The organism is Bacteroidia bacterium (genome assembly GCA_033391075.1).
Lineage (GTDB): Bacteria > Bacteroidota > Bacteroidia > J057 > J057 > JAWPMV01.
On sequence record JAWPMV010000001.1, the window covers coordinates 8,014,582 to 8,129,924 of the forward strand.

The following is a 115,343-nucleotide window of genomic DNA, read 5'->3' on the forward strand; positions in this document are numbered from 1 at the left end:
GAGGAAGCAATCGACCCATCAAGCAAATTGCTTACGATTTGGGCTTTGGAGAACCCACCAATATGGTCAAGTACTTTAAAAAATACAGTGGGCATACTCCCAGCGCTTTCCGGGAACAAAAGTAAGGCGAAAAAATACCATCCTATCTCTTTTTCTGACCTTTAGACCGATGCAAAATATCCGGTCCTTTGACTCAAAATATTCATATGTCAAAGGATTTATTGAAAGGGTCGACCAACAAAGCCCTCTTGTCTATGTCCGTTCCCATAAGCATAGGCATGTTGTCTACCATTCTCTTTCAGGTCATTGATACCTATTTCGTTGGACAATTAGGAGCAGAGCCCCTGGCAGCTTTGAGTTTTGCTTCGACAGTTTACTTTTTGTTGGTAGGCTTATTTATCGGTTTTTCGGTAGCCGTTTCGATTATGGTTGCCAAAGCCTTTGGAGCAAAGGAAATTGATAAGTTAAAGCAGATTTTAGGCCTTTCACTCCTAATAAGCGGCTTGATAACTGTCTTTCTTTCCTGGCTGGGAATCATAAGCATAAGTTCTGTATTCGGTTTCTTAGGGGCAGATGAACAAACCTTGCCCCATGTTGCTGCCTATATGAGTATCCTCTATCTGGGGATGCCTTTGCTGGCGTATGGAATTATTGGCGGGGGAGCATTGAGGGCCACCGGAAATGTGAAATCTCCTGAAGTCGTTTTTGGGTTAGCAGGCATTATAAATGCTCTTCTGGATTATGCCTTTATTTTTGGAGTTGGTCCCTTTCCACAGCTCGGCATACAAGGAGTCGCTTTAGGAACCCTCATTTCCTGGATCTTTATATTTCTAGCGATGACGGTCCTTCTCTTGAGAGATAAACTGCTCATCCTGCCCCACTTTAGATCATTGGTGCATGAACTCCCTATTTTTAAGGAAATATCGCGCTTGGGACTTCCTTCCATTGCCACCCAATTGGTCGGCCCTGCGACCCTCATGTTCATTACCTATATACTGGGTAAGGAAGGAGGTGCCGCTGTAGCTGCCTTTGGGGTGGCTGGCAGGATAGAAACCCTGATGCTCATTGGGGTGATGGGGGTAAGTACAGCAGCTACTCCTTTTATCGCGCAAAATCTGGGAGCAAAAAAGCACCTTCGCATAGATGAAGCTATTGTCTTTGGAGGAAAGGCATCTGTTTACCTCGGGATATTTCTATTCTTCTTTCTGATAGCCCTGGCCGGTCCCATAGCTGGAATGTTTAGTGAAGACCCCCTGATCATCAGCTATACCCAAAAGTACTTTTACCTGGTAGCAATTTCCTACGTCTTCTACAGCCTGTATTTGATCAGTAGTTCTATTTTCAATGGCTTGCAATTAGCTGTCAATTCGCTCAAAATCATTTTGGTGAAAAGCTTTCTGTTCACGCTTCCTCTGGTTTTAATTGGATCTTTTTGGGGCGTGGAGGGAATATTCGCCGGACTTTCAGTAAGCAATGTTTTGGGAGGACTTTATGCGGGAAAAGAGCTGCGAAAACAATTGAAAAAAGTGAATTCTCCTTTAAGCCAAAGAAATCCCTGGCAAGATTACAAATCAGACCTCAACTCTTTGGTTAAAGGACTACTGTCTTTGCTGGGAAAATTGAAAACATGATCTGGCGGGTAAAAAACTGACCATCAAAAGGGCAAAACGGACCTTTAGTTCCGCCAGTATCAAACCTAATTTTGGAGAAAGAAATAAAAATGAAAAAAGTATTAGTCTTTGGAGGAAGCAATAATTCAGAATCAATCAATCAGGAGCTGGCTCGCATTGCAGGAAAATTGTTGGAGAGGACGACGATGCAGGAAATAAAGCTTAGCGACTATCCCCTGCCTATTTATGGTATTGACCATGAGAAGACCTTAGGGATTCCAGAAGAAGCGACTAAACTGAAAGCTGTCTTTGATGCATATGATGCATATATCATTTCAGTGCCTGAGCACAATTTGTCTGTGCCTGCTTTTTTCAAAAACAGCATTGATTGGCTTTCTCGCATACACATGAGTTTTTTTGAGCATAAACCGATTCTTTTGCTGAGTACTTCTCCAGGCAAAGGAGGAGGAGAAAGCTCCCTTGCTCATGCGGAAACCATTTTATCCAACTATTTGGCGGGAAGAATTGTGGGGAAATTCAGCCTGGCAAGATTCTATCAATCAGTAGAGATCCAGGAAGATGGGAGTATTAGGCTAAAAGAGGAGTATCTGGAGGTCTTGAAAGAGGAAGTAGATCGATTAGAGGAGGAGGTAGGCGCGAAAGTAGAAAGTCTATAGGGCGCTCTTTCTACCTTTTTGCATAAAGGAGGGAATCCTAATTTTTTCAGTTAAATTTATGTATATGAAAAAATTAGTTCCTGTTCTCTTAATCCTGAATTTTGGGATTCTCTTTGGCATCGATCTACACGCTCAGGGGCGTCAGGAAGAGGAAGAAGCCAGCATAGGATTTGGAATAGGAATGATTGCCAGTATCGCTGAGGAAGATGATTGGGGAATAAACTCCCGATTTTTCTGGAAGATCACTCCAAGAGGCACGGTAGAATTTGAGGCGAACAATTACTTCGATCGGCAGGACCTCAAAAGCATGATGGAGTATAGCCTCAATTATCAGCGGGAAATCCTTTCGAAAAAAAGATTCGTCCTATATATTATGCTAGGCTATCTCGGAAATAACTATGACTGGGATCGAGATGCCTGTAGTTCCTGCTGGGCTGTTCAGAAAGGGGCCTGGAATCATGGGATAAACGGAGGACTGGGATTTAGCCTCAAAGTGGGTCCGCGTTCTGATCTCTTTTTTGAGCTGCGGAGCAAGAGTATCGGGTCCCGCTACGCCATCGGCATATTGGGGCTCAATTATTATTTATTATCTGCGGGTTAGAAATTAAACATTGGCCATGGCATAGGCACGCGTGCTTTTTCCCTCATAGAAATTGAGATAGGCCTGATTCACCACACCGATACCACCTGGCGTAGGATAATCTCCAGAGAAATACCAGTCTCCTCTATGATCCGGAATTGCCTTGTGCAGATTTTCAATCGTTTGGTATACAATCTCCAGTTCTGGCTTGAAATCTTTCGGACAAACGAGCTCGGCAATTTTGGCAGAAATCTCTTCGTCCGTGAAAGGCGCATAAATGTCTTTTACCACATTGCGGGCAGACATATTTCCTTCTTCTTTCATGCTGAGAATCTTGCGATAGGTCTTATCTATCACATCCTGCATACCTCTTTCCTTTAGGAGAGCGATAGCTGCCTGGAAAGCGATGAGCTTGCCGATTTGAGACATGTCGATTCCGTAACAATCCGGATACCTGATCTGAGGAGCAGAAGAAACGATAACTACCTTCTTGGGTTTTAGTCTCTCCAGTATGCTGAGGATACTCTTTTTGAGGGTAGTCCCTCTCACAATAGAGTCGTCTATACATACGAGATTGTCAACATCTGTATTGACAATTCCCCGGGTAATGTCGTAAACGTGAGCTACCAGATCATCCCGAGCGGAATCATCGGTAATAAAGGTCCGCATCTTTACGTCCTTGCTGATCACCTTTTCCACCCTTGGGCTCAGGTCGATGATCTTCTGGATATCTGCAGCCTTTGCTTTTGGCCCCAATTCTTTGATCCACTCTACCTTCTGAGAATTCAAGGTTTTCTCTAATTCCTTGATCATCCCGAAGAAGGCACCTTCTGCTGTATTGGGGATAAAACCAAAAACAGTATTCTGAAGGTCGTGATTGATGCTCTTCATGATGCTGGGGACAATTACTTTCCCCAGATTCTTCCTCTCTTTATAAATATCGATATCTGTTCCCCGAGAGAAATAGATTCTTTCAAAAGAACAGCTCAGCTTTTTGCCAACTTTGGTAAAGGGCTTCAGTTTTGCGCATTGTCTTCCTCCTTTGATACTCAGGATATGGCCTGCGGGCAATTCGTGGATATCTGAAGGGTGAAGGTTGAATATGGTGCTGATAGCAGCTCTCTCGGAGGCGGCTACGATATAGTCTTCATGTATATGATAAAAGCAAGGGCGAATTCCATTAGGGTCTCTAACGACGAAGGCATCGCCGTTGCCGACAATGCCCCCCATAACATAGCCTCCATCCCAGGCCCTTGCAGAGTTTTTCAAAACCTTTGTCAGGTTTAAGCCCTCCGAAATGAGCTTTGCGATTTCATTCCGGGAGTAACCATTCTTTTTGTATTTGGCATATAAATGCTCATTGGCTACATCCAGGAAGTGGCCGATACGTTCCAAAACGGTTTCCGTATCTGTCATATAACGGGGGTGCTGCCCCAACTCCACGAGTTTTTCGAAGAGGTAATTTACATTGGTGAGGTTGAAATTTCCGGCTATGGCGAGTGCACGGTTGATGTACTCATGGGTACGAATCACCGGATGGCAACTACTGATACCATAGCTTCCCTGAGTTCCATATCGCAAATGCCCCATAAGCACTTCTCCTGCAAAGGGGAAATGTTGTTTGAGAACCTCTGCTTCTGTATGGGTGTCGGGAAAGTCGGCTTTAAACCTTTCGTGGGCCTGGTCAATTTTTTTGAATACATGAGACCAGGGCTGCGCCTTGTTGCTTCGCATTCGCTCCATGTATGGGCGACCGGGTCTGACATTCAATTTCACTACTGCCAAACCGGCACCATCCTGGCCGCGGTTACGTTGCTTTTCCATAAGCATGTAGAGCTTGTTGAGGCCCCACATGGCAGTACCGTATTTTTCCTGGTAATATTCGAGGGGTTTCAAAAGCCTGACGAGCCCTAAACCGCACTCATGTTTTATCTGATCGCTCACGAGCTTATTTTTGTGATTAAACCATTCACTACGTTAACCGCAAAATCATAACAAAGTTAACTAAATGTTATCGGTTTTTTATTGAGATTGTTTAAAGCATGAAATAAAAATTTCCACTTTTTATCCACGCGCTCTCCTGATTCGTCAAAATCCAAAACGAACTTCTAATTTTACGTTCGGCTTTTTATTTTATTTTAGCCACCTAAGCAGAAAAAATTTGAAAAAGGAAATAAAGATCCATGATCTGGAGTTTGAAGAATTTATTTCTTCCGAACGTATTCAGGCAAGAATCCAGGAAATGGCTGATCAGTTAAACACTGATTATAAAGATGCTGATCCCATTATTGTTCCGGTTTTGAGTGGAGCCTTCCTCTTTGCAGCTGATTTGATCCGACGAATGGACGTTGGGCCAGAAATCCATTTTATCAAAGCATCCAGTTATGGAGATGAGCTGGAAAGTTCTGGAAAAGTGAAAATATTGTTGGATGTGCCGGTGGACCTCAAAGGGCGACATGTCCTGATCATGGAAGATATTGTGGATAGTGGCCTTACCTGCAGTTTCCTTTGCGATTATTTTGCCAGGCAATCACCCGCCTCTATTGAGATTGTAAGTTTGCTATACAAGCCTGAAAATTTGAAATATCCTCCTGTCCCTAAATATGTGGGTTTCGAGATCGGACCTGATTTTGTTGTAGGCTATGGCTTGGATTATGCCCAGAAAGGAAGGGACCACGATGCGATCTATATCCTGAAGGACTAGGAAGAGAATATGTTTTTTGGGGAAACCCAACTCAGGCTGATAGCTCTTGACAGCATGAATAATACCATGGCAAACCAGAGGGCATGATTTCCCCAACTATCGACTAATGTATAATAGGCGATAAAGAAAACCGGCATACTGATAAGCATCATATTTCGCATGGCTTTGGTTGCGGTTGCTCCGATATAAACGCCATCCCAGATAAATGCAAAGCCCCCGATAAAACTAACGGCCACCATCCAAAGAATAAAAGGAAGGGCTGCTTCAATGAGTTGAGGATCATCTGTAAATATGTGTAGCAAAGGCTCAGGGAACAGAATATAAACGATCGAGCCAATAGCTGCTATTCCTCCGCCCCAAAAGAATAAATAGCGAACCACCACTTTCAGCTCCTCAAAAGCTTCAGCACCTTTGTATTTGCCAACCAGGCTTTCAGCTGCATAGGCAAAGCCATCGATTCCAAATCCCAGTACAAAGAAAAATTGGAGCAAAATGCTGTTGATTGCCAGAACCTCTTTGCTGAAACCTGAGGACTCATTGGTGAAAAAGGTGAAAACAAAGATGAGACAAAGGGTACGAATAAAAATGTCTCGGCTTACCGTAAAGAATTTTATCAGAGCCTCTTTTTTGAATAGTTTGGATTGGCTGAAATGGGATAAATAGCCTTTATAGTGAGCAAAGAAGAATCCGATGGCAGCGATTATTCCCAGGTATTGAGCAATAACGGTGGCCAAAGCGACTCCATCTGCTTTCATTCCCATCCCGAAAACAAAGAGAAAATTGAGCCCGATGTTCAGTGCATTTACTGTTATGGTCAGGTACATAGGGATACGCGCATTTTGCATACCCAGAAACCAGCCATGCAAAGTATAGGAAGCAATGGTAGCGGGTGCAGCCCAGATACGGATGTAATAATAGGATTTGGCTACTGCTTTTACTTCCTCATCCCCTTTTATGAGACTAAAGCCCCACTCGCCTATGGGCCACTGAAAAATAAGCAAGAGGATAGCTCCAAGGAAGCCTACCGCCAGAGATCTCCATAGGATCATGCTGATCTCCGAATAATCCCTGGCACCATAGGCCTGAGCCGTGAGCCCTGTGGTCCCCATTCTCAGGAATCCAAATCCCCAATAGACAAAATTGAAAATAATGCTTCCCAGAGCGATTGCACCTATGTATAGGGCCGAATCTTCCAGCCGACCCATCAGGGCCGTATCTGCAATACTCAAAAGAGGAACTGAGAGATTACTCAGGATGTTGGGTATGGCGAGACGGAGGATATGTTTGTTCACAGATTGGGAATAATTTGCACAAAACTATTATCTTATTCCCCATTAGCAAAGGGAATTTGCTGATGGGAAGTGTTAGGGTGTTTGTGTGTTAGGGTATAGGAGTTAGGTGAAATGCCTGGACCTCTTATACTGATTGGAATAACACTAACACTCCAACACACTAATACGCTAACACCTATTAAACTACTATGTCTCAAACCTTTTCTCTCAGCAGTAATGGCCAAAAATTTCATGCCTTAAAATGGGAGGCCTCCAATACACAGGCTGTCATGTGCCTGGTGCATGGGCATGGAGAACATATAGGGCGCTATGATCATGTAGCGAAATTTCTGGCGGAGAAAGGAATCTCCACCCTGGGACATGATCTCTATGGGCATGGTAAAACAAATTTTAAAAAAGGACACTGGCCCAATTATGAGGCCGTGATGGATAGCATTGCTGCTTTGATCGAAGAGGCCCGTAATAGTTATCCGGATAAAGCTGTTTTTCTATATGGACATAGTATGGGAGGTAACTTAGCTGCGAATTTTGCGCTGCGCCACAAGCCGGATATTGCAGGAATCATTCTTTCAGCCCCCTGGTTTCGTTTGGCATTTAAACCGAGCAGTACAGACCTCTTCCTGGCCAAAATGATGCTCAATATTTATCCTTCCTTTACCCAATCGACCAAACTGGATGCCAATGCAATCTCTCGCGATCCTGTAGAGGTGGATAAGTATAAAAATGATCCTCTGGTACATGATCTGGTCTCTCCTCAAATGTTTACCAGTATACATCAGTCTGCTCAATGGGCCCTCGATCATGCTGGAGATTTACAGCTTCCGCTTTTGCATATGCATGGAGATGCAGATGAATTAACCAGTTTTGAGGCTAGTAAAGAATTTTCATCAAAAGCTGGAGGAGGTGATGTTACCTTTCAGGCCTATCCCGGTTACTTTCACGAAATGCACAATGAATCCGAGGAAAACAGGAAGCCTGTACTCAAGCTCTTGCGAAGCTGGATACTGGAAAGAATCTAAAATGTCTTACTTGCGTAAATAGAAAGATGCGCAAGCGTCCCTTACTCCTTCGACTTGTATTGCTCCTTGTTTTTGTTTCAGTTACCTTAATTTGGAATTACTGGCGAACCCAAGAGCTGATCGGGAAGTGGGTATATGACCTCCGTTATGAAGAAGCATATATCAATTCCAAAGCAGAGATCGATCAGGTCTTGAATAAGCTTCAAAGAGTACCCTACGAGAAACTTCCCGAGGCTTACAAAGCCCAAACGGCCTCCGATAAATCTCCCTTTAAGGCAATGTTAAGCAATAAGACCTATTATGTGGTCAATGGGGATCATGTTTACAAAAAACTTATCGGAGAGCACCGCATAAAGGATTTTCTTCCCAAAGATTCATTTTACAAAAGACACATAAAAAATCTGGACCCGCTCAACGAAATTTATTTGTTGCTGGACCCTGAGCTGCTGTATAAGTTTCTTGAACTCAAGCATAGCTTAAAGAATAAGGGATATGACCCTGAAGCTTATCAGCTCAGGAGCGTATATAGACATCCACTCCACAATGCAAATGTGGGCGGAGCGAGTCGGAGTAGACATATTTTGGGGGAGGCCCTGGATATCGGAGTAAGAGATATCAATCAGGACGGGAGATCAAATCAGCAAGACAAAGAAATCGTTCTGGACTTGCTGGACAAAGAGATCATCGCTAATCAGGGAGGGCTAGGCCTTTATCCTAATACGATGTCGGTCCATTTTGATGTAAGGGGGAGAAGAGCGAGATGGAATACCTATTAGCAAGTGAGGGCTCAAAATAGATATTTCCCAGAAACGAGCCTGGGAAATATCATATATGAGTGATTTTCTTTAGCTAATCCAAATACTTGCCAATTTAGTATAGTCAGCGAATCCTGTGGATACTAGTTATGCTTATCCGGATTTACAGACCTTCCTTTTTCAGTATTCTTTGCCGATTTGTTTGCTGAAACTCTTTCGAGGCTAAACATCAATTGAGCTCCTTCGCCTCCTGGTAAAATAGTAAACTTCTCTCCACCGTATTCGATAGATCCGTATCCCATTTCATCCCAATCAGCTACCAGATAATAGATGCCATTGTCTTTTTCACTTTTTTCAAAAGTGAGGAAACGATCATCACTTACACTGAAGGTGATCATTACCCGGTCTTTTTCGTGTCCCTGAAGCGTTCCTTTCAGATCGCTGGGAATCAGAATTTCCGTTTCTTCCTTACCGTCTGCCATGATGACCATACCATTCTCATCTATCTCCAGTTTATTGATAGGAGTAGATCTTTTCAGGGTAATGTCTTTAGAAATAAAGTATTGGATGCGGCTGATATTAGCATTTTTTGTGCTATCGATTCTTTCTCTGATAGAAGCAGAAAAGGGTGCCTTTTTCATAGGCTTTTGTCTGCGCTGAACCTGAGATTGATCAGCCTGACCTCTAGTGTTTACGGGAGATACCTCAGCAGGTGGAGGAGTCGTTGGTTCCGCATTTACAATTCTGTCTGGCTTGACTGTCTTACATCCAAATAAAAGGGTGACAATGAGGAGCGTGGAAATGAGCAAGTGATTTTTCATAAGAATTCGTTTAATCCTTAGTTGTGTTAAGGAAATGTATAGGTTAAAGTAAATAGATTGGAAAAGCTGTTCGATTGAAAATCAAAGTAAACTTACAAATAGGTATGGATAAATAAAAATTTCTAAATGCCAATATATCGGACATTAACCAAGATTTTATTTCCAAAACAATAAGAAACCCTAAAAAAAGCGTGTAAGATTATTTTTGGCCTACTCGAATATTTTGAATACCCATTATGTTTTGGAGGGCTGAAGCAAGTGATTCGGTATAGCACATGGCTCCCTGATGATTGAGGTGCATGTCATCAAATGAATATTTTGACTCATAAAATTCCGGGAATTTCCGCGGATCAGAGAGGTCTATTTTATGTTCATTTGGAAGCTGTTGCATCATAGCGAGCAAGTCCGGTGCATATACCCTCGGAGAGAGAATAAAGACCAGGTGTATACCTTTTGCCTTGCTCCGGGCCATAAGGTCTTCTAGCCTGCGCATATGGGGCTGATTGATCGCCTGAGCAGGGTTTTGTTCCATATAAGAAAGAAAAGCTCTCTCTTTTGCACTACTTAAAACTGTGGTATCAGCAAAAAAGCCATCTCGCAAAGCCTCCATACCCGAACGAATATCCGCATCGCTGGCATATAGTACGGCATCCTCCAGATTGATGAAGCCATTGTTCTCCAACCCCAGCAATTCTGAATTTGGTCCATCCCGTTCGACTTCGTACCAGGATTTGAGGAGGCCGACGTTCCAGAGGCGTTCTATATAACTCATAGAGTATCCATACATGGACACCAGTTTATTTAGTTTTCTTATCCCGGGCTGCTTCCAGGTTCCTTGCATTCCAAACAAATATTCACGAGCGTCGAACCAGTATTTATAGTCTGTGACATGCATGTCCGGAGGAGTAGGTTGCATCAACCAGTCGAGTTCCAGAAGGACATATTCGGCTTTGGGAACATCCGATTTCAGGTATTCTTCATAAAAATGATAAGTGAGGGGAGCAAAGGTTCCGGCTAGTCCGCAATTGAAGGATTTTGCAGGATAAGTTTCGCTCATCAACTCGTCCATCAGATTGGGATCCATATGACACATCACCCGACTGGAACCCAATGCTATAATGTTGTAGGGTGCACTCTTTTCCAGGTGATCCATTCGAGCATGCATGTATTCATGTCCCCAGTGAAAATCTCTTTGAGATTCCAGTACAGAAGTCAGGCCCATCTGAACCAGACTAAGTATAAGAAGAAAGAGCACACATTTTCCTAAAAACTTGATCATATCTCTTCAATTTGCTCTAACTAGAACTGGAAATAGATGAATTGTTGCTGATTAAACTCTCCGAAATTCAGGATGATACTTACCAGCATCACATAGACGGCCCAGCGGACAAAAAGAGGTTGAATAGAAATCCAGGTCCCCATAGATCGTTTTTCCTGAAAAACCTGTACTGTCAATAATAAACCTATGGCCAGGAAGGAAAGTACGATTTCAAATCTATGTTCAGGTCTGAATATCCATCCAATATCGCCAGGTACCCAGACGAATAAATTCTGAATCAACAGCAAGGCATCCGAAAGGGAGTTGGCTCTGAAGAATATCCAGGCGAAGCACACCAATGCAAAGGTGATACTCAGACTGAAGGCATCCTTCACAATTTTGGGAAGGGGATTGCTCAGTTCCTTCTCTTTCATATATCCTTTTGAGAAATTTTCTACTATGAGGTAGAAACCATGCAAGGCTCCCCAGATCACAAAGGTCCAGTTGGCACCATGCCAGAGTCCACTGATCAGAAAGGTCATGAAAAGATTATAGTACCAACGCCACTTTACCACTCGATTTCCCCCTAAAGGAATATAGACATAGTCCCTGAACCAGGTTGAAAGGGAGATATGCCATCTGCGCCAAAATTCTCCGATGGAGCGTGAGAAATAAGGCCGCTCAAAATTCTTCATCAAATCAAAGCCCAACATACGAGCCACACCAATAGCTATATCTGAATAGCCGGAAAAGTCGCAGTAGATCTGGAAAGCAAAAAAGAAGGTTGCCAAAGCCACCGAGAGTCCATGAAAATTTTCCGGACTATTGTAGATCATATTTACGAAAAAGGCGAGGCGGTCTGCGATCACGACTTTTTTGAAAAGTCCCCAGGCTGCCAACCTCATGCCACTCATCACCCGATCATAATCAAAGCTTTTTTTCTCCCGAAACTGGGGAAGCAGATTGCCGGATCGTTCGATAGGACCTGCGACCAATTGGGGAAAGAAAGAAACAAAGAGGGCAAATCTGCCCAGATGTTTTTCCGGATCAATCTTTCCATTGTAAACATCTATGGAATAGGAGAGGGTTTGAAAGGTGTAAAAGGAAATACCCACTGGTAGCAGGACTTCAAACAAGGGGGCTGAATAAGTGAGCCCCATTACATTCGCCAAACCTCCTACACTTTCACTAAAGAAATTGAAATACTTGAATGAAAATAGAATCGACAGATTGGAGACGAGGCTGATATAGAGAAATTTCTTTCTCTTCTCCTTAAGGACTTCCTGCCCCATTTTGATCCCCATAAAATAGTCTACCAGGGTAGACACTACGATCAGGAGGATATACTCCACCTTCCAGCTCATATAAAAGATATAGCTGGCTATCAGCAATAATAACCAGCGCCACTTATGAGGGGTCGTGAAATAGAGCAGAAATACTGCAGTAAAGAATACTACAAACTCGACGGAGTTAAATAGCATGTTCGGGCGTTTCTTTGTTCGGATTAAAGGTTCATCTTCTTCTCCGAAACTTCAATTGGAAAATGAAGGAATCCTGACAAAGCTATTTCTGCCAGGATTCCCGATATTTTTATTCTGTTATTACAAACTTTCTGATCTCCTGCTTGGCCCCATCGGCATAAATCCGCAAGAGGTAAGAGCCTGCACTTAGATTTGATAGGTCCATGCTAAGGATCTCTGTTTCCAGACTGATCGTATAAGAATTCTGAACGAGGATCCTTCCTCTTACATCCATGATTCCTACTTCAACGGTCTTTCTTGCCATGTCGAAGATCTCTACATTGAGCTCATTTTTGGCAGGGATAGGAAACATGCGGGTGATCATCCCCAAATTTCCTGCGTCCATTGTTACTTCGATGGAGTTTGAATAATCAAGCGTTCCGTCAAAATCGACCTGACGAAGTCTGTAGATATTGCTACCAAAATTAGGTACTAAATCAGAGAAGGTATATCCCTGTGCATTGCTGCTGTTTCCGTTTCCTTCCACTCTTCCTATCGGACGGAAAAGTCCGTCAATTTCTTTTTCTACCAGGAAGTAATCATTATTGATTTCCAAAGCGGTTTCCCACTGAAGCTCAATACGCTGAACTTTGGCTTCTCCCGTAAACGACAGATACTCTACCGGAAGTCCGGGAGAAGGCGTAGCTGCCAGAACATCATCAGCCCTTAGCATACCATTTCCTTCCTGAGTTGCAAGCCCCCCCAAACCGGTGCGGGTATTGGCGAGCAGAAGATTGGTTACTTCTGTTGCAGTCAGGTTTGGATTTTTTGAAAGTACTAAAGCGGCAACTCCCGATACTTCTGCTGCTGCTACGGAGGTTCCTCCGAAGTAGCGGGTATATTTCATATTGGGATAATCAGAATTTGCTGCATTATTAGCTGCCTGATTATATCCATTGGTTTCACGATCCACGATCGCAACATTATTTTCTTTCGTAGCTGCCGGACTGGTTTGGCGTGAAGTCGGTGCCACAATGTCCAGTTCGGCGCCATAGTTGGCATAAGCGGGGAAATCGCCTCTCAGGTCAATGGCTCCAACAGCAATTACAGAAGTCAGCGATGCCGGATAGGCAACACAGTTGTAAGGGTTGTTGCCACCAGCAGCTCCAGGGCCTACTTCCTGTCCGGCAGAGAATACAACTAAACTTCCTTTGCCGGCTCTACCGTTTGTCTTTGCATTGGTGATAGCAGTTTCGATAGGGGCAAAAAGTGCAGTAGAAGTACAAGTGTTCAATACCCAGGAGTTGTTGATTACATCGGCTCCATTGAGATATGCCCAATTGATTCCATCTGCCAGATAACCGATATCGGTAGCATCTGTTTCATCTACGGCTCCTGCATTGGTAAAGGCACAAACGGACATCAACTCACATTCCGGACAAATTCCGGCAACTCCGATGGTATTATGAGAAGCTGCTATTACACCAGCTACACCCTGGCCATGTGCACCGGGATCTTCCTGAGGAACACCTCCAGCTATCAAGCCCGGATCAGGTGTATAACCTGCAACGATACGGCTTCCGCCGCCTCCATTGTCATCATTTAGGTCTTCATGAGCCTCTACTCCCTGATCAATCACTGCTACTTTGATAGTGGATGATCCGATGGTTTCGCACCAGGCTTCAGGAGCATTGATATCCCAGTCAGCGATACCTGCTGACCAAAAGCCCAATTCAATAGGGTTTTGACCAGTATTGTTGAGGTAATATTGCTTTCCATAAAGGGAATCATTAGGCGTCACAGGCGTGCCTGTTTGGATGCTCTGAGGCAAAACAGTTACCGCAAAATTGGGCTGTGCCCATGCTACTTTGCCGCTTTCATATAACTGATTGGCCAAAGGCAAAATCGCCTGTATGTCATTTATCTCAAGTTCATTGGAGGTTTCTGCTGATTCTCTGATCAATTTTGCCCCACTATATTCTGCCCAAATAGGTGCTACCTCTTCCATGGAAACTCCCTCTTTCAGGATGAAACGGACTTTATGGGTAAACCAGATGGGCATACCCGTATCCAATTCTACTCCCCAATGAGCGCTTCTAAGTTGAGTAGGGTCAATACCCAGCTTCTCAACCATTTGATAAGGGTTTAAGCCATAGTCAGCATCAAATTCAAAAATGAAACGTTGTTTCTGCAGTTGATCTGTGCCTCTTACTACGCGAAGTCCACGATGTTTGGTGAAGTTCAATTCATTCTTCGAAAGGGGCTGATTGAAATACAAGCAAAGCGAAGTTCTTTTCTCAATGACAGGTACCTTCTGGTCGTCAGAATTCCAGAAGTACTTATCCTGGGCATGTGTTGCGCTCAAGCAAAGCCATGATAGGACTGCTAACAGTAAAAATTTCTTCATTACAGAGATTATAATTATTCCCAAACTATGTTAGAGGCAAGAAGATATAGGAGTATACCTGCCTTGAATATCGATAATTTGTATTGTGGATTTTGTTGCTTTTTCCTCAATGGTTAAATGTTGAGGATGAGTGGAGTATTTGCCTGATAGACAAAAACTTCGCTCAAAAAGGCATAGCATTGAAATGCCTGCAAGAATAGAAGAGGGTGAACTAAAAAAGGAAGCCATAGGTCTCTTTTTTAGCTTACACAAAGATAAATAACAGATGTAAGAAATTTTGGTTTTTCGTATGAATTGCGACTAATGCAGGATTAACGGCGAGAGCCAGCCAGATTTGATAACGTTTCTTTTCGATCGATATTTCGGATCAGTTCTTCGGTGAAAATACCTGCTCCTTTCTCATTGAGGTGATTGGAATCGAAGAAATCGCCAATTACAAAGCGGTCGTCAAAGGTGTGGTTGAAATAGCTGATCTCATATTCATGGGCCAAAGAATCAACCTTTTGAACCATCAACTCATAGCGCTCCTGTTTGACGGTTTCCATATAGGACTTATACATGGGCAGAGAAACCAGGTATATTTCAATATCAGACTCTTTGCAGGCTTCGATGATCCGGGCAATATGATTCAGGTTTTCGGGAATCAGTTTTTCGTCATAATAGGAGTCATGAATGGCCCCTGTAGTCTTGCCGCTTGCTTCGGGATCTTTAGGAGCATCATCTCCCACATACCATCCGTATTCATCACTTTCCACCAAATCATCCTCTCCCTGATAATAGGCAAGGGTTCTGTCTACAGATCTTTTAACAGTAAAAAGAGAAACCAGGCTGAATCTACGGGGAGCCAGTTTATTGATGAATGCTTTACTCCCGTAAAAATAGGCGAAATGATAACTCTTATTGAATACTCCCGGATTGAGGTAGGCCTCAGTTCCCAGGGAAGAATAACTTATGGGAAGAATCAATCGCTTTAGTTTAGGCATATCCTGATGATACTTTTCGAAAAGAAAGCGATCAAAGTATAAGGTTTGAGCAGTCGAAGCCAGATTGAAAGCTTTGCCTTCAAACATGGAGGGATTGATGCCCATATAACTATGCGAAGTTCCCAGAATCAGGCTTTCTATGGACCCCAGTTTTGACTCCAGCATTTCTTTTTTGTGCGAATAGTCATTGGGTAACTTTCGCTGTGTGATCTCCAGACTCAGCATCAGGATCAGGATGGGAGATAAATAGATCATCACCCGGCTAAAAAACTGTATAACTGCTTTTTGCTCCATTTCTTTATCCTGCTAAAACTGAAAATAAACGAATGCCCTGCGATCATAATTGAAATACAAAATGACCAGCGCCAATCCATAATACACTCCCCATCGCAAAAGGGGATGCCATTCTGCGATCTGAAGAGGGAATACCTTTTTCTTATACATCATCAACCATTCCACGCCCATAAAAAGAATCAACCAATAGAGTTCCTTTCGATAAATATTAGGGAAGCTAAACAAGGAACTACTAAACATATGGGAGAAATAGCTCATTGCATAACTGACACTTTCTGAAAAGAAGAAGACCAGGGCCAGCAAATTCAAGGTTAGGGTTATCCCCATCTGCAATGCCGCACGAAAAGTCCCATTGAGAGTAAAAGGCGGACGCGTATGCTGGATTTTGGAACGTAGCTTGGGCCAAATCAAATAGGGAACCTGAAAAAGTCCGTGAAGCAAGCCCCAGATCACAAAGGTCCAGTTAGCCCCATGCCATAAGCCACTGACCGTGAAGGTCAGGATGTAATTTCTAACAACGATCCATTTATCACTAACTACCTTTCCCTTACTCATAGAAAGGAAAACATAGTCTTTGAACCAGGTGGTCAGCGAAATATGCCATCTCCTCCAGAAGTCCAGCATATCGCGGGCGAAGAAGGGATAGTTGAAATTTCGCATGAGGTTGAAGCCTAGCATACGAGCCGTACCTATGGCCATATCTGAATAGCCAGAGAAATCACAATAAAGTTGGATCGCAAAGAATATCACGCCCATGGCAAGGACACTGCCACTCATGGTCTCATGGTAGCCGATAATATTGTCCACAGCTAATCCCAGGGTATCGGCCATCACAACCTTCTTGAAAAGGCCCCAGAGCACCTGTCTTAGCCCATCTTTGGCTTTGACGATGTCAAACTTTCTGCTTTTGAAAAATTGCGGCAGAAGATTGCTGGCTCTTTCAATAGGTCCGGCAATCAATTGAGGGAAGAAACTGACAAAGGCCAGAAAAGGAACCAGTTCTTTGCTTGCCTTGAATCTTCCTCTATACACATCGATGGTATAGCTGAGTGTCTGAAAAGTATAAAAGCTGATTCCTACTGGCAAGACAATGCTTGTGCTCCTTTCATTGAGTTGATATCCAAACATGCTAAACATGTCGATGAAGGAATCAACGAAAAAGCCGTAGTACTTAAATACCCCCAGTAAACCCAGGTTGATAAACAGGCTCAGGAAGAGCCATGCTTGCTTATGTTTTTTATGCTCGGTTTTTGAGATTTGATTGGCTACGAAAAAATCCGTCAGGGAGCTTCCTAATACGAGACTCAGAAAGCGCCAATCCCACCAACCGTAGAACATATAGCTCGCTACGAGGATGAGGATGTTCTGCGCACGGAGATTTTTATTCGTCGCAAACCAATAGAGAAGGAAAACCGCTATATAAAGTATGGAAAACTCTAAGGTGTTATATAGCATGCGGCTGAATCAGCTTTTGCTCACAAGTTGCCTTATTTCGACTAATTTTTCCTGCTGCTTTGGGCTAAACCGTTACATAGAATACCTAAATGGCCAATTTGCATTATTCAATCAAATATGCACTCCTGTCTTCGGGCCATCTGATGTTGCCAATTCGGATGATTACGGCGATAGAAATGTAAAACATGATGCTATTTGGAAGCTGTGTAATGGCTTGCTGAGGATAATGCGCAAGAATCATGGCAAATAGAAATCCAAAGAAAGCCAGGGCGTAACGTTTGGAAGAGTCCTTTTTCGCTCCGAAATAGGTTCTCACAGCCGTCCATAAAATAGCTGCCATAAAGGTGCAGAAGAATAGCAAACCTATCCATCCGGTTTCTACTCCCAGTCTTACGTAACCACTATCAGGAGGGAATTGTGATAAGAGTCTTTCTGGAGCAAATCTCTGGCCCCAGATTCCTGTTGTGCCTAAACCGTTTCCTATCGGATAATCTTTTATGATTGGCTGTATATATGCCTGATTCTGTTCGCGGGTTTGAAAGGACTCCGTAGTTTCTGGATTAAAGGCTGTGCGGAGCCTTAAAATCTGAGTATTGTCAGTGGGAACAACGAGCAAACCTAAGCCAATCAGTAGGACAACGCCACTACTGATAAACATTTCCTTTTTGGGATTCATGGCAGTCATGAAAAATAGGCCTGCAGGGAAAATAATATAAGCGGTACGTGTACCTGAGAATATCATGGCTACCAGCATAAGACTTGCCAGCACGCCCAGGATGATTCTTTTTACGATGTCCAGCTTTTTATCATAAATGAAAGGGATGCACATGAGTGCACTGGCTGCCATCATGATTCCAAATACGGTCGGATCAGAAAAGAAAGAGAAAACCCTGAATCGATCTGCAACGAAAAAGAGTTCGAAAATTTCCGGATCATCCATGACCCAATCATATTCAAATGCTGCAAATCCCCAGATCTCCTGCTTTAATCCATACAAAGCTCCCAAACTCGCCAATCCGATCCATAAGCGAAGTAGATTTCGGATATAGATAGGTCTGTCAAGCACATAAAGCGCCACAAAATAGATCAGCATGAGAAAGGCAATATGCCTGACGGTATACACCCAGGGAATGATCGAACTGGGATGAGGATTTAAGCCCTGAAAAAGACTGAATCCGATCCAAAACAGGACAAATGCACTTAAGGGATGTTTGATAAAGGATAAATCCCTTTCGCGGGTTTGCTTTACCAGTAAACCAAAAATAAGAGCTAAGACACTGGCATCTATATAAACTCCCAAGGGAACAGCATCATCTATAAATCGTTTTACCCCCAAAACAAAAACCGAGGCTATGAGGGTCATGAATAAGCCAAATCGCAAATGAAATACAGATGCAATCAAGGCGGGTAAACCAATCGACATCCCCAAGAGGAAAAAAGCAGTATCAACTCCTCCTTTTCCAATGAAGTATGCCAGGGCAAATCCGATACACATGAAGATCAGATAGCCGAGTGGCGAATCAAAACGATCAATGATAAATTCCTGATAGAGCTTCCTTTTCAGTTCAGAGACGGGGTGGTCTTTGATGGGCTCTTGCCCTAAATTAAATAAGGTTCGCTGCATAAGGAATAAAGCTGGACCTGCTTGAAGGTCGGGATAAATGATTTCTTGTTAGAAGAAAACAATTTTAACGAAAAATCCCAGACAAATGATGACGCAGACAGATAATAGGATAAATTCCTGGACTCTTTCAAAATTCGAGAGAACAAACTTCCGTTCTCGAGGGTTCTTGGGCTCCATTACTTTTATTAAATAGCTAAGGCGATTGAATGCGTATTCAATATACTTGAATTCTAGAGAAACTGCTTCTTATTTGGTATTATCCGACAGGATCACTTGCTCAATGGTCAAAATATTACCCTAATGTGAATGATCCAAAAATACCTGTAGTTCCGATGCTCTGGAATCCCAACTATGCTGGCTAGCAACTGAGCTTCTCTTTAGTCTCAACGACTTTGTGTCCTCCTGAATTGCTTTCTCTATTAACTTTCCAAAGGAAAAATGGTTTTGGGCGAGAAAGATTTCTTTCTGGAAAGCATCTATATCTGCTGAAAAGGAGCTGCTAATTACCGGAATTCCTGCTGAGAGGTACTCATGGATCTTTAAGGGGTAGATAGCGGCGGTAAGGGCATTTACTTTGAAGGGGATGATGGCTGCCGAGGCATGTTGGAAATAGGGCAGAAGTTGTCTCTGGGGAATGGCACCTGTGAAGTGGACCTGATCATATTTTTCCAAAACCGGATCGTAGTGATTGCCCTTGGGACCAATGAAAACAAAGCGAAAATGCGGGTATTCCTGAACTACTTTTTCCAATAAGTCAAAATCGATCCGTAACCCAATCGCTCCTACATAGAGGACTATTTTTTGATCCCTTTCTCCAAAAATGTCTGGACGCTCGAAGGTTTTTTCCAGTGCCTGCTGAAAAAAAGAACTTTCGGCAGCATTGGGGAGGAAACTTACTTCCTTTTGGGTGTATTTGTTTAATTCATCTCTGAGTGCTGAAGAGGTCGTCAGTATATGATCCATTTTTGGCAGAAGCTCCTTTTCGAGATAGCTTCCATGCTTTTGGATATAGACAGACTCCGAAATTTTATCTACCGAATAATAGCTGGCTGAAAGTGAATCGGGCAATTCTTCTCGAGAGATGGGATAAAAAGGATTAAAGATATTGAGGAAATGAAAGGATGCTATCGATTGCCTTTTCAGAGTTTTCCGAATAAATCTTTTCATCCTATGCTGATTGATCCGGGAAAACAAATTATAGAGCTTTCCCTTCGGTAGCCAATTGATGGGGAGCATCAGAGGAGCTATGCAAATATGGAGTTGGGGAAAGTCATCCAGAGGATTGCTAATTGTTCCTTGGGCCAGAATCAGGGCTTTCCATCTTCTACGGATTTGAGCATTCTTGAGGCCAAGGATAAAATCTTTCCAGGTGAAAGGATTGTCTATAAGAAAAACCCTTTGCTTTTTTGAAAGCGCTTTGGCGAGAGAAAATGCAGTGGAACTATAGGGAGCATCCCAACGGGCAAGCGCCAATATGAGCATATCAGGAACCTTGCTGGGCATCAGGTTCGGACTTTGTGGTAGGAAGAATATTGCCAGGAATGTTGGCCTTGTCGCGAATCACCAATTTATTCCAGAGCAGGCGAAATCCATTAGCATACACCTTTTGGGAGTACATGATGGCATTGAAGGGATTGCTCCCAATTTCTTTGTAGAGGATATACTGGTTTGCGATGAATAGCAGAAGCAGGGTCGTCAAGGTTGCATAGGCGGCACCAATGATCCCAAACTGAGAGATAAAGAAGAAATTGAAGACCACATTAAGCGCAGCACTGGCAACTACCATAAAGAAATTGATCTGTGGTTTCCCCATCGAATCCATAATCACTCCAAATTGACGAGCGAAGGGAATGAGTAAGCCATACAACATGGTCAACCTCAATAAGGGTACAGCATCCATATATTTATCCCCGGCTACTACCTGAAGCACGAACTCGGGGAAGAGCAAGACAAAGAGGATGCCCGGAATAATCACTGCCAGGATTACCCCTACAGATTTCTCATACAATCCTTTAACAGAACCTTTGCCTTCTTTTTCTGCTTTCTGTGCACTTTTTGGAAAAACAATGGCTGCTACCGATTGAGTAGGAACTTCTATCAGATTGGCAATTTTTATTGCCGTACCATATACAGCTGTTGCAATGGGATTGATGAGTAGTCCAAGCATCAATTGATCTATACTCTTGTTGAGCATGGAGGCTATATTGGTCCCCAATACAAATTTCCCATACCAAAAAAGCTCTTTGAGCCAATCTCGATCGAGCTTGCCAGAGAAATTGAGGTATTTCCTGCCTAGTATGATTGATAGGATCGCAGCAGCAATGGCAGCGAAGACCTGAGCTACTGCCAGCAGCATCAGACTATAGGCTTGATTGGGATCTAAATATACATAGAGTACATAGCCAAAGAATATGCCTGTCCGAAGTAAATTGCTGAGGAAAATAGCCTTAAAGTCCAGATTTGCCTGTTGGATTACCTGCATTTGTACCAAAGGGATAAGGGCCACATTGGTAAAAATGAAGAGGTAAAGAATCTGATCCAGTACATGTACCTGGAATGCCCGGTCAGCAACCTGAGCCAGGATAAAGACGATGACGGAGGTCAGAAAGGTAACGGCTAAATTGAGAATGATAGATGCCGTATTGATTCTTCCTTTGACTTTATGATCTTCTTGTGTACTGATGTATTTGACCAGTGCATTTTGGATCAAGCCAAATCTCAGCATCTCAATGATGGAGGTGACAAGAAGAAAAATGGTCCATATTCCGAACAGCTGCCGGGTAAGGCCTCTGACAAGCAGGAAGAAACTTCCGAAACGAAATAGCTGCAACGCAAATCGTTCCAAAAAGGTGTATGCCCCTGACTTGAGCCAATATGATCCCTTTATCTTCATCAAAATGGAAATTTAAGGCATTTTAGCCGGAATATATAGTCCTTTGGGCATTCGGCTAGATTTTCCGGGATTTTGTCAGATTTTTATCACACGGATTTTCGTTGAAGAAGTGCGGGAATGGTTTGGATGACAATTTTCAGATCATTCCAGAAACTGGCATTGTCTGCATAAGCCACATCCATTCTTTTTCTTTCTTCTTCAGACATATAGGCTTTACCTCGTCTTTTTACTTGCCAGAGTCCAGTGATGCCGGCAGGTGCGAGGAAGCGTTTTGCCCAATAATCGGTAGTTAGTTGCTCTGCTTCGTAAAGAGGTAATGGACGATTACCTACGATAGACATATCCCCTTTGAGTACATTGATAAGTTGGGGGATTTCGTCAAGACTGGTATTTCTCAGTATTTGACCGAAAGGAGTGATTCGAGGATCGTTTTTGATTTTGATAAATGAGGAGCGACGTCCGTCAGCGTCCTGAACTTTCTTATAAGATTTTTCGCACATTTGGTTTCCATTGATCATTATGGGAGAGGAGCACATGTTTCCTTCCACAATGCAATGAATACACCTTTCATGGCTATCTATATTTTTATCTTCTGCTTGTTTGTACTGATTGAGGTGAAGTACAGTCTCCAATTGCTCGTCTGAGCCGGAGAACATAGATCGGAATTTATAGAAATTGAAAACCTTGTAGCCGGTACCCGCTCTTTTCGAAACATAAAAAATCGGTCCTTTTGATTCCAGTTTTATAATCAGCGCGGTCAAAAGCAATACGGGAGCGCATAGCAGGAGGAGCGTCAGGGAAACCAGAACATCGAAGATTCTTTTTCCCACAGGAATGCGAAATTCCTCTTCTTTATCCTGCTCATTATTAAGCTCCAGGGTACGACTTTTATATTGCTGGAGGAAGGCAATTCTACTGGTCAGATCCTCCAGTTTGACATCTACAGGATATAGATCGTCGACTTTGCTTTGTACTGCTTTCAATTTCATTTCCTGGCTGATATCCTCTGCCAGTATGATAAACGGAATCTCTTTTAAGGTCTCATGCTTCCTCAGGCGCTCAAAGAGATCAGTTGCCATTCCATCTGAAAGCTCCCAGTCCGAAATAATCGCACAAGGCAGATCATCGCAGTCCTGATCCATTTTTTGGGACCAATTGTGCGATTCACTCATTTTCTCCAACCAGAGATAGGCTTTGAAAGAAGTATTCAGGGGAATGCCCAGATAATCGAACGCCAATAATTTTCGACTGAATTGTTTGGCGATAGGTCCAATGTAGAGGATTTTTTGCGTATGGACCTCATGAATGGGATTAGCCAATAGATCGCCCATGTCCGCTTTAGAGACCTTGCTTTCTATCGTATTTCCTTTGGAACTAACCGCCTTCATTCCTGATTTTATTGCCTTGTTTTTTATAGGATTAAGCCGCCATTTCGACCGTTAATAATTGCTCAATAGTAGAGAAAACTTCTTCCGGATTGAAGGGCTTCAACAAATAGGCACACTGCCCTTTACTCAAGCACTTCTCTTTTACTTCATCTTCCTCATATCCGGAAAGCATAACTACAGGTATATCTCTGTACAATCCACTTTCCCTGATTCTACTGAGAAACTCAAATCCATTGATGATCGGCATATCAATATCAAGGATGATAAGGTCCGGTAGATTTCCTGCACTGATCCATGCGAGGCCATTCAAACCATCAGGACGGGTAGTGATGCTGTATTTCTTTCTTAGGAGAAATTCCAGCAGCATCCGAATATTCGGATCATCATCTACTACTAATATTTGATGTTTTTTCTTCCCCATGATCTATTTCGCGGAAGGAGTAAACTCCTTTTGCTTTAATTTCCCTTATTTTAAATTCTTTTTTGTCTGCTTATATAGCTAAATATTTCACAGGAAATATTTAGTACCAAAACAGAGAAATATTGAGAATTGGTTTATCCTTATTTTTCAAATACAACAATGAACCTCAATTTTCTTCTCTCTGTAAATTCCCCAAACCAATTCTCATAAATTTACACTTGCTTTCAGTCCTTTTGACTGAATTTTGAGAGAAGGACACATAATTTTGTTTGAATGGCTACAATCTGCATCTGAATAGTTTTCCTGTCCGCATGGAATGCAGAGGAGCTTTGACCTTTCCTGAATGAAGGGAAAAAAAGCGGTAAGAAGAATCTTATTTATAGGGAATTTGAGTTTGGAAAAGTTCGTAATTGCGCAGGTCTACTATCTTACTTTCCAACTCAATGAAATGCTGATCATCCAGTTCCTGTAATTGGACAATTTCGGAGATGAGCTCATTATTGGGTGCCTGAAAAAAACTTAGTTGCCAATAGTATTCGATGCTGGGCATACCCACTTCAGCGGGTATATCGCAATAGCTTTGTGCACCTGTAGCCAGGCAAATATCACGGGCAAACTGAACCCCCAACCAACTATCATAAGGCACTGATTTGCGAAAGAAACTCAGGCTAAGATCTATGTCCCAGGGGAGTCCCTCAGGTTTGAGGGCAAGGCGTCTGGCTCTGAGCACGGAAAATGTATTTTGAATTTGGAGACTATTCAAATCGGCCTGGACCTGTTCTACCTTTACTCCCATAAATTCATCGGCAAATTGATGGAAGAGTTCCCACTTGATATTGGAAAGATAGCAGTGTATCTGTGCTGTCGTTATTCTATCCAGCATAGCGAACCCGGAGTATTTATCTAAATCGAAGCAGCCTTATGCTGCAATTGCCGTTAATACATTTGCATAAAGATAAGCAAATAATGTAATTTATGGGTTCATTCCGCAAACACCTAACCTAATATAAACTTTCTCTGCATGAGACGATTATTTCTACTTTCCCTCATAAATCTATTCGGTTTTTGTCTTTTCGCCCAGGATTTACCCTGGCCTGCTGAGAGCCCCTCTCCGGATGGTTATGGATATACCTGGAAAACAAATTCCGCTTCTGGAGGCCCTCAATATAGTTGGGTGGAGATTTCTAATACTGGAACAGTTGTGGAAGGATTGGGCGACGATAATTTTGTTGGTCCCATTCCCCTCGGAATTGATTTTGAATTTTACTGGCTAAATAAAACGGAGGTATGGATCGCTTCAAATGGCCATATCTCATTTGCTCCTTATGTAATTGCATCTAATGCAGATGGATTTCCTCCTTCTCCCCGCTCTACTGATGGTAAGAATGATTTGATTGCCCCATATCTTTCTGACCTGAATGCAGGAGAAAACGAAGGTGGTAACCCCAATTTGGGAGAAGTGTTGTACCTGAGTGATGTGGCCAATAACCGCTTCATCGTTACCTATAAAAATATTCCTTATTGGGTGAATAATGCCGACGGATGGCAAGGAGCAAATACCTTTCAGGTAATTCTTGACGGAAATGATAATAGCATTACTTTCCAGTACAAGACCATGTTTGGCGATTGGTCTCCGGCTTATAATTCGGCTGATTATCCTTTTACGGTTGGGATCGAAGCTATCACAGGAACTTTTGGCATGAGTGCTACCGGGACAAGCCCTGTAGGGGTGACTGATAAACCCGTCAATCAAACGGCTATTCAGTTCATACCTCCAACTAGTCCTTCTCCGGTTACAGACGTAGGAGTGAGTTCTGTAGGTCCTTCAGGGGACAAAGGCTTTTTCGTTCCATGGAATCCATTTCCCCTGGAAGAAGAACCTCGATTTCGCTTGAGAGGAAAGATTAGAAACTTTGGTAGTGCAGACGTAAATAGCGCGATCATTATCCAGACCCAGGTTACAGATTCCCTGGAGTTACTGTATGTAAATGAAATTGATACCCTATATGGAGGATTAAGCGCAGGTCAGGAAAGAGAATTCGTTTTTGAAGACGTTTTCTATCCAGCCTTTGAGAGTTCGTATGATTATGATGTACGGATTCTGAATTCGAATACTTTTGGTGATATCAATCCGGGTAATGATCAGGAAGCTGCTGAGATGATTACCATTGATACGAGTAAGGCGGATATTATTTTGTCTTACATCAATCGGGATGAACCTGAGTTTGTTACCAATCCAAACCTTACAGCTGAAGATGATGGACAAGGATTGTTCTTTGCACCTCCTGCTTATCCTGCAACGGTTAAGGAATTGCAGTTCAGGATTGCTCGACTTAGTGTAGATCCGATTTCACCGGGACTCGAGATCGCTGATGTAGGATTATATGGAGTAAGTCAGGATGGTTCCATTCCTGGCCCAGAGCTATACAGGACTTCTTTCACCGGGAATGATCTGGATCCAGCAAATTTTGATGGAGATTATTTCAGGGTTGTATTGCCCACTCCTGTGACGCTTACTGAAGGAGGATTTTATGTAGGTTGGTTTCAGGAGCAGTCAATAATAGGACTTTCTATAGGAGGTACGGCTCCTATTTCTGGTCAGAGCTTTGAAGTTTCCAGTGGTACCTGGGCGCCTGATCGTAATGCAAACACTCAGGAGTTCTTCATTCGCGCGATCATCTCTCTGGATGATAATGCCGTGTACACGCCGATCGACAAAGAGATTGAAGATCTGGCTAGATTTGAGGCTTATCCCAATCCCAATGAGGGCTCATTTACCCTGGAAGTTGAGTTGGATAATCCTTCAGAACTGGGGATCAAGGTGTATGACCTTGCCGGTAATAAAGTATATCTGGAATTTGAGCCGGTTCTTAGCCGATATTCCAAAGTTATGGATCTGAGCCACTTGAGTCAGGGGATGTACATCCTCCAAATCAGTACGGCAAAAGGAGTTCAAAGCAAAAGAATTATAATCCGATAAGGATTCGTATAGCATATAAAAAGGGAGTCCTGATTCAGGACTCCCTTTTTTCATAAACATCAAACTATCAAACATCCATCAGGCTTTGGATTTTACTTCCCAGCCTTGTGGCAATTTTTCCCTAATCTCGATATTTGAAAACTCCTGGCCTTGTCTGGCTCCCACACGTTTGGCCCAACTGGCCATTCTGTTGATCCCCTCTTCCAGATCGATGCCGCTCCCTGCTCCAAATACCCTATGCGCTTTGCTGTGATCTGCATAAGCATCTACTACTTCATTTCTTGCACGTAAGTGTGTTACATCCAGCTCAACCTTAAATTGGCTGGAAACAACTTCAGCCAGTCGATTCACAGTATAAGGTTTGTCTGCTCCAATGTTGAAGACTTCATTATAAGAAGCAGGAATGTCAACACAGGTCGCAATAGGAATCGCTACATCATCTATATAACTGAAAGCTCGCGTCTGTTCACCATCTCCAAAAATGGTCAACGGTTTTTTCTGCATGATTTGATTCATGAAGATACCAATGACATTTCTGTATTTGTCTCCGATGTTTTGGTTCTCCCCATATACATTGTGCGGACGAAATACTACGTAGTTTAGCCCAAACATTTCATGTGCAGCTTTTAAATCCAACTCAACTGCATATTTAGAAACGCCATAAGGATCTTCAGGCTGAGGTACCATATCCTCTATCATCGGCACCTGACCGGCACCATATACTGCGATAGATGAAGTGAAGACAAAGCATTTTACTTTATGCCTTACAGAAGCATTGATCAAATTCATGCTCCCGATTAAATTGGTATTATAGTTATAGCATCTGATAAAGTGGGATAAACCCTCTGCTGCATAAGCTGCAAGATGATATACATAATCAAATTCAAATTCGTCGAATAGCGCATCGACCAATTTTGCGTCCGTAATTGAACCTTTGATAAAGAGCACATTCTCAGGAAGATGGTCTTCAAAGCCACCGCTTAAGTCGTCTAACACCACAACTTCATGGCCCTGATCCAAACAATGTCTGGCAACATGAGAGCCAATGAATCCAGCTCCTCCTGTAACGAGTGATTTAGGCATATTGTTTAATTCGTTGAATAATTTATTTAGTGTAAATTTAGAATATTGGATTAATATTCTCAACGAATAGGAAAGGAATGCCCGGCGATAGGATAGGAGGGCGTGTCAAAGATTTTAAAAAAAGCGGCTAAATCCAGGCTTTTTTCCCTGAAAGATGCCAGCATATAGCTTTGAGGAATGATTTGGCGTGTAAGTTTTTGCCTTTAAGAAAAAAACCAAGAAGTTTAAGAGGACTTAGAATCAAAAAGAAATATAGCAGGAATATACCCAATGGCAGCCCCCTTACATTTCGACGCATAAAAAGCACACGATTTCTATAATAGTAATAGGTCTTTAGGGGACTGTCCTGGCCTGTACTTAAGGAGGCATGATGATAAACCGTAGCTTCCGGGAAATAATATAACTTATAGCCCGCATTTCGAATTGCCACAGACCAGTCCAATTCTTCATAGTAGAGAAAATACATCTCAGGCATCATACCGACTTTCTCAATAATCTCCCTTTTTAGCATGCAGGCTGCCCCATGCACATAGGCCGTTTCCCTTGCTTTGTCATGCTGTCCCTGGTCGAGTTCTTCTTTCCCTATGGTCTGATTTCTTCCCGTAAATGGATGGATTTTTGTATAACCGGCGTATTGAATGCGCTTTTTATCCTGCAGGTATAGAATCTTGGGGCTTATTCCTCCAGCATCTTCGTATGCTTGGAACCCCTTGAGCATATTTTCAACCAACTCAGGTGGAGGGACTGTATCATTATTGAGAAAGAATAAATAGTCGCCTTTTGCTTGCTGGATACCCAGATTATTTCCTCCGGCAAAACCCTTGTTTTTTTTCTCTGCAATCAACTTCACCTCTGGAAAGTCTCTTTGCAATAGAGAAAATGCCTCGGGATCAGATTCATTATCGACCAAAATCAGTTCCAGCTCCTTATGCGTCTGATTTAGACAGGCCTTCAGAAATCTCCTGCTGGCTTCATACTCTTTGTAGTTGACACTTATGATGGAGACTTTGGCCATTATTCCGATGGGTTTTGCCCATGAGGGGTATGGATAAATTTCTTATTGGCTCCTTTGAGTTTGAATAATAGGGAAAACATGATCCCGAAAGCCTGAGGTAGCTTAGCCAAAGATTTAAAGAAGTCTTTGTTGTAGTAACTCATCGGGACGGCTGGTACAAAAGAAAGCAATAAAACGCCCAACAAGGCCCACCAGAGTAGGGGAGAAAGTGTAAGCCAGGAAGATAGAAAGCTATAAGTCATTGCAAGTAGTCCCAGTAAACCCAGATTGATCACTCGTGGGAGCTGGATGTTGCGAAGGATGGTGCTGTTGAATAAGGCCAATTTCCCCCTAAACAGGGCTTTCATCCCCAGTCGCCAGAACTTGAACAGATAATGATATTGACTGGCAATCCATCGCTTCCTTTGTCCGGCAAATACTTCTGCCTTTTCCACTTTCTCATCATACACCCAGGCATCAGGAACATAAGTTACCTTGTGGCCTTTTTCGACCAGTAAAACCTCCAGTTCCCGGTCAAAACCTCCCACAGATTCCATCTTGGCCAGACAGCTTTTCAACAGATCAAATTCGAAAGCCATCCCGGAACCAATTAATGAACTGGACCATCCCAACCCGCAATTGCCTTCCCGATAGATATGATTATTGATCATCTCACTTAATCCATCCAGAACTGCAAAGTCCGTATTCTTATTCTTGGCGGTCCGTCTTCCCTGAAGGGCTGTCAATCCAGAGGCATAACTAGCATTGATTTTCTGAAGAAAATCCTCCTTCATCACATTGTCTGCATCCAGAATCAGGGCCAGATCAAACTGCTCTTCTATTTTATTCAGGGCAAAGTTGAGGGATTTGACCTTGGTACTTTGCTCAAAGTCGACCTCAATGAGGCTAACCGGCATTTTCCTAAGGCCTTCAAGGCTTTCCTTTTTAAGGCTGTCAGCGATGATAATTAGTTCGAAAGATTCCTTGGGATAATTGACCATCAGGTTGCGGGTTGTAGCGGAAAGGATGACGGCATCCTCCTTATAAGCCGGAACCAGGATCGCTATTTTGTGGAAATCCCATGTATCGGATAGGGGACTTTTGAAAGATCTGATCATTCCGGCAAGGGAGCAGCAGGCGGTGTATCCAACCACATACAGGAAATAGCCAAGGATCAGATATTCAAAAAATATCATGAGTTAAGATTGCGCATGTCCACTTTATTCAGGACTGCACCAATGACTTTATCGCCAAATTTCTTTAGGTAAGTGATAGCGTCCTGGTCTTTATCGCTTAAGCTTTCTTCTGCGGAAAAGACAGGCAGGAGACGCGTAGCTACCGGACTGAGTTCACGGCTATCTACAAATTCATTGATAGAAGGACCTTCCATCAAAATATAGTCATAGCGCTTCTGCATTGCAGTGATCAGTTTCTGGAACTCATCTTTTTTGAAAATCTCAAAAGGTGAGTAATTCCCTCCCTGACATCCGATTACATCCACTCCCTCAAATACAGACCCAGAAATGAGGGCCCTTTCGGAAATCTCCTTGTTGAGGTATTTTTCCAATGAAGGAGATGCGGCAGTTATATCGGTAAGTGAGTGATTTTTGAAGTTGGTATCTATCAGGAGAACTTTGCTATCATTCAGGCTCAGAGAATAGGCCAGAGAAACCATGAGAGAAGTTTTTCCGGAACCTTCCTTGGTACTTGTGATCAAAATACTTTGGTCTTTTTCTCCGCTAACCTCATGGCGTATTTTTCTCAGAAGCTGCTTATAGTTCTCGAGGTTCTTGACATTTTGGTCGCTTTTAAAGAGGGCCACCAAATCAAGGTTTCCATTTTTTAGTTTATTCAAAGAACCGATCACCTCTATGCCGGTGAGGGCTTTCAGGCGGGCCGGGTGCTTGATACTGGTGTCGAGGTATTCGATCAAAAAGATAATTCCCATGCTGAGTCCCAGGGCCACAAGGCCAGCCAGAACCGTTAATACAAGCGTCTTGGAGGGAAGAGGTTTTTGAGGGGGAAGCACATGCTCGACCTGAGATACTCTTTCTAAGGCCAAATCCGGAGCTCCTATCAAGGCCAAAGCGGTTGTCCATTGATTGAGGGAAAGGAAATATGCATCTCTTGCCAGCTGAACTTCTTTTCCATAATCAGAACTGTACTCATCTGCCCCTATATTTCCGGCTCTGGCTGTCAAGACCCGAACTTCCTGATTGATTGCTACGATTCTTTTTCGGGAAATCTCGAGTTGTATTTCAGCATCTATTTTGTTTCTGAGTAAAGAACGGGTTTCGCTGCTTGCATTGGGGACGCGATTGTTCGCTTCCTCCAAGAGCAAATCGGTCAGTTCTCTACGTGTCATTCTTATGGAATCCCGCAATGCACGATTTTGCAAATTCCCTCTGATATAGCGATAATTCAGTCGTTCTATGCGATTTCTCAGGAGCACAGAATTATCTATGCCTCTGCTGCCTGGATCAAGAAAAGAGATCTGTGCAGCTTCGGGAAGAAATTTGTCGGCATCATAAAGTTTTTGCTGCGCATCATAGATCGTTTTGTTAGCTCGCTCTCTTTCATTGGTTAGGCGGTCAATCTGTCTAACGATGCTTCTGGTAGGGCTCTCATTTTCTGAGGCTTTCTCAGAAGTATAACCATCCCAGGTTTGCATTTTCGCATTGAAGTCATCTCGTTTTTCCTTTACCAGCTTCTCCAACAGCTCGAGAGAATTCTCCGCAACTTTCGCATGGGTATTTACATGATAGCGAGAAAATTCCTGGGCGAGGGTATTTGCTGCGAAAGCAGATAGCTCAGGTTTTTCAAATCTTGCGTCTATTCCTATAAAATCCGTACCTGCAACTCGTCTTACGACCAGCTTCTTTCTCAGAGACTCCGGATCATACTCCATTTGACGCATACTTTCAATATGCTTTTTCTCCAACTCATCATTGATAGACAAAGAAGTCAGAGAGTCACGTTTTCTTTTCAATTGACGATTGAGGACCTGCAATTCTTCTGCAGAATTATTTCTTCTCAGGGGAGTGAGTGAACGAAAGGGGAATTTATTATTGAGGTCGTGGATCATGAGTTGATACCCCAATAGGAAGAGGGAAGGATCAGAAAGGATATTTTCTTCCATTGTTCTGAACTTGCCTTCGATCTCATGCTTGAGGGCTGAACCTGATTTTTCAAGGGAGAAAACAGGATTGGAAGTATCTTCTGTGATGCCAGTTGCCAATCGAACTTTCGCTTCGTAAACGGGAGGAGCCTGACTGGAAATCAGAAAGGTCGTCACCATAGCAATACTCGTAATAGCAAGAATCAGCCACTTCCTTCTTAGCAGAACCTTTATAAAATATATCAACTCCATATAAATCGTCCAATTTTCTCTTGTCCTTGATACTGATTGCTTTGAAAGCAAAAATCAGCATATTTAGCCTGCAGCCAAAATAATATATTCTCGACATATTACTTTTTCCCCAATACTCAGCAGAGGAAAATACTGCTTAAATCGTACCAAAAGGTAATAATAATAAAGCTTTTGTTGCCTTTCAGGAAATATTTACCTGAAATACTGGATCTTCAACAATAAAATTAGCCAAAGTGCGAGTATAGCAAAAAATGAAAAAGCCGTAAGGACCCAGATAGCGCCGTTATTGGGTAAATAGGTTTTGGCTGATTCGACCAATTTTATTTCTGAGAGGTTTACAGAGCTGCTGCCCAAAACTTCCTGCAAATGTTGCTGAGCTTCCAGCAATGCCTTGCGGTCATTCTTTTCTTTCTCCCAAAATATCTTCAAATGCTTCTCCTCATATTTCTTGAGTCTGTCCTGAAGAGCCTTTAATTCTGCATTTATTAATCTTAGATCGTTTAAATTCTTACTTAGATCCAGTAAGAGACTTTCCTGATCTATCTCTTCATTTCTTACAGAAATAATGGTCGGGGCATTGCTTTCTTCCTCCCTTTTATTTCGAATTTTTTCCCGAAGCTCATTTATTTTTCCTTCCACTTCTACCAGATTCCGTTTGAGGGCAAAGATCTTTCTGCTGATTTCTCGCATAATAGAAGGACCTCCTCCGGAATTTAACTCCTGCTTTTCCAACTCCAGGCGTTCTTTACTTGCTTCCCAGCTATCTCGCCTTTGGGTAATGAGCAGCTTTTGCGCATTTATTCCTGCACTTACATTTCTTCTTCCTATTACTTCCTGGTACTGGATGATGAGGTAGGCCAATGTATTTACCATGAAATTGGCTCGCTTTTGATCCTCATCAAAAGCTTTCAAATACAAAAAATTGCTTTGAGGTACCCATTGAAGGTGAATTTTTGAAGACAGAGATTCAAAATCATTATGAAATATATTGAGGCTAAGCTCAATCAGGCTATCGAGTTGAACTTCTTCAGATTTCTTGTTTGCGAGAAACTCTATAGCTTCCATACTCTCAAGCATATAGTTGAGGAGCTCCGGCTGTTTGATTCCAATTTCCTGACTGAATCTTGCGCGCTTCTCTTCTTGCCTAAGGTCATAAGCGGTAAGTCTGCATCCCAGTAAATGCAATACCCGTGGAGATTTTACCTGAAAAGTAATTTGCTGGGAAAGTTCGACCATTTCCTCATAAAAGGATTCGGCAGAGCTGTCATTGCTTACGGGTTGTTGGATAGGCTCTTTGAATAAAAGCTCCAATTTGGCGGAAGAAATGTAAGAGGAGGGCTTACTAAGCAGAAATGCGTGTACCAGTACCGAAAGGAATACTGGTATAGATAAAAGAACCAGTATCTTTTGGGGCCATTGTTTTAGGGAGTAAAGAAATCTTTTGATAGTAAGCTGGGCAGAATTCATGGAATCAGTTTACCGGCAAAGTGATTCTTTAAAATTATCATCTTAGTTCGATTAATCAGACTAATCTCTTTCCAGCAGGATTAGAGGATGACTGATCGGATAAAATAGGAACCTGAATTGTCCCAATTCGGACAATTATTCTGAAGGATTTCCTGAATTTTTCTGAATATTGCAGATAGAGTCAAAAAAGGATCTATTCTTTAGAGGGATCCTAATCATTGGGTACATGTTATTAGTCTTCTGGATTTCCTTTGCCATTCTTTTCTATACCTATTTTGGGTATGGGATTCTGCTATATATATGGCTTAAATTTTTCCGGAAGAAAAGCTATGAAATCGGAGGCTATGACAATCCTCGTGATCTTCCTGAACTCACCCTTCTGATCGCTGCCTATAATGAAGCGGATTTTCTGGAAGAAAAGATTGCCAATTGTTTCAAATTGCAATACCCCAAGGAGAAACTAAAGATCTGTTTTGTTACAGATGGTACCACCGATAATAGCCAGGAAATCCTTTCTCTTTATCCAGGTATCCAGGTGTTTCACGAAGAGGAGCGTAGAGGTAAGATGGCAGCTGTGGATCGGGTCATCCCTTTGATCGATTCTTCAGTCACAGTTTTGAGTGATGCAAACAGCCTCCTGAATCCCGGGGCCATGCTCCAACTGGCCGATCATTTTGCAGACCCTAAGATCGGGGCAGTTGCGGGGGAGAAAAAAATTCGGGTAGGACGAGTGGCAGATGCTACCTCCGGGGAAGGACTTTACTGGAAATATGAATCCAAACTTAAATCCTGGGATTCTGAATTGCATTCGGTAGTAGGGGCAGCGGGCGAATTATTTGCGTTTCGCACGGAACTTTATGAAGAATTGCCCAGCGATACCCTTATCGAGGATTTTGTTCAAAGCATGCTGATTGCCCGAAAAGGATATAAGGTAGCTTATGAAGCAGATGCCTATGCGGAAGAATATAGTTCGGCATCTATACAGGATGAGTTAAAAAGAAAAATTCGCATTGCAGCCGGAGGTATACAAGCCGTAGTTCGTCTAAGGGATTTGCTCAATCCTTTCAAATACAAATTGCTCAGCTTTCAGTATATCTCGCATCGGGTCCTGCGCTGGACCCTCGCACCTTTGGCCCTGGTTTTCCTTTTTATCAGCAATATTTTTCTGTTGAAGGGATCTGGCTTTTATCAGCTGGTCTTCCTGGGCCAACTATCATTTTATCTGGCGGCTATCCTGGGATACTTCCTGGAAAGGAAAAAGATTCGCCTGAAACTCCTCTTTGTCCCTTTCTACTTTTGTATGATGAACTATGCCGTCTTCGCAGGATTTCGGAGGTATCTACAGGGGCGTCAGAGCGTTCTATGGGAGAAGGCTCAAAGAAAGCAACACAATTTCTAAAGATGTTATTTATCGCCTCTGATCCGGGCATTTAAATCTTCCTCATTGATGATCAATTGAGAAAGTAGCCAGGAGTCTCTGATGGCATCCTTGTACTTGGGTAAAAGGATGAGGTCTTCATAATAAGAACCTCCTGCAGAAAAACGAACCGTGATTTCCTGCTCGGAATTTCTGGCAATCACTTCCATCATCCCATTATCCGCTCCTCCCTGGAAATGAATTTCCTCGATAACGCGATTTCCTTTGCGATATCGAACACTTCTGGGATCGAGGGCTCGAATCCTGTCTGAGATGACTTCTTCTCCATTTACATAGAGATGGATACGGGTATGGTAAAGACCTCTTTCAGAAGAATAATGAGACTGGAGATAAGCTTCTCCATCTATATTTACATGGGCCGAAAGAAAACTCTTAAGGAAGGCTTCTTCATCTTTGAGGTAAAGGCATTCATATTCTGCTTTTTCCGCGCTGATGCCCTGATGAAGCCTGAAACGGCCTTTCAATAGATCAATTACCCAGTCGTTTTCAAAAATATCGATGATTTCCTCTCCGGAACTTGAGCTGATGAGTTGATTGAGTTCATCATTTGAGGTGCTAAACTCATCTTCATAGCTTGACCATCTGACTTCATTTTCCGCTTCGAGGCAATCGAGGTCGAACATCTTAAAGCTGGAATAGTCATCCAGCACTATATAAATTTTATTGTCTCCGCAATAGAGCAGTACTTCTTCCGCATAGCTCAATACATCGCTCACCCGAACTTCCATGCCCGGATTTTCAGGGTCGAGATGTTTGTCCGGACCATCTGCACGGTGGCGATATCTAAGGCTCGCATGATTTTCCAGGAAAAATCTTTGTCCGATAAAAGTCTCGGACATTTCGGTACGGCTATCGATTTGGTCTATTGATTCGGCTCTCACAAATACATGAGAAACATCCGGATAACCGGGATAAAAAATGTAGGTAGAACTATTGCCTTCCAGTAAGACATAGTCGCTATTATTTTCCAGTACTTTCAGTTTTACTCCACTAAGGCTTTTGCTATTGACCGGATCCAATCCCAGAGGAAGGATAAGATAAGGGTCTTCCCAGGTGCCTGCGAGAGGTCCTTCAAAGCCGGGTCGAGGAGTGAAAAAATGAAAATGTGAAGGAAGAAAATTTAGTCCGTATACGTTTCCATCCCCAAAAACCAGTTCGTACTTTTCCCCATCTTCGATCCCTTGCTTCATTTCTTTTTTTGAAGCGGGCCTCAGATATTCAAAATACTTGGTCTCGGCTGGACTTTGATCATATTTTCCGGAAGCGAGTGCCTCCAAATATGCGTTGCTAAGGTAGATCTCCTGATCTACTTGTAAAGTTCCTAATTCAGTATCTATCGTATAGCTCAGTAAAGAATAATCTCTTGAACAAGTCTCTCCTTTTTGCGCATAGGTTGTAAAGAAGATAAGACACAGAAAAAGGCTTGATGCAGTAATTTTCACATTCATAAGCATCTCCTCTGGATAAGAAACGGACAGTTAAGCTGGAATCCTTACTATGCAATTAACGTTCCATATTTGCTGTTCCATATACATTCACCAGGCGTTTAAGCAAATTCCAGGGCAATGGCCCATGTGCAAAGCAGATGCTATGGAACGATTTAAAGGTCAACTTGTTAGGGAATCTTACTTGTGCTTCCTCAAGCAATTTTGAAAATTGATTGGCGCCATAGATTGCCGCAGTATAAGATCCCGGATCAGCAAAGATCTGAAGCATTAGCTCTTCTACTTCGGAAGAAGAGGAAAAACTGTTTTTTCTGAGAAAGGCTTCGGCTTCTTGCGAACTCCAGGATTTAAGGTGTATCCCTATTTCGGCGAGCATGGCTGCCTGGTTTTTTATCTGTAATTCCAGGTAGTCTTTTCGTGAATAAGGATTTTCAGAGAAAAGATACAAAGGCTCATTGGCAAGACGAAGCACATATGTCTGCCAACCTTTCTCCCATGCCGGATAATCCGAAAGTCTGATGTAAGATAACTCTCTATCGGACAACTGTTTTAGGGTATGAGTACCCGGATAAAGGTTTTTATATAAAAGGATATTTTGTTCAAATAGGCTGAGTTCCTGCCATTTTCCTTCGTCTACTACGACACGTGCCTTCCGCAGCTGATCGAGAGAAGCCGCTTCATATTTGAGGACAAAATTTTCAGATAGATGACTGGGTTTCAACATGATCTCGGGAGAACGCTGAGGCAAACTGTCGAAGAGTCCGATCATCTGCTCGCGGGCCTTACGCATACTTGAGGCAAATACCTGAACCTGCTCAACCCGATTTCGCTTCCGTTTTTCAATTGTTTTTCTTTTTAGTCCCGCGTCCTCGATTTCTTTATTTACTTCATTCAGGAGTAGCTGGAGGCTATCCAGTTTAAGCTGTCCCTCACTAAATAAGCTTTCCGGATCAACTTCCGCCCCACAATAGCTATTAAGTTTCCATCTGAAAAAATCCTCTGATCCCGTATTTTCTGGGGAGGGGGTCAATTCATCCAGCAAAGGCAGAATCTTTTCATAGGAGGGAATAAGGTAATCTCTAAGGTTCCTTTCTGTTACTTCCAGATAATCTCCCGCTTCATAGAGGTTCATTTCTGTGGGATTTACCCCATTGAGTTTGATGGCTAATCCCCGATAAATGGGATTTAGCTCGATATCACTGGCCAGCAAACTTTCTATTTCTTTTTTGCTTATTTCTATGACTTTGGCAGAACTGTAAATGCCTGCTGCCTGACGGGCTTGAAGGAGTGAAACGGCATCTCGAAGATAAGCAGGAACCATTCTCAGGCGAGCATTATAATCTTCGGTTTCTTCTTTAGTTGAACAAAGCTGATTATGAAAGCTTAGCATCAGTTTTGCATGAAAGCCATTAATTGGGCTGAGGGGATCCTCGTATAAATAGAATTTTTCTCCAGCTATGGCTTGTTGAATGGCCCAGATATCTGCTTTCCGTACTATTTTTTGTATAGAATCTTGCAGAGCCGGAGCCGCCTTCAGGTTCTCGAGCTGATTTTTAAGAAGATTTATCCTCGATTTTTGACCTTCCTGATCTATAGCATTGAGGGTATGTCCGTTTTTCCCAAATTCATCCAAAAAATCCGGGCGCAGCGTGGATAGTTCCTGGGGAAGGCTAGCGATATAAGCTTTGAAATCTTCAGATGCTTCGATTTTCTCCTCCGAACTTTCTTCACAAGAAAAGAAACTCAATCCTAAGCCTAAGCTCAGCATATAAAGAATCGAAGTAAAATGGCGGAGCCTTGAATGTCTCATGCGATGATTTATGCCCCCAAAGCTTTTAGTCTTTGTAAGAGGGTGGGGTGTGAGTAATTGAAAAATACGTAGAGGGGATGCGGGGTCAGATTGCTTAGGTTTTCCTGATGGAGTTTGACAAGTGCATCTTGCAAAGGCTGGGCTTTAAAAGTTTCTGCTGCATAGCGATCAGCCTCATATTCATTCTTTCGGGAGAAGAGGTTCATGAATAGACCGATGACCAAAGATATGGGGCTATAAAGCAGGGCGAAAGCCATCAGATTGAGATGGATTACACTGGCACTTCCTCCCATTGCTGCGGTAAAAGATTCGCTAAAGACAAAAAAGGAGAGGATGAAAAGCATCAAGCCACTTTGAGCAATGCTCAAAACCAAACTTTGAATGATGTGTTTCTTTTTAAAATGCCCCACCTCATGTGCGAGTACTGCCAGCAATTCTTCTTCCTCATGTTGCTCAATGAGGGTATCATAGAGCACAACTTTCTTTTGTTTACCTAAACCGGAGAAAAATGCATTGGCTCGACTGGATCTTTTCGATCCATCAATGACAAATACATTATCCAGGGGAAATTTTACCTTTTCACTATAGCCTTCAATCGCTGTTCGTAAGGGACCTTCTTCTAAAGGGGTCAACTTATTGAAAAGCGGCATGATCAGGCTGGTGTAGAAAATATTCATCAGGAGGGTAAAGGAACTGATGAAGATCCAGAACCATATCCAGAAAGATTGCCCCAGCCATTGGATGAGAAAAATCAGGGCTCCGAGCACCAGCGAACCTAAGATGATTCCTAGCAGATAGGATTTCAGTTTGTCTATCCAGAAGGTCTTAACCGTCGTTTTATTAAAGCCAAATTTCTCTTCGATTACAAAGGTCTTATACCACTGAAAAGGAAGAGTACTGATGTCCGAGATGATGCCTAGTACTCCAAAAAAAAGAAGCGCCAGTAAAACGGGATGTTCTGTTAGCGTCCGCAATTGTTCGTCCAACCATCCAAAGACTCCAAAATAGAGGAGGGCCAGCATGATGGGGAAGCTGATAAGCGTTTGGATCAGAGAAAAGCGGTAGTTTTCCTTATGATAGTCATAGCTTTTTGCATAGGCTTCCGGATCATAACTGTCGGACAGTTCTTTGGGAAGGTCAGCTGTATGGTTCCTGAGATTGAGCCAGGAAAGCAGCTGGGCAAAAAGGGTATTTACTACCAGGATAATGAGGATGAGTTGAAGGATCATCTACTCAGGCATTGGGGGTAAGTTCAGAACGGAGACCATTGAGATCACGTACCGTAATCCTTTTTCGGTCAAAATCCAGCAGTTTGGATTCCCTGAACTGATTGAGAACAGTGGTAACCGTTTGACGGGAAGTACCCGTGAAGCTGGCGATTTCCTGATGGGTCAGGTAATTTTTTAAAACTACGGCTCCATCCATAGTCGTACGTCCACTTTTATCCGCTTGCTCCAATACATACTCAGCAATTCGAGCTTTTGCGTCTTTAAATAAAAGGGATTCCAATCTTTTCTGGCTATAAATCACACGTTGGCCCATCAGTCGGTGGAGGAAAGAACGGAAACCATCCGTATTTCTCATCATGTCCACGACCTGATCTGCTGTAAGGATACACAATTCGCAATCCTCTGCAGCCTGGGCATAATCATTCCTTTTTGCCGCTCCATATACCGCCAACTCACCAAAGATTTCTCCTTCGTGCAAAACGGCTTTGATCATTTCATTCCCTTCTTCGGTATAGCCTGCGATTTTTATGGCACCACTATGTATGAAATAAACCTTGTCGGCAGTATCGTCGCTGAAATATATGAAGTCCCCTTTTTTAAATTCCTTCTTCGCCTGCTTATTATATTTTCCTTCGCCATCTGTAATCGGGCAAAAACACTCCTTTAAATTGAGGTCTTCCAGATACCAGATATTACTCTTATTGTTCATAAAAATAAATTCTACTAGGTCTGTAAGTAAAACAGATTTTGTTGAAACACCTGATATAGCTGTCATTGCGAGGGGACCGAAGCAGTCCCTTTGGCCATGAATGTTATCGGGTATAAAGGAGATTGCTTCACTTCTTTCGCGATTATTACGATTGAAGTTTTGCGTTAAAGCAAATATTCTCTCCCAACTTATCCTGTTACAAAAATACTATACTAATATGCGATCTACAAGGCATAAAAGTATCACGAGTGGGGATTTGTTTAGATTTTTATTCTCTTTAAATATCAGGGACTTGCTATAGGTAGAGAGGTGTCAGGATAATATCCACCCTTCGATTGGCCATTCTTCCTCTTGCAGTCTTATTATCGTAGAGGTTGTTGAACTGCCCGTTATCCTCCTGAAGGATCTTTTCATTTTCAATATCCAGCCGAAGCAGTTGTCCCCGCACAGATCGGCTTCTTTGTTGGGAGAGCCATTCATTATATTCGACTCCTCCCACATTATCTGTATAGCTGGAGATGGAAATTTGGTATTGCTCGATATTAGGAATGGATTGGATAAACTCCTGAATTTCTTTCACCTGTACCCCATCTATATAATAACTCCCTCCTCCGAAGTAAACACTCTTTACCAGAGTTTCCTGAGAAAAGGCTGTCAGGAGACTGAGGCAAGTCAGCAATAGACTTAATACATACTTCGCAGGCGTATTAACAAGCATGAGATTGACTTGGAGGTAAAAAAGGAGATGCATCTATAAATTACTTATTCCTCTTTCCAATTTCAAGCTTTCTCTCTCCACTTTTTCCCAATCCCTGTTTTTTCTCATAAGCTCTCCTCCGTTTGTAAGTAGCTTTCAACTGAGCAATTCGTACTTCCAAATTGTCCCTGCAAGCATCACTCAAAACATAGAGGCCTGATTTCTCTCCTTTTAATTGAGCTTTATAGGCTTCCAATTCTTCTTTCGCCAGGTTTGAAGGTGCATAAATAAAAGCTTCTGTAGTTTTCTGAGAAAAGTCCTTCTCCATTGCAAGGGCCAGCTTTTCTTTCTTTTCATCACTCATCTGCTTGAAGCCTTCATAGGTCGGTAGAATATCTGCTTTAAAGTGCGAGAGGTTTAAAGCGACTTCTTTCGGGTGAGGCTGATAAGTGTAAGTATGGCCTGTATCCCATTGAAGGATAATTCCCTGTTTATCACGACCCAATTTGTATTTCCCTTTTTTTTGGAGCTGGAAGTGTATGTATTCGTGGTAAAGGATAGAGAGGCTATCATCGAAGGTCTGAAAAACGCTTTGGACATTTCCGAAAAAGATGCTGTCTTTTTCAAATTTCGCATTGGCGATGAGTTTTTTGTCGAGGATGAGAGGAGGAAAATCTGTGAGCGTTTTTCCCTGAAGTTGAGAAATGCGATGGATCATCTCTTGCCGCAAAAACTGGATTCGGTCCTGCGCCTGACTGCCAGCCGACAGAAAGAGAGAAAACAGAATAATTAGCCGGCTTTTTTTGAAGAAAACCATCTGAGATTTGATTTATTACGTATATTCAGCAAACTCTCATAATGTACGAAATCCAATTTTCCGAAAGACAAAATTATAGACAAATCTGGGTTTGGGTGCTGCTGCTTTCGGTAGCCGGATTATTTCTCTGGGGCATTGTCCAGCAAATATTTCTCAACATCCCTTTTGGTAATCAACCTGCTTCTGATACCCTGCTTATGTCGCTGAGTTTGGTACCCATGGCGCTCATTGGTATGTTTCTCTATTTGCGCCTGGATACAGATGTAAATGGAACGGGGATACGGATTCAGTACCGTCCTTTTCACATGAAGCCTCGATTTATAGACTGGAAGGATGTTAAGAGTATAGAATTGAAAAGAATCAGTCCCTGGAAATTGGGAGGTTGGGGACTTCGTTTCAGTGGGAGTTCAATCGTATATAGTGTTGGAGGAAATACCTATTTGAAATTGACCTATTCCAGAGGGCGGGCCTTGCTGATCGGAACCCAAAGGCCCAAGGAACTGCAGGAGGCTTTGAAAAAGTGTTTACCTCCCGGCAAGCCTATCAGTTCAGATTACTAATCCCATCTTAGCATAAGTTCAATTCCCGTTTTTATCAGTTTTTCGACTACCCCTGCTGGATCATCTGAAAACTTTCCGGTACTTCTGTTGGCGAGTATGGCTGAAAGGGAAGCCGCCTGATGTCCCAATCCTTTTCCCAATCCCAAAATCCCCGAAGTTTCCATTTCCAGATTCAAAACAGGTAAACCTGCAAAGTGAAATTTCTTTAATTGATCAATAAGATCCGCAGATCGAAGGGGAACTCGCCCCAGATTTCTTCCCTGAGGGCCATAAAAACCTGCAGCAGTCAGGGTAATCCCTTCTTTAATAGGAGATTCTCCCTTTCCAATCAGCTCAGAAAAACTTTGAGAGGCCTCACTTGCATAAAAGGCAGGACTTGAGGGGAGATAATCTACCTGGAAATCCAATAAAGCCTTTTGAAAAGTAAGATTGGTAAATTCCTGGGTATCATAAAAATGCATCAGACTATCTGCACCAATGGCGTAGCGCGAATTTACCAGACTTCCTACAGCTATATCTTCCTGCAAACCACCACAGGTTCCCAATCGCAAAACCTTGATCGAATGTAGTTGGTCATTTATGGTCCTGCTGTGGAGGTCGAAATTGAAAATGGCATCCAGCTCATTCCAAACAATATCAATATTATCTGTGCCTATACCTGTTGATATGACACTGAGATCTGTTTTTCCTATTCTACCTGTGATGGTGAAAAATTCTCGATTTTTTACCTGAAAGCTGATTTGGTCAAAATATTTGCTTACTTTTTCTACTCGCATCGGATCTCCGACAAAAAAGACTTTCTCAGCCACTTGTCCCGGCTTTAGGTGCAAATGATAGAGGGATCCATCGGGATTTAGAATGAGCTCTGATGCTTTCTTTGACTGTTTCATAGGAAATGCGACTCCTTGAAGTTAAACAAAAATAGCCTATAATGGAGTTACTGTATATGACGGAAGTTTTATTGTGTTATGAAAGGTTTTCTTGTCACTTTAACCTAAAAAGACCGTCTTACATAAGGAATTTCCCCTGTACATCCATACAGTCTGGGCAGCTTTTTTGTCAATCCGTACACAAATAGCAGGAGGGGTCAGATCTTTGCACAACAAGTAAGATGTTACATTCGTATCATTTATTGTATTTGCGAATGAAAAGGAAAGCCTTTAATTTTGCGGATCAGGAAAGGAAAAACCCAACAATAAGCGCTTTTTTGCGTTAAATCGCCCTCTAAAGCAATCATATTAGCCAAAGATAAATGAGACAACTCAAGATTAGTAAGCAAATTACCAACCGGGAATCCCAATCCCTGGACAAATATCTTCAGGAAATTGGTAAAGTTGAGTTGCTTACGCCGGATGAAGAGGTGGAATTGGCTCGCAGGATTAAACAAGGAGACCAGGTAGCATTGGAGAAATTGACCAAAGCCAACCTACGTTTCGTGGTTTCTGTTGCTAAACAGTATCAGAACCAGGGACTGTCTCTGGGAGACCTGATCAATGAAGGCAACCTTGGACTAATCAAAGCGGCAAAACGTTTTGATGAAACCCGGGGATTCAAATTCATTTCCTATGCAGTTTGGTGGATCCGCCAAAGTATTCTTCAAGCATTAGCAGAGCAATCTCGGATTGTTCGTCTGCCATTGAACAGGGTAGGAGCCCTAAACAAAATTGGTAAGGCATTCTCAAAGCTGGAACAGGAATTTGAACGTGAACCTTCTCCTGAAGAAATTTCGGAAGTACTGGAAAACATGAGTGAGGAAGAGATTTCCGACACCCTCAAGATTTCCGGACGCCATGTGTCTGTTGATGCACCCTTCGTACAAGGAGAAGAGAATCGTCTGCTGGACGTACTGGAAAATGATGCAGAACCCAATCCAGACAACGAACTAATCAATGAATCACTCAGCAAAGAGGTAGAGCGTGCCCTGAGTACCCTTACCCAAAGAGAAGCTGAAGTTATCCGTTTGTATTTCGGAATTGGAGTTGAGCATTCCCTTACGCTGGAAGAGATTGGAGAGAAATTCGATCTTACCCGTGAGCGTGTACGTCAGATCAAAGAAAAGGCAATACGCCGCCTGCGTCATACATCTCGCAGTAAAGGATTAAAAACCTACCTGGGATAATCCTCAGGTATTGAAAAATAAAAACGGGAGCAGATATCTGTTCCCGTTTTTTTATGTGTTAAATTAGAGAAGCTCATGAGCTTCTCTACAGTTTTATTCGACAAATACCTTTCCGCTAAATAATTTCTCTCCTCGAATCTCAAGCAAGTATATTCCTGAAGCAAGATTTCTTCTTTCCAGTTGCAATTCTCCACTCCTGATATCTCGCAGTTCTCGAACTACCTGCCCCTGACTGTTGATCAGTTTTAAGGTATAGGGTTTAGCATCTGCATTGTCAAACTCGACCCGCAGGACATCTTTGAAGGGATGGGGATAGAGTTTTACGGGCAAAGCATCAACTCCGGGTGTAACAGCTGTATTGGCATCCGCGATCTTGTAGATAGTTCCGGAATTATGATCCGCTACATAGATCTCTCCAGCTGAATCTTCTCCAAAAGTGCTAAGCCTGTCTCTGGAGAGCAGCTGGCCCTGACGAGTTGTATCCCAGGCTCCATTTCCATCCGGAAAAATGGTAAAGACTTGCCCACTATTATAATCTCCTCCTATATAATGTCCAAGCAGGCCGGGATGATCCTGTCCTCGATAAACAAAGCCGCCTGTAATGGAGGAACCTGAATTGAAAGCGTGGAGGTATTCAAATACGGGGGCTACATAATCAGATACTGCCCCACAATTGCTGGTATTGAAATCATGATCCCCTTCCCGGCATCTCCATCCATAATTTAATCCTCCAGAATTAGCGGCTTCAAAACTTACTTCTTCATACTGATTCTGGCCTACATCAGCAATCCACATATCACCCGTTTGTCTGTCAAAAGAAAAACGCCAGGGGTTACGCCAGCCAAGAGACCATATTTCATCCAGGACATTGACGTCATTTATAAAAGGATTGTCAGCCGGGATGCTATAGGGTAAACCATTGTCTACATCGAGACGAAGAATTTTTCCGTGGAAAGTGGTGGTCTTCTGCCCATTGTTTAGGGGATCGTTTCCACTACCTCCATCTCCAAAAGCAATATATAAAAAGCCATCTGGGCCGAAGTTCAGGTCTCCTCCATTGTGATTGGTAAAGGGTTGGCCAAGGGTGAGAATCGTTTCTGCAGAAGCCTTATCGGCCAAATTCGGATTTTGAGCATCAACCGTATATCGAACTACTTTTGTGTCAATCCCGGAAGTGGTGAAATTGACAAAGAAATATCCATTGCTGCTATAATTGGGATGAAACGCCAGGCCCAATAGACCGAGCTCACCTCCCGATCGTACCTCTGGGTCGATATCCAGAAAGGGAACGGATTCAGTCGTTCCATCCGGGTTTACAATATATATCCTGCCGGCTTGCTCGACAACGAATAATCTGTCATCTCCGGCAGATGCAATATCGACCGGGTCGTTAAATCCTGAGGCAAATGATTGTAGAGTGATTCTGGGTTGGGAGAACAGTTGGGTGAATGAAAGCATAAGAATTATGCTTGCGATTGTGTAATTGATTCTGTTCATAGGCTTCGATGGTTTTCGAATGATGAAAATTATTCTGTTCTAGAATATGGGTAAAATAGGATTCCTTAACTCAATGTTTCCTGATTTTAACAATACCCTTCTTTGAGTGTTTTGAAAATTCGTTATTACGGTAATCAGGACTAATCTATTTGCAAAAACTCCAATTTATAGGTGATTTATGGGTATATTTGGGCCTCAAACTTGCTTATTTGCCTAAGTATGAATATCTATGTCACTTGAAATTTGAAGTCATAAAAAACGCTAAGAAACTGACTTAAGTTTGAAAATAAGACTATCAACGCAAATTCTATCATGAAAGTATCTTTTAATCTCCTAAAAGTATTCCCCCTCATCCTCGCAATGGGACTTATGTCTTCTTGTGTATCTAAAAAGGTATATACAGAAGATTTAGCCCGTGCAAATGCTGAAAAGAGCGCACTTGAAAGTGAGCTTGCAACAGCTCGTGAAGAAACTGAGAATGTAAGAGGACAAATGGCTGAGCTAGAAAATAACCTCAGCATGAAGTCTGATGAGATCGTTTCTTTAAGTTCTGAGATCAAAAAGAACAATGAGCAAATTGCTGAGCTTCAAAATGCGATCAAAGATGTATTTGAGATCTACAACTCTGCAGATTTCAGCATCGAAGAGAAAAATGGAAAGCTTTATCTTACTATGGATAACAAGATCCTTTTTGACTCTGGAAGAGACAGAATCAAAAAAGAATCTAAAGATCTCATTACTTCTTTGGCCACTGCTTTCAACAGCAATCCTGGTCTGAACATCTACGTTGAAGGGCATACCGACAACGAGCCTATCAAAATCCACAGAAATCGTTACAAAGATAACTGGAGCTTGAGTGTTGCTCGTGCATTGAACGTTGTTCGTATGCTTGAAGAAGGTGGTGTAGCTGCCAGCCGTCTGACTGCTTCTGGAAAAGGTGATACACAGCCTATCGCTAGCAATGATTCCGAAGAAGGAAGAGAAACTAACAGAAGAACTGAGTTTGTTATCGCTCCTAAAATCGAAGGTTTGTACAAAATGTACAAAAATGGATTTGAGTCTTCTAGCTCAAACTAGTCGATAATAAATAAAGATATTCAGCCTCGCAGGTTTTCCTGCGGGGCTTTTGTTTTTGGGGATGTATTGTAGTGCGTAAGTGTTATAGTTTAGATTGTCTACTTGCACTATAACACTCCAACACTCCTCAACTATAACACTTCCTAAAAATTCCCTAAATTTGCCCTCCAAATTATCCAGCAACAATCGAATAGAATCTTTCCCACATGGGTTTTAAACAAGAAATAGAGCGTAGAAGGACCTTTGCCATCATCTCCCACCCGGATGCCGGTAAAACGACTTTGACCGAAAAACTTTTACTTTTCGGTGGAGCTATCCAGGTAGCAGGGGCTGTGAAATCCAATAAGATCAAAAGAGGAGCGACTTCAGACTTTATGGAAATAGAGCGGCAAAGGGGTATCTCTGTAGCAACCTCTGTGATGGGATTTGAATACAAAGGTTTGCAGATCAATATTCTGGATACTCCCGGTCACCAGGACTTCGCGGAGGATACCTTTCGGACCCTGACCGCTGTCGATAGTGTGATTGTGGTGATAGATGTGGCCAAAGGGGTGGAGACACAGACAGAAAAACTGGTGGAAGTGTGCCGGATGCGAGATACTCCGGTCATTGTTTTTATCAATAAGCTGGATAGGGAAGGTAAAGACCCTTATGAATTGCTGGATGAAATCGAGCAGAAGCTCAAATTGAATGTAAGACCTTTGAGTTGGCCAGTCGGTATGGGGAAAAACTTTCAGGGAGTTTATAATCTCTTTGAGCAGAACCTGATCCTGATTGATGCCCATAGTAAACAAGTCGCTGAGGAAGGACTCGGATTTGAAGATCTTTCCGTTCCAGAGTTGGAGTCTTACATTGGAGAAACAGCAGCAGACACCCTAAGAGAAGAGGTTGAGTTGATCAATGGTGTATATGAAGACTTTGATCAGGAGGCTTATCTGGCTGGGAAACTTTCTCCCATCTTCTTCGGATCTGCCATTAATAACTTTGGAGTCAGGGAACTTTTGGATTGCTTCATTCAGATAGCTCCTCATCCGAAACATGCCTATACAGAAGAAAGGAAGATTGATGCCTTTGAAGATAAGTTTTCTGGCTTTGTGTTTAAGATACATGCTAATCTTGACCCTAAACATAGGAATCGTGTGGCTTTTGTGAGGGTTTGTTCAGGTACTTTTGAAAGAGGAAAACCTTATTTGCATACACGACTGGAGAAGAAACTGAAATTTCCCAGCCCGACCTCCTTCATGGCCTCCAAAAAGTCTGTGATAGATGAGGCCTATCCGGGAGATATCGTGGGACTATATGATACCGGGAATTTGAAGATTGGAGATACCTTGACAGAGGGCGAAAAGCTTCATATCAAAGGGATTCCCAGCTTTTCACCCGAACTCTTCCAATACGTTGAGAATGGAGATCCCATGAAGTCCAAACAATTGGCCAAAGGTCTGGCACAATTGACGGATGAAGGAGTTGCTCAGCTTTTTACCCATCAATTTAGTGGGAGAAAGCTGGTTGGAACCGTAGGAGCGCTGCAATTTGAGGTAATTCAATATCGCCTCAAACACGAATATAATGCTACCTGTATCTATCGCTCGGCTGATTTGTACAAAGCTTGCTGGATTAGTTCTGAAGATCCTGCCCAAATCAAAGCCTTCAGGCAGCGCAAGCAAAGAAATATGGCCAAGGATAAGGACGGTCGCGATGTCTTCCTCGCATCTTCTGCCTGGGATTTAAATTCAACCAAGGATTTATTTCCTGAAGTAGAGTTTCACTATACGAGTGAGTTTTAACCCCTTGCCTCAGGCCCACGGTTAAAAGAAAGTGTTAGTGTTTTAGGGTGTTAGTGTTTTTGCATCAAGTAAAACACGAAACGCCAACATCCTACCACTCAAACACGCTAACACATTCCCCTACATTTCCTTACCTTTAGGCAAAACTACTACTAGATGGAACTACCCTCCAACCGCCTGATATCTCTGGACGTATTGCGTGGCCTTACCATAGCCGGAATGATCGTAGTCAATGATCCCGGTTCCTGGGCTTACGTTTATCCACCCCTTCGACATGCTGACTGGCATGGAATTACCCCAACTGATTTTGTCTTTCCTTTCTTCCTGTTCATTGTAGGAGTATCGGTCGTTTTGGCCTATACCCGTAGAAAGTCGAGTGGAGCTCCCAAAGGAGAGATGGTGCAGAAAATCTTTAAGCGATCTGCTATTATTTTTTCTCTTGGGGTATTTCTCTGGTTATTTCCAGGTTTTGACTTTTCCAATGTACGCTTGCCTGGAGTCTTGCAAAGGATCGCCCTTGTGTTTATGGCCTGTTCACTAATCTTTTTGAATTCTGATTGGAAGTTTCAGGCGAAATTAGGAGCTGTCTTATTATTGGGTTACTGGTTTTTATTAGCCTTTGTTCCTGTGCCTATAGATGAAACCATCCGTTTGGCACTGGAGACAGGAGAAGTGAAATCGGCAGCGGGTCAATTGAAAATAGGAGAATTAAGCAAATTATCTGAAAGCTTTATTGCTGCCAATCTCGAACCCGGAGCTAATCTGGAAGCCTGGATAGACCGTCTCATCATTCCCCTAAGGCTCTATCAATACACCTGGGACCCGGAAGGTTTACTCAGTACCTTACCCTCAATTGCTACGGGAATCACAGGCATGATGGCTGGACATTTGTTGCTGTCAAAAAAGACCAGGGAAGAAAAGGCCTTCTTTTTGCTGCTCGCAGGATTCGTCGTAATGAGTCTCGGTAATGTCTGGGACTGGTTTTTCCCCTTCAATAAAAATCTTTGGAGCAGTTCCTTTGTCTTGTATACTTCTGGTTTAGCAACGATGACCTTGGGCGCAACTTACTATCTGATTGATGTTCGGAAATGGGACGGCAAAATTCTCTTTCCTTTTAAAGTATTTGGGGCAAATGCGATAGCTGCCTATGTATTGCATGGGGTATTTGCTCGATTTTTTGGGATGAAGATTGGTTCGGGAGAAGAGGCGCAGTCGCTGAAAGGAATTTTTATGGATATGGGAATGACTACGGGATTTTCAGGTGAGTTTACTTCGCTTAGCTATGCCTTACTTTATACGGCCTTTATTTATGTATTTGTTTGGTGGATGTATAAGCGAAGGATTTTTCTTAAGGTTTGATTTTACTTTTTTCTTCTTCTTATGTTTCTATCTTCTTTTTCCTTAGATGAAAAAGAAGCAAAAAATCAAGCTGCTGCAAAGCCTCCCGCAGTCCGGCCCCCACACCCGATGCAGCAGCGAGGCCCCGGCGCGCAGAGGGAAGTGTTGACGTGTTAGGGTGTTAGCGTGTTTGAGTTGAAGAGATCTCCTAGATAACAATCACTAACACCCTAACACCCTAACACCCTAACACACAAATACCCAAACACCTTTCATTCGGCGTGCTGGCCCTGCAGAGCCCATCGGGAGTTGGGGCGGCATGTCTGGCTGGCTTTGGGCTCTGCGATTTTTGCCCACTTTTTTAGAAAAAGTGGGAGAAACCTATAAAATGATACCGAAAAAGAAGAAATAATTACTTTTTAAAACCATCCACATCTACCAAATCCTGCAAGATAGCCTCGCGAATAAGACCAGCCGTATTTTTGACCTTGAATTTATTTCTAAGGTTGCGACGATGGGTTTCTACCCCGGCTTCCCCAATGTGGAGTTCTTCCCCGATTTCCTGGGTACTTTTTCCTTCTACCAATAACTGTAAAACTTCCCGCTCTCTCTTGGTGACATGAACGGTTTCAGCTCCATGCGAATGCAGCTTGCTGATGTAGTCCATATGAGCCTTCATGACTTCGATCCCATAATAGGTGTCTCCATCATTGACGGTGTTTAGCGCTTTTACCAGCTCACGGGCAGCAGTATTTTTGAGCATATAGCCAGATATCTTCTGTCGAAGCATACGGGCAATATAGCGGCCATTATTAGAAGCGGTAAGGATCAGAACTTTGAGGTGAGGATATTCTTCATATACTTTTTCAGCTACATCCATCCCGTCCATTTCCGAATTATGGAAACTGATATCCATCAGGATGATATCTACCTGTGGCTTTTGGGCAAGGGTTGCAAGAGCTTGTTCGGGTGAAGAGGCTATAGCAGTTACTTCTATGCCCTGCTCATCTTCCAATAGACTTCTCAGAGCATCAACAAAGAGTTGATGGTCATCGACAATCATGACTCGTATCATAGACAAGCTGATAAGTATTCAGTTAGGTCCTTGAATACTGCAACTTAGGAAAGTAAGTGGGGAATATCAACTACTAGGAGAGTACAAGGGGAATATCTACTTCTATAAGGGTACCTTCTCCAGGTTTGGACTGAATTTCCATTTCTCCATCCAACTGTCTGACCCTTGTCAGGATGTTGTTGAGGCCAATACCCGAAACTTTAGAACCGGGCTCATACTCAAAGCCTTTTCCATCGTCTTTGATGCTGATGTGAAGCTTAATGGGGGAGTAATTCAGTTCATACTCAATCAAGCTTGCTTCAGCATGTTTGATGATATTTTGAAACAGCTCCTGGGTAATGCGATAGCTGTGTTGTTCGACATTAGAATCGAGTCTGCGTCCACCCAGACTGGTGTAGTCCATGCGGATATTCAAATTGGTGTTTTCTGAAAGGGTATCTTTCAGTTGAGCGAGGGCCGGGGATAGTCCGCCATCTTTCAGGCTGAGGTCTGCAAGGTTGTGCGATATGCCACGCATTTGCTGATAGGCCTGATCCAGGAGGTATTCAGCCTTGTCGTAGGTCTTTTTAGCCTTTTCGGGGATCTCTGGTAATTTTCTCTCCAGGCTTGCCAGAGTCATCTGTACAGCCGCCAGGGTGCCGCCCAGGCTGTCATGCAAATCTCTGGCAATTCTTTTTCTTTCATTTTCCTGCCCGTCGAGCATTGCATTGAGGGTTTCAACTTCATGATCACGAAGCATTTCGACCAACATCAACTTATTGCTTTCTTCCTTTAAGACAAGTTCCTTTTTAAGGGCTTCTTTGCGTTGACGGTAATTGCGCATGTAGAGGAAGAAGATCAGAGCTAATAAACCAGCAATCGAGCCCGCCAAAAGATAATAGTTGCTGAGTGTTTTTTGCTTTTCCAGTTCCAATTTACTTGCCTCTTCTTTCCTTTCGCCCCTCGCCTGGGTGTACAATAATTCTGCTCTGCTGGCTGTTTCTCTGATTTCTGCCTCATGTATGCTATCACTTAAGACAGCATATGCGTTCTGGTATTCATAGGCTTTTGTAATGTTATTTAGCTGCCCATAAACCAAAGATAGATTCCAATAAACATTTTTAAGATTTACGATATTATCCTCAACAGAAGGATGATCAAGTGCCGTTTGATAGTAATTGAGTGCTTTTTTATAACTTTTTTCCCTTTGAGCCAGACTTCCCAGATTGATATAAACTACTACTTCCTCAGAAGATTCAGCTTCCTGATACAGGACTAGGGATTTTTCGTAGTAATCCTTTGCCTCTGAAAATCTGGATTGCTTTTCTGCGAGTATACCGAGTCCATTATTAGTGTGGGCCAAATGGGAAAGGTTTTCCCCTTCTTTATTTTGGGTGTAAAATGAGAGCGCTTTTGTAAGGCTTGCTTCTGCGTTCTGAAATTCTTCTTTATGCAAATAGAGCATGCCCAACTGCATATTGAGTCTTGCAGTAAGGACTTCATCATTTTCTTCCTGAGCTAACTTGAGGCCTTTTTGTAAAAATTCTTTGCCGCTTTCAAATTGTTGACTACGGGTGCTCAAATCTCCAAGATTGGAAATAGCGGATATTTGCTTTTGAATATTTTCTTCAATTTCCGCCTGCTCCAGGCTTTTGAAATAATAAGAAAGAGCCTGCTGTTTATCCCCCATGTATTCGCAAACGACTCCCAGATTATTATAAATCCTTCTTAGGGTATTGGGAGCGTTTGTTTCCTCATACAATTCTTCAGCTCGATGCAGATAATGAATGGAGGATGATAATTCATCCTGAGCAAATAGGACAAGCCCCAATCTACGAAAGGCATCTGCTTCAAGCTCAGGTCTCCGTAGGCCCTGAGCAATAAGAATCGCCTTATTAGCGAGCAAAAGGGCTGAGTCCGGATGTTCATAGGTCAGGCTGCCAGACGTCTTGATGAAATTTTCAGCTATGGTTGGGTTCAACTCAGCAGATGATATGTCCTCCTGTGAAGTCCTTAGTTGATAGATCTTTTCACTTTGACCTCTCACTAAGGTGATACAAGCAAAGACTAGGGTAAGAAGGAGGATATATTTCTGATAGCTGTTCATAATGTTATTCGTCGTCCAAAATGGGTTTCGGATGGCCGGTGGAGTTTTTGGGGTCTCCACTACCCGCAAGTCCTCTTGAATTGCTAAAGCTGTCGTCAAGAATGGGCTTGGGGTGGCCGGTACTATTTCTTGGATCTCCAGAAGTTAAACTTCTTGAGCGGCCATTGGTGTGTTTTTTGGGTTTGCGTATGTCAAAGCTCATCGCTTCCTGTTCAATCTCATATATCTCCGTTACCTGAACTTCAACTTTTGTGGGATCACCTTTCTTCCAGGGAATATTTACGTGGATGGGAGTTGGAGACAAATGATCCAATGGACAAAGCCTGAGTTCTACAATAATGGCTTGCTTGGATTTTGGCTTTCCTCCCCTACGCGTAATATTCATCGATTGTAATTGTACCCCATTGTCCGGATATAAGGAGATGCATAGCATGGGCGAGTTTAGCTCTACTTCTGGATGATAATTGGACATAAGACAGTATTATTATAGGTTTTCAGTGTAAATAGGTTTGTAAAGAATGATCTACTCGCCTTAATATATTAAAATTGCCTGTTTGTTTTAGCGCTTTAAAAAAAAAGAGGAACGCGTAGCGCCCCCCTTCCAAGTCAAGGTTATGAAGGATGCTTTGTAAAAAAGAACGATTACAAATTTTTATCGAAAGGGCCCGCAAGGGCTAACATCAATTTCATGCTTGTGAGAGAAAAAATCTAGAGCGCCCGGTTGTTGTTAAACACCCGGGCGACTCATAGTCCTCCCTGTTTAACTCTTTTGTGTGTGTTTGTTTAAGAACTGTGTTTGTTTGGGTTGCTTTCTTCCAACAAATTCAAATTTCTTTGACTATCTTTCCTTTAGCAACAATACAAAGATCGGGAAGAGACTCTTATAAGACTCTAATTGAAATTGAGGTTTTTGATCTACAGGTTTTCCTGTAGGTTTCATACATAACGGTTGGAAACCGTGATTTACATCGAGCACCCGTACCTCTACAGGGAAATAAAGAGGTAACAAAAAAGCCATCCCATGGCGGATATCTTGATTGGGTATCTGCCTAGACAATCAGAGCTTGAGGCTGAAGATAGGGGTATTAGGGAAAGAGAACTTTCCGGGAAGGTATTAGGCTGGCCATTCGTAGAATCGGCCACAGATTGTCTGAAGCTAGGGGCTAGCGTCTTCTTGTAACTGAATCGGGTGATCGATGTAATCGTCGGTAGGAACAGGAGATCTCCGAGGCTGGGAAGCACTCTGGGAAATTGGGGTATAAGTTGAATTGAATTCATCTCCTGCATTATTAAAGAACAGTCAATGCGCTGAGCATCAACGGATTTAGGGTAAACATGTAACAGGAGTGTTGAAAGGATGGCGAGGAGCAAATAAGTTAAAATTTGTTAAACGATGTTTAACCTTTGTTTAACTTACATTACAAATGTAGGGGGTTTATTTCGGTTTTCCCAAGCAATATTTTACCGTTCACGACCCTTTATTTACCGGTCAGGAAGGGTTTTTTGAGTAGGGTATTTTTTCGAAGTCTTTTCTTCTTATAAATGCTCCTTAACTTACAATGCCTTTAAAAATGAATATGTATCTTTTTGAAATGAAAATCTCTATAAGACCACTGATCCTGCTACTTGGATTTTGTTTTATTCTTTTAAACGCCTGTGAAGAAGATGCTTGTGCAGGAATAAATTGTACCAATGGGGGAACCTGTATAGAAGAAACAGGAGCCTGTGATTGTCTCCCGGGTTATGAAGGGGCAACGTGTGAAACCAATATCATTTTAAAATTTATTGGCTCTTATGGAGTAAGTTATGATGGTTGTTTTGCTACCAGCCCGGACCATAAAGTAGACATTACCCAGGTGGCCGGAGAAAACAAACTCAATATATTTGATCTCGGAGATTATGCCTGTCCGGGAAGCAGGGTACAATTAATTGCTGATATTTCTGGTGACCAGATTACAATTCCCAGTCAAAATATAGATTGTAACGGAGAGATCGTTTATACCTTTAGTGGTAGTGGGGGGATTAGTGGGAATGTAATTACGCTGAGTTTCTCCGTCGAATATGAATCAGATGGTTTGCAAAGAATGGATAACTGTACTGCGACTCTCGAAAAATAAAGCTAGCAAATTCACACACACATGAGAAAATTAGCCTTCCTTTTATTATTGAGCCTGAGCATCTTTGCTTGCAAAAGCGATGAAGCCTGTAAAAATGTAGATTGTGGAGATCACGGAAACTGTGCAGAAGGAGTATGTCAATGCGATCAGGGATTTGAAATAGGTGCGAATGCCAGTTGCGATGTACGCACTGCAGAAAGAATTGCCCGGGTGTATTCAGGAAGTACGCAGGGCTGCAATAGCGGTAATCATAACGTTACCCTTCAGGCTTCTAATATTCATGACGAAATTCTCATTTTAGTGAATCTCGGAAATTATGCCTGCGATAATGAAGAATCCGTAGTGGTAGAAGCTGAGATTTTAAGCCCGACTACTTTTAAATTGGAGCCGGGACCATATTGCGGAAAATATACCTTCTCCGGGGAAGGGAGTATATCGGACAATGAAATCCGTATCAACTTCCAGGCCGAATACCTGGGACCCGGTGGAAATCAGGTCGTAGATCGCTGTGTTGCTATTTTACGTTAGGGTTTCTTACACGTTCTCACACTTTATAATAGAACTTCTTTTTTCAAGCAGAACTCATCGATATGCATTCGTTTGGGGCGAATATATCCCGCGGAAAAAAGGGGCTCTGATTTTCAGGATCATCAATTAGCCTATGAGATAACCCTTTACCCTGTTAAAATCTTCAAAACTTAATGAAAACCTAACATACTCTGTGTGTCGGAAAGTTTTTAGTAAGTGAAGAATATTGTACTTTTGAATTCAATCGAACACCGCTGTATGAAATCCGTCTTATTCTTAATAGGCGCTATAGGCTTTTCTTACTTGCTCAATAAAATATTACTCCGCTTTTCAAGCAACTTCGGGATTGAAAGTCGACAGGCTCAAAATCTTGTGAGATGGAGCTCTGCGTCCAAGCCTACCACTGGCGGGATTTCATTTTATATTACCTTTCTTTTAGGAACGCTTACCTTACTTTTTCTGCGTCCCCTCGAATTTATTGCTTCCCAGTCGCTTCTGGCTCTCCTTTTGAGTGCCACTATGGCCTTCCTCATTGGCTTTGCGGATGATGCATATGGGACGGCCCCAGGATTGAAGTTTCTGGGCCAGATCTTTTGTGGAGTGATCCTGATATTTTTCGACATACATATCAACTATTTTGCCCTCATGAATCCCTCCTTTTGGATTCTGGATTATGGTCTGACCATCTTCTGGGTAGTGGGAATCATGAATAGCCTCAATATGCTTGACAATATGGATGCAGTTACTACCACTATAGCAACAACCATTGTTATGATTGCTATGGGGATGGTTATCCTGCAGCAAGGATTGAGCAATATGTTTTATGTATTAGTAGCAGTTGTTGGTGGATTTAGTGGTTTCCTTTTTTGGAACTGGAAACCTGCCAAAATATATATGGGAGATACCGGAAGTATGTTTATTGGAATGGTCCTGGCATACGTAGGTATTCTCTACTTCTGGAATGTGAAAGCAGCTCCCGATAATATCTCACATATCCGTTTGGGACTCATGCCTTTGTTGGTTTTTCTGGTTCCCATTATGGATACCACCTTCGTAACCATTGCACGTCTGGCGAGAGGATCTTCTCCCTTTGTTGGAGGAAAGGATCACCTGACTCATAATCTCACACGTGTGGGTATTCCTGAAGCCTATGTACCAGTTACCCTGGGAATCGTTTCCCTCATCTCGGGAAGCCTGGCAATCTATATGTACCTACTGACTCCTGAATGGAGTGGGACTTATTCCGCATTCTTTATTATTTATCCCATTGCCTTATTCGCTCTCTTTGGAGCCCTTTATCTAAAAGGTACGCGCATTGGTCGGATTCAGGATTTGCAAAAAGAGCGCGAAAAGTGGAAAGAGGAATTGCTCGAGAAAAAAATGGACCAGGGAGTGGTCATACAGCCTTCAGTAGGTTAATTATCCATGCACATTCTGTACTTGCAACAACTACTGGTGCTTCCTGGTAATCCGGGCACACAGAGGAGTTGGGAAATGGCTCAGGTATGGAAAGAGGCAGGTCATAAAGTAAGCTTTGTCAGTTCTGCTGCCTTACTCAAAAACAAAACCAGTAAACAATTTTATTATACCCAGAAGTTAGAAGGGATAGATCTGCATCTGCTGGATATCCCTTATTCTCATTTTATGCCTTTTAAAGAAAGGTTAAAAGCATTTTACCGCTTTTATAAGGAAGCCTATAAATTGAGAAAACAGCTTCCTGAGGTTGACATCGTATTGGCTTATTCGGCTCCTTTGTCCACCGCCTTTTTAGGAAGAAAGTTGGCAAAATACCTAAAAGCTCCTTTCGTTTTTGAAGCTGCGGATGTATGGCCGGATGTACCTATTGGGATGGGGATCATCAAAAATCCTATCCTTCAGTATTTCCTTAAAAGACAAACAAAGAGATTGTATAAGGCTGCCAGTGCCATTTGCACATTTACCGAAGATATGCAGGAACAGATTCAGGCTCATGCTATCAGTGAACATGATATTGAGGTGATACACAATGGCGTAAATCTATCGCGTTTTGGACAAAGGAAAGCTAAAAATTCAGAGCAGGTCAAAATCGTTTATGTAGGAAGTCTGGGCATGGCCAATGGCCTCAGCCAACTTTTGTATGCCTGGAAGTTGATCGAGAAAAAATGGTCAAGCAATAAAGTCAGTCTTCACATAGTCGGGGAGGGAAATGAAGGTGAAATGCTGATCGCCCTGGCAGAAGAATTGGGTTTAAAGGCTTTGCATTTTTATCCGGTTTTGCCACAGGATGAGGTAGGAGATTTTCTGGCAGATGCTGATATCGGCCTGGTCTGCGTAGCCCCTTATCCGGTACTGGAAGCAAATGGATCGACCAAGGCCTTTGAGTATATGGCAGCCGGTATTCCATTGGTTTTGAATTATGAAGGTTGGTTGTCGAAATACCTGAAGGACTATGACTGTGGACTTTCTGCTCGCCTTGGACATGTCGAATCTTTCGCCCGCCAGATCAACCAACTCATCCTGAATCCGGAGAGGAGGCAGGAGATGGGCCTCAATGCTCGTAGGCTGGCCCAGGAACAATTTGACAGAGGAAAGCTAGCACAGAAGATGCTGGATATCTTTGAGTCTTTGCAAACGTTTGTTTGACTCTCTTATGAACCCACCACCTCAGAGTCCACACTCCCTTGTATTGAGAAAACAAAGGAGTGCGCGCGGAGCCATTTAAGAATAAATCATGATTGATAGGGCAGATGATCCTCATTTCAAATGAAGAATCAAGCTGCCAAATGCGGGTCGTTTCCTTCTTGAGGGAAACGAGCTTGTAGCGGAAGGGTTAATTAAGGCAATGAAGCCGTAGCTCCCTGCAATCCAAATGCACTTTCTATTGGGCCGAGGATAAGAGAAGGAAATACTCCATAGACCAGAATGAGTGCAACCAGAATAGCAACTCCTACAGTCGGTAGCGTTTTGAAGCGCGTATTCAATTCAGGTACATTGCCCTGGCTATTGAAGAACATCAATACGATGACCCGGATGTAGTAGTAAGCACCGATTACAGAGGTCAGGATACCAACTGTTGCCAGCAAAATAAGGTCTTCTCGGATAGCAGAGATAAATACCTGATACTTTGCCATGAATCCAGCTAAAGGGGGAATCCCTGCAAGTGAGAAAAGGAATATGGATAGCGATCCAGCGAAATAGGGCGATTTTGCCCCCATTCCTCTCCAGGCTTCGAGATCCGTATCCTCATAACTTCTTTCGGCCATACTCACGATTCCAAATGCTCCAATGTTCATCAGGGTGTAGATAAACATATAGAATAAGATGGCTTTGAAACCGAGAGTCGGGGCACAAAGACCCAGGAGGACGTAGCCGGAGTGAGCGATACTGGAATATGCGAGCATCCGCTTGATGTTGGTCTGACGGGCTGCAACGATATTCCCATAAATCATGGTGAAGAGGGCAGAGATCGCAACTATAGTAACGATCTTTTCATTTTCAGGAGCACTAATCAGTTGTAGTTTTTTTACGATAACAGCAAGAGCGACGAAAGCTGCCATTTTACTTCCTGTTGCCATGAAGCCCGCCAGTGGAGTAGGGGTTCCTTCATATACATCAGGTGTCCAGTTGTGAAAGGGGAAGGCAGCAACCTTAAAGAGAAATCCAATCAGTAGTAGTCCGCTAGCAGTAAAGAATAGAGGTTGGTTAGATTGTAATACCCGAAGGCTGTCGGCTGAGCCGAGTTCCGTGAAATTGGTGTAGCCTGTCATGCCGTAAAGTATGGCGATGCCAAATAGCAGAAAGGCTGATGCAAAAGAACCGAGTAGAAAATACTTCAATCCTGCCTCATTGGACTTAACATCTGTTTTGTACAGAGAGGCAAAGATGTACAGACACATGGACATGGTTTCCAAACCAATGAAAGTCATGATGAGGTCATTGGCATTGGCCATAACTACCATCCCCAGGACTGAAAACACCAGTAAGGCATACACATCACTGATTTCTCGTTCCTGTCTTCTTAGGTAATCCCGTAAAAAGAAAAGGGTACATATACCGGCAATACATAGGAAAACATGAACCAAAGGAGCGATGCCTCCAGTTTCAATCATTCCAAAAAAGACAATATTACTCGCAGCAGATCCTTGTACCCAGGCGAGTACAGCTGATAAACTGAGTCCTGCGGCACTCACCCAAAGCAAACTTTTGTCTTGCTTGAAGGAGTCCAGCAACATTAATGCGAGTCCGGTAATGAGTAGTATGATCGAGGGAAATGTAGCAGTAGTATATTCCCCAAGAGCCTGAACATTGAAAGTTTGATCCATGTCAGAAATAAATTCTGGGTTTCTTGATCCGTCTAAGTTAGCATATCCGCTCTATTCATCAAAATTGGAATGAGGCCTAACGTATTTTTCCTTTAGAAAATAAAAAAGTCCGATTATGATTGGATTTTTTAAGTAGGAGTATTTAATGGGTTTTTCTTCTTTTCCTTAGATGAAAAGAAGCAAAAATCAAGCTGCTGCAAAGCCTCCCGCAGTCCGGCCCCCGCACGCAAGGGAGACGTGTTGGCGTGTTAGGGTATTAGCGTGTTGGAGTTGAAGAGGATGCTAGTAATAGCAATCGCTAACACCCAAACACCCAAACACCCAAACACCCAAACACCCAAACACCCAAACACCCAAACACCCAAACACCTCCCATCCTCCCATCCTCCCACGCTCGTTGGCCTTGCAGAGCCCATCGGGAGCTGGGGCGGCGAGTGCGGCTGGCTTTGGGCTCTGCGATTTTTGACTCCATCTTTTTCTAAAAAAGATGGAAACATCCCTATAAAAAGCCCAATCAGAAAAAGAATAAGTATCTTGCGATCGATATTATCTACATGGATTCTCAATCATTACCGGCCCTAAGCGAAAGAAAACAGCAAATTCTGAATGCTGCCCGTGACCTCTTTAGTCATAAAGGATACGGAGCTGCCTCTATGCGTGATCTTGCGGAGGAATTAGAAATCAAGCCTGCCAGTCTTTATAGCCATTACAAATCCAAAGAGGATATGCTTTGGGAAATAGCGATTCGGGCGAAAGAGGCTTTCTTTCAAAAGGTTTTGCCTTTGGCAAAGGGGGAGGGGAGTGTTGAAGATCGATTGGGAGCCATGATCCATGCCCATGTAGGTGTGATCATTGACAATATAAATGCTTCAGCTATTTTCTTTGGAGAGTGGAAACACCTGAGTGAACCCCGCAGGTCTGAATTTGCGGCTTACCAGGAAGCCTATGAACAGGCTTTTCGAGAATTGGTAGATGAGGGAATAGGAGCAGGAGGATTTCGGGATCAGAATACCCGATTTGGTGTGAGGAGTTTACTTGCCGGAATCAACTGGATTCATAAATGGTATAAACCAGCAGGTAGGATGAAGGCGGAGGAAATAGCCAGGCAGGCAGCAGATTTTGGATTGGCAGCTTTGAAATAAGACTTACATCAGAAAAGCCTTTGCACTGCCAATGATCTCTGTGTCTCCTTCGGAAGTTTTTCTGTAAATAAGAATAGTATAAGGTCCACCTCGTAAGCTACTAGCTGCAGCTGCATTCGCATCCATAGGTAAAATAGCCTTGATAGGAAGGGTATTGCCCTGGTAGTTTGCCTTTATCATTAATGAAGAGATCAATTCTTTTCCATTAAAAGGGAACTTTATTCCGCTGTTAGCATTATTGGGATGATACACGGGGTTTTTTGAACGACTTTCTTCCAGTACAAGAAAAAGTTCATAGACCTTTTTCTGAGATGCAGGAACTTCATCTGCTGATGATACTTTTTTACTGTAGGTGAAATCAAAGTTGAAATGGAGCTCAACCACAGTTTTTCTTTGTATAGCTAAACCCCTCATGGCCCTTTTCCCAAACTTATTAAAGCCTTCAATTTTAATATTTTCAGCAAAGAATCCCGGAATTTCCTGTTCAAGGCTATCTACATCTAAAGTTGGCATTTCCTCCAACTTCTCATTAGAACACTCCTCATACAAAGATTGAATTGACTTCAGGGTCGATTGCAATTGCTCTTTTTCTAACTTTATCCCCTCACTCTCTCTCATAAGTTCCCCCAGATCGCCAACCAGGAGGTTGATCTCAGCTTTATAGGTCTGGACAAGGACTTCCTTTACTTCGGCCAATTTAGCTTTCATAGAAAGGATGGTTCGCCTTTGCGTTTTACCTTCCTTTTCCAATTTGGCAATATTGGATTCCAGCTCACGAACCTGTTGGTTCATGTGCTCGAGTTCGTCATGCTTTTCTCCCAGAAGAAGTTGTGTGATTTCGAGACTGGTATTAGACTCTGCAGTATTGGCTCTGTACTCAGCTATGCTGCTATTGAGGTCATTGATCTCTTTTTCCAGCTTTTCTGCATAGGCTTTGGCCGTATCCCTGTCTCCGGTGAAGGTATCGATCAACAAGAAGGCAATCAGGGTCGAAAAGAACATCGCCCCTACAATGAGTAATTGTCGCTGGTATTTCATGTTGTACAGTCTTTAAACCGAAATATTGGGGGATATGAAGTCAGAATATGGAACAAGGAATGGAGAAATAAAAAGGATTAAAACAGGCCTTCTAAAATCTCCATTCCTTGTTCTGCATTCTTCATTTATTCTTTATAATAATCTCTAAACTCTCCTTTTTCCTGAACTTGCTCCACGGGCACCGTCTTGGATTCTGTATCTAATATTAATCGCGAACTGATATATGCAATGCTAACTGCAGCTGCAAAAATGAGGATCAATACGAGGAATCTACGAGCGGGCTTTTTGTTTGCAAGCGGATTTATGCTCATCGAAGGTTAAAGGATATATAAAAGTTTTTAGTTAACGAATACTCTATGAGTGCCAATGATTTCTGATTCATTACCGGATTTCATCCAGTATACAAATACAGTATAAGGACCACCACTTGCTTTTGTGAACGCATCTCCAGCATTAAATTCACCCTGAACCCTCATTTTATTTCCCTGGAAATTTGGTTTTACCTCCAAAGTAGAGGTGAGTTGATTTCCTTTATACATGAATTTTCTCCCGCTATTTTGGGCTCCTGCGTTGAAAATAGTATTCGGTCCCTCACTTTTGGTGGGTCTAAGTGCTATATGCACAGTACGAGTTCCGTTGTTCATTTCAATTCCTTCAAAATCAAAGTCAATCTCAAGTCGAGTTGCTTTTTTCTTTCTAATGGCATTACCCCTTAGTGCATTTTGACCTTTTGCATCGAACGCTTTGATATTGAAGTTACTTGCATAAAAACCGGGATCTAACTCGTTTGAAGGTATATTGGTAACGGGCGTTTCTATTTGAGGGGAAGGAGAAGTCATCGCCATTCCACCGTTTGCCTGACAATCGTCATAGACATTTTTCAAACTATCAAAGGCAGATTGCTTTTTGATTGCTACATCTTTCAGACTGTCCTGGGTTCTAGTGAGGGTACCTAAATCGAAAACCAAGAGATCAATCTCAGCTTTATAGGTTTCTACCAGTTTACCTCTGGCGTCTGATAATCTCTCCCTCAACTCACGGATGGTACGCTTATCCGTTTTTCCTTCTCTTTCCAGACGTTCAATCTGTTCTTCGAGGGTAGAAACTTTCTGGCTCATATTGTCGAGTTCGACATATTTCTCATCCAGAAGTGTTTCAAAATTTTCTACCTGGTCATCCTTTTCAGAAAAAACCAGTTCCAATTCGAGCAGATTACTTTCCAACTGAAGAATTTCCTCCTTAAGAGCAGCTTCTGTAACAACCCCCGGATTTACTGCGGGATTGTTCTTGGAAAAGATGCTGATCAGCAAAAAGGCGAGTACCGTTGCCAAAACCATGGCACCGATTATCAGGAAATTCTTATTAATCTTCCTATTCATTATTTGAGTTTAGTATCAAAGGTAAACATTATGGGGGAGACTTCGTATCTAATTGTCATCGCCTCCCTACATGATAAGAACGATTAGAATGGACTAATTAATAAAAATAGTCTGTATTTTTTTTTCTTCCCGCTGAGTGAGCAAAATTCATGCGTAAGCTGATTATATTGACGAGAAACGCATATTTGCCGAAGCTTTTGTTTGCCGCTCTTGTGGGAAATTCTCATTTTAACAATATGAAAAAGAAAGATAGGATCATTTCGCTCTTTATTGACAAAGAGACCTATGCTCAGGGCAAAGTAGAGTTGACAGAAAAACTCTATGAGATCGTGCCCAAAGATCAGATCGAAGGAATCAAATATATCATTCCTTCTGCAACGGAGAATGGTATTTATTATACGATCCACATCCTGGAAAAACAGGATAGTTCCAGTAATCTTGGCTTCTGAGCCAAAAGCTGTGACACTAGAAGATCATCTCTCAAATCCGTAAATAAGCAACTGATTTAATTTAACACATGTCTAAAATTCCCAGAGAAAGAACCATCATCCTTAGTCAGCAAATCGACCAGAAAGCCGTTAATGATGTCGTAAAATTAATTTTTGATGTAAATCGCAGCGATAATGCGAAGTATAAAGACTATAAAAAGTTTAAGCGTAAGCCGATCCAACTGGTCCTCAATACTTATGGAGGGATAGTTTACGATGGCCTTGCCCTGATCAATGCAATAGACACTTCCCGAACTCCGGTACATATTACCGCCCTCGGAAGTGCGATGAGTATGGGACTTTTTATTCTGGCTTCTGGCCACAAGCGTTTTATCAATAAAAACGCAACTATCATGTATCACCAGATATCTTCCTTTTCAGGGGGAAAAATCGAGAGTCTGCGAAATAATATTAAAGAGGCTGAAAGATTGGAGAAAATCTGCGAAGATATTCTTTTTGAGAAGACCAAGATTAAACCTAAAGATCTTAAGCCTTTCAAAAAACGACAGAAAGAATGGTATATGGATGCCAAAGAAGCCCTGAAATACGGGATCGTTGACAAGATCATATAGACTTCAACATCTGGATGAAAAAAGAAACTCCGGCTCAATAGGCCGGAGTTTTTATATTATGCGTGAACTAATTCTGTTTTCTTTGTCCTTCGACCGGTCTTCTTTCGTCCCTGAAAGATAGTCGGAGCATACAGTTGGTGTTCATGACTGACGCGAAGGATCTCCGCTATGCTCCATGCCTGGGCAAAGCAGCCGCGGGCATTGTGATTGGCATCGCCATCAAATATCTCTGAAATACTTCCGATAGCACCCTCTGAGCGATAATGCTCTTCTAAATAGGAGATCAATTGACGGGATTGTTCTTTCCCTAAACTGCCTTTGACGCGAATACTTGCATCCATATAAGGACCCATCAGCCAGGACCATACGGTGCCTTGATGATAAGCGGCATCCCGATTCACCAAATTACCTGCATAGCGGCCTCTGTAATCATGGTCTTTATGGCTCAGGCTTCTCAATCCAACCGGGGTCAATAATTCCTGCTCGACCTTATTCAGTACGGAAGCAGCTTTTGAAGGACTCAGACAAGTATATGGTAGACTAATAGCAAAGACCTGATTGGGACGTATGCTTGCATCTTTATGATCTCCATCGATGAAATCATAGAGTGCGCCGGTTTCTTCATTCCAAAAATTCTGGACGAACTGTTTGCGAATCCATTTCGCTTTCGCACTTACCTGATTCATTTCCTCCCTTTTGCCCAGCATGCGCAAGGTACTCCTGTAAATTTCCCAGGCATTGTACCAAAGGGCATTGATTTCAACGGCCTTTCCATAGCGGGGAGTAGGTGTCCAGTCTCCTACTTTAGCATCCATCCAGGTCAAGGCATATCCTGTTTCTCCTCCCCTCAATAATCCATCTTCCTCCATTTTTATATTAAAGCGGGTTCCTTTCTGATGCCAATCCAAAATCTCTTTCATGGCAGGCAAAAGGGTTTCCTTTGCAGAGTTTATATCTTTAGTCGCTTTGAGGTATTTATGAGCCGCTACAAAGAACCACAAACTTGCATCTATGGTATTGTAAACAGGCTTCTCTCCATCATCCGGAAAACGATTTGGGATCATTCCCTGACTCAGGTTCTCAGCATATACTTCCAGCATCCTGCGTGCATCTTCATATCTACCTGTTGCGAGGCAAATACCCGGGATGGATATCATCGTATCTCTGCCCCAATCCGTAAACCAGGGATATCCTGCGATGATCGATCTGCGGCCATTTCCTCTTTGTACGACAAATTGATCTGCCGCCAGACTCAATTCTTTAATAAAGGGATTGCTGCTCTGTATCTTATTTGCAAGTTGATTTCTTCTCTTTGTTTCTCCTTCGAAAAGTTTCCAGGCATCTTTCTCTGTGGGATTTTCTGTGGAAACAATGATTCCCAATTTTGCTCCTGCCTGCAAATTCACATAGAACCTGCCTGGGCTGAAAAGATCTTCATGTCCTTCCATGCCTCTTTCCAACTCCTTACTATATTCAAAATTGAAGTACCACTCTCCCTGCTCTTTAAAGTGAGCGTCGGGAACTTTTATATAAAGGTCCTCGCTTTCCAGATTGAGGCTACTGTGAAAGGTGTCATTTATGAAACTGCTTCCATATCCATGCAATTCTCTGGCTTTAGCGAGATGATGGTGATCCCGAATAGCAGAAAGAGGTAAAAGTTCCATGCAGAAATCATGGTTGGCTTTCAGGACTTCATACAAAATGACGATGGTATTCTCACCATGAATAGCCGCAATGGTTTTCTGTACTTCTATACCATTGGTGCGATAAACAAAAGTGGGAAATTGTTCACGAGAAAAGCTTTTTTGGAAAATATATCCATTTGGGAAAATAGCTCCCTGATACTTATTACAACCGAGGTCATAACTCTTGGCCGTTTCCGGAACATGAATGGTCTCATCCATCTTGGAAAGGATCACTTGACGCCCAACCGGGGGATTGGACGCGGCTACTAACAAGCCGTGATATCTTCGGTTGAGGGTCCCGATAATGCTAGAGCAGCTGTACCCTCCCAGTCCGTTGGTTTCTAACCATTCGTACTGACTCGCAAGGTCAAATCGGTTGAGTATGGCAGTATCAATTGAATTCGTCATGTAAATTTCCGTAAAAGCGGTCTCATCTAGTTAATCATATTACACGAATGAGCATTAATCTCCTGTCTTAAGTCCGACAAGGACTTAAAAAGGCGTTAATTTGGGCACTAAGCCAGTTATCTGGGTTGGAAGAAGATGATGTGGATCAGGTTATTCCTATCTCCTTATTCCGACAGGATATATCCAAAGATCACTTTAAATACGGTACTCCTCCAAGTGGGTTTCGCGATATTTCTAACAAAACTCAATGTGAATTATTTGTTAGGAATATATTCCAATTATTGAATAAAATAACCCCGATGTGCACAAATATTGAATAGATGTGCAGGCTTTATGCCAATTTCACAATTGAAAAAACGTATCAGCGAGTAGAGATGGGTAAAAATTTTACAATACGTTCAGGTGGTAATGCAAAGTAACGGAAAAGCTTACAGCTATAAAAGTAAAATGCGGAAAATCTTTTGAGAAGATGACTTTCATTTCCTAGCTCTCAACGGAGAGTTTGTTCATCTTTTTATAGATCTCCCAATAGTTGATAATCTTGCCAGGGTGATCGTGATTGGAAAGGATAATGATGGTTTGCTCAGCCTGGATGTCCCGGATAAAGCAGGTGCGATATCCTCTCCACCAACCAAAATGGTAGGCCAGTCCCAGAATATGGGATTTTAATCTAAAGCCGAACCCATAATTGTTGTATCCCTCTTTGCGACTGGCTGGAGTAAAGGCTTCAGAGAGGGTAGTTTGCTTGAGCAAAGCATTGCCATACAATGCCTGATCAAATAAATACAGGTCTCTGATTGTAGCGTGTAATCCTTTGTCTCCCATAACTCCATCTACGTGGTCTCCACCTGCATTGCGGTACTTTCCACGCATATATTTATAGCCGACCGTATGATTCTCTTTTTTGAGTCTTTCGAGGTGGTTGGCGAAATAAGAATCCTGCATGCCCAATCTGTCAAATATTCTCTCCTGTACAAATTCCTCAAAGGGTTGGCGGGCAATATCACTCACCAGGGCGGCGAGGATCGCATAATTGGAATTGCTGTAATCAAATTTGGAACCGGGATCGAAGAAAAGACCCGGTTTGGTATCTACATACATTTGTAGTACATCTTCATAATTCATGAATTTGTTGCGGTCCCAGTAATTGATGCTCAAAGCATCATATCGCTGCAAGCCGGAACGATGATTTAGCAGATGGCGGACGGTCATCTCTTTATAGGGCCACTGGGGAAAGAATTTCTTTACGGGCGTATCAAAGTCCAGCAACTTCTCTTCATACAACATCATAACTGCTGCTGCTGTAATAGTTTTTGAAACGGAAGCTAGCTGAAATACTGAACCAAGGTGCAGACTGTCTTTGTTCCGATGATTAGCGAATCCATAAGAACCCACATGAACGATTTTGCCCTGATTGGCTATAAGGACATTGCCGTTGAAGTCATGAGTCTTCTGATATTTGCGGAATACCTGGTCCCATTGCTCATTATGGCCCTCCAGCTTTACACTTTTTTGTGCAATGCTTTGAACTTCCACTGACAAGAGGTCGGGAAGTGGAGTCTTATCCATCATGGGTAAGAGGGATGTCCTTGCATGTTCAGCAAGATTTGGCTTGATCAGAATAAGGCCGAGCGAGAAAGGAACTAATGCGAGAGCAAGGATGATCAGTCCGCGTTGATTCATGCTAATTCAGCTCAAAGAGCTATAACAGGTTAAAAACAGTAAGTAATCTAGTGTCTGCTTGAAGAATGTGTCCGAAAATTATTTGCTTTATGCTCCAAATCCTTTTCACTTTCTCCAAATTTATTGCTTCTGTAAGGTTGATCCATTACGAAGCGCGCTCCATAGCAGAAGGAAGTTGAATTGCTCATGCGTAAGTCAATTTTCTTCCTGATTTAGCTCAAAGACAGCTGTTTCTCGCATTTTGCATGCTTTGAACTGATATTTTTAGAATTTTCTTTTCTCCTTCACTTTTTACCAATGGCGAAAGCCCGAAATGAAAAAGATTGAAATTCCTTACATTTTGTCTTCAGGAATTATTTGTTGAATTACGAAAGTAGGACAAAATCAGGGCCAAAGACCCTAACTCTTCAATCCAAATCCTATGCTGAAGCCAATTGCATGATCCAGGCTATTATTTCTCCAGAATGGCGTATAAGAAAGTCGTAGCAGAATTCCTCCATCATAGTCAGGATGAAAACGCAATCCCAAAATTCCTGTAGGCGTGATCTCTGCTCCTGATTCCATCAGGCGATTGTTGAATTCGACATTGACTCCCGCTCCGATTTCCCCATATAAATTTCCTCCTCCGAAAAAACCGCTAACGGTAAGTGGGATTCCAAATTCCATTTGTTGATCTCCCGTAGGGAAAGCAGAGACGCCAAATCGGGTATTGGCAGCAGCATGATCGCTTAGCGCAATCAATTGTTCGTAATTGAGGGAATAATTCCCTCCATTCCCCATAAACTCCACATAGAGTAAACGAGTAGAAAGGGCCGAATAAGTTTGAGGTGTCAAAAACTGGGCATGGACCGAAGGATACAGCAGGAAAGCCAGGATGATACTGAGCAAGTTTTTCATCGTGGTTTTGGTATAGACTAAATATAGGCAGGAGAGTTCTCAGTTTTTACGATCTTTTGAAGTAAATATAACAGACACTTTTTGGCTCTTCTGATTTTTTTTTCTCGCTTGATTAAACCTTTTCCCTCCCCCGGCATCTAAGCAGTGTATCGAATCCGGAAACGAAACAATCACAGTAATTTTCAACAACAATAAAATCCACGCGAATTATGAAATCGCTCAATTATTCTTTGCTAAATAGTGCTCGCAACTTTTTTTTGATCGCTCTGGCACTTGCTTTTTTTACTGCTTGCAATCCGGATGAAGATATAATCAGTATTGGAGAGGATGAAACTGAACTCCTCAATGACGAAACAGTACTGGAGGCTGATTTTGAGGACGTAGAAAGCCTGGGAATTGATGCCATGGAAATGACGGACCTCAGTTCTTTTGGAAGAATGAGAGGAGGCCTCGATGGTTCTATTCTTCATACTAGCGGCTGCCCTACAGTTACCCATGACTCTCTCAATAAAATGATCACCGTAGATTTTGGGGCTTCATGTACAGGGCCCAATGGTCGAGTAAGAAGTGGTCAGATCATTATTACCTACACCCGTCGCCTTTATCATCCCGGAGCCAGTCTTGAGATCGCGCTCAACAACTATCATGTAGACGGAAAGCATATCGAAGGGACCAAAACCCTTACAAATACCATGACCAATTATCGCGATACGCTAAGCTTCCAAACCAGTCTGGTAGGAGGAAAAATCACCTGGCCTGATGGAACTTTTGCAGAACGTGAGTTCAGCCGTGAAGGGAAATGGGTAAGAGGTGCCAATCCTTTACAAGATGAGTTTTGGCGTGAAGGAAACATCGAAGGTGTGCGTCGAAATGGAAATACCTATGAAGGAGATATTACTTCTACCCTTATATATAAGAGAAAGTGTAAGAGAGTAGGGGTATTTATTGCAGTAGAAGGAACGCGCCTTATCAAGCGCAGTGGAAAACCTGATCTGATGATAGATTATGGTGATGGTAGCTGCGACCATATGATTACTCTCACGGCAAATGGCCAAAGTCGGACCGTAGATGTAAGAAACTTGTAAAAGCAGTAAGACTTTCAAAAAAAAATCCGGCCTATTTAGAGGTCGGATTTTTTTTTACCTTTGCCGTTAAATTTTCTAGAAAGGACAGCGGCATGGACGCTTATCAGAAGAACAGGAACACCTTCCAAAACCTATGCGTGTTAGCCTTTATAGACGGAGGGCTTCATGAAGAAGAGCGCAATCTCCTCGTGAGTCTCGCTGATGCTATGGGATTGGGAGCTGAAGAAGCCCTGAGGATTCTTGAAAAGGCAGGAAGACTGGAAGTCAATATACCTGCCAAGCAAGAGGATCGACTGATGGATCTTCAAATGCTGGTTCTTCTGATGTTATCGGATGGGAAAATCGATGAACGCGAATACGCCTTATGCGTATTGCTTTGCAACAAAATGAATATAGAGCGTAGCTATTTAGATGACTTGCTAAATATCCAGGTGGAAAAACACCACGTCCATACCCACCATTTAACCATCTTCCAAAACCTCTATTTGGTGGCGGCGGCTGATGGAAAGATCGAAGACAGTGAGCATGACCTGCTCCTGGAGGTCGCGTATAATTTGGGGCTTTATCAGGAAGACATAGATTTTGTGATCGGAAATTATCCAGATTTGCAATTGATCATCCCTATAGATAAAGAGGAACGTCTCTACACCCTTCGAAATCTGGTCTACATGATGATCGTTGATGGCATCGTAGACGAAAAAGAATACAAACTCTGTATTGAGTTTGCGGAGAAATCCGGTTTGGGGGGAGAAGAAGTCGAAAAAATCATCGAAGAGTACGAACAATTGAGAGATGAACGCCTGGCAGAAATGCCTGAGATCGAAGCTTTCAATCTGGATGTGTACCTGGATGTTTTCAATTCCCTCGATAAGTCAGGAATAGCAGCGGAAATTCTGATCGACCGGTTGGAGTCTAGTCTGAGCGCACAAAAACCGGATAAAAGTCTGGACTTGGGAGATGATGGAAACAGATCCTATTATGAGTTCCTTTGGCTGATTCTCGTTCGCTGTATGACCCTGAATCGCGAAAGTACCTTGAAGTTGCCCGTCTTTCTGGATAAAGCCAGAAGAGAGAATGATATGCAGTCTCTTAAAAATCACCTGATCGAAATCGAACGCCAGCATGGAGCGACTCGTATTCCTCTACAGGAAATGAGCATGGATGAGATCATTGATGATCTGGCTCAGGTATTGAAGTGAAATCCTTGAGAAACGGATGAGAAAACTGAAGAAATTAGAGAAGATCACACTGGTAGCATTCCTCAATTTACTACTGATTCTGGTCATCCTCTGGCTAATGGAAAAAAGGCCCAATAGGGACTATTATATCCCCAAAGGATATGAAGGTTGGGTGATGATCCATTATAATATTCCTGATACACCTCCCCTTGAAAAGAAAGATGGCGTCCTGCAATTTGTGATTCCTGAGTCGGGTTTTATGGAAACGACCAACGAACTGGATATCGGTTGGAGGCGAGACCGCTTTTTCTGGACAAGTGAAAATGGCGTAGAGGAAATTCCTTCTTCCGTTAAGATTGATGGGGAATATCACATTTACATTCACCGACATAAATACTATGCCCGCTCCCATATGGGCATCGTAAAAGAGCTTCCAGTCGGAACAGATACCATGCTTTGGGATCAAACGAAAATCACCAAGGAAAATGCGAATGAGGTAGATTATATGCCCGGCAAGAAAACCCTTGAGTATTTTTATATATCTGCCGAGCCCAAGTCAATTATGTTCAATCCTCCTGAAAATCTGAAGAGCATTGCGATTGAGTCTACGCAAAGTAGGGAGTTGGAAGAGTAAAGAAGTGTTCTCGTGTTCATGGGTGCTAGTGGTTTTAAGGAACTGAGCTGAAACTCCCACTCCAACCGCCAATACTCCAACACCTTCAAAATATCTCCTCTTATCGGCGAAGCAATCCCCTTGAATGCAAATCGTATAATTTCGAGTAAAGCAAATTGTTGCCAGCTAGAAATGAAGCCTTCCCATAAGTCCATAAAGCAAGAAGAACACAAGAACACCAGAATACCAGAACACTTTCCTTCCATTTTTTTATTTTTATTCTGCAGGATTTGTCCTAGATTTCGAGATTGATTTTCGTCTGGAAAGAGCAATAATTGAGCTGAACATTCCCTTTATTTGCTTTGTTCCTTTTCTAGTAGAAATAAAAATACTTTCCTCTCTCTATGGAGAAAGCAGCTATAAACATCAACTTCAATAATACAGAACTAGCTTTCAAGGCCAAGTCGGATAAAGAGCTTAGAAGAAGCTATCGTCTTTTTCGCATGATCGACAATCCTTTCCTGACCAAGGTTGGTCCCAAGCTCATGATGCTCGGATTCAAATTGGGTTTGCCGATCAAAGGAATCGTTAGAAGGACCCTATTTGATATTTTTGTGGGAGGGGAAACCCTGGAAGAAACGATACAGGTTTCTTCTTACCTGGATACGTTTGGAGTAAAGACCATTTTGGACTATTCGGTGGAAGGAGAAAAAACGGAAGAAGGTTTTGACAAGACCCTGCATGAGATCATCGAAGCGGTGAAACATGGAGGCCGAATTCAGGAAGTGGTATTTGCTGCCTGTAAGTTGACAGGATTGGCAGATATGGATTTGATGACTCGGATTCAGGCAGGCGAAAAGCTGAGTGAAGCAGAAGTAAAAGCAAAAGCACGGGTAAAGGAACGCATGGATGAATTGGCGGCTGTAGCCAAGCTTCATGATACGCCTATTTTTATAGATGCAGAGGATAGCTGGATACAGGAGTATATCGATGAGTTGGCGGAGGAAATGATGGAGCGTTATAATAAAGAAAAGTGCTATGTCTATACGACTGTACAATTGTATCGCCATGATAGACTGGCCTATCTAAGAGGGCTCATCAGAAGGTCGGAGGAAAAAGGCTATATCCTGGGAGTAAAATTGGTGCGAGGGGCATATATGGAAAAAGAGGCTGAACGTGCAGAGGAAATGGGGTATGAAAATCCTATTCAAGCGGATAAAGCCTCAACAGACAGAGATTATAATGCTGCACTAAAGCTCTGTGTCAACCATCTCGACCATGTAGCCATTTGTGCAGGCACTCACAATGAGGCCAGCAGTTTATTGTTAGCTGAATTATTAGCTGAAAATGGCTATGCTCCGGATCATCCACATATTTGGTTCGCACAATTGCTGGGAATGTCGGACAATATCTCTTTCAACCTCGCCCACAATGGTTTCAATGTTGCAAAATATCTCCCTTATGGTCCGGTCAAAGCGGTTATGCCTTATTTGATTCGACGTGCGGAGGAAAATACGTCTGTTGCGGGTCAGGCCAGTCGGGAGACTGATCTTTTGTCTAAAGAAGTGAAGCGAAGAAAAGGCTCGAAATAGTTGTAGGGACAGATTATAAGCTGTCCCTACTAATATTACAATATATTTCTGGTAAGGGCAGCTCATGAGCTGCCCTTACTCATAAACTGTCTCTACAGTGTTTCATTAATTCTGTACCTGCATTTTTAGCAAGCCTAGCTTTTCGCCCAATTCCACTTTCACCAGATAAAAGCCATCGACTAGATCAGAATTATCCATGCTGATTTCACTACTAGAAGGAAGAGCTGAGCCTTCGAAAACTGTTTTGATCACTTTCCCCTGTATATCCATTATTTCAATACGCAGTCTTTCTCCACCGCGGCTATTGATCTCTAGCTTTGTTTGTCCACTATTGGGATTGGGAGAAAGGCGCATTTCATCTTCAGACAGAAGTTTCTCTTTTATCCCCACAGCTCCACTATTTGGGTAAGCGACAAGGAAATGGCTGGTGATAGGAGGATTGGGAGCTACCGTTGTAGTCAGGCTATTATATTGGAGGTAGGGTAGCTTCTTACCCCTTCCGATGTAATACACATTTTCAGATTGATATTGATTATTGATAGGAAAGGCGGGACTTGCAGAACTATCGCTATAGGTCTGGACCAATCGGATCCTGATTACATCTGTGAAAGTTGCTCCATTGGGCATGATCAGGGTACCGTATCCATCGTAGATCCGATAATTGCTGCCTGTTCGATTGACTACAATTCCTCCGCCTGGATCAAAAGCACCTGCGAAATCATCACTTACAGAGTCTTGATACATCATGGGATAGGAAAAAATCACCTCCGGATCAGAATAGGGAGCATTTTGAATAATGATATTTCCATTGGCATTGATTTCTGTACTGGCTCCCCAGTAAAGGAGTTCTCCATTTGTACCTGCACTAAAGAAGAAATTTGCACTGGCAGTGGCTCCTGGAGAGGAATTGGAACCGGCTGGGACAATATTTCCTCCGGCGAAATCTGCTCCCGGAAAAAAGCCGGATTGTGGAAGGCTACTTGCCATTTGAATGACTGAAGTATCCCTTCCAGCTTCCTGAAGAAAGGAAAAATCCCAGCTTTGATTAGCGCCAGCTGGCCCGGGCGTAGTTACAGAATCAGAAAAGCTAATGGCAATGACGGTATCGCCAGCTCTGACATCAAAGGTGTTGGAAGAAAAAATACTTTGTGCGGGAAGGGTCAAATGCCAGATAAAAATACTGGCAATTAGGAGTAATTGCTTTTTCATAGTTATGCATTAAAATGTGGATTGTAAAGCTACAAGTCCACCTGAAAAATCAAAAATAATGCATAAAAAAGACCGCCGAAGCGATCTTATTTGCCTCAATGAAGGCCTTTGCAGCTAAATTTCATGGGAGAACCAAGGTGCTGGATCGGTGCATTCCTGATTCTATAAAATTTCTTACAGTTGCTTGCAGATAAGAGTTAATACCTCAGACTGCTCGTAGTTATCGGTTTCTAGCTGCAGTTTATTCCCTTGAGTAGTGAACTTTGCCGCTACCTTTTGTTCATCTGTTCCTGCCATAACTTGCATACCTTTAGGTGAAGTAAGACGAAGACTCTCAGTCTCATTGTCTAGTAAATATGCTTCTCCACCTGGGCGGATATATCCGGAAGCATAATCCAGGCTGATGTCAGCGGGATTACCACCGGGATAAACGATAAATTCATAAGAGATCTCCCTGCGATCATTGCTCTGTGGGATGTGAACGATCAGGTCGATGTTGAAGTAGAGGTTTTCATAAACCACTTTGTTGATGCTATTTCCACGAGTGTTCATAGCAACTTCTTCATTCGCCTCATTCAAACCGTAGATGCGTGTGTCCTGATCTGCATTGGAAAATACCATGGCTTGCTTGTTGAACATGATGTTGTGCTTCTCAACTGAAAAATCCAGTAATGAGAAAAGACCACCATAAAAGAAAGCAGGTCCTTCAACTACATTTCTTGTAGGTTGCTTGTCTGAAGCGATCAAACCAAAGCTGAGGCTCAGTGCTAGCAAGAATACGAAAGAGGTTTTAAAGAATGCCATGATAACAGTTTAGAATAAAGTTTACTGTGTTCGTTTTGTTTGTTATTCAAATAAACGCAAGAATAAGGCAAATAAGTATGCATTCAGGCTAAGAGGTAGGAAATACAGTATTAGCGGGCAAAAATCTGTATGAACGGGGCAAATGAAAAGGCCCGTTTTGTGGAAAACAGGCCTTTTTTGATCTATTACGAAGAATCGTAGTGCTTGATATACAATACGTTAGGTTCTGGATGTAAGCTTTGGGTAGAATATTAGTATTTTTTATTTAATAGTTTTTCTGCCCAAAACATCCTGACTATCAGAAGGATTTATTTGCTCAATTCTTCATAAGCTGCGCGTAGTGGACGCTCGATTCCTCTACTGTCATATCCTTCTGTTCCGGGGATCTCTGTGTTTTTTAGCACTTCTTCCACGGACTTTCCAGCAGCGATTTCTTTATTCACAAAATCCAGGACTTTCGTCAGGTAATCTCTTTTTTCTGCCAGAGCAGTTGCATCTCCTACAATGTCTTCAGGATTATTGGCGTGTCCCCAAACGAAAATGGTTTCCTTGCTATAGTGTTTAATGATGCCTTCCATCACTTCAATCCAACCCTGTATACTTGCTCCCGAACTGGTGTCGACGTATGGATGCCTTTTCCGGAACAGCAGATCACCCAAATGAGCGATATTTGCATTCTCAAAGTGAACGACGGAATCTCCATCTGTATGGGCAGAACCAAAGTATTTCAGGCTGATGGTTTCTTCGCCGACTTTGCCAGACCAACTTTCGGTATAGGTAGTATTGGGGAAAAGCTGGGAATCCATTTGATTCCTGTTTTCCGCTACCCTCATCTGATTCTTTTTACTATTCTCATGCGCTACTATGGTATCTACCATGCCTTTGAAAGCGAAATTGCCCGCACTGTGATCCCCATGATGGTGAGTATTTACCAGAAGGTCTATCTTTCTATCCGTAGTCTTCCGCAATTCTCCGATCAGCTTTTTGGCAGAAGCCGGAAATTGAGTGTCTACCACAGCGATGCCATTGTCGGTCAGGTACCAGGCGATCGTTCCTCCTCTATCTGTAAATATTCCTACATTATTCCTTAGGGGACGCATGACATGTTCCTGATTTTGCAGAAAGCTTTTGGCCATGAAATCCTGCCAGGGAGCGAGGCTTGCTCCTAATCCCAGAGCGGAAGCTTTGATAAATTTTCTGCGAGAGCTGTTCATAATAAGCGTGTGATTTATGATTTGAAATTAGGCTAAAAGAGGAATCATTATTTAGACAGTGTAAAGAGAATCTTTATTTCCCCCAGCATTTGTCAACTACTATACAAGCTTTATTTTCCTATTTATGTTTTTCGAAGGATTTGAGTTTGTCAGCGCTATCTGTCAGGCTCGATTCTTTGGTCCATTCATATTCAAGTCCTTCCTTTAGATCACTTTCCCATCCTTTATAATAGAGGTCTTTCATAAGAGCGATGGTTTGTCCGCTATTTGCCAGGATTGATTCGCAAAGGGCATCAACGGTATTTCGCAACTCTGTCGCTGGAACGGCCTGGTTAATGAGACCTATACGAGCTGCTTCTGTACCGGATATGGGTTTCGCGGTAAAAGAAAGCTCCATAGCCTTGAGTCTGCCAATCAGTCGGGCCAATCTTTGTGTCATGCCCCATTTAGGTGCGATTCCCCATTTTGCATGCGTATCTCCGATTTTAGTATCCTCAGCTGCTATCACCATATCAAAGGCCATCATAAGTTCAAGAGCTCCGGTAAAACAGTACCCATGTACTTCAGCTATACACACCTGAGACATACTTTGCAGACAATCGATAAAATCCTTGCCATCCTGCATCACAGTTGCCTGGGTGAATTGACCATGCTCAATTCCCGCTCTGAGGGCTTTTAGGTCAACTCCCGCTGACCAGGCCCTTCCTTCTCCAGCAAGGATAAAGATCCGGGCTTCCTGATCCTGAGCCACCTCCTGGGCGACTGCTTTTAGTTCTTTAATAAGATTGGGACTTAAAGCATTGAGAACATCAGGACGATTGAGAGATACCCGAACGATAGGACCTGACTTATTTACCAGAATATCTTGATATGACATACAATTTTTTTAGCAAAATAAGGATTATTGTTAAGAGGGACAGACTTTGAATACATGAATAATTTATTCGTCTTATATTACAGATAGCGTATATAAATTCTCCGGCATGATACGAAGACTCCAGGCTTACTTTGGACTACTTGGAATTCTATTTCTTTTACATCCATTTCCTAAACTTTCTGCTCAGGATAAGCAAGAAACAGATAGCTTGATAGCTGTCCTGAATACGCTGCCAGAAGATACAAGCCGAATCCCTGTTTTGATCAATCTTTGGCGAAGCTTTGCCTATAATGATGTTGAGAAAGCGAAATCCTATGCATCCCAAATCCTGGAACTTTCTTCCAAAGCCGACTTCAAAAAAGGAATTGCAACGGGCCATTTAAGATTGGGAACCAGTCATGGAATAGATGGATTTGAGGACAAAGCACGAGAAGAATACCTGAAAGCTTTGGCAATTTATCGCTCTCCGGAAATCAATGATTCTGTCCAGCAGGCGGTTCTCTTATTTAATATTGGGCTTGGTTATAAATCTTCCGGGGACTACGATAGTACCCTTATTTACCTGGAGCGAGCAAGGAAAATATTTGAGAGAAAGGGAAGTCCCAGGCAGAAAGGAGCAATTTATGATGGTTTGAGTGGGGTTTATTATGAGCAAGGAGACTATGATGCCTGTATTGAAAATGCCTTGTTAGCGGTTGAAATTTTTGAAGAAGCTGGAGAAAATATTCGACTGGCGGACTCCCAACATAAGATTGGACAGGCTTCTTCTGCCATTGGGAATTATTCGGAAGCCCTTAAATATTTCAAAACTAGCCGAAAAATTTATCGAGAGAACCATGATAAACAGTATGAAGCATTTGCCTTAAAAGACATAGGGTTTACCTATGACCACATGGACATGGAAGATTCTGCACTCCATTATTATGAATTGCTGTATGAGATTGCAGAGGAGGTAGGGAGTAAAGAAATGCTGGCTGAGGCCCTGATCGCTATATCGGGAGAATATTTTGACAGGAAACAATACGAGAAGGCCAGACCTTTATTTAAAGAAGCAATAGCAGCTAGTGAGGAAATCGGCAAGACCACTATCCTTATTCCTGCCCTGGAAAATTATGGCCTGCTACTTTATAAGACCAATGAGTTCGCGGCGGCAGAAAGCTACTTTTTGCGGGCGAAGGAGTTGGCTCAAAAAGGAAATTACCTGCATTATCAGACCTCTGTTGAGCAGGAATTGGCCGTCTTATATAAAAACTGGAACAAGCCCAATCAGGCTATCATCCATTTCTTTGCGCATCAGGATCTCAAGGATAGTATGCTTAATCTTGAGACTAATTCAAAGATTGCCGAACTACAAACACTTTATGAATCGGAGAAAAAGGATCGTGAAATCGAACGCCAGGAAAGTGAAATCCAGATTCTGCAGCAAGAGGCTGAAATAGATGCCCTCAATCAGAAAATGCTGATAGGCGGAATCCTTTTAAGCCTATTGCTCATGGCAGCTATATATTTTGCGTATAGACAAAAGATTCAACGAGAACAGCTGATTCATGAACAGGAAAAGAAAGCTTACGAACAGGAACTCCTGTTCCAAAAGAAAGAATTGGCTACTCATACCTTGCATTTGGTACAAAAGAGCGATCTACTGGAAGAATTGAAAGGACAATTGGAATCTACCCGAAAAGGGAGTGATGATTCTAAAAGAGAGTTGGGCCAAATGATCCAGTTGATCAAATCAGATAAAATCGTCGAGCAGGACTGGCAAAACTTCAAAAGCTATTTTGATCGGGTTCACCTGAATTTTGAAGAAAAGATGCGTAGCCTTTCAGAAGGCCTTAGCCAAAATGAATATCGGCTCGCTGCCCTCATGAAGATGGACCTTTCCACCAAAGAAATCGCTGGTGTATTGAATATTTCTCCTGATAGTGTGCACAAAAGTCGATACCGTTTGAAAAAGCGTTTGGAGCTGGAAGCAGAGGATAACCTACGGGACTTTATTCTACGACTATAGGCGACGATAAAAATCGTCGCCATTGCAAGGCCAGACAGCACGACTGGCCTACCTACCAAAAAAGTCCCTAGTATATCCAGAGTTTCTCTGACAGGAGTGCTTTACCATCTGCAAAAACATTGACCAGGTAAATGCCTCCCGGAAGCTCAAGATTATACTCCCAAACCCATGTGCCGGTATCCGGATTTTGCTCCTCAAACTCATACAATCTATTCCCCAATAGATCATACACTTCCATTTGTAATGGCACTTTTCGATCCAGATCCAGAAACAGTCTGATTTTATCTTCGCTGGGATTTTGTAAACGTGGATTCCATTTCTGTAGCAAATCATCTTCTACAAACTCTATGGAAGTTGAAGAACCTGAGGTGATCCATTCGACCGCATTCTTCATAAACTGTGCAAAATCGGTATTGCCTTCAAAATCACTGCGGTTATGTCCGAGAGAAGTGTAAAAGGCCCGGCCACCTCCTGGCAATTCCCGATAATGGGCCGTCATCCTTGCGGCATCATAGGAATTGTTTCCCGTTTGGCCAACCTTGAGTAAGGTGGTAAAGTCCGAACTCAGGTATCCATTTTCCCAATAGTAATATTCCTCCGGCTTGTTCCAGGGATTGGAGAGCATGCGGCTGAAAATATTGCCCGTCTCTTCGAAAGTCATACTTCCCTGATAATTATTGGCAGTATGATTAGGTGAATTTTGGACACTGGCTCCACATACCGTTTCTGCATACCAATCCCAGGTCCCGCGCGCCGAACCATTTGCAGATGAATGCCGGTAAGTATCACTGGCTGCATGGATGCCCAGATAGCTACCTCCATTGTTGATATACTGTTCGAAATTTGATCGTTGGCTTTCGCTCAAGCCCTGGTTTCCAGAAGTATTGGAAAATATGACCAGGTCAAATCTTTCAAGATTGCTCAAGCTGTTGAATTCTGATCCATCCGAATCCTGCACGAGACTCATGCCCAATTGACTAGCTATACTTTGAAATAGCGTCTGGCTGGGTTGTGCAGTATTATGGTTAAATCCCGTGGTTTCCGTGTAGTGCAGAATCTCTCCATTTTGAGAGAAGAGCGGAAAGGGCAGAATGAATAAAAAAATAAACGCAAGTTCTTTAAAATACATAAAGTATTATTAGGTGAAACATAAAAAACGGGGGTATTCCTTGAGGAGAATCAACGGTATCAGTCCTTGCCTTATTGCTGTACTTGGTAGGTAAAAAAAGGGAGTTTTATGCTTGGGGTTATAGCAAATCCCTCAGCGATTTATTGCTGTATTAGTGGGTGCGATACGTAGTGGGGGGATATACTTGATCGGACGATTCAAAGGTAGAAAATCTTATTTAACTTCCTACAAATTTTTTAATTATTTACTTTTTTGGAATAAAATTTCTCCCTAAACGCTTGCTAAACAGTAGCTTAAAAATGGAAATTTTTTTGGGATTTTTTGCCAAAATTCATGTCCACCCGGAGAATTGCGCTCTTAGATTTTAATCTCTCATCTATTCCCTGGTTTTCTGATTTATTGACCAATTGCGATAGGAAAATCAAGAAATTTGAGCTTGTCCAGAATTTGTCCAGACCGCTTTTTTCCTTCTTAGGAGCTAATTAACGTGTATTGAGGCATAAGCAATCACATATAATTATGCCCTATGAAAAATTTACGTTTAAGCTTATTTGCTGGAGTATTTATCTTATGTAGTGCCCTCGCCTTTTTTGCCTGCGAGGGAGAAACGCCTCCCGGTCCGGTGGGAGAAAATGTCAATGATTATTTAAGTGGACTCCCCACTTGGACTGAATTTTCTCCTCCTATGCCGGATATGGATCCTGCTCCTACCGGAGAATCCCCAAGCGATGAACCGGAAGAAATTCTGGATGTAGCCGAGTTTCAGGAAGACGGAAGCGTGGATACACTTTTTGGCGTTAGCTACCAGTGCAAATCTATTCCCTACACCATAACCAATAATCCCAATCAAATCGTGATGTATAGTCCGGATCGGGAAATCTTGTATCCCGGTGCTTTGATTCAGGGGAAAAGCCATGCGGATCCCCTGGGTTCTTTGCTAGGACTCCAGATCGCCGAAAGAACGCCAATAAAAGTTTCTATCCCTGACTTTGCTACCGCCGATAATTTCAGATTGGTTGAGATAGTAGATAATGCGGAGGTAAGTTCAGCGGTAGGGGAAATTATCGGTAATGCTACTGCCAATAATCTATCTGCTCCCAGTTCTATTAGCTTTAAAGAGGAAAGCTATAATGCAGAATCAGAATTCGGATTGAAAGTAGGAATCTCAGGCAAATACCTGGGATACTCAGCCAGCGCAACCGGAAGCATCGATAGAAAAAGCTCAGAGACTACCGTAACCGCTCAGTTTTTTCAGCGAATGTTTGAAGTTGTAGTTGAGCCTCCTCAAACTCCCGGCGGATTCTTTAGCAGCGATTTTAGCTCAGCCAAATTGCAGGAACAAGTAAACCTGGGACGCATGGGACCGGATAATCTTCCTGTCTATGTTTCTAAAGTTACCTATGGACGCATGATGATGTTTTCGATGACTTCTACCGCCAGTGAAGAAGATATCAGAGCAACTTTGAAAGCCGGTTACGAAGGGATTTCCGGAAATGTAAAAGCCAATATGAGTCTGAAGCAGCAGAAGATTCTGGAAACTTCAAAGATCACCATTGCCTCTCTGGGTGGAGATGCAAAAGCTACCCTGGATATGATCAAAGGGGGAAATTGGAAAGATTATTTTACCAATGAAGCTCCCCTTTCCAGTGCGGCTCCTTTATCCTACACCTTTAGAAATCTGGGAGATGGAAGTATCGCCAAGGTTACCGAAACTACAGAATACAGCATAAAAGAGTGTAGCTCTGTCCAAACCAGCTCCGGAGTATTTGAATTCAATCCTGAATTGAGCTTTAGTATAGGTGATATTTCTTTCCCGGTAGAAACCCATAAGGGAGACTTTGATGGAGATGGAGACGAAGACATCTTGTTCAACCACAAAAGCAACAACAGCAATCAAATAAAAGTAGGCCTGAGTGATGGAAATGGAAGCTTTAATTTTATGGCTGTGAGCAATCAAAGTGAAACAGCACCTGATGGGGACTGGCAAAACTACTCGACCCTGATTGGAGACTTCAATGGTGATGGTAAAATTGATATTGCCTGGAACAGTCTAAAAACCAGCAATAAGAACTTCCTCGCATTGGCACAAGGAGATGGAAGCTTCGAATACCAGCCTATTGAAGAATTTGCCTCTATATGGACATCCTATGATGCACTGGTAGGTGATATTGACAATGATGGCAAGGACGAATTTGTCTATAACAACACTACCGGTTCAGCAAATGGCCTTCATTCTGCGGATTATGACGGTCCGGGTATGCAGTTGAATAATTACCGAAATATCGGTAGGAGTGGAGATGCCTGGGGCGGATATACAGCCTTTCTTGCGGATGTTGATGGGGGAGGGGAAGACATGATTTTTTCTAGCATTCCTCTTGCTAATTCACATTATATCTATACCTCAAGTTTTGTCAATGGAAACTGGACGGCTCGCAAAGTTACTACCCGTGGGAACAATGGCTGGAATCCCTACAAAATATTCATTGGCAATATCGACGGTAACAGCAATACAGATTTGGTTTTCAATGCACTGGAAGACAAGCGAAACGTCATCCACAAAGATCTGGCGAAAGGAGACGGAACCTTTAGTCTACCTGGATTTCAGGAGCACCCGCTGGCTGATAATGAAGACTGGCGAAAATTTGAAGCCAATCTGGTGGACGTAAATAATGACGGGAAATCCGATATGGTTTGGTCTATCAATGGTACGGGGGAAACGGTAAACCGGGTTTATGTAGCGCTGGCTACCGATAGTGGAGACTTTGATTTCTCTCCCGAAATGCAGACGCATCCTGCGAATGTGGTTTGGTCTCAATACAAATCCTTTCCTATGGACCTAAACGGAGATGGAAAAATGGATATGCTTTGGGTAGATGATGGGGGAACGGTCAGCATGTTTTCGGCTATCGCTCGATAATATACTCCCTGTTTATGCCCTAAACAGAAAAAATCAATAGGGCATTATTTTAATGCATCGTGTAGGGGCAGTCATATGGCTGTCCCTACTTTTTGAAGACGTGTTTGGGTGTTTGTGTTTTAGGGTGTTAGGGTTTGTATAGCTATATAATTAGCAACTCTAACACGCTAACACCCTCGAACTCCAACACCTCTTCCCAAAAAGAAAGGGATGAAAGCATTTGCCTCCATCCCATGGTACTTCTACTATTATGTTTCTTGAGACGTGTTTGGGTGTTTGTGTTCTAGGGTGTTTGCGTTCGTATTTCTAAGTACTCACCAACCCTAACACTCTAATACCCTAACACCCTAACACCCTAACACGTCTATTACGTGAACCACTTATACAAAATCGGCACAACCAGCAAGGTCAGCAAAGTCGAAGAAACCATGCCTCCGATGATGGTCCAGCCCAGCGGCGACCAAAGGCTACTACCACTCAAGGTCAAAGGAAGCAGTCCCAAAATGGTGGTCATGGACGTCAGGAGGATGGGAGTGAAACGGGTTTCACTCGCTTTCTGAATAGCTGCTAATTTCTCCATGCCTTTATCTCTCAACTGATTGCTATAATCGACCAGAATGATCGAGGTATTTACCACAATCCCCACCAGACTCGTAAATCCTACAAAAGCGAGGAAGGAAAAGGAATATCCTGCAAGGAACAAGCCTACAATCGATCCTGAGAATGCCAGCGGAATTGCGCTCAATACAACAAAGGGCTGAGAAAATGATTTGAACTGAAGCACAAGGATGGCGAAAATACCCAGAACGGCTGCAATCAACATCACACCTAAATCTCCAAAGGATTCCTGCTGGGTTTCAAATTCTCCTGAGATATAAAACTCATAACCTTCCGGCAATTTGATATCATCCAGTTGGCCAATAATCTCCAGGGTGATCTCTCGTGAATTTGCATCCGGCTCCACATCCGCTGTAATGGTCGTATTTCTTTGCAATTCTCTATGATCGATCTGTGAAGCACTAGGCTCGAATACAATATCGGCTACCTGCCTCAAAGGAATTTGAGAACCTGTAACACTGGCTACGGAGATTTTATGGAAATCTGAAACGCCTGCATCTTTCCCTTCTTTCATTCGGGCTACGATATCATATTCACTTCCATCTGGATAATTCATCTTACCGAGGCTATTTCCATTCAAGGCGGTTCTCACACTCAAATCGATGTCGGCAAACTGTACCCCAAACATGCCGGCTTTGTCTCGCTTGATGCGGGTACGGATATTCATCCGATTTACCGCTAAAGGATTGTTGACATTGAGGGTTCCGGGTGTTCTGTCGATGAGGTCTTCCAACTGATCCGCATAGGTCTTGATGGTGTCCAGATCCTCTCCAAGGATTTGAATTGCTATTGGGGCATCATAAGGAGGACCGTTTTGCAATTCGCTGATTTTGATTTTCGCTCCCGGATAACTGCTAAATTCCCCTCTTAGCTTATCAAAAGTCTGATAGAAACGCTTTCTATCCCATTCTTCTAAATGCACGATAATCTGTGCATGGTGCTGGGTAAAGTTTTTGGGAATCACATTATAGTACATGCGAGGATTGCCATGGCCTACATTGCTGATATATCCGCTCACAAAATCAGTAGTGTCAAGCACAGATTCTACATAACGAGCGGTTTCATCTGTCTTTTCAATATTTTTTCCATCGGGTAAATCTATATCTACGACAAGTATAGGTTTGTCGGCTCCTGGGAAAAAGCTGATTCCTACCAGGGGAAAGAGAGCAACACTTCCCAATAAAGTCCCGATTCCTATTGCGAGTACGACAAAAGGACGTTTGAGAGAAAAGCGGAGCATTCTTCTATAATAATTCTCAATGAAGCTTTGCATATAGCTTTCCAGGCGACCTTTTTGCTTTGCACTTTCCTCTTTCAGCCATTTACTACCCAATAAAGGAGTAAGCGTAAGTGCCAATAAAAGAGAAGCTATCAGGGCATATACTACTGTAATGGGCATGGATTTAATAAAATCTCCTACTCCTCCTCCCAATTGAGTAAGGGGAAAGAAGGCCAAAACAGAGGTGGCCGTTGAACTCACAATTGCCCAGCCTACTTCACGGGTTCCTTCGACCGCAGCTTCTTTCAGACTATGTCCTTCTTTTAGGTAGCGGTTGATATTTTCAACTACTACAATTCCATTGTCAACTAGTAATCCGAGGGCGATAACCAGGCCTGCTATAGACATTTGTTGCAAACCGAATCCACTGCTATCCAGCATCCAAATGGACATAACAATGGAAGTCGGAATTACCGTCATGATAATCAGGGAGTTTCGGAAGCCGAAAAACATGAAAATGATCAGTCCTACCAGGCCAATTCCCTGTAGAAGGTTGACAAAGAAATCATTTACTCTGGCCTTTACTGCCGGTGCTTGTTCAAAAGCGGTTTCTAAAGCGAGTCCAGCCGGGAGTTTTTCCTGGAAAGCCATGACTTCTTTTTCCAATTCATCTCCTACTTTAAGGATATTTTTTCCTTCTTTCTGGGTAGCTGAAATGAAAATGGCTCTTTGTCCATTAAGCCTTCCAAGGTATTTGGGGTCTTCATAGGCAAAGTTTATGTCAGCGATATCCTTCAAATAGAGGATGCGTCCCTGATAAGAACTTATGACTGTATTTTTCAATTCCTCCAATGACTTATAGCCTCCGCTCGTCTTGAGAGAAAAATGGAGGGCACCTGCGTCTATGTCTCCGCCGGGAATATTGGTATTGTTGGCCTGGATGATTCCACTCAGTTGTCGGAGAGAAATTCCATATCGAGCCATTTTATCCATATCCAATGCCAGTCGTACTTCTTCTTCTGGATAGGCCTCAATATCTACTGTGCGGACTCCGCCGACTTTCTCTAGACGATCCTCCAATCTTTCTGCCCAATCCAGCATTTCACTATAAGGTGCCGTTTCAGAGAGCAAAGCCAATTGAAGGACGTTTACATCCAAAGGCGTCACCTGTCTTACTTCGAGGAGAAATAGGTCTTCGGGTAATTCTTCACGGGCTGCTGCCACCTTTTCATTTACTTTATCCAGTAAATCATCTACATCTGAATCAAAGCTTCCTTCGACGCTTATGATAGCGAGTCCATCACGGATCTCTGACTTGAGTTCTGTCAGATCTTCCATTTCATTGAGCTGTTCTTCCAGGGGATTTACGACCAGTTCCTCCATGTCCTGGGGATTGGTACCGGGATAAACAGCAATCACATTGAAAAAAGGGAACTTGAGCGAGGGGTCCTCGTATCTTGGCATATTGAGGAAGGAAAGTACCCCTACACTCGCGGCCATTAGGACCAGGATCAAGACAAATGCGTAATTATCTATGGCTAGTTTTGGAAGTCTCATGTTGATCTTGATTGGGGATTAGTTGCCAGTGATCTTAGGGCTGTTGGTTACAATCTTGATAGGACTTTCCGGACGCAAATAACGAGCGCCGTCTGTGATGACTGTTTTATAGCTGCCCAGTTCGCTTTCCGGGGTCAGGATAAAGTCATCTCCGATTTCATAGCTTCCCAAATCCAGTCTTTGAACTCCATTTCCCTCCGCATTGGGCACATATATGCTTGCTGTGCTTGGGTCTGCCTCGACTACTGCTTCAATCGGAATGCGGACGATGCCCTTTTTCGCTTCTGGGAAGATTTGTGCTTTGCCAATGAAGCCATTTTTGATATTGACCTTCTTACTTTTTATGGCAACTTCTACTTCATAGGTACCACTCATAGGATCAGAACCTGCTGCGATTTCCGTTACGGTACCTTCAAAGCTTTGATTGGGGAAAGCATCGAAATTCAATTGAGCTGCATCACCCAGCTTTATTCTTACTACATCTACATCCGTGAGGCCCAATCGAAGTACCTGTGCACTTTGATTAGCAGCGATAAAATAAACCGGATTACCTGGGCCAATGATCTCTCCTTTCTCCGCAAACCTTTTCAAAACCCGTCCTGAACTCGGCGCATAGATGCTGGAATACTTTTGGTTGAATTCAGCGATTTTTAGATTGTTCTCCGCTACTTCTTTGGCTGTAGTGAGATCCTGTACCTGTTCCAAAGTGGCTACGGTATCCTTGTAAAGTCTTTCTCCTCTTTCCAGATCGCGATTGGCTTTTTCCCAAGCGGTTTTTGCCTGTGCAACCTGTGCCTGAATTTCCGAAGGATCCAGTCGAGCCAAAACCTGGCCTTTCTTTACTCGATCTCCTTCATTTACATAAACAGCCGTAATAATGCCACCAATTTTGAACGCCAGTTTCAGCTCCTCCTGAGAGGCTACAATACCGCTGGCCTGGATAGGGAGGGATTTGTCCTGGGGAACCACATCCGCAACCCTTACAGCTACGACCTTCGGTTCACTTTTACTTATTTTTTTCTTTGGAGCTTCGCTGCAAGCTGCAAGGAATATGAAAACGCTCAGTATGAGTGATGTATATTTCATTTTAAAGAATTTTAAATGTGTTCTAGTGTTTTCGTTTCTCGTGTTCTGGCGTGTTCCTTTTACCTTAACACAAGAACACAAGAATACTTGCGTACTTACCTAACTTCCCCACTCGCCCATTGCAATTCAGCTTGTTTGCTGAGGAGGGAGTAGGTGTCAAGAGTCAGGGTTAATTGTGATTGTGTGAATTGGGTGCGGGCATCCAGAAGTTCAAGGAGACTCGCTTTATTTTCTTTGTAGAGTTTTTGGGTAAGGCGGAAACTTTCTTTCGCAGCTCTTAGTCCTTGTGTATCAGACTTGATGCGGCTTTTGGCGGCTTCCAGTTCATACCAGTTCTGGCGGACCTGAAGCTGGATCTGTGAATTCAATTCCTGCTCTCTGATTTGGAGGCTTCTCTGATCGAGTTTGCTCTGCTGAATGCGGGCTTTTCTTTGGTTGCCAGTGAACAGGTCCCATTCGAGAGAAACCAGTGCCAACCAGTATCCCTGATTTCCAAAGTCATAGCCAAATCCCTGAAATCCTCCATCAGCTACAAGGTTCAATCTTGGAATGCCTGCGGACTCATTGAGATTGAGGGCTTGCTCCTGCGCTTTTTGGGCAGACTTCAATTGGGCAATTTCGATACGATTGTTAAGGGCCTGTTCGCTGAGTTGATCCATTGAAAGCAGGATCTCTTCTTCTTTGACCACTTCATCTTTTTTGATTTCTGTTTCAAGCGGTCTGTTAAGGAGAAAGTTGAAATAGGCTCGGGCGGTTTGAGATTGAGCTTCTGCCAGACTTTTATCCTTGCGGATCTTACTCAATTCGAATTCCGAACGGGAAATCACTACGGGAGTAGCTTTTTCATTGCGTACCAGGCTGCGATTTACCCGAATAATCTCTTTAATCAAGCTCTCTGACTCTTTATATATATTCAGGACTTCTTGTGTTTGAAGCCAGGAAAAGTAGGCCAAACGGATATCCCGAACCAATTCTTGCTTAAAGGCATCTCTTTGGTTGGCCTGAACCTCAATTTGAGCTTCTTTGGCTTTGCGATTGATCCCTAATGCCGGATTGTAAAGGGGTTGTATCATCCTCAACTTGGTCTCCTGAAAGTTGTTGGGGGCGAATTGCTCATTTACATTCTCAATAGTGGTCGGAAAAGCGTTTGTTTCCGTCAATTGATTGAGGGTGGCATTGATAGGATTGAGTAAGTCTCCTACGGGAAAGTCCAGGCTACGTCCTCCGCCTGCCAGACTGTATGTCGCATTGAAACTCAGATAGGGCATGAACATCCCTTTTGCTTCTCGTAAAGCAGCTTTGCTTTTTTCGTAAGAAAGCTGCTGAGTTTGCAAGCTGCGATTGTTTTGCAATCCCAGTTGAATGTACTCATTCAAGACCGGAGACTGTGCCTGTAAAGCTATACCGCTTCCCCAAAGGCATAGGAATAGCGTCAGCCAATAGCTACTATGATTGATGTATCTCATTATAGTGGTTTTTGACAGAATATTTGTTCAATAAATGAACAGTGTTCAGTGCGTATATAAATTTTTTTAGTCTTTCCTTACTTTAAATAAATCAGTAATTAAATCTGTTGATTTCAGTACGAGTTCTTCGATATTATGATTAGGAAACATCATCATGCGTTTGCAGAGGCAGAGAGAAACCATGCCGTGAACTGAGGACCAGAGACTAAAAGTTACCTTTTCGATCTCCTCTTTAATAAAAACCCCTTTCTCCATGGCATATCTCACGGATTCATACAAACAGCCAAAACTACTCATGGCGCTGGTCCATTTTGCCTCATCCACTTTGTCCAATGGCCCATGTCTTTCTTCCAGGACATTCATGGGCGCCTGTTTGTTGAACATAAGGTCATAATACTCAGGATAATCCCAGGCAAACTGGATGTAAGCACGTGCCATCTCCTTTATTCTCAACATGGGGTCTTTGATTCCCATTCTTGCCTGCATGCGCTCATGAAGTAATTTGAATCCTTCATCATGTACAGCAAAGAGCAGTTCATCTTTATTCGCGAAGTAGAGGTAAAGCGTTCCCGGACTACATGCTAATTCCTTCGCAATCGCTCTCCAGGAAGTCTTTTCAAAGCCAAATTCGGAAAACATCTTCATAGCCACATCGAGAATGCGCTCCCTCATGTCCTGCTTCTTCTGATATTTTTTCGATTTACTTCTCACGATGAACGTTTAGACAGTCATACTGTCTAATTAAGATAGTTGCCAATGATCAAATGAACAAATAATGTTTGCTTATTCATAATGATCTAACGCAAATTTATGAACAGTGTTCAGAAAAACTAAATTTTTTCTCCAATTTTTTGTTGGAATGCGGAATATAAGGGTTGGATTACCAATCAGGACGCTTGTTGCGCTTCTTCCTACTACTGCTTCTCACCACTTTTCGAAGTTGCTGGACATATTGAGGGTCCTGATTGCGCAGGGCTTCCAATACGGCGAAGGCTTCTTCTTCGGTAAGGGTATCTCCCAAAAGCCTGGGCAGATCATTGGTGCGACGTGTTTGAGTCATGCGTTTTCTGATCTGTTGAAGTAGGCGTTCCAGCTCCTGATCATTCATACGTGGAGGGGGAGGAGGGCTCTCTTCTTCCTCTTCCGGTGGGGAATTGTCATCCTCTTCATCTTTTTTGGGAGGATTGTTTTGTTTCTGCCTTCTGACGAGTTCAAAATTATAGCGCGCAGATTCATTATCAGGATCAAAGACCAGGGCTTCCTTAAAAGAAGATAGGGCAGTATTGAGTTGTAAAGCTTCTGCCTGGATGACCCCGAGATTATTGGCGGCTTTGGAAGCCAGTTGTGGGTCCATAGAAGCCAGTACCAATTGGAAATGATAGACGGCGCTGTCTTTATTATTCATCTGCATCAGACACTGCGCCATATTGTAATTGATCTGTGCCTGCTTCTCAGGATAACGATCAATAGCTTCTCCGAAAAGTTGAAGACTTTGTTGAAAGCTTCCCTGCTCATAGGCTTCCAGGGCGCGAGAAATAATCCCATCGCTTCCGGTTCCAATAAACAAGAGCAGGTATGCGAGATAGATCCTCATACTTTTCTGATTGGCATGATGAAGAGACTCAGCACAATTAAGATTACCGAGAAAAAGAGAAATACCTGATAACGGTTGTTCTCAATTTGTCCGGTACGAGCCTCTATCGGGGAAGAACTCAATCGGTATATCTGTTCTTCCAATCCACTTAAGTTATCTTCAGAAGCACTCAGCTTCACATATTCTGTATCAAATTCTCTTGCGATGGTGAGCAGGTCATCATCGATCAAACGAGAGATTACGGTTGTACCTTCCTCATTTCTTTTGTAGCCATTTTTCTTGGGATCTGATTCCGGTACGGGAGCTCCTTCATAACTTCCTATGCCTACGGTGAAGACATGAATCTGTGCATCTTTTAGTCTTTCTATTACTGAGGCATAGGTATCACCAAAATCTTCTCCATCTGAAATGAGTATGATGGATCGACTGATATTCCGTTCTGTAGTATCTGATTTGGAGAAACGATCCATGGCCATAGCTAATGCAGAGCGGAACTGTGTACCCGTCTGAGCATATTGATAGGTCTCGGCCATATCCAGGAAGGTCAGAAAAGCTTCATGGTCCAGGGTGAGGGGACATTGGACGTAGGCATTTTCGGTAAAAAGGATCAGGCCAATCTTATCTCCTTCCAGTTTGGTGGTGAGCTGCCTGAGTTCTCTTTTGACTCGTTTTAGTCTACTCGGGCGAATGTCCTCTGCATTCATACTGGCCGAAACATCCAAGAGTACATAAAACTCTCTGGCCAGGGCATTCATGCGTTCCTGTTTAGAACCCCAGAAAGGTCCCAGCAAACCCACAAATAGCAAACAAAAGCCTCCTGATCTCAGGAAGAATTTCGTCATGGGTTGGCTTCGGGCATATTGGTCCTCGCTAAACCAGGATTTGGTTATGTATCCAACCCTTCTGTACACAAGGTAAATGATTCCGATACTGGCCGGAAGGCCCAATGCCCATATCCAATATTCGGGATAAACTACTTGCAATATCTTGTCGCTTGTCTAAGTGCCTTTGTTTCTGGCTTCTAAATTGCAAAATAGCTGCCTTAAAAGCATTTTTTTTCAGCTTAAGTGCTTTCTTTTCATCCTAAAACGATGGATAGTCTTTACTATTGGCTTTTGGGGTCGAGGAAATCGCGGAGTTTTTCCCCGATAATATTAAAAGCAAAGACACAGAGAAAGATGCTGATGCCGGGAAAAAGGGCGATCCACCAATGTTGCCTGACCAATTTACCTTCCGTAAGCATTCCTCCCCAACTATTCTGACTATCCTCTATCAAAGCCAGGAAGGAAAGGGTTGCCTCTGCTAAAATTGCTGAGCCCAGTCCAAAAGCTAACATGGGCCAGACACTGGCCAAAGAATTAGGAAGCACATGCCTGAACAAAATTTGTAAAGGCTTTAGTCCCAAAGCTTTTCCTGCCTGGATAAACTCCCTTTCACTTACACTCATCATTTCGCCTCTCACTACCCGCGCGATTCCCATCCAGGAGACCAGAGCTATGATCAACATGACAAACCAGATATTTTGACTATCGAAAAAGGCCGCCAGGCTAAGGATCAGTAGGAGAGGAGGTAAAGACTGAATCAATTCCATAAAGCGGCTGATAAAGCTATCCAGTTTTAGTGGAATCCTTTCTTGTAAATACTTTCCCCAATACATCCGCTTTCCCAATTGAAAAAACGCGACTATAAAGAGGCCGAAAATCAAGAGACTTAGGCAGGTTTCCCAGATCAAACTTGCCGCTCCCTCTGCGGTTTGAAAATTGAATCTCCGCACATAAAAGGCATAGAAGCCGCCCAATATAAAAGCAGGGATGAGGAGGTATAGACTAGCTCTTTTTAACAATAATTTATGGTCCTGGAAATATCCGGCAAAGCTTCCAAACAGGATTCCGATGATCCCAGCGAGCAACATCGTAAAGATCCCTACACTAAGAGCTCTCCTGCTGCCGCGAATGATAACCGCCAGAATATCCAGCCCATTTCTGCCTGTTCCCAGCCAGTGTCTTTCTCGCATGGGGATACTTTCTCCTGAATAAGTCTTCTGCTCACCAAAAGGAGAGATCGTGCGATGATCCATATCTATCCCCTTTCCATAAGGAATCAGCGGCCAAATGACAGACTCCAGATCTAACTCGCGCCAGTTTTGCTGCTCTGAGCTTTGCAGAACTCCATCGATCATGATTTTTTCCTGAAAAGCCGGGAAGTAACTCTTTCCTTTATATGTGCAATAAATAGGGGAGGAGCTTGCGAGAAAATTGCTGAAGATACCAAAGCATACAAATACGCCCAGTGTAATAAGGGCAAAGCGCATGGCCCAACCAGCTTTCCAGCCTTCTTTCAGAAAAGATCGATATGTAATTTCCGTTTTCGGGATAGCTTAGGATTCGTTAAGGTTTATTCTTGGATCTGCTTTGTAGGTCAGGATATCGGATATTAAATAGCCCAGGAGGGTCAGGAAACCGAGAATGGAGAAAACCGCCAGAATGACCGGTGTATTGTTCAGGGCAACAGCTGTATATATATAAGTTCCCAAACCGGGAATATTGAAAATCTCTTCAATAATGACTGAACCACTAAATAAAGCCGGAAGCACATAGACAGACAGGCTGATCATAGGTAGGAGGGCATTTCGCATCCCATGTTTCCAGACAACCTGATTTTCTCTGAGTCCTTTCGCTCTGGCAGTTCGTATATAATCCTGCTCACTTACTTCCAGTAAAGCATTGCGGCTCATGCGACTCAGGATGGCAATGCTTCCATAGGTATAGGTAATCAGGGGCAGAATCATACTCATGATCTTTGTCAATAAAGAAGGGGCATTGACCAAATATTCTGCCGGGAAGAGTTTGAGGAGATAGGGATTGGCGAAAGTCATTAATAACAAAAGGCCCATCCAAAAACTGGGAACACTATCCAGGGCAAAGAGAATACTGCCACTGAGTTTGTCCGGGAGTTTATCTTTATTTCTGGCTGCCCATACTCCGAGGGGAATACTGATCAGGAATACCAGCAGGGTACTCAGGAGGGCGAAACTGAAGGTGACCCAGAATCGCTTTTTGATTTCTTCATTGATCGGGCTATTGTCCAAATAAGAATATCCCCACTCAAATTGAATGGCTCCTTTGATCCAATTGTGATAACGATTGTCTGTTCCGTACCAGCTGATCCAGGGGATATAGGATTTCCAGTTGTTAGGGGAATGTTGGATTGCATCCAGGGCGGTGCGGACATCTTCAAGCTCCTTGCTAAGGATCTGGAGGGAATCCTGTTTTTGAAGGAAATCATGGATTTGATCCAATTTGGTTTTGATCGCTTCAACTTTTCCCAATCCCCGCAAGGCTATGATCTCGGCCTTCATCTGGGAGAAGGCTTCCCGGCTGCTAAAGGTCTTCATGCGGGAACGTTCCTGTGCATGGACTTGGTCCAGTTGTCGGATTTTGAGAAAATAGTTTTGCACCCTGGGCCAATCTCCACTGCGCAGGCAAAGTTCTTCGGCTGCTGCTTTTTGGCGATGGTCGTATATCAGGTGGAGGGTATCGGGTTCTGCGAAGGATTGGAGGGCAAAATAGAAAAGGGGTTTGTCGAGTTGATGGATTTCCCAGTTCTTTCTCAGGCAAGCTTCATAATCGCTAAAATTGGCCTGAGCCTCTACATTGCACTGAGAAGCCAATTCGTTTACCGGGGACTTTGTACTCAAATAAAAGACAAGCATGGAAATCAGGAGCAATCCTGGCAGAAAGATCCCTAAACGTTTGAGTGCGTATTTCCACATGTATTCAAGTAAAAAAAGTCGGGCTTAAATTCAAATCAGATCTGCTAGAAGCCGCTTTTTTTGGGCTTAAAGATTGGGGATAAAATTCCTTTAAAATTTTTTTGAAAATTCGTTCGCATATTCAATCATTATTTCTATCTTTGCAAACGCTTCGGAGAGGTGGGTGAGTGGCTTAAACCAGTAGTTTGCTAAACTGCCGTACTCTAACCGGGTACCGCGGGTTCGAATCCCGCCCTCTCCGCCACTAAAAAGCAGCTAGGAATTGGCAGCTTTTTAATTGCCTAGAGAGGCAGAAGATCTTTTCGGAACGAGGTGTGGCGCAGTCCGGTTAGCGCACCTGCTTTGGGAGCAGGGGGTCGCAGGTTCGAATCCTGCCACCTCGACAAAAAAAAGTTGCTTGTTATGAGCAACTTTTTTGAATCAGTTCTTTTCATAATGGTCCTGTAGCTCAACTGGATAGAGCAGCTGCCTTCTAAGCAGCAGGTTCGGGGTTCGAGTCCCTGCGGGATCACAGTTTAATAAAAATCGGCCTATACGTGCAGTACAGGTCGATTTTTGCTTGTCGAATACCTTTTGTATAGCATTTTTTGAGGCACTTACTTGTCGAAAGTGACCTTAAAAAAAAATGCTTGAACCCAAGATTTTTCAAAGAGTTGATACCCGGAAGGACGGAACTGCCCTTCTCTGCATTCAGTTAGTATTTAGTGGGAAACCCTATCGCATCAATCTGGGGATCTCTGTACGCAAGGATCAGTTTGATTCTCTAACCGGACGGGTGAAACGCAATCATCCCAACAGCAGTGATTTTAATTTGATCATCCAGCAAGGAATGGCCAGGGTGACCGAAACGCTCGTGAGATTTCGATTATCCAGGGAGCCGCTAACACTGGAGTCATTTAAAAGAGCCTATCACAATGAATCGGCGATTGAGGATTTCCTGAGCTTTTGGGAGCAGGAGATGTACGAGCAATTTCAGCGGGGCCAATTCACAGAAGGAACTTTAAAGAGGCATCAAAGATGTTTCGAACGGCTGCAGCGATTTACCCAGGAAGAGCTTTCCCAGGAACGATTACTTTTCTATCAAATCTCTCCCTCTCTCATGGCTAAGTTTGATTTATGGCTGGCAAAGCTCCTGAAGAAACGTGGAGCTGTGGATGGGAAGCCAGAAAGAAGAAATTGCCAAAAGTCCATTAAGAAATTTCTACTCTCTGCCAAAAGGCTAGGGAAGGAGTTTCAGGATCCCTTTCCTCCGGGGAGCAATGTCAAGTTTAAAACTCCAGAGCGAACCTGGTTGTCTGAGCAGGAATTAGGAAGGATGTATGATCTATTCAAGAAGCGAGACAAAAACATTTTTATCGATAAGTCCATCCGGATAGTCTTAAGGTCCTACCTGGTTCAATGCTTTTCTGGCCTTCGCTTCTCTGATGTTCGGGCAACAAAGATTCAAGCTAGGCAAAAAGATTATATTAAAATCCTCCCTCAGAAAACAGAGAAGTACGCTGAATGGCTGAGAGTTCCGTTAAGTGAGCCGTTGAGAAATTTGCTAAAAGGAAAGGATATTCAGGAAGATCGGTTGTTTGTCCAACGATTTCATAAAGTAGAGTATGTACCTTTGGTTCCAACCCTTACGGAGCCTGCTACGAATCGTATTTTAAAGGACTTGGCAAAGATGGCTCATATTCAAAAGAAGATTACTACCCATTCGGGTAGGCATACGTTTGCTACGCTTTTTTTAGAAAGGGGAGGATCAATAGAAGTGTTACAGAAGTTATTAGGGCATCGGAATATTAGGTCGACTATGACTTATGTCCATGTATGGCGTCAGCAAAAAGTGAAACGCTAGCTTAGTTGTGAATTAAGGTGTGCTTTTTCATAAAACTATTAACTTAAAAGTCTTATGGCAAAGCCTAAAAAATCCAAAGTATCCTCCCGTATTTCAGAGATCAAGCGTCGTACTCGCCGCAAGTTTAGCGCAGAGGAAAAAATCCGGATTGTCCTGGAAGGAGTTCGAGGGGAAGAAAGTATAGCCGAGATCTGTCGCAAGGAAAAGATCCATCCCAATATGTATTACCGCTGGAGCAAAGAGTTTCTTGAAGCAGGAAAGAAGCGATTGACAGGCGATCTCAAACGAGAAGCCACTAGCTCAGAAGTTGATTCACTTAAAGAAGAGAATGCTCAGCTCAAGGAAGCTTTAGCCGAAGTGATGCTTAAGAATCGACTCTTGAAAAAAAGCTTGAAGGGATTGGAATAACTACCGGCAGATATATGCGTTATTCTCAAGTAGAAAAATACGAGCTGATTCAGCTGGTAGAGCAGTCCGGTATGAGTGTTCGAAAGACACTCAAAGAACTCGATATCCATCCCAGCACTTTTTACAATTGGTACAATAGATATCTGGATAAAGGCTATGAAGGTCTGGCTCCCAAGAAGGGCAGACAGCGGGGATTTTGGAACCGCATTCCAGATACTCAAAGAGCAGAAGTAGTTGAGCTGGCTTTGGATAAACCTGAGCTTTCTCCCAGAGAAATTGCTTTTCATGTCCAGGACAACAAAGGCTGGTTTATCTCAGAATCGAGTGTTTACAGGATTTTGAAAGCTAGAGGATTGATTACTTCTCCTGCCTTTATTCTGATAAAAGCTGATAAAGAATTCAAGGATAAAACCACTCAAATCAATCAAATGTGGCAAACCGATTTTTCTTATTTCAAGGTATTCGGTTGGGGCTGGTATTATCTCTCAACCGTCATGGACGATTATTCCAGATTTATCCTCTCATGGAATCTTTCTCCTACGATGAGAACAGAAGATGCGGAACAGACCATAAAACTGGCGCTTGATTTTACGGATCTAAGTAAAGAAGAGGCTCCGAAGTTGCTTTCTGATAACGGCTCCAGCTATATCTCGGGTCAGTTCAAAGAATTCCTACAAGAAAGAGGCTTAGCCCATATCCGCGGCAGGCCCAATCATCCCCAAACTCAGGGTAAAATTGAACGATATCACAGGTCGATCAAAAATGTCATCAAACTGGAAAATTACTTCTTCCCTGACCAGCTAGAGGAAAATATCCGCCAATTTGTAGATTATTACAATTACCACAGATATCATGAGTCGCTCAAAAACCTCACGCCAGCTGATGTTTACTTTCAAAGGGGAGAGAAAATCCTCAGGCGAAGACAGAAGCTCAAATCGAAAACCGTTAAACTCAGACGTTCTTTATACGAGCAGTCAAAAGCAGCTGCTTCAACTTAATTGTTTATCTTTAACCTAGATGGAATTCACACCTTAAATATCCTTCTTCTGTTCCACTTTCCTTTGACGATATACAATGGTTGCTACAGTAGTACTGCTAATCACTCAGCCCAGGCTGAGTCTAGCTGAGATGGAAGAGAAGAAATCCAGCGATAGAGGAACTACTTATTGGATATTTGGATTTGCTAGCATAGGCATTTTAAGCTCAGTTCTTGAATGGTCGATGCTCCGGCAATTTGGAGGATTTACCAAGCTGCAGCTAATCGGAATGATCCTTATTCTGCTCAGCTTATCTTTCCGGATCTATGTCATCCAAATACTCGGGAAAAGCTTTACTGCTACAGTCAGCATTGAAGAGGACCAAAGGCTGATACAGAAAGGGCCCTATTCGATCCTGAGGCATCCCTCCTATACAGGGGCCTGGGGATACTTTCTGGGAATGGCTATAGTTCTCAATTCGATCGCAGGATTTTTGATCTTCTTCTTTGGTTTGTGGTTCGCTTATCAGAGGAGAATAGCAGCAGAGGAAAAGGCGCTGACAGCACATTTTGGAGAAGAGTATCTGAAGTATCAGGCAAGAACCTTCAAAATGATTCCGGGGATATGGTAGGAGCCTATGTTATCAAACCGCTCCCCCAGGAACAACTTACATCATACTTTCAAATGAGGTTTCAAACTGCAAAAATGTACAACAAAGCCCTCCTTTCTCAAGCCGCGAATGAGGCAAGATTGGAGATGGATTTATTTGATCCCATCTCTTTGCATATCGGAACCTTTCAGAATGATCGTTTAGTAGGCTGCAGCAGGTTAACTCAACCCAAGAGCCTGAGCATATTTCTTGAGAGAGAAAGATCCCTGAAAGATGCAAGACGCCGAGAACAGATCGAATTTGATGAGCGGAGCCTGCCAAGCTCGGCATTCCTCGAGGACAGAAACCTCTTGAAACTCGAATACTTCCTGGAAGGCATCAAGTTTTCAGGAAAGCGATTTTCTGAGGCTGGGAGGTTTATCCATACCAGCAATACGTTTAATCCACGACTAGTGGCGCATATGCTCGGATACATATGGGCCCTAAACGCTTATTATGAAATTGATTACTGCTTTTTCAATACGACTAAGGCTCATGCCAAGTATTATACGCGCCTGTTTGGCTGCAAAGCAATTCTTCCGGAACTGAGATTTAATACAGGTGCCAAGTCTGAGAAATACTTCTTGTATGCCGATATCAAAAATCCTCCCCGGACTCAATTTCGACTCATAAAAAAGATTCTGGATGCATTTGAAAAGAATGAGGGACCTGCTGCGATATCGATAAAGCATGTATTGAAAAAGGCCAGTTAAACGAATGTAGAAATGAGTAAGTTAGAATCCCTATCAAAGCCCAAATACCAGGAATATCTGCTTGAGAAAGTAGCGGATAGAGGGATCATCGTTCCCATCGTCGTATTTGGGGTAGTAAGTCTGTTTACGATCATTGATTATGTCTCTCTGGGGCTTGATAGTATTTATTTCAGGTCTCTGGCGCTTATTCCTTTGCTCGGGTCGATTCTGGCTTATTCTATCAAAGCCAGTGGCAAAGTCCTCATGTTTTTACAGCAATCCTGGTTGTTGGGGGGCAATATTATGATGGCCGGCCTAGCCTATATCGTGTTTAGCGAGCATCAGGATGATTTTGTCCTGAAATACGGGACCATCGTAGGCTATTCCATTGCCATCTACATTTCCATTTTGATCTCCTATGATCGCTCGATTCTTTGGATCATAGCCCTTCCCCTTGCGATCTCCAGTATCGGCCTCTATGTGAGCATGCAATCTTTGGAATGGGTGCTCATGGCCAATCTTTATGTAGTGGTAGGTGTTTCATTTGCCCTTGTAAGCAATCAGCATTCCCAGGAGTATTCTTTGTTTAAAGAGCGCCTGGTTACCGAGGAGCTAAACGATCGCCTGGAACAGTTTGGCCATATTGCTGCCCATGATCTCAGGAGTCCACTCGGTATCATCTCTACGCATATTGGAATCGTCAGAAGGAGAATAAATGAAGGGGCTTACGATAGAGTCAATGATAATTTCAAACTCATCGAAAGTACAGTAGTAAATATGGATAAGCTCCTGGGGGACATTCTCGCTTATTCCAGAGATTCTATGGATGAAGCGGAGAATAGCTGGGTAGATTTGGAATCAATTCTGATGCGGGTTAAAGAAGATCTCTCGGAGCTATTTGAGCAAGCAGGTGGAGAGATGGAAATTAGTCAGGACTTGCCTTCCATCTATGGAAGCTCTGCGCGAATGTACCAGGTATTCTACAACCTGGTATTGAATTCCATCAAATACAGAAACTCAAAATGGAGCTTGCAGGTGATCATTGAATCCTATACAAAGCAGGGTAATGCTTTTGTGCTCGTTCATGACAATGGCTTGGGAATTCCTAAGCATCTGCACAGAAAAGTATTTGAGCCCTTTGAACGCTTCCACTTAGATGTACCAGGTAGTGGGCTGGGTTTATCCATGGTAAAAAAGCATATAGAATTGCACGGAGGATTTGTATCTCTTGAATCCAGTGAGGGAAAGGGAAGCTCTTTCTCTATTCAATTTCCCAAAAGGATAGTAAGGGCTAAAGTGCTCTAAACTCATCAAAGACTAATGAGCAAGATCTCGTTTGAGATCTCGGGCCAGCCTTGTTGTTTGGGCTGGTCTTCTTTTTGGAGAATAAGGCCCAATCTCCATTTTTATAGAATCTTTAGCTATTTCTGAATGTGTAATTTTTAGGTTACGTTCAGGAAATGATAGTGTAAATAAAGTTATTTCATTTATGAACTATTGTCCCAGTTGATCTTCTTCCTTTCTCTTCAGATAGAAAGTATTCATTAGGAAACCACATTTCCATTCCTTGGATCATTTCCTATTTCAAAGACAAATAATATTGTGAATATCGACTTTTCTTGGCTTTGAGGTCCAGAGCTTTTATTAACGGATGTTACTTTTTAAATGAGCCCCAGCATGTGTTCTAAATATTGGTTATTTGATTAATTGTCTGTTGAGACCTATCTTAAAATTTGATAATCAGAAGCTATACGATCCAACTTGGAGTATTTAGGCATACCCGAGCAGAGACCTACATAGAAGGTAGATAATCTAATGAATATCTATAAGGTCATCTTCCAAAAGTATTGAAGTCGGAAGGCCTTCCCCATTTTCAAAAGTATTAAATTTAAGGAGTTGCATAATATTAAGTTTAATACTCAAATCGAAAATAGCAGACCCATCATCATAACAGTTAATATTATCTAATATGTAATTCGTTTGAATCTTGGTGAGCTTAGTTGTAATTCTAAGCTGATCAACTTCATTATTTTTAAATTTTATCATGGAAGGTTGAAGTTGATTGTTAATAGCTAGAATTGGTAAATCGGTTTGATCTCGTAATGAATTCTTACCAAAGGTAATAGATTTAATTTTTATTACTCCTGAATTATTCAGATACAAGTTGTTTAGGAAATATCTTATCAATTCGTCATCGTTACTAAGATTATAGGAAACAATCTTGTTGAAAATTTGGTCTTCCGGTAATTTAAAATTAGTGAAAATATTAAAGGTTACAGAATCAGTATTCTTGCTTAGTTCGTATCCGAGAACTCCCCACTGAGATTCGGATAATCTCTCATAAATTAAAATGTCTTCTATGGAAATACTGTCAATTTGTTTACTTTTTTTGAATACAGAAAAACCAAAACCTGAAAGAGTCGGGATGAATATACAAATAGTAAGAATAATCAATATTGAGTTTAAAAATCTATTTCCTCTACTTACTAACGATTCAAGTCTAATTGAATTTCTTTGATTTAATATTGGCAATTTTTGCAGAATTCTATCAATGAAAACAGGTTTAGATTTTGTAGGGGTTTGAAATAATTTCCCAATAACTTTACCTGGAATTACTATACAAATATATAGCATGAATAAATCTATTATACTAGAAATTATCATAAGGATAACCATTGGTCCAGGGAGATCACTAAAGCTATTAAATTCAGCCCTTATAATATCAAATCCCTTTTCAGCCAAAATTGATTTATACGGAAATGAAAGTATTATTTGAATTAATAGCCAAGTGAAAGCAATGAAGAATTGAAATCCCGCTATGAAATAAACACCTAGACGAAACTTATTCGATTGGTTTTTATAGAAAAAGCTGTTGAATGCAATTACTAATAAAACCATAGGTAGTGTTATAAAAACTACCTCGGCAACTGATAAATTTGTAAGGTTGGGGAGCTTATTAAATAATCCTGAATAATCGGAAAGTCCAAATGGGGCAGAATTTAGTAAATAGGGAAAATAACCTATTGCATTTATTCCTAGTAAGGTTGAGACAGTTAGGAATACGTAAGGTTTGGACAATGAATTTTTACTTTCTATTTTTTCAATAAAAAGATCTTGTTTAAACATGAACAAAAATATTGTTCGAAAATAGATTTTGATGAATATTACTAAATCTTCGATCGTATCATCAATAATTTGAGATACTTTAAATTTTGATTCTGTACTCATTTTAAAGTTTAAGTAATTTCATGGAGAAGACAAATAATCTTACTATTATTCGAAATGCCGCACATAAGATAGAAAAGAATATTAATGTTCACCATTCGGCTAAGAGAAGTTATTTCGTTTTCAAACCAATAAAACAAATTATTATGTTTCATTGGTATAACTCAAAATTCCGCTTAGCCAAATGGTGAACAATCCAATATAGAAAATTTGAAAGTTTATGGTTTAAGTGGTTTCTCAGCATCAGATCCCTCTCCTAGTATTGGCGTCTGTTCCAAGTACATATATTCTATTTAAGACCTTAAGCCTGTTTATTCACTCCGGATCTAGACTTATTCTTATTTGCTTCTTTGACTTCCTAGTCATCATCTTAAACTAAGGAAGTATTTCTATAGGTAAGCACCGTCATGACCCAACCGCATAGGTATATGAGTGTAAATATGACGAGAAGTATATCCTCCATATTAAGCCTCTTTTATGTCAGCACGTTCAAGGGTAATGCTGATATATTTGCCTATGGTCGTTCGGGCAAAGCCTGTTTTATTGGAGAAGGAAGTTCTTTCTCTATTCAATTTCCCCAAAGGATTGTGAGGGCCAAAGTGATCTAAACTCATCAAAGACTAATGAGCAAGATCTCATTTAAGATCTCAGGCCAGCCTTGTTGTTTGGGCTGGTCTTCTTTTTGGGGAATATTTATAGGGAAAACGGGGGTAATTAGAGACTGTTTCCCAAAGTGTGTCAAAGTTAGAAACTACTTAACTTGACATACAATGGCAAAAGAGAAATTTGATTACGAAAAATTTAAAGAGGAAGCCCGGGAGAAATTACAATCCGGAGGTAGCCTTCTAGGCAAAGAGGGAGCCTTGACTTCCTTACTGAAAGACTTTTTAGAAGAGAGTCTAGTGGGAGAGTTGGAAACTCATCTAGATGAAGGTCCTAAAGGCAATCGAAAAAATGGCCGGGGAAAAAAGCGAGTAAAGACTTCCTTAGGGGAAGTTGAAATCTCTCCGCCCAGAGATCGAGATGGGAGCTTCTCTCCCAAACTACTTCCCAAGCGCAAAAGAACCCTGGGAGAAGATATAGACCGTCAGATTCTGGCCCTTTATGCACGAGGTTCAAGCTATGGCAATATCCGTGATTATCTCGAAGAGATGTATGGCCTGGAAGTATCGACCGCAGCGATTAGCCGGATTACAGACAAAGTATTGCCGCTTTTGCAGGAATGGAAAGGTCGGGCTTTGGAAGCGGTTTATCCAATCGTTTGGATGGATGCGATCCATTACAAAGTGCGTGTTGAGGGGCGAGTGGTAACCAAGGCGGTATATTGTGTGCTGGGCTTGACTCAGGAGGGCTACAAAGAAGTTATGGGTCTTTATCTGGGAGAAGTAGGCGGAGAAAGCTCAAAATTCTGGCTCCAGGTGCTCACAGACCTACAAAACAGAGGCGTTGAGGACATCTTCATTGCTTGCATAGACAATCTCTCGGGCTTTACCCAGGCCATCGAAAGTATCTTCCCTAAGACCGAGGTTCAACTGTGTATCGTCCACCAGATCCGTAACTCGAAGAAGTACTTGGCCTGGAATGATACCCGAGCCTTTATCAAGGAGTTAAAAACGGTCTATCAGGCTTCCAATCTAGATCTGGCTGAGCGCAACCTCGATATGCTGGAAGCCAACTGGGGAAAGAAGTATCCAGCCATCATCGATTCCTGGCGAAGGAACTGGGAACATTTGAGCAAATATTTCCAGTATACCTATGAGATCCGTAGGATTATTTATACCACAAATATCGTCGAAGGATTTAATCGTCAGCTAAGGAAGGTTACCAAAACCAAAGGGGCCTTTACCTCTGATGAGGGCTTGATGAAATTACTCTACCTGGTACAAAATGATGTTACCAAAAAATGGACAAGGCCTGTCCACAACTGGAACCAGACCTTGTCTAAATTATCCATTATCTTTGGCGATAGGCTCAAACTTGACTTATGACCCTCACGCTCATTTTCCCCAGGAAAAGACCTGGTCTTTTTGAAGGCCTTTTCCCGGAAAAAATGTTTAGCCAATTAATCGATGACACACTTGGTGAAACACTACCGGTAATTATGATATTTGACTTAATAACGTTTCGTGTAAATGGCGTACTGACACATAGCCAGTATGATCATTTTACACCATGTTACTTGCAGTTTTTATTTTTCAATTTATGATTCATTTGGAAGAACTTCGTAGCTAATCGCACAATAACTATCACTTGAATTATGATTATATCTGTGCCAATCTTTATTTGACCTTAATAGAACTCGAATAACTAAATACCTTCCTACATGTCTATTTTCAAGCTCAAGAACTAATTGATTACCTGTACCAGAAATTCCATTTCCACTCCATATAATTGCATATGAATCTGGTTCAAAACTAGGGTCAACTTCGGCATTTATTGTCAACGTTTCTCCCACATAAAGTTTAGTACTTGTGCTTCCTTGAATACTTCCACCTCCAGTCGGTTCTGTGAAATGTTGTTCATTTCCTAATGAATCAAATAGTCTTATAAAATATGGTGCATTGTAATCGCTCATTTGATGGTTGTTTTGGTGCCAATTTTTAATTGAATCTATTATATCATTTGAATAACAAATTGCCTGTTCTGCTTGACGAACAGAGATATGATTTGCATGAGACAATGGATTTCTGACATCAATGATTTTTTGAATAAAGATCCGAGCTGTATCCGCCCCGTTTGGAAACGCTAATATCATAGGTTCTCGAAATTGAGTGGGCCAATAGTTTGGATGACATATTATTGTCATTAGGTCATCTAAAAATAAAGCATCAATTAATCTTGGGCATCTTCCAGGTTCACGAGAATGTAGTTCCTCTGCTCTTCTTTTTATTTGATTGTTAATAATATTACTACCGTCCGGATTCGTTGCATTAAAATAGTCTTGCCCATAAGTGGAAGAGAACCGCGTGTCGATTAGTCGCCTAAACCATCTTTCAAGTGATTCAATCTTGCGTCTAGTTATTGATCTTAACTCATCTTCGGTTAAACTATGTAAAGGCATAATTCTTCAATAGATTTTTTGTAATTGCAAGTAACGATTAGCTAAACTCCTGTACGCAGCGGCAGCGGAGTATGGAGTTTTAGGTTTTGTTGTATGATTTCAATTTTTCTTTATCCGGATATTATATTTGGAAAATTTCAACTCACTTTCCTGAATTTCTACCTGCTCATTTCTTTCAATTCGTTTTTGAGGTGAAAAGAATAGTAGTTTTGCAGCTAACTCTCCAATAGGATTTGATGAAGTGGGGTCTTTAACTTTTGCAGAAGCTTCAAACATTTGATACCAAGAAGCCCAGATGGCACGCTCATCTAACTTTTGATTCGAAAAATTTATATGATGCCTTGCTATTATGAATAGATGTACATCTTCTATTTTATCAAAATCAAAACCACAGGTATTAAGAATATTTTTTGGAGAATTAGTCTGGACCCATGCTTCGATTTTATCAATCCATTCAACAGATTTAGGAATTAAGTTAGTGATTTTACTGAACCTTTCTTTCATGCTATATCCAAATGGATCTTGCCACTTTAATTGGAACAAACCCAGAACTTTTCTAGATGGATCATACAGAGCTGCATCAATATCTGTCAGAAACTTCCCGTTTTCTTTGATAATGGGATTACCGTCTGCCACAAGCAATCTAGTCTCCTTGAACAAGGAATAAACTTGATCGCGGAATCTTTTTTCCCTACCATTTACGTTTTTATCATAGTCGCTTCTATATTTTCTCTTTAATTCTCTATTTAAGAAAAATACGGGTTTATCCATCGCCCCAAATGTTGACCTAATAATGGTATTTTGTCCTATTTTTATATATGGAGAAATTGGAGCTCCAGGATGATTTAAGTGATAATTGTAATTATCTTTAGTTATCATGAAGCATGATAATATCTCTTCTGTTTTTTCTATATTCCATTCAAAATGATTGCTACAATTTTTTAAAAAAATATCAAAATCAAAATGATAGGAGAGAATGTCTTTTAAGTTAATCTTGTAGTTTGTTTTTTCGCTTAAAGCCATGCAGCAATCTCTATGCATTATTGCAGCTTTAATTATCATTTCTACTATATCTAGGAAATCTTTATAAAGTATCCCACCAAATGAATCTGTTTCTGAAAAATCATCGATGACCTGAGTTGTCATTAAATAACAATAACCTAATTTCCGATAAAATAAATCTATTTCTTCTGTTGCTTTATACTGAATAAACTTTTCATGGTAAGTAGATACTATCGTTTTTAGTTTCTTCCTAACCTCAGGTATTTTATTCAATATCTTGCGATATTTCTTAGCTATGATTTCGTCGATGAATTTATGGTAAAAATTTAAACTTAATATGTCGAAATGGTCATATTCGCCATTTTCGAGCTTAAATTTAAATGTAAAATCATTTTCCTTTGTTGTCGATAGACTAACTAAGTCTGCTTTTTGAAATTGTAGGAAGCGTTCAACGTCTTGAAGGGTCTCAGAATACTGAATTATAGAGTCGATCCATTTGCGTTCTTCGGTCCCAAAACCGAATAGTGGGATTCTCTCTTGAAGATCTAATTTTTCATAAAAGAGTTTAAATGGTAATGTCCACCCAATTTTATACTTTCTCAGTAGTTGTTTGTCTTTTTTATTGTCAATTTTATGGCTTAATACAAATGTATTGTAGTCTAATGATCTAATTATTTCTACAATTGGAAAGATATAGTCTTCATAAGGTGAAGAATTGAATATTCTTTTTTCTTCATTCTTTAAAATGGAACTTAACAATTCTTCTGGTGCTTTCATTTCAATTTATTTCATACAACATTAGTTTAAACGAGGTAACTTCGTTTATACACTTTTAATCTGCCCTTGATTACCCTCTAGAATGATTTTACCTAATAACCCGAAACTAGGATTAATATCGCCTAAGTGCGTAGTTATAATTTTATGGACATATATTTTCTCTAAGGGCAATATCATATTTTCGATAGATAATCCCAACAAAAAATCCCCCAGCTCCGGCACCGGGGGATTCATACACATCATTTACTTCAGGTCTTAAGCCTGTTTATTCACTCCGGATCCAGGCTTAGCCTTATTCGCATCTTTGTCTCCCTCATGATCACTTTTGATTAAAGGAGCATTTCTATAAGCAAGGATCATCATGATCCATCCGCACAGGTATATTAGTATTAGTATGACGAGAAATACATCCTTCATATTAAGCCTCTTTTATGTCAGCACGTTCAAGGGTAATGCTGATATATTTGCCTATGGTCGTTCGGGCAAAGCCTGTTTTATTGGAGAAGGAAGTTCTTTCTCTATTCAGTTTCCGAAAAGGATAGTAAGGGCCAAAGTGATCTAAACTCATCAAAGACTAATGAGCAAGATCTCGTTTGAGATCTCAGGCCAGCCTTGTTGTTTGGGCTGGTTTTCTTTCGTCTTAACAAAAATTCACTAGTTGAGGAGGAGGAGTTATGAGAATAAATTTGATTTTTATACAGTGCATTATTGAACTTGAATAAAGTAAATAAATTGGTCAATAGAATCTTCAAAGCCATCTCTAATAGTAATAGAAATTGAATCTGTATTAACTATTAAAATTTTATCTTCAACCAATAGCCTTATTAAAGGTTCAATTTCATTAAAGACATTTTTTTCCTTAAATGAGTCTTCTTCAAGTTGATTAAAATCTTCCTCATCGAGGTTTTCTTCTTCAAATTGATCAAGATGGTCTAATAATCCTATGTATTCAATATATATTTTTAAGGTTTCAACCTTTGAGATCACCTTTTTAATCCTGAAAAGACTTTTCTCTCCATATGTCTCATAGTATTCCAGGATTTTTAAGGGGAATTTCTCAATATTTAACTTATGATGTTCTTTAAATTTATTAATTAATCTTTTCCTCTTCCTTCTCCTAAATTTAATTCTAATTGAGTCATAAGTAACAATAGTTAGTATCGTAATTGCAATTATGATTAACCAGTAAATAATGAACCTTAGGAAGTGAATAAAAATATTTCCATAAAATAATTCCTTAAAAAAGCCAATTTTTGATTTGTCAGACTCTTTAAAATTTATTTTTATTCCAGGTACTCCATTTCCTGAGATATAGCCAATTGGAATCACATTTGGGACTACGTTTTCGTTTACAAGACAAAGAATTTTTAATGAAAAATATTGGCTTTTATCTAGAATTACTGATGAAAATCTATACTCACTGGATTCTATTCTTGTAATTTTCAGGTTTCTTTTCAGATAATCGTTGCTTGCTTCAAGCAATACTGGTTTTTGCAATACTTCTCCATTTTCGATTTTAAAGCCTAATGGATCCTTCTTATCATAAAGGTTTAGTGTAAGATTCTCATTGCCAATATTTGAAATTTTTATGGTAATTATCCTTAAGTTTTTCTGCTCCTTTTTAATGCTTACGCTATCAAATAGGATGTCCAATTTACCAATGTCTTCCTTTACATCTAAAACATTTGTATTGGTCAATATTTCAAATTGGAGGATCGGATTTTCTTCGTAGAAATAAATTGTATAAACCGAAAAAACTATTCCTATAAATCCTAGCAAAAAGCCCAAAAATGACCACGCAAACTTTTGATCAAGGTTTTTAATTTTTGCCCAAATTTTCATTTTTTTTGTTTCAATTGATAAGGATGAGCTAATCGAACTTGAGGAGGCTTTCGTCAAAAGTTGTGTTAAAAACGTCCTACAAGTAAAAATAGTGCAATTTGTTTTTTACATAAAAAAATCCCCCAGCTCCGGTGCCGGGGGATACATACGCATCATCTACTTCAGGTCTTAAGCCTGTTTATTCACTCCGGATCCAGGCTTAGCCTTATTCGCATCTTTCTCTTCCTTTTGATCATCTTCTTTTAAAGGAGCATTCCTGTAGGCAAGTATCATCATGACCCATCCGAAGAGGTATATGAGTGTTAAAATGACGAGAAATATATCTTTCATATTAAGCCTCTTTTATGTCAGCTCGCTCAAGGGCAATGTGGATGTATTTCCCAATGGTCGTTCGGGCAATTCCCGTTTTATTTGACAGGGCAGACTTATTTGGACTGCCATCAGCTTTTGCAGGAATTCTGTGATAATATTTGACAAGTTTTTTGTACTTCTTTTTGTCAATGCCCCTGGGAAGTGGCGGCTGAATTTTACTGCTAAATTCAGGATGCTTGGACTGTCCAAAATGCCGGGTATTTTTATCACTTTTGACAGTAGGTGATATTGCACGATCTGCTACAGCCATTTTGCGTTTTACATGCTTGGATTTGATAGGCAATTTCACACTTAATCTTGCACCAGATTTTGCAAAAACAGCTGCAGCTTCCCGCTGAATATTTTCCACACAAAATGCCTGGGCAATACACAGCATGAGCATAAAGGCATAGACCCCTTTTACCGCATTTCCCAGGGTATCTTTGATCCGCTGCTTGGTATCATTAATCAGCTTATTATTGGCATTCATCGAAGAAATAAATTGGGCCTGCTTGGTACTGTCTGATTGCTGAATCCTCCGGATGCTGGAGGATAATTCTCTCTGGTACTTCTTGCCCGACTGATTCAGATGATAAAGCCCCTGTTTGTCTTTCCATCCATAGCCCCCCAAATTTCCTCCCAAGAGCTTTGATAAAGCATGATGGTGCTTTTTGATATCTGCTTGATCGGATTCTGACATTGTATAGCTAAATACCTGCTTTGCTCCTGCATTCTCATCAGCCCGATACTCTCTTCCTTTCCAATTCATGTAGAGATCAGCGCTTAAAAAGAGTAGGGCACAGCCCAGGAATATTTTAGCTCCTACAGGGCGGTAGTCCCTGTCTGCTTTAGGAACGCTTAGCCATATTTCCACGCAAAAGCCAGCCAGGTAGGAAAGCATGAAATAGAGGACAGAGGCAATGCCAATGGTAAAGAACATCGAGAGCTCAAAAGCATAGGGCAGGGAATTGGTCATGGCCAGGTAAGCGGGTTGAGATACCCAGGCAGCAAAGGCGGTGGTCAGCCAACCAGTCAGAAATACTACCAGGAGAATCCAGACTACTTTTTCGGCTTTTCGGTAAGCTGATAGCTGGAGGGTAAATCCAGCTACTAAGCATTTGATTGTGTCAAACATATCTCCTTCCTTTAAGCGATTTCAGTAAAATAATAGCCCCCGGATCTATACCTGATCTGATAAAGCTCCTTCTCGCCATTTACATAGGTGAGAATCACTTTCTTTGAACCTCGATTATCGATCTCAATGGCTCCTGATTTTTCAAAGAACTGCCTTTTGGCTTGATACAAATTGGAGGCATGTACTTCCATCTCCATCACCGTAGGGAAAGCCTCGACCTGCGAACTCATAACTGGATCTCCATCTTTCATGCTTAGAGTCCCTTTTCCTTTTACTCCCCAGTTCCAAATCCACCATAAAAAGAGAAATCCGGCTATGATGACCTTCAAATTGATAGCTGCTCTGGGACCTGTGCTTGCAAGGGTAGAGGCTTGAAGGCTTCCTCCATGTAGGAGTAAGCAGGAGGGAAGGAGCATCATCCTGGATGCTGCGAGCAAGTACAGCAGCCATTTTTTCGAAAAAAATGCTAATTTTAACATAACTAATTGATTTTAAATCACTGCTCCTATGCTGCTCCAACAGCTAGGAGCAATTTTTATGGGTTGTTGTTTATTAAATTGTTGAGCTCCTCTTCTGAGAGGAAGTTTTGGGCCTCGAAGGTGAAAAAGCGACCCTTTCTATGTTTTATCAGTACTTCATCCAAACTATCATTGTCCTCCGGAATAATGGACCAGGAATAAGTCTTGTATCGTTTATTTAGGTTGTTTTGCATTCCCCAGCCTTCCTTCAGGATATCACTGATCTCTGATTTAAAGGCTCTGGTTCCTTGACTCAGAAGTTTTTGATGAATATCATCTCGGGTAAAGCGAATACAGGATTCCTTATAGGTCTTTTGAATTTCTGGGAGGAAATCAAAGAACGCATCTCGAATGATTTCGCGGATTTCTTTCTCTACGGTACTTCTGCTTTTCTCTTTCACACGCATCAGAGCATCTGTCTGAATTTGAGCTGGAGTAAACCACATCCGGGTTTTCTTTTTGCTCTTGAGTTCTCTATGAAGGAGCATATGCAAAAAGGCCGGAATCTCTTTGATCATATCATCGAGGAGATCTGTGTTTTCTTTGCCTTTGAAGCTATGAACCTTGATGACCCAGAATCTATCCTCTGCATCATCTATAGAAAGGAAATTGGTTTCATCATTGGAGGTAAGGATGAATTTGGCGAAGAAGGGAACTTCGATTCTATCTTTCCCTTTGGCTTCTGAGAAAATGGATTTGGCAAAGTTCCAGTACTTAAATGATTCGGTTGCCTCTTTATCCAGGCTCATGGTTGCCTCATCTACGGCGATCACCAATTTGCCCGCCCAATCATTGTTAAACTTGGCCTTAAGCTCTTCATTTTTGTATATGGCCATCTGCAAGGGATAGACAGCCTTGAGCCAGTTTAGAAAAGTAGACTTACCTGTTTTTCTCTCTTTAGAAATCAAGGCTAAAATGGGGAGTCGCTCGATGGGCATGGTATACAAAAGCTGCAGGTAATCCAGTCCTAATTGATATTGCTTACCAAAGATGTGTTTGAGAAATTTCTCGGTAGTTTTTGTCTCTCCTTCTTCCGCCTGGTGGCTTACCGGTTCATACTTATTGTAGTAGCCGCCAACCACCCTTCGATACTTGATGTTATCCGGAAGAATGGTAAAACCTTCATAGACGGGAATGGAGGACATGATTTTGGGACCATGTTGCCGCTTTACCATGTCGATGCTCCAGGGCGTAAGTCTTTGTCGGATTAATCCCCCCGGCCAGGGCTGTTCTTGAATCTTATATAGGGTAGTGCCTATCCATCTATAGGGTACTTTATCCGGATTGATCTCGCCATTGGTTTGGATGAGTTTCCCTTTTTCACGGTCATATTTGTAGATCCTTCCTCGGTAGCAAAACTCATTGTCATCCAGATGGGACTCAAATTGCTTATAAAAGGCATCTGCACTATCCAGATAAAAGAGGGCTTTGAAGGAGTTTTTGTCGAAGGAGGAAAGGTCAAAAAGATCAAAAAACTGATTTCCCTTTTCAAGGTCCTCAACTACTTCCGGATCATAATCTTCTTCAATCAAGAGATCATCCAATCCTTTAGTGCCCATATCATTGAAGTCTTCCTTGATCGCTGCCAAACCAGCAGAAAGGCCTAAGGGGAGCACACAATTTTTAAACGCATCGGCGGCTCCATGAAAGGAGTAGAGTCTTTTCGCCAGGTCTTTGTCCGGATCTAAAGGATCGTAGCTGCTCTTTCTCCAATCGGCATCATAAAGAAGTACCAGTTTTTGGACGTCTCGCTCTTTGACCAGCTGCATGATGCTGCTATGAAGCATGATCTTTTTCTCCCTAAATCCCCAGATACCAGAAATGCCTACGATGTCAAGGCCCGCTTTGGCTCCTGCCATAGCTTTAAATTGCCCTTCAATAACATATAGGGTCTCGATTGACGTTTTATTGATAAGTTGAGGGGGGATAAATATCTGAACGGGTGTATTGGTTGGGTTTTGATATTTCATATCTCCCCTAGGCTCCTTCAGGCGGGTTACATAATAAGGAGTCTCTTTTCTCCAGCGTCCTTTTTCGAAGCTAAGGGGAAGTCCATTGGGGGTTAGGTAATTGATGCGGATATCATCAGAAGGGGTAGGGGAGAACATAAAAAAGGGAACCCTTTTGCCATTCTCATCGGTAATCAGGAGGCAATTTTCTTCATTGCTTATCTGGAGCAAGGACAGGCGCTCCTGGCAGTAGCTGCTAACAGGATGATCCATAACTTAAAAAGGTAGGTCGTCTAGGGAAAAGGGATAGGGAGTATGACTATTATCTGACGCATGAAAACCCGCGAGGATTTCCTGGCTTCGATCTTCAGATACTTGCAATTGGCTAAGACAGTCAGATTTGGCTTTTTTAGTCAGGCTAATCTGCTGTTTGCAGATGACTTGCTTGATAATCTCCAGGTAGGTGATTTGAGCAAAGAGCGAAAGGCTGGGGTCAAGGTAAAGCTGGACATCAAAAAAGTCCTCAACATGCATACCCTTGATTTCAATGAGATTTTTCATGCTCAATAACATTAAAGTCAAAAGAATTGTCTGCGAGCTGGGCGGGGGTACATCCGAGGATGTCAGAGATAAGCAAGGCCTCTGTCAAGGTAAGATCATCTGTACGATCTCTCAGGATGTCATGCTTTCTATTTGTATCTAGGATGGCATTAAGACTATTATGTACAGCTTTGCGGGTTTCTTCATTTGAGATAGAATCAATCCTCTTTTTCAATAAATAGGGTTTTTCTGTATTTCTGGTGAGTCTTCCCATCTTTTTGTCAAGTTTTAATTTTACGATGTAAATGCTTTATTTAATTAATAAGAGCAATAAATGTAAAGTTATAATTTTACAAATACAATTATAAAAATACATTGATACAATCAAATTTTGACATAGGCCTGAGAATCAAAGAATTATTGAGGGGAAAAAAATTAACTCAATCAGAGGTTGCAGAGAAAATGGGGACTTCTCGGCAAGGGCTTAACGCGCTTTTGAATTCAAAGAATATTCAGACCAGGTCCCTGGTTAACCTCATGAATGCTACTGGGATAAAGGCATATGAGATCTTTGAAGAAGGATCTGCTTCAACTCCCTCAAAAGAGGCAAGTGCTATTGGAGCTGTGGAATTTGATACTTCTTTGTTGGAGGAAATGAATCAGATGAAAATGGATATCGCGTTGCTGAAGAAGGATGTGGAGTTTTATAAGGCGCAGATTATGGAGAAAGAAAAGCAACTGGAGGAGAAGGAACGGACGATTGAGATTTTGAGAGGGAAGGAGTGATAAGGGTATTAAATAAATTTCCAAGTGAAATTGATAATTGCCAGACCTTTAATCGGTGCTACTGAATAGTATGAGTATTTTGGGAAATAAATTATTAATCTTTATGGGAGTTCACGTAGTCAATTTTTAAAGTAATTGAAAAGTTCGTCGTTTGATCTGGATCTGGTAAAGGAATACTTAAAAGGTTTGGAGT

Annotated in this window: 95 protein-coding genes, 3 tRNA genes and 1 pseudogene (1 of these 99 running past the window's edge); 37 read left to right on the forward strand and 62 right to left on the reverse strand. The window is 42.1% G+C overall.

Annotated features, from left to right (window positions below):
* From R8P61_31825 to R8P61_31840, 4 genes are all read left to right on the forward strand, one after another.
* On the forward strand, positions 1-125 hold the end of the coding sequence (locus R8P61_31825; protein ID MDW3651714.1) for an AraC family transcriptional regulator. 745 nt of this gene lie to the left of the window's left edge; only the last 125 of its 870 coding nucleotides appear in the window; its start codon lies off the left edge, out of view; the stop codon is at positions 123-125.
* Positions 126-206: 81 nt separating this feature from the next.
* Positions 207-1,631: an MATE family efflux transporter gene (locus tag R8P61_31830; GenBank protein MDW3651715.1), complete on the forward strand. Its 1,425-nt coding sequence runs from the start codon at positions 207-209 to the stop codon at positions 1,629-1,631.
* Positions 1,632-1,720: 89 nt separating this feature from the next.
* The gene (locus R8P61_31835) at positions 1,721-2,287 is read left to right on the forward strand and encodes an NAD(P)H-dependent oxidoreductase (GenBank protein MDW3651716.1); all 567 of its coding nucleotides are present in this window, start codon (positions 1,721-1,723) and stop codon (positions 2,285-2,287) included.
* A gap of 64 nt (positions 2,288-2,351) precedes the next feature.
* Positions 2,352-2,888, forward strand: a complete 537-nt coding sequence (locus tag R8P61_31840; protein MDW3651717.1) for a hypothetical protein — start codon at positions 2,352-2,354, stop codon at positions 2,886-2,888.
* Positions 2,889-2,891: 3 nt separating this feature from the next.
* On the opposite strand, the gene R8P61_31845 is transcribed toward R8P61_31840, so the two are convergent.
* The gene (locus R8P61_31845) at positions 2,892-4,811 is read right to left on the reverse strand and encodes an amidophosphoribosyltransferase (protein ID MDW3651718.1); all 1,920 of its coding nucleotides are present in this window, start codon (positions 4,809-4,811) and stop codon (positions 2,892-2,894) included.
* 217 nt (positions 4,812-5,028) lie between these two features.
* On the opposite strand from R8P61_31845, the gene hpt reads away from it, so the two are divergent.
* Positions 5,029-5,571, forward strand: a complete 543-nt coding sequence (gene hpt / locus R8P61_31850; protein MDW3651719.1) for a hypoxanthine phosphoribosyltransferase — start codon at positions 5,029-5,031, stop codon at positions 5,569-5,571.
* Here hpt and R8P61_31855 read toward each other — a convergent pair.
* Positions 5,568-6,863 (reverse strand): MATE family efflux transporter, encoded by a 1,296-nt coding sequence (locus R8P61_31855; GenBank protein ID MDW3651720.1) that lies wholly within the window; start codon positions 6,861-6,863, stop codon positions 5,568-5,570. The two genes, hpt and R8P61_31855, sit on opposite strands and share 4 nt — an antisense overlap.
* Positions 6,864-7,051: 188 nt before the next feature.
* Here R8P61_31855 and R8P61_31860 point away from each other — a divergent pair, with 188 nt between their 5' ends.
* A complete protein-coding gene (locus R8P61_31860; GenBank protein ID MDW3651721.1) occupies positions 7,052-7,882 on the forward strand; it encodes an alpha/beta hydrolase in 831 nt (276 codons plus the stop codon).
* A gap of 26 nt (positions 7,883-7,908) precedes the next feature.
* Positions 7,909-8,658, forward strand: coding sequence for a D-Ala-D-Ala carboxypeptidase family metallohydrolase (locus tag R8P61_31865; GenBank protein ID MDW3651722.1), 750 nt, complete (start codon positions 7,909-7,911; stop codon positions 8,656-8,658).
* A gap of 122 nt (positions 8,659-8,780) precedes the next feature.
* On the opposite strand, the gene R8P61_31870 is transcribed toward R8P61_31865, so the two are convergent.
* The 12 genes from R8P61_31870 to R8P61_31925 all read right to left on the reverse strand — a co-directional run bounded on the left by R8P61_31870 (position 8,781) and on the right by R8P61_31925 (position 24,524).
* Complete coding sequence (locus tag R8P61_31870) at positions 8,781-9,458, reverse strand: hypothetical protein (GenBank protein ID MDW3651723.1); 678 nt, start codon at positions 9,456-9,458, stop codon at positions 8,781-8,783.
* A 199-nt stretch (positions 9,459-9,657) separates the two neighbouring features.
* Positions 9,658-10,737 (reverse strand): hypothetical protein, encoded by a 1,080-nt coding sequence (locus R8P61_31875; protein ID MDW3651724.1) that lies wholly within the window; start codon positions 10,735-10,737, stop codon positions 9,658-9,660.
* Between the two features lie 20 nt (positions 10,738-10,757).
* Positions 10,758-12,197 (reverse strand): MBOAT family protein, encoded by a 1,440-nt coding sequence (locus tag R8P61_31880; GenBank protein MDW3651725.1) that lies wholly within the window; start codon positions 12,195-12,197, stop codon positions 10,758-10,760.
* 109 nt (positions 12,198-12,306) lie between these two features.
* Positions 12,307-14,583: a S8/S53 family peptidase gene (locus tag R8P61_31885; GenBank protein ID MDW3651726.1), complete on the reverse strand. Its 2,277-nt coding sequence runs from the start codon at positions 14,581-14,583 to the stop codon at positions 12,307-12,309.
* A gap of 311 nt (positions 14,584-14,894) precedes the next feature.
* Complete coding sequence (locus R8P61_31890) at positions 14,895-15,860, reverse strand: hypothetical protein (GenBank protein ID MDW3651727.1); 966 nt, start codon at positions 15,858-15,860, stop codon at positions 14,895-14,897.
* Between the two features lie 12 nt (positions 15,861-15,872).
* Complete coding sequence (locus R8P61_31895) at positions 15,873-17,315, reverse strand: MBOAT family O-acyltransferase (protein ID MDW3651728.1); 1,443 nt, start codon at positions 17,313-17,315, stop codon at positions 15,873-15,875.
* 103 nt (positions 17,316-17,418) lie between these two features.
* A complete protein-coding gene (locus R8P61_31900; protein ID MDW3651729.1) occupies positions 17,419-18,939 on the reverse strand; it encodes an O-antigen ligase family protein in 1,521 nt (506 codons plus the stop codon).
* 297 nt (positions 18,940-19,236) lie between these two features.
* Positions 19,237-20,442 (reverse strand): glycosyltransferase, encoded by a 1,206-nt coding sequence (locus tag R8P61_31905; GenBank protein MDW3651730.1) that lies wholly within the window; start codon positions 20,440-20,442, stop codon positions 19,237-19,239.
* Entirely contained in the window at positions 20,423-21,832 is a 1,410-nt protein-coding gene (locus tag R8P61_31910; GenBank protein MDW3651731.1) for a flippase, read from the reverse strand. The genes R8P61_31905 and R8P61_31910 overlap by 20 nt, the downstream gene beginning before the upstream one ends.
* Before the next feature lie 86 nt (positions 21,833-21,918).
* Positions 21,919-23,220, reverse strand: coding sequence for a sugar transferase (locus R8P61_31915; protein ID MDW3651732.1), 1,302 nt, complete (start codon positions 23,218-23,220; stop codon positions 21,919-21,921).
* 31 nt (positions 23,221-23,251) lie between these two features.
* Entirely contained in the window at positions 23,252-23,641 is a 390-nt protein-coding gene (locus R8P61_31920; GenBank protein ID MDW3651733.1) for a response regulator, read from the reverse strand.
* A 373-nt stretch (positions 23,642-24,014) separates the two neighbouring features.
* Entirely contained in the window at positions 24,015-24,524 is a 510-nt protein-coding gene (locus R8P61_31925; GenBank protein ID MDW3651734.1) for a hypothetical protein, read from the reverse strand.
* A gap of 138 nt (positions 24,525-24,662) precedes the next feature.
* On the opposite strand from R8P61_31925, the gene R8P61_31930 reads away from it, so the two are divergent.
* Positions 24,663-26,621: a T9SS type A sorting domain-containing protein gene (locus R8P61_31930; protein ID MDW3651735.1), complete on the forward strand. Its 1,959-nt coding sequence runs from the start codon at positions 24,663-24,665 to the stop codon at positions 26,619-26,621.
* 78 nt (positions 26,622-26,699) lie between these two features.
* Here R8P61_31930 and R8P61_31935 read toward each other — a convergent pair whose 3' ends face one another.
* From R8P61_31935 to R8P61_31955, 5 genes are all read right to left on the reverse strand, one after another.
* Positions 26,700-27,704 carry an NAD-dependent epimerase/dehydratase family protein gene (locus tag R8P61_31935; protein MDW3651736.1) on the reverse strand — a complete coding sequence of 335 codons (1,005 nt, stop codon included), beginning with the start codon at positions 27,702-27,704 and terminating at the stop codon, positions 26,700-26,702.
* A 127-nt stretch (positions 27,705-27,831) separates the two neighbouring features.
* A complete protein-coding gene (locus R8P61_31940) occupies positions 27,832-28,719 on the reverse strand; it encodes a glycosyltransferase family 2 protein (GenBank protein MDW3651737.1) in 888 nt (295 codons plus the stop codon).
* The gene (locus R8P61_31945) at positions 28,719-29,894 is read right to left on the reverse strand and encodes a glycosyltransferase family 2 protein (GenBank protein ID MDW3651738.1); all 1,176 of its coding nucleotides are present in this window, start codon (positions 29,892-29,894) and stop codon (positions 28,719-28,721) included. Before R8P61_31945 ends, R8P61_31940 begins: the two co-directional genes overlap by 1 nt.
* The gene (locus tag R8P61_31950; protein MDW3651739.1) at positions 29,891-32,068 is read right to left on the reverse strand and encodes an AAA family ATPase; all 2,178 of its coding nucleotides are present in this window, start codon (positions 32,066-32,068) and stop codon (positions 29,891-29,893) included. The genes R8P61_31945 and R8P61_31950 overlap by 4 nt, the downstream gene beginning before the upstream one ends.
* A 192-nt stretch (positions 32,069-32,260) precedes the next feature.
* A complete protein-coding gene (locus R8P61_31955) occupies positions 32,261-33,535 on the reverse strand; it encodes a hypothetical protein (GenBank protein MDW3651740.1) in 1,275 nt (424 codons plus the stop codon).
* 226 nt (positions 33,536-33,761) lie between these two features.
* On the opposite strand from R8P61_31955, the gene R8P61_31960 reads away from it, so the two are divergent.
* Complete coding sequence (locus R8P61_31960) at positions 33,762-34,934, forward strand: glycosyltransferase family 2 protein (protein ID MDW3651741.1); 1,173 nt, start codon at positions 33,762-33,764, stop codon at positions 34,932-34,934.
* Between the two features lie 5 nt (positions 34,935-34,939).
* Here the strand turns inward: R8P61_31960 and R8P61_31965 are convergent, their stop codons facing one another.
* The 6 genes from R8P61_31965 to R8P61_31990 form a co-directional block, all read right to left on the reverse strand.
* A complete protein-coding gene (locus tag R8P61_31965) occupies positions 34,940-36,415 on the reverse strand; it encodes a hypothetical protein (GenBank protein MDW3651742.1) in 1,476 nt (491 codons plus the stop codon).
* A gap of 61 nt (positions 36,416-36,476) precedes the next feature.
* Positions 36,477-38,228 carry a DUF885 family protein gene (locus R8P61_31970; protein MDW3651743.1) on the reverse strand — a complete coding sequence of 584 codons (1,752 nt, stop codon included), beginning with the start codon at positions 38,226-38,228 and terminating at the stop codon, positions 36,477-36,479.
* An 8-nt stretch (positions 38,229-38,236) separates the two neighbouring features.
* Complete coding sequence (locus tag R8P61_31975) at positions 38,237-39,457, reverse strand: M48 family metallopeptidase (protein ID MDW3651744.1); 1,221 nt, start codon at positions 39,455-39,457, stop codon at positions 38,237-38,239.
* A gap of 4 nt (positions 39,458-39,461) precedes the next feature.
* The gene (locus tag R8P61_31980) at positions 39,462-40,166 is read right to left on the reverse strand and encodes a Crp/Fnr family transcriptional regulator (GenBank protein MDW3651745.1); all 705 of its coding nucleotides are present in this window, start codon (positions 40,164-40,166) and stop codon (positions 39,462-39,464) included.
* A gap of 295 nt (positions 40,167-40,461) precedes the next feature.
* Positions 40,462-40,884 (reverse strand): OmpA family protein, encoded by a 423-nt coding sequence (locus R8P61_31985; GenBank protein ID MDW3651746.1) that lies wholly within the window; start codon positions 40,882-40,884, stop codon positions 40,462-40,464.
* A 40-nt stretch (positions 40,885-40,924) separates the two neighbouring features.
* Positions 40,925-41,680, reverse strand: coding sequence for a hypothetical protein (locus R8P61_31990; protein ID MDW3651747.1), 756 nt, complete (start codon positions 41,678-41,680; stop codon positions 40,925-40,927).
* A gap of 41 nt (positions 41,681-41,721) precedes the next feature.
* Between R8P61_31990 and R8P61_31995 the strand changes: the two genes are divergently transcribed.
* On the forward strand, positions 41,722-42,240 hold the full coding sequence (locus R8P61_31995; protein MDW3651748.1) for a hypothetical protein: 519 nt from the start codon (positions 41,722-41,724) through the stop codon (positions 42,238-42,240).
* Here the strand turns inward: R8P61_31995 and R8P61_32000 are convergent.
* Complete coding sequence (locus R8P61_32000) at positions 42,237-43,130, reverse strand: nucleoside phosphorylase (protein ID MDW3651749.1); 894 nt, start codon at positions 43,128-43,130, stop codon at positions 42,237-42,239. The genes R8P61_31995 and R8P61_32000 overlap by 4 nt on opposite strands.
* A 362-nt stretch (positions 43,131-43,492) precedes the next feature.
* Here R8P61_32000 and R8P61_32005 point away from each other — a divergent pair, with 362 nt between their 5' ends.
* Entirely contained in the window at positions 43,493-44,359 is an 867-nt protein-coding gene (locus tag R8P61_32005) for a sigma-70 family RNA polymerase sigma factor (protein MDW3651750.1), read from the forward strand.
* Positions 44,360-44,452: 93 nt separating this feature from the next.
* Here R8P61_32005 and R8P61_32010 read toward each other — a convergent pair whose 3' ends face one another.
* The gene (locus R8P61_32010) at positions 44,453-45,856 is read right to left on the reverse strand and encodes a PQQ-dependent sugar dehydrogenase (GenBank protein MDW3651751.1); all 1,404 of its coding nucleotides are present in this window, start codon (positions 45,854-45,856) and stop codon (positions 44,453-44,455) included.
* A 312-nt stretch (positions 45,857-46,168) separates the two neighbouring features.
* Here R8P61_32010 and R8P61_32015 point away from each other — a divergent pair, with 312 nt between their 5' ends.
* From R8P61_32015 to R8P61_32025, 3 genes are all read left to right on the forward strand, one after another.
* A complete protein-coding gene (locus R8P61_32015) occupies positions 46,169-46,933 on the forward strand; it encodes an OmpA family protein (GenBank protein MDW3651752.1) in 765 nt (254 codons plus the stop codon).
* Positions 46,934-47,139: 206 nt separating this feature from the next.
* Complete coding sequence (locus R8P61_32020; protein ID MDW3651753.1) at positions 47,140-48,720, forward strand: peptide chain release factor 3; 1,581 nt, start codon at positions 47,140-47,142, stop codon at positions 48,718-48,720.
* Between the two features lie 156 nt (positions 48,721-48,876).
* Positions 48,877-50,079 carry a heparan-alpha-glucosaminide N-acetyltransferase domain-containing protein gene (locus tag R8P61_32025; GenBank protein MDW3651754.1) on the forward strand — a complete coding sequence of 401 codons (1,203 nt, stop codon included), beginning with the start codon at positions 48,877-48,879 and terminating at the stop codon, positions 50,077-50,079.
* Between the two features lie 391 nt (positions 50,080-50,470).
* On the opposite strand, the gene R8P61_32030 is transcribed toward R8P61_32025, so the two are convergent.
* From R8P61_32030 to R8P61_32040, 3 genes are all read right to left on the reverse strand, one after another.
* On the reverse strand, positions 50,471-51,133 hold the full coding sequence (locus tag R8P61_32030; GenBank protein MDW3651755.1) for a response regulator transcription factor: 663 nt from the start codon (positions 51,131-51,133) through the stop codon (positions 50,471-50,473).
* Between the two features lie 73 nt (positions 51,134-51,206).
* The gene (locus R8P61_32035) at positions 51,207-53,219 is read right to left on the reverse strand and encodes a tetratricopeptide repeat protein (protein ID MDW3651756.1); all 2,013 of its coding nucleotides are present in this window, start codon (positions 53,217-53,219) and stop codon (positions 51,207-51,209) included.
* A gap of 4 nt (positions 53,220-53,223) precedes the next feature.
* The gene (locus R8P61_32040; protein ID MDW3651757.1) at positions 53,224-53,691 is read right to left on the reverse strand and encodes a hypothetical protein; all 468 of its coding nucleotides are present in this window, start codon (positions 53,689-53,691) and stop codon (positions 53,224-53,226) included.
* 1,120 nt (positions 53,692-54,811) lie between these two features.
* Between R8P61_32040 and R8P61_32045 the strand changes: the two genes are divergently transcribed.
* From R8P61_32045 to R8P61_32060, 4 genes are all read left to right on the forward strand, one after another.
* Positions 54,812-55,336, forward strand: a complete 525-nt coding sequence (locus tag R8P61_32045) for a calcium-binding EGF-like domain-containing protein (GenBank protein ID MDW3651758.1) — start codon at positions 54,812-54,814, stop codon at positions 55,334-55,336.
* A 21-nt stretch (positions 55,337-55,357) separates the two neighbouring features.
* Positions 55,358-55,864 (forward strand): hypothetical protein, encoded by a 507-nt coding sequence (locus R8P61_32050; GenBank protein ID MDW3651759.1) that lies wholly within the window; start codon positions 55,358-55,360, stop codon positions 55,862-55,864.
* Between the two features lie 258 nt (positions 55,865-56,122).
* Positions 56,123-57,283, forward strand: a complete 1,161-nt coding sequence (locus R8P61_32055) for an MraY family glycosyltransferase (GenBank protein ID MDW3651760.1) — start codon at positions 56,123-56,125, stop codon at positions 57,281-57,283.
* 6 nt (positions 57,284-57,289) lie between these two features.
* A complete protein-coding gene (locus R8P61_32060; protein MDW3651761.1) occupies positions 57,290-58,486 on the forward strand; it encodes a glycosyltransferase family 4 protein in 1,197 nt (398 codons plus the stop codon).
* 191 nt (positions 58,487-58,677) lie between these two features.
* Here the strand turns inward: R8P61_32060 and R8P61_32065 are convergent, their stop codons facing one another.
* Complete coding sequence (locus R8P61_32065) at positions 58,678-60,165, reverse strand: NADH-quinone oxidoreductase subunit N (GenBank protein ID MDW3651762.1); 1,488 nt, start codon at positions 60,163-60,165, stop codon at positions 58,678-58,680.
* A 554-nt stretch (positions 60,166-60,719) separates the two neighbouring features.
* Between R8P61_32065 and R8P61_32070 the strand changes: the two genes are divergently transcribed.
* Positions 60,720-61,307, forward strand: coding sequence for a TetR/AcrR family transcriptional regulator (locus R8P61_32070; GenBank protein MDW3651763.1), 588 nt, complete (start codon positions 60,720-60,722; stop codon positions 61,305-61,307).
* 3 nt (positions 61,308-61,310) lie between these two features.
* Here R8P61_32070 and R8P61_32075 read toward each other — a convergent pair whose 3' ends face one another.
* The 3 genes from R8P61_32075 to R8P61_32085 form a co-directional block, all read right to left on the reverse strand.
* Positions 61,311-62,345, reverse strand: coding sequence for a hypothetical protein (locus R8P61_32075; GenBank protein ID MDW3651764.1), 1,035 nt, complete (start codon positions 62,343-62,345; stop codon positions 61,311-61,313).
* Between the two features lie 125 nt (positions 62,346-62,470).
* Positions 62,471-62,656: a hypothetical protein gene (locus tag R8P61_32080; GenBank protein MDW3651765.1), complete on the reverse strand. Its 186-nt coding sequence runs from the start codon at positions 62,654-62,656 to the stop codon at positions 62,471-62,473.
* A gap of 27 nt (positions 62,657-62,683) precedes the next feature.
* Positions 62,684-63,724, reverse strand: a complete 1,041-nt coding sequence (locus R8P61_32085) for a hypothetical protein (protein MDW3651766.1) — start codon at positions 63,722-63,724, stop codon at positions 62,684-62,686.
* 236 nt (positions 63,725-63,960) lie between these two features.
* Between R8P61_32085 and R8P61_32090 the strand changes: the two genes are divergently transcribed.
* Together R8P61_32090 and R8P61_32095 are read left to right on the forward strand one after the other, a co-directional pair.
* On the forward strand, positions 63,961-64,173 hold the full coding sequence (locus R8P61_32090) for a hypothetical protein (protein MDW3651767.1): 213 nt from the start codon (positions 63,961-63,963) through the stop codon (positions 64,171-64,173).
* 68 nt (positions 64,174-64,241) lie between these two features.
* On the forward strand, positions 64,242-64,784 hold the full coding sequence (locus R8P61_32095; GenBank protein MDW3651768.1) for an ATP-dependent Clp protease proteolytic subunit: 543 nt from the start codon (positions 64,242-64,244) through the stop codon (positions 64,782-64,784).
* Between the two features lie 56 nt (positions 64,785-64,840).
* Here the strand turns inward: R8P61_32095 and R8P61_32100 are convergent, their stop codons facing one another.
* The 3 genes from R8P61_32100 to R8P61_32110 form a co-directional block, all read right to left on the reverse strand.
* Positions 64,841-66,877, reverse strand: a complete 2,037-nt coding sequence (locus R8P61_32100) for an amylo-alpha-1,6-glucosidase (GenBank protein ID MDW3651769.1) — start codon at positions 66,875-66,877, stop codon at positions 64,841-64,843.
* Positions 66,878-67,360: 483 nt separating this feature from the next.
* Entirely contained in the window at positions 67,361-68,560 is a 1,200-nt protein-coding gene (locus tag R8P61_32105; protein ID MDW3651770.1) for a serine hydrolase domain-containing protein, read from the reverse strand.
* A 399-nt stretch (positions 68,561-68,959) separates the two neighbouring features.
* The gene (locus R8P61_32110; protein MDW3651771.1) at positions 68,960-69,457 is read right to left on the reverse strand and encodes a hypothetical protein; all 498 of its coding nucleotides are present in this window, start codon (positions 69,455-69,457) and stop codon (positions 68,960-68,962) included.
* A gap of 209 nt (positions 69,458-69,666) precedes the next feature.
* Between R8P61_32110 and R8P61_32115 the strand changes: the two genes are divergently transcribed.
* The 4 genes from R8P61_32115 (at position 69,667) to R8P61_32130 (ending at position 73,925) form a co-directional block, all read left to right on the forward strand.
* Entirely contained in the window at positions 69,667-70,542 is an 876-nt protein-coding gene (locus R8P61_32115; GenBank protein MDW3651772.1) for a hypothetical protein, read from the forward strand.
* 92 nt (positions 70,543-70,634) lie between these two features.
* Positions 70,635-71,741: a hypothetical protein gene (locus R8P61_32120; protein MDW3651773.1), complete on the forward strand. Its 1,107-nt coding sequence runs from the start codon at positions 70,635-70,637 to the stop codon at positions 71,739-71,741.
* A 16-nt stretch (positions 71,742-71,757) separates the two neighbouring features.
* Positions 71,758-72,354, forward strand: coding sequence for a hypothetical protein (locus R8P61_32125; GenBank protein MDW3651774.1), 597 nt, complete (start codon positions 71,758-71,760; stop codon positions 72,352-72,354).
* Between the two features lie 383 nt (positions 72,355-72,737).
* A complete protein-coding gene (locus tag R8P61_32130) occupies positions 72,738-73,925 on the forward strand; it encodes a proline dehydrogenase family protein (GenBank protein MDW3651775.1) in 1,188 nt (395 codons plus the stop codon).
* A 105-nt stretch (positions 73,926-74,030) separates the two neighbouring features.
* Here the strand turns inward: R8P61_32130 and R8P61_32135 are convergent, their stop codons facing one another.
* From R8P61_32135 to R8P61_32150, 4 genes are all read right to left on the reverse strand, one after another.
* The gene (locus R8P61_32135) at positions 74,031-75,134 is read right to left on the reverse strand and encodes a T9SS type A sorting domain-containing protein (protein MDW3651776.1); all 1,104 of its coding nucleotides are present in this window, start codon (positions 75,132-75,134) and stop codon (positions 74,031-74,033) included.
* 174 nt (positions 75,135-75,308) lie between these two features.
* On the reverse strand, positions 75,309-75,938 hold the full coding sequence (locus tag R8P61_32140; GenBank protein ID MDW3651777.1) for a hypothetical protein: 630 nt from the start codon (positions 75,936-75,938) through the stop codon (positions 75,309-75,311).
* Between the two features lie 308 nt (positions 75,939-76,246).
* Positions 76,247-77,152: an MBL fold metallo-hydrolase gene (locus tag R8P61_32145; protein MDW3651778.1), complete on the reverse strand. Its 906-nt coding sequence runs from the start codon at positions 77,150-77,152 to the stop codon at positions 76,247-76,249.
* A gap of 118 nt (positions 77,153-77,270) precedes the next feature.
* On the reverse strand, positions 77,271-78,029 hold the full coding sequence (locus R8P61_32150) for an enoyl-CoA hydratase/isomerase family protein (GenBank protein MDW3651779.1): 759 nt from the start codon (positions 78,027-78,029) through the stop codon (positions 77,271-77,273).
* A 106-nt stretch (positions 78,030-78,135) separates the two neighbouring features.
* Here R8P61_32150 and R8P61_32155 point away from each other — a divergent pair, with 106 nt between their 5' ends.
* On the forward strand, positions 78,136-80,037 hold the full coding sequence (locus R8P61_32155; protein ID MDW3651780.1) for a tetratricopeptide repeat protein: 1,902 nt from the start codon (positions 78,136-78,138) through the stop codon (positions 80,035-80,037).
* A gap of 67 nt (positions 80,038-80,104) precedes the next feature.
* On the opposite strand, the gene R8P61_32160 is transcribed toward R8P61_32155, so the two are convergent.
* Positions 80,105-81,166: a ThuA domain-containing protein gene (locus R8P61_32160; protein MDW3651781.1), complete on the reverse strand. Its 1,062-nt coding sequence runs from the start codon at positions 81,164-81,166 to the stop codon at positions 80,105-80,107.
* A 526-nt stretch (positions 81,167-81,692) separates the two neighbouring features.
* Between R8P61_32160 and R8P61_32165 the strand changes: the two genes are divergently transcribed.
* Positions 81,693-84,083 carry a thiol-activated cytolysin family protein gene (locus R8P61_32165; GenBank protein MDW3651782.1) on the forward strand — a complete coding sequence of 797 codons (2,391 nt, stop codon included), beginning with the start codon at positions 81,693-81,695 and terminating at the stop codon, positions 84,081-84,083.
* 367 nt (positions 84,084-84,450) lie between these two features.
* Here R8P61_32165 and R8P61_32170 read toward each other — a convergent pair whose 3' ends face one another.
* The 8 genes from R8P61_32170 to R8P61_32205 form a co-directional block, all read right to left on the reverse strand.
* A complete protein-coding gene (locus tag R8P61_32170; GenBank protein MDW3651783.1) occupies positions 84,451-87,477 on the reverse strand; it encodes an efflux RND transporter permease subunit in 3,027 nt (1,008 codons plus the stop codon).
* Positions 87,478-87,495: 18 nt separating this feature from the next.
* Positions 87,496-88,563, reverse strand: coding sequence for an efflux RND transporter periplasmic adaptor subunit (locus R8P61_32175; protein MDW3651784.1), 1,068 nt, complete (start codon positions 88,561-88,563; stop codon positions 87,496-87,498).
* A 95-nt stretch (positions 88,564-88,658) separates the two neighbouring features.
* On the reverse strand, positions 88,659-90,029 hold the full coding sequence (locus R8P61_32180; protein MDW3651785.1) for a TolC family protein: 1,371 nt from the start codon (positions 90,027-90,029) through the stop codon (positions 88,659-88,661).
* A gap of 66 nt (positions 90,030-90,095) precedes the next feature.
* A complete protein-coding gene (locus R8P61_32185; GenBank protein ID MDW3651786.1) occupies positions 90,096-90,701 on the reverse strand; it encodes a TetR/AcrR family transcriptional regulator in 606 nt (201 codons plus the stop codon).
* Positions 90,702-90,909: 208 nt separating this feature from the next.
* Entirely contained in the window at positions 90,910-91,623 is a 714-nt protein-coding gene (locus R8P61_32190) for a tetratricopeptide repeat protein (protein MDW3651787.1), read from the reverse strand.
* Complete coding sequence (locus R8P61_32195) at positions 91,620-92,606, reverse strand: VWA domain-containing protein (GenBank protein ID MDW3651788.1); 987 nt, start codon at positions 92,604-92,606, stop codon at positions 91,620-91,622. Before R8P61_32195 ends, R8P61_32190 begins: the two co-directional genes overlap by 4 nt.
* A gap of 122 nt (positions 92,607-92,728) precedes the next feature.
* Entirely contained in the window at positions 92,729-93,934 is a 1,206-nt protein-coding gene (locus tag R8P61_32200) for an ABC transporter permease (protein MDW3651789.1), read from the reverse strand.
* 66 nt (positions 93,935-94,000) lie between these two features.
* Positions 94,001-95,395: an ABC transporter permease gene (locus R8P61_32205; protein MDW3651790.1), complete on the reverse strand. Its 1,395-nt coding sequence runs from the start codon at positions 95,393-95,395 to the stop codon at positions 94,001-94,003.
* Between the two features lie 153 nt (positions 95,396-95,548).
* Here R8P61_32205 and R8P61_32210 point away from each other — a divergent pair.
* The 8 genes and pseudogenes from R8P61_32210 to R8P61_32245 all read left to right on the forward strand — a co-directional run bounded on the left by R8P61_32210 (position 95,549) and on the right by R8P61_32245 (position 101,269).
* Positions 95,549-95,639 (forward strand) — tRNA-Ser (locus tag R8P61_32210).
* A 64-nt stretch (positions 95,640-95,703) separates the two neighbouring features.
* Positions 95,704-95,778 (forward strand) — tRNA-Pro (locus R8P61_32215).
* Positions 95,779-95,832: 54 nt separating this feature from the next.
* Positions 95,833-95,906, forward strand: a tRNA-Arg gene (locus tag R8P61_32220).
* A gap of 114 nt (positions 95,907-96,020) precedes the next feature.
* On the forward strand, positions 96,021-97,238 hold the full coding sequence (locus tag R8P61_32225; GenBank protein MDW3651791.1) for a site-specific integrase: 1,218 nt from the start codon (positions 96,021-96,023) through the stop codon (positions 97,236-97,238).
* A 54-nt stretch (positions 97,239-97,292) separates the two neighbouring features.
* Positions 97,293-98,644: pseudogene (locus R8P61_32230) on the forward strand (IS3 family transposase).
* Positions 98,645-98,720: 76 nt separating this feature from the next.
* Positions 98,721-99,254 carry an isoprenylcysteine carboxylmethyltransferase family protein gene (locus R8P61_32235; protein MDW3651792.1) on the forward strand — a complete coding sequence of 178 codons (534 nt, stop codon included), beginning with the start codon at positions 98,721-98,723 and terminating at the stop codon, positions 99,252-99,254.
* Positions 99,255-99,328: 74 nt separating this feature from the next.
* Positions 99,329-99,985 (forward strand): hypothetical protein, encoded by a 657-nt coding sequence (locus tag R8P61_32240; protein MDW3651793.1) that lies wholly within the window; start codon positions 99,329-99,331, stop codon positions 99,983-99,985.
* Between the two features lie 12 nt (positions 99,986-99,997).
* On the forward strand, positions 99,998-101,269 hold the full coding sequence (locus tag R8P61_32245; GenBank protein ID MDW3651794.1) for a HAMP domain-containing sensor histidine kinase: 1,272 nt from the start codon (positions 99,998-100,000) through the stop codon (positions 101,267-101,269).
* Between the two features lie 507 nt (positions 101,270-101,776).
* On the opposite strand, the gene R8P61_32250 is transcribed toward R8P61_32245, so the two are convergent.
* Together R8P61_32250 and R8P61_32255 are read right to left on the reverse strand one after the other, a co-directional pair.
* Complete coding sequence (locus R8P61_32250; GenBank protein ID MDW3651795.1) at positions 101,777-103,192, reverse strand: hypothetical protein; 1,416 nt, start codon at positions 103,190-103,192, stop codon at positions 101,777-101,779.
* A gap of 461 nt (positions 103,193-103,653) precedes the next feature.
* Complete coding sequence (locus tag R8P61_32255) at positions 103,654-103,803, reverse strand: hypothetical protein (protein ID MDW3651796.1); 150 nt, start codon at positions 103,801-103,803, stop codon at positions 103,654-103,656.
* Between the two features lie 156 nt (positions 103,804-103,959).
* Between R8P61_32255 and R8P61_32260 the strand changes: the two genes are divergently transcribed.
* Complete coding sequence (locus tag R8P61_32260) at positions 103,960-105,177, forward strand: IS256 family transposase (GenBank protein ID MDW3651797.1); 1,218 nt, start codon at positions 103,960-103,962, stop codon at positions 105,175-105,177.
* 212 nt (positions 105,178-105,389) lie between these two features.
* Here the strand turns inward: R8P61_32260 and R8P61_32265 are convergent, their stop codons facing one another.
* From R8P61_32265 to R8P61_32310, 10 genes are all read right to left on the reverse strand, one after another.
* Positions 105,390-106,250, reverse strand: coding sequence for a hypothetical protein (locus tag R8P61_32265; GenBank protein MDW3651798.1), 861 nt, complete (start codon positions 106,248-106,250; stop codon positions 105,390-105,392).
* A 99-nt stretch (positions 106,251-106,349) separates the two neighbouring features.
* Complete coding sequence (locus R8P61_32270) at positions 106,350-108,029, reverse strand: hypothetical protein (GenBank protein MDW3651799.1); 1,680 nt, start codon at positions 108,027-108,029, stop codon at positions 106,350-106,352.
* Positions 108,030-108,447: 418 nt separating this feature from the next.
* Complete coding sequence (locus R8P61_32275; GenBank protein MDW3651800.1) at positions 108,448-108,597, reverse strand: hypothetical protein; 150 nt, start codon at positions 108,595-108,597, stop codon at positions 108,448-108,450.
* 137 nt (positions 108,598-108,734) lie between these two features.
* Positions 108,735-109,871, reverse strand: coding sequence for a hypothetical protein (locus tag R8P61_32280; protein MDW3651801.1), 1,137 nt, complete (start codon positions 109,869-109,871; stop codon positions 108,735-108,737).
* A gap of 168 nt (positions 109,872-110,039) precedes the next feature.
* Positions 110,040-110,201: a hypothetical protein gene (locus R8P61_32285; GenBank protein MDW3651802.1), complete on the reverse strand. Its 162-nt coding sequence runs from the start codon at positions 110,199-110,201 to the stop codon at positions 110,040-110,042.
* A 1-nt stretch (position 110,202) separates the two neighbouring features.
* On the reverse strand, positions 110,203-111,357 hold the full coding sequence (locus tag R8P61_32290; GenBank protein MDW3651803.1) for a hypothetical protein: 1,155 nt from the start codon (positions 111,355-111,357) through the stop codon (positions 110,203-110,205).
* A gap of 11 nt (positions 111,358-111,368) precedes the next feature.
* On the reverse strand, positions 111,369-111,836 hold the full coding sequence (locus tag R8P61_32295; GenBank protein MDW3651804.1) for a hypothetical protein: 468 nt from the start codon (positions 111,834-111,836) through the stop codon (positions 111,369-111,371).
* Between the two features lie 56 nt (positions 111,837-111,892).
* Positions 111,893-114,097: a DUF5906 domain-containing protein gene (locus tag R8P61_32300; protein MDW3651805.1), complete on the reverse strand. Its 2,205-nt coding sequence runs from the start codon at positions 114,095-114,097 to the stop codon at positions 111,893-111,895.
* 3 nt (positions 114,098-114,100) lie between these two features.
* The gene (locus R8P61_32305) at positions 114,101-114,385 is read right to left on the reverse strand and encodes a hypothetical protein (protein MDW3651806.1); all 285 of its coding nucleotides are present in this window, start codon (positions 114,383-114,385) and stop codon (positions 114,101-114,103) included.
* Complete coding sequence (locus R8P61_32310; protein ID MDW3651807.1) at positions 114,369-114,638, reverse strand: hypothetical protein; 270 nt, start codon at positions 114,636-114,638, stop codon at positions 114,369-114,371. The genes R8P61_32305 and R8P61_32310 overlap by 17 nt, the downstream gene beginning before the upstream one ends.
* A 146-nt stretch (positions 114,639-114,784) precedes the next feature.
* Here R8P61_32310 and R8P61_32315 point away from each other — a divergent pair, with 146 nt between their 5' ends.
* A complete protein-coding gene (locus tag R8P61_32315) occupies positions 114,785-115,150 on the forward strand; it encodes a helix-turn-helix domain-containing protein (GenBank protein ID MDW3651808.1) in 366 nt (121 codons plus the stop codon).
* Positions 115,151-115,343: the final 193 nt, after the last annotated feature.

What these genes read in the sequence shown, in the direction of transcription:
- R8P61_31830 (MDW3651715.1), top strand. Translation starts at nt 207, where the DNA reads ATGTCAAAGGATTTATTGAAAGGGTCGACCAACAAAGCCCTCTTGTCT.
- R8P61_31835 (MDW3651716.1), top strand. Translation starts at nt 1,721, where the DNA reads ATGAAAAAAGTATTAGTCTTTGGAGGAAGCAATAATTCAGAATCAATC.
- R8P61_31840 (MDW3651717.1), top strand. Translation starts at nt 2,352, where the DNA reads ATGAAAAAATTAGTTCCTGTTCTCTTAATCCTGAATTTTGGGATTCTC.
- R8P61_31860 (MDW3651721.1), top strand. Translation starts at nt 7,052, where the DNA reads ATGTCTCAAACCTTTTCTCTCAGCAGTAATGGCCAAAAATTTCATGCC.
- R8P61_31865 (MDW3651722.1), top strand. Translation starts at nt 7,909, where the DNA reads ATGCGCAAGCGTCCCTTACTCCTTCGACTTGTATTGCTCCTTGTTTTT.
- R8P61_31870 (MDW3651723.1), bottom strand. Translation starts at nt 9,458, where the DNA reads ATGAAAAATCACTTGCTCATTTCCACGCTCCTCATTGTCACCCTTTTA.
- R8P61_31875 (MDW3651724.1), bottom strand. Translation starts at nt 10,737, where the DNA reads ATGATCAAGTTTTTAGGAAAATGTGTGCTCTTTCTTCTTATACTTAGT.
- R8P61_31880 (MDW3651725.1), bottom strand. Translation starts at nt 12,197, where the DNA reads ATGCTATTTAACTCCGTCGAGTTTGTAGTATTCTTTACTGCAGTATTT.
- R8P61_31885 (MDW3651726.1), bottom strand. Translation starts at nt 14,583, where the DNA reads ATGAAGAAATTTTTACTGTTAGCAGTCCTATCATGGCTTTGCTTGAGC.
- R8P61_31890 (MDW3651727.1), bottom strand. Translation starts at nt 15,860, where the DNA reads ATGGAGCAAAAAGCAGTTATACAGTTTTTTAGCCGGGTGATGATCTAT.
- R8P61_31895 (MDW3651728.1), bottom strand. Translation starts at nt 17,315, where the DNA reads ATGCTATATAACACCTTAGAGTTTTCCATACTTTATATAGCGGTTTTC.
- R8P61_31900 (MDW3651729.1), bottom strand. Translation starts at nt 18,939, where the DNA reads ATGCAGCGAACCTTATTTAATTTAGGGCAAGAGCCCATCAAAGACCAC.
- R8P61_31905 (MDW3651730.1), bottom strand. Translation starts at nt 20,442, where the DNA reads ATGCCCAGCAAGGTTCCTGATATGCTCATATTGGCGCTTGCCCGTTGG.
- R8P61_31910 (MDW3651731.1), bottom strand. Translation starts at nt 21,832, where the DNA reads ATGAAGATAAAGGGATCATATTGGCTCAAGTCAGGGGCATACACCTTT.
- R8P61_31915 (MDW3651732.1), bottom strand. Translation starts at nt 23,220, where the DNA reads ATGAAGGCGGTTAGTTCCAAAGGAAATACGATAGAAAGCAAGGTCTCT.
- R8P61_31920 (MDW3651733.1), bottom strand. Translation starts at nt 23,641, where the DNA reads ATGGGGAAGAAAAAACATCAAATATTAGTAGTAGATGATGATCCGAAT.
- R8P61_31925 (MDW3651734.1), bottom strand. Translation starts at nt 24,524, where the DNA reads ATGCTGGATAGAATAACGACAGCACAGATACACTGCTATCTTTCCAAT.
- R8P61_31930 (MDW3651735.1), top strand. Translation starts at nt 24,663, where the DNA reads ATGAGACGATTATTTCTACTTTCCCTCATAAATCTATTCGGTTTTTGT.
- R8P61_31935 (MDW3651736.1), bottom strand. Translation starts at nt 27,704, where the DNA reads ATGCCTAAATCACTCGTTACAGGAGGAGCTGGATTCATTGGCTCTCAT.
- R8P61_31940 (MDW3651737.1), bottom strand. Translation starts at nt 28,719, where the DNA reads ATGGCCAAAGTCTCCATCATAAGTGTCAACTACAAAGAGTATGAAGCC.
- R8P61_31945 (MDW3651738.1), bottom strand. Translation starts at nt 29,894, where the DNA reads ATGATATTTTTTGAATATCTGATCCTTGGCTATTTCCTGTATGTGGTT.
- R8P61_31950 (MDW3651739.1), bottom strand. Translation starts at nt 32,068, where the DNA reads ATGGAGTTGATATATTTTATAAAGGTTCTGCTAAGAAGGAAGTGGCTG.
- R8P61_31955 (MDW3651740.1), bottom strand. Translation starts at nt 33,535, where the DNA reads ATGAATTCTGCCCAGCTTACTATCAAAAGATTTCTTTACTCCCTAAAA.
- R8P61_31960 (MDW3651741.1), top strand. Translation starts at nt 33,762, where the DNA reads ATGTTATTAGTCTTCTGGATTTCCTTTGCCATTCTTTTCTATACCTAT.
- R8P61_31970 (MDW3651743.1), bottom strand. Translation starts at nt 38,228, where the DNA reads ATGAGACATTCAAGGCTCCGCCATTTTACTTCGATTCTTTATATGCTG.
- R8P61_31975 (MDW3651744.1), bottom strand. Translation starts at nt 39,457, where the DNA reads ATGATCCTTCAACTCATCCTCATTATCCTGGTAGTAAATACCCTTTTT.
- R8P61_31980 (MDW3651745.1), bottom strand. Translation starts at nt 40,166, where the DNA reads ATGAACAATAAGAGTAATATCTGGTATCTGGAAGACCTCAATTTAAAG.
- R8P61_31985 (MDW3651746.1), bottom strand. Translation starts at nt 40,884, where the DNA reads ATGCTTGTTAATACGCCTGCGAAGTATGTATTAAGTCTATTGCTGACT.
- R8P61_31990 (MDW3651747.1), bottom strand. Translation starts at nt 41,680, where the DNA reads ATGGTTTTCTTCAAAAAAAGCCGGCTAATTATTCTGTTTTCTCTCTTT.
- R8P61_31995 (MDW3651748.1), top strand. Translation starts at nt 41,722, where the DNA reads ATGTACGAAATCCAATTTTCCGAAAGACAAAATTATAGACAAATCTGG.
- R8P61_32000 (MDW3651749.1), bottom strand. Translation starts at nt 43,130, where the DNA reads ATGAAACAGTCAAAGAAAGCATCAGAGCTCATTCTAAATCCCGATGGA.
- R8P61_32005 (MDW3651750.1), top strand. Translation starts at nt 43,493, where the DNA reads ATGAGACAACTCAAGATTAGTAAGCAAATTACCAACCGGGAATCCCAA.
- R8P61_32010 (MDW3651751.1), bottom strand. Translation starts at nt 45,856, where the DNA reads ATGAACAGAATCAATTACACAATCGCAAGCATAATTCTTATGCTTTCA.
- R8P61_32015 (MDW3651752.1), top strand. Translation starts at nt 46,169, where the DNA reads ATGAAAGTATCTTTTAATCTCCTAAAAGTATTCCCCCTCATCCTCGCA.
- R8P61_32020 (MDW3651753.1), top strand. Translation starts at nt 47,140, where the DNA reads ATGGGTTTTAAACAAGAAATAGAGCGTAGAAGGACCTTTGCCATCATC.
- R8P61_32025 (MDW3651754.1), top strand. Translation starts at nt 48,877, where the DNA reads ATGGAACTACCCTCCAACCGCCTGATATCTCTGGACGTATTGCGTGGC.
- R8P61_32030 (MDW3651755.1), bottom strand. Translation starts at nt 51,133, where the DNA reads ATGATACGAGTCATGATTGTCGATGACCATCAACTCTTTGTTGATGCT.
- R8P61_32035 (MDW3651756.1), bottom strand. Translation starts at nt 53,219, where the DNA reads ATGAACAGCTATCAGAAATATATCCTCCTTCTTACCCTAGTCTTTGCT.
- R8P61_32040 (MDW3651757.1), bottom strand. Translation starts at nt 53,691, where the DNA reads ATGTCCAATTATCATCCAGAAGTAGAGCTAAACTCGCCCATGCTATGC.
- R8P61_32045 (MDW3651758.1), top strand. Translation starts at nt 54,812, where the DNA reads ATGAAAATCTCTATAAGACCACTGATCCTGCTACTTGGATTTTGTTTT.
- R8P61_32050 (MDW3651759.1), top strand. Translation starts at nt 55,358, where the DNA reads ATGAGAAAATTAGCCTTCCTTTTATTATTGAGCCTGAGCATCTTTGCT.
- R8P61_32055 (MDW3651760.1), top strand. Translation starts at nt 56,123, where the DNA reads ATGAAATCCGTCTTATTCTTAATAGGCGCTATAGGCTTTTCTTACTTG.
- R8P61_32060 (MDW3651761.1), top strand. Translation starts at nt 57,290, where the DNA reads ATGCACATTCTGTACTTGCAACAACTACTGGTGCTTCCTGGTAATCCG.
- R8P61_32065 (MDW3651762.1), bottom strand. Translation starts at nt 60,165, where the DNA reads ATGGATCAAACTTTCAATGTTCAGGCTCTTGGGGAATATACTACTGCT.
- R8P61_32070 (MDW3651763.1), top strand. Translation starts at nt 60,720, where the DNA reads ATGGATTCTCAATCATTACCGGCCCTAAGCGAAAGAAAACAGCAAATT.
- R8P61_32075 (MDW3651764.1), bottom strand. Translation starts at nt 62,345, where the DNA reads ATGAAATACCAGCGACAATTACTCATTGTAGGGGCGATGTTCTTTTCG.
- R8P61_32080 (MDW3651765.1), bottom strand. Translation starts at nt 62,656, where the DNA reads ATGAGCATAAATCCGCTTGCAAACAAAAAGCCCGCTCGTAGATTCCTC.
- R8P61_32085 (MDW3651766.1), bottom strand. Translation starts at nt 63,724, where the DNA reads ATGAATAGGAAGATTAATAAGAATTTCCTGATAATCGGTGCCATGGTT.
- R8P61_32090 (MDW3651767.1), top strand. Translation starts at nt 63,961, where the DNA reads ATGAAAAAGAAAGATAGGATCATTTCGCTCTTTATTGACAAAGAGACC.
- R8P61_32095 (MDW3651768.1), top strand. Translation starts at nt 64,242, where the DNA reads ATGTCTAAAATTCCCAGAGAAAGAACCATCATCCTTAGTCAGCAAATC.
- R8P61_32100 (MDW3651769.1), bottom strand. Translation starts at nt 66,877, where the DNA reads ATGACGAATTCAATTGATACTGCCATACTCAACCGATTTGACCTTGCG.
- R8P61_32105 (MDW3651770.1), bottom strand. Translation starts at nt 68,560, where the DNA reads ATGAATCAACGCGGACTGATCATCCTTGCTCTCGCATTAGTTCCTTTC.
- R8P61_32110 (MDW3651771.1), bottom strand. Translation starts at nt 69,457, where the DNA reads ATGAAAAACTTGCTCAGTATCATCCTGGCTTTCCTGCTGTATCCTTCG.
- R8P61_32115 (MDW3651772.1), top strand. Translation starts at nt 69,667, where the DNA reads ATGAAATCGCTCAATTATTCTTTGCTAAATAGTGCTCGCAACTTTTTT.
- R8P61_32120 (MDW3651773.1), top strand. Translation starts at nt 70,635, where the DNA reads ATGGACGCTTATCAGAAGAACAGGAACACCTTCCAAAACCTATGCGTG.
- R8P61_32125 (MDW3651774.1), top strand. Translation starts at nt 71,758, where the DNA reads ATGAGAAAACTGAAGAAATTAGAGAAGATCACACTGGTAGCATTCCTC.
- R8P61_32130 (MDW3651775.1), top strand. Translation starts at nt 72,738, where the DNA reads ATGGAGAAAGCAGCTATAAACATCAACTTCAATAATACAGAACTAGCT.
- R8P61_32135 (MDW3651776.1), bottom strand. Translation starts at nt 75,134, where the DNA reads ATGAAAAAGCAATTACTCCTAATTGCCAGTATTTTTATCTGGCATTTG.
- R8P61_32140 (MDW3651777.1), bottom strand. Translation starts at nt 75,938, where the DNA reads ATGGCATTCTTTAAAACCTCTTTCGTATTCTTGCTAGCACTGAGCCTC.
- R8P61_32145 (MDW3651778.1), bottom strand. Translation starts at nt 77,152, where the DNA reads ATGAACAGCTCTCGCAGAAAATTTATCAAAGCTTCCGCTCTGGGATTA.
- R8P61_32150 (MDW3651779.1), bottom strand. Translation starts at nt 78,029, where the DNA reads ATGTCATATCAAGATATTCTGGTAAATAAGTCAGGTCCTATCGTTCGG.
- R8P61_32155 (MDW3651780.1), top strand. Translation starts at nt 78,136, where the DNA reads ATGATACGAAGACTCCAGGCTTACTTTGGACTACTTGGAATTCTATTT.
- R8P61_32160 (MDW3651781.1), bottom strand. Translation starts at nt 81,166, where the DNA reads ATGTATTTTAAAGAACTTGCGTTTATTTTTTTATTCATTCTGCCCTTT.
- R8P61_32165 (MDW3651782.1), top strand. Translation starts at nt 81,693, where the DNA reads ATGAAAAATTTACGTTTAAGCTTATTTGCTGGAGTATTTATCTTATGT.
- R8P61_32170 (MDW3651783.1), bottom strand. Translation starts at nt 87,477, where the DNA reads ATGAGACTTCCAAAACTAGCCATAGATAATTACGCATTTGTCTTGATC.
- R8P61_32175 (MDW3651784.1), bottom strand. Translation starts at nt 88,563, where the DNA reads ATGAAATATACATCACTCATACTGAGCGTTTTCATATTCCTTGCAGCT.
- R8P61_32180 (MDW3651785.1), bottom strand. Translation starts at nt 90,029, where the DNA reads ATGAGATACATCAATCATAGTAGCTATTGGCTGACGCTATTCCTATGC.
- R8P61_32185 (MDW3651786.1), bottom strand. Translation starts at nt 90,701, where the DNA reads ATGAGGGAGCGCATTCTCGATGTGGCTATGAAGATGTTTTCCGAATTT.
- R8P61_32190 (MDW3651787.1), bottom strand. Translation starts at nt 91,623, where the DNA reads ATGAGGATCTATCTCGCATACCTGCTCTTGTTTATTGGAACCGGAAGC.
- R8P61_32200 (MDW3651789.1), bottom strand. Translation starts at nt 93,934, where the DNA reads ATGCGCTTTGCCCTTATTACACTGGGCGTATTTGTATGCTTTGGTATC.
- R8P61_32205 (MDW3651790.1), bottom strand. Translation starts at nt 95,395, where the DNA reads ATGTGGAAATACGCACTCAAACGTTTAGGGATCTTTCTGCCAGGATTG.
- R8P61_32225 (MDW3651791.1), top strand. Translation starts at nt 96,021, where the DNA reads ATGCTTGAACCCAAGATTTTTCAAAGAGTTGATACCCGGAAGGACGGA.
- R8P61_32235 (MDW3651792.1), top strand. Translation starts at nt 98,721, where the DNA reads ATGGTTGCTACAGTAGTACTGCTAATCACTCAGCCCAGGCTGAGTCTA.
- R8P61_32240 (MDW3651793.1), top strand. Translation starts at nt 99,329, where the DNA reads ATGTACAACAAAGCCCTCCTTTCTCAAGCCGCGAATGAGGCAAGATTG.
- R8P61_32245 (MDW3651794.1), top strand. Translation starts at nt 99,998, where the DNA reads ATGAGTAAGTTAGAATCCCTATCAAAGCCCAAATACCAGGAATATCTG.
- R8P61_32250 (MDW3651795.1), bottom strand. Translation starts at nt 103,192, where the DNA reads ATGAGTACAGAATCAAAATTTAAAGTATCTCAAATTATTGATGATACG.
- R8P61_32255 (MDW3651796.1), bottom strand. Translation starts at nt 103,803, where the DNA reads ATGAGTTTAGATCACTTTGGCCCTCACAATCCTTTGGGGAAATTGAAT.
- R8P61_32260 (MDW3651797.1), top strand. Translation starts at nt 103,960, where the DNA reads ATGGCAAAAGAGAAATTTGATTACGAAAAATTTAAAGAGGAAGCCCGG.
- R8P61_32265 (MDW3651798.1), bottom strand. Translation starts at nt 106,250, where the DNA reads ATGCCTTTACATAGTTTAACCGAAGATGAGTTAAGATCAATAACTAGA.
- R8P61_32270 (MDW3651799.1), bottom strand. Translation starts at nt 108,029, where the DNA reads ATGAAAGCACCAGAAGAATTGTTAAGTTCCATTTTAAAGAATGAAGAA.
- R8P61_32275 (MDW3651800.1), bottom strand. Translation starts at nt 108,597, where the DNA reads ATGAGTTTAGATCACTTTGGCCCTTACTATCCTTTTCGGAAACTGAAT.
- R8P61_32280 (MDW3651801.1), bottom strand. Translation starts at nt 109,871, where the DNA reads ATGAAAATTTGGGCAAAAATTAAAAACCTTGATCAAAAGTTTGCGTGG.
- R8P61_32285 (MDW3651802.1), bottom strand. Translation starts at nt 110,201, where the DNA reads ATGAAAGATATATTTCTCGTCATTTTAACACTCATATACCTCTTCGGA.
- R8P61_32290 (MDW3651803.1), bottom strand. Translation starts at nt 111,357, where the DNA reads ATGTTTGACACAATCAAATGCTTAGTAGCTGGATTTACCCTCCAGCTA.
- R8P61_32295 (MDW3651804.1), bottom strand. Translation starts at nt 111,836, where the DNA reads ATGTTAAAATTAGCATTTTTTTCGAAAAAATGGCTGCTGTACTTGCTC.
- R8P61_32300 (MDW3651805.1), bottom strand. Translation starts at nt 114,097, where the DNA reads ATGGATCATCCTGTTAGCAGCTACTGCCAGGAGCGCCTGTCCTTGCTC.
- R8P61_32305 (MDW3651806.1), bottom strand. Translation starts at nt 114,385, where the DNA reads ATGAAAAATCTCATTGAAATCAAGGGTATGCATGTTGAGGACTTTTTT.
- R8P61_32310 (MDW3651807.1), bottom strand. Translation starts at nt 114,638, where the DNA reads ATGGGAAGACTCACCAGAAATACAGAAAAACCCTATTTATTGAAAAAG.